111 protein-coding genes, 3 tRNA genes and 3 pseudogenes (2 of these 117 cut by a window edge) are annotated in these 115343 nt (G+C 37.4%); 71 read left to right on the top strand and 46 right to left on the bottom strand.

The window, feature by feature from the left end; translation table 11 throughout:
- On the bottom strand, positions 1-2149 hold the 5' portion of the coding sequence (locus ACFIJR_RS05100) for an NADP-dependent malic enzyme (RefSeq protein ID WP_375627352.1). The gene continues 170 nt to the left of window position 1, outside the view; the window shows 2149 of its 2319 coding nt (coding positions 1-2149); it begins with the start codon at positions 2147-2149; the stop codon falls past the left edge of the window.
- A 1134-nt stretch (positions 2150-3283) separates the two neighbouring features.
- On the bottom strand, positions 3284-7843 hold the full coding sequence (locus tag ACFIJR_RS05095) for a hypothetical protein (protein ID WP_375627353.1): 4560 nt from the start codon (positions 7841-7843) through the stop codon (positions 3284-3286).
- Positions 7844-8499: 656 nt separating this feature from the next.
- Here ACFIJR_RS05095 and hfq point away from each other — a divergent pair.
- The 4 genes from hfq (at position 8500) to ACFIJR_RS05075 (ending at position 13330) form a co-directional block, all read left to right on the top strand.
- Entirely contained in the window at positions 8500-8739 is a 240-nt protein-coding gene (gene hfq, locus ACFIJR_RS05090; protein ID WP_005773461.1) for an RNA chaperone Hfq, read from the top strand.
- A gap of 54 nt (positions 8740-8793) precedes the next feature.
- Entirely contained in the window at positions 8794-10131 is a 1338-nt protein-coding gene (gene hflX / locus ACFIJR_RS05085) for a GTPase HflX (RefSeq protein ID WP_375627354.1), read from the top strand.
- A gap of 149 nt (positions 10132-10280) precedes the next feature.
- Positions 10281-12107, top strand: coding sequence for a hypothetical protein (locus ACFIJR_RS05080; RefSeq protein ID WP_375627355.1), 1827 nt, complete (start codon positions 10281-10283; stop codon positions 12105-12107).
- 146 nt (positions 12108-12253) lie between these two features.
- Entirely contained in the window at positions 12254-13330 is a 1077-nt protein-coding gene (locus ACFIJR_RS05075; RefSeq protein ID WP_375653756.1) for a COX15/CtaA family protein, read from the top strand.
- 10 nt (positions 13331-13340) lie between these two features.
- Here the strand turns inward: ACFIJR_RS05075 and argC are convergent, their stop codons facing one another.
- Positions 13341-14285: an N-acetyl-gamma-glutamyl-phosphate reductase gene (gene argC, locus ACFIJR_RS05070; protein WP_375626461.1), complete on the bottom strand. Its 945-nt coding sequence runs from the start codon at positions 14283-14285 to the stop codon at positions 13341-13343.
- A 321-nt stretch (positions 14286-14606) separates the two neighbouring features.
- Here argC and glyA point away from each other — a divergent pair, with 321 nt between their 5' ends.
- The 6 genes from glyA to nusB all read left to right on the top strand — a co-directional run bounded on the left by glyA (position 14607) and on the right by nusB (position 19143).
- A complete protein-coding gene (gene glyA, locus ACFIJR_RS05065) occupies positions 14607-15920 on the top strand; it encodes a serine hydroxymethyltransferase (RefSeq protein WP_375626463.1) in 1314 nt (437 codons plus the stop codon).
- An 11-nt stretch (positions 15921-15931) separates the two neighbouring features.
- Complete coding sequence (gene nrdR, locus ACFIJR_RS05060) at positions 15932-16414, top strand: transcriptional regulator NrdR (RefSeq protein WP_015856456.1); 483 nt, start codon at positions 15932-15934, stop codon at positions 16412-16414.
- Positions 16407-17534: a bifunctional diaminohydroxyphosphoribosylaminopyrimidine deaminase/5-amino-6-(5-phosphoribosylamino)uracil reductase RibD gene (gene ribD / locus ACFIJR_RS05055; protein WP_375627358.1), complete on the top strand. Its 1128-nt coding sequence runs from the start codon at positions 16407-16409 to the stop codon at positions 17532-17534. The genes nrdR and ribD overlap by 8 nt, the downstream gene beginning before the upstream one ends.
- A complete protein-coding gene (locus ACFIJR_RS05050; RefSeq protein WP_375626467.1) occupies positions 17516-18133 on the top strand; it encodes a riboflavin synthase in 618 nt (205 codons plus the stop codon). Before ribD ends, ACFIJR_RS05050 begins: the two co-directional genes overlap by 19 nt.
- Before the next feature lie 81 nt (positions 18134-18214).
- The gene (locus ACFIJR_RS05045; RefSeq protein WP_375627359.1) at positions 18215-18670 is read left to right on the top strand and encodes a 6,7-dimethyl-8-ribityllumazine synthase; all 456 of its coding nucleotides are present in this window, start codon (positions 18215-18217) and stop codon (positions 18668-18670) included.
- A gap of 2 nt (positions 18671-18672) precedes the next feature.
- Positions 18673-19143 (top strand): transcription antitermination factor NusB, encoded by a 471-nt coding sequence (gene nusB, locus ACFIJR_RS05040; RefSeq protein ID WP_375626471.1) that lies wholly within the window; start codon positions 18673-18675, stop codon positions 19141-19143.
- A gap of 76 nt (positions 19144-19219) precedes the next feature.
- Here nusB and ACFIJR_RS05035 read toward each other — a convergent pair whose 3' ends face one another.
- On the bottom strand, positions 19220-19699 hold the full coding sequence (locus tag ACFIJR_RS05035) for an outer membrane protein assembly factor BamE (protein ID WP_375626497.1): 480 nt from the start codon (positions 19697-19699) through the stop codon (positions 19220-19222).
- A 221-nt stretch (positions 19700-19920) separates the two neighbouring features.
- Between ACFIJR_RS05035 and ACFIJR_RS05030 the strand changes: the two genes are divergently transcribed.
- The 5 genes from ACFIJR_RS05030 (at position 19921) to ACFIJR_RS05010 (ending at position 23809) form a co-directional block, all read left to right on the top strand.
- Positions 19921-20478 (top strand): DUF177 domain-containing protein, encoded by a 558-nt coding sequence (locus tag ACFIJR_RS05030; protein WP_375626473.1) that lies wholly within the window; start codon positions 19921-19923, stop codon positions 20476-20478.
- Positions 20479-20623: 145 nt separating this feature from the next.
- Positions 20624-21694: a phosphate acyltransferase PlsX gene (gene plsX, locus ACFIJR_RS05025; RefSeq protein ID WP_375626475.1), complete on the top strand. Its 1071-nt coding sequence runs from the start codon at positions 20624-20626 to the stop codon at positions 21692-21694.
- A gap of 49 nt (positions 21695-21743) precedes the next feature.
- A complete protein-coding gene (locus tag ACFIJR_RS05020; protein ID WP_375626477.1) occupies positions 21744-22718 on the top strand; it encodes a beta-ketoacyl-ACP synthase III in 975 nt (324 codons plus the stop codon).
- A gap of 77 nt (positions 22719-22795) precedes the next feature.
- Positions 22796-23110: an integration host factor subunit alpha gene (locus tag ACFIJR_RS05015; protein ID WP_015856447.1), complete on the top strand. Its 315-nt coding sequence runs from the start codon at positions 22796-22798 to the stop codon at positions 23108-23110.
- Positions 23111-23305: 195 nt separating this feature from the next.
- On the top strand, positions 23306-23809 hold the full coding sequence (locus ACFIJR_RS05010; protein ID WP_375627360.1) for a MerR family transcriptional regulator: 504 nt from the start codon (positions 23306-23308) through the stop codon (positions 23807-23809).
- Positions 23810-24932: 1123 nt separating this feature from the next.
- Here the strand turns inward: ACFIJR_RS05010 and thrS are convergent.
- The 3 genes from thrS to ACFIJR_RS04995 form a co-directional block, all read right to left on the bottom strand.
- Positions 24933-26909 carry a threonine--tRNA ligase gene (thrS, locus tag ACFIJR_RS05005; RefSeq protein ID WP_375651986.1) on the bottom strand — a complete coding sequence of 659 codons (1977 nt, stop codon included), beginning with the start codon at positions 26907-26909 and terminating at the stop codon, positions 24933-24935.
- 111 nt (positions 26910-27020) lie between these two features.
- Positions 27021-27371, bottom strand: a complete 351-nt coding sequence (gene yidD / locus ACFIJR_RS05000) for a membrane protein insertion efficiency factor YidD (protein ID WP_375627362.1) — start codon at positions 27369-27371, stop codon at positions 27021-27023.
- The gene (locus ACFIJR_RS04995; RefSeq protein WP_375626485.1) at positions 27372-27800 is read right to left on the bottom strand and encodes an iron-sulfur cluster assembly scaffold protein; all 429 of its coding nucleotides are present in this window, start codon (positions 27798-27800) and stop codon (positions 27372-27374) included.
- Between the two features lie 125 nt (positions 27801-27925).
- Here ACFIJR_RS04995 and folE point away from each other — a divergent pair, with 125 nt between their 5' ends.
- The 4 genes from folE (at position 27926) to ACFIJR_RS04975 (ending at position 30776) form a co-directional block, all read left to right on the top strand.
- Positions 27926-28546, top strand: a complete 621-nt coding sequence (gene folE, locus ACFIJR_RS04990) for a GTP cyclohydrolase I FolE (RefSeq protein ID WP_375620182.1) — start codon at positions 27926-27928, stop codon at positions 28544-28546.
- 139 nt (positions 28547-28685) lie between these two features.
- Positions 28686-28770, top strand: a tRNA-Leu gene (locus tag ACFIJR_RS04985).
- A 191-nt stretch (positions 28771-28961) separates the two neighbouring features.
- Positions 28962-30134, top strand: a complete 1173-nt coding sequence (locus ACFIJR_RS04980) for an alpha/beta hydrolase (RefSeq protein ID WP_375626487.1) — start codon at positions 28962-28964, stop codon at positions 30132-30134.
- Positions 30135-30269: 135 nt separating this feature from the next.
- Complete coding sequence (locus ACFIJR_RS04975; RefSeq protein WP_375653754.1) at positions 30270-30776, top strand: hypothetical protein; 507 nt, start codon at positions 30270-30272, stop codon at positions 30774-30776.
- A 461-nt stretch (positions 30777-31237) separates the two neighbouring features.
- Here ACFIJR_RS04975 and ACFIJR_RS04970 read toward each other — a convergent pair.
- From ACFIJR_RS04970 to ACFIJR_RS04955, 4 genes are all read right to left on the bottom strand, one after another.
- Positions 31238-31313 (bottom strand) — tRNA-Thr (locus ACFIJR_RS04970).
- Positions 31314-31518: 205 nt separating this feature from the next.
- On the bottom strand, positions 31519-32877 hold the full coding sequence (gene accC, locus ACFIJR_RS04965) for an acetyl-CoA carboxylase biotin carboxylase subunit (RefSeq protein WP_375625732.1): 1359 nt from the start codon (positions 32875-32877) through the stop codon (positions 31519-31521).
- Between the two features lie 14 nt (positions 32878-32891).
- A complete protein-coding gene (gene accB / locus ACFIJR_RS04960; protein WP_273787930.1) occupies positions 32892-33389 on the bottom strand; it encodes an acetyl-CoA carboxylase biotin carboxyl carrier protein in 498 nt (165 codons plus the stop codon).
- Between the two features lie 242 nt (positions 33390-33631).
- Positions 33632-34504 (bottom strand): DsbA family protein, encoded by an 873-nt coding sequence (locus tag ACFIJR_RS04955; protein WP_375625734.1) that lies wholly within the window; start codon positions 34502-34504, stop codon positions 33632-33634.
- Between the two features lie 344 nt (positions 34505-34848).
- Between ACFIJR_RS04955 and glpD the strand changes: the two genes are divergently transcribed.
- The 3 genes from glpD to cobT all read left to right on the top strand — a co-directional run bounded on the left by glpD (position 34849) and on the right by cobT (position 39433).
- Complete coding sequence (glpD, locus tag ACFIJR_RS04950; RefSeq protein ID WP_375653753.1) at positions 34849-36369, top strand: glycerol-3-phosphate dehydrogenase; 1521 nt, start codon at positions 34849-34851, stop codon at positions 36367-36369.
- A 704-nt stretch (positions 36370-37073) separates the two neighbouring features.
- Positions 37074-38054, top strand: a complete 981-nt coding sequence (dusA, locus tag ACFIJR_RS04945) for a tRNA dihydrouridine(20/20a) synthase DusA (RefSeq protein WP_375648788.1) — start codon at positions 37074-37076, stop codon at positions 38052-38054.
- A 392-nt stretch (positions 38055-38446) separates the two neighbouring features.
- Complete coding sequence (cobT, locus tag ACFIJR_RS04940; protein WP_375648784.1) at positions 38447-39433, top strand: nicotinate-nucleotide--dimethylbenzimidazole phosphoribosyltransferase; 987 nt, start codon at positions 38447-38449, stop codon at positions 39431-39433.
- A gap of 49 nt (positions 39434-39482) precedes the next feature.
- Here cobT and ACFIJR_RS04935 read toward each other — a convergent pair whose 3' ends face one another.
- From ACFIJR_RS04935 to topA, 7 genes are all read right to left on the bottom strand, one after another.
- Positions 39483-39974, bottom strand: a complete 492-nt coding sequence (locus ACFIJR_RS04935; protein WP_015856433.1) for an Lrp/AsnC family transcriptional regulator — start codon at positions 39972-39974, stop codon at positions 39483-39485.
- A gap of 21 nt (positions 39975-39995) precedes the next feature.
- On the bottom strand, positions 39996-40625 hold the full coding sequence (locus tag ACFIJR_RS04930; RefSeq protein WP_375653751.1) for a uracil-DNA glycosylase family protein: 630 nt from the start codon (positions 40623-40625) through the stop codon (positions 39996-39998).
- A gap of 28 nt (positions 40626-40653) precedes the next feature.
- Positions 40654-41211 (bottom strand): thermonuclease family protein, encoded by a 558-nt coding sequence (locus tag ACFIJR_RS04925; protein WP_375648271.1) that lies wholly within the window; start codon positions 41209-41211, stop codon positions 40654-40656.
- A 330-nt stretch (positions 41212-41541) separates the two neighbouring features.
- On the bottom strand, positions 41542-41709 hold the full coding sequence (rpmG, locus tag ACFIJR_RS04920) for a 50S ribosomal protein L33 (protein ID WP_004864083.1): 168 nt from the start codon (positions 41707-41709) through the stop codon (positions 41542-41544).
- Positions 41710-41813: 104 nt separating this feature from the next.
- A complete protein-coding gene (locus ACFIJR_RS04915; RefSeq protein WP_375627331.1) occupies positions 41814-42986 on the bottom strand; it encodes an MFS transporter in 1173 nt (390 codons plus the stop codon).
- A gap of 288 nt (positions 42987-43274) precedes the next feature.
- Positions 43275-45548 carry a ribonuclease R gene (gene rnr / locus ACFIJR_RS04910; protein ID WP_375625747.1) on the bottom strand — a complete coding sequence of 758 codons (2274 nt, stop codon included), beginning with the start codon at positions 45546-45548 and terminating at the stop codon, positions 43275-43277.
- Positions 45549-45551: 3 nt separating this feature from the next.
- Positions 45552-48125 carry a type I DNA topoisomerase gene (gene topA, locus ACFIJR_RS04905; protein ID WP_375627332.1) on the bottom strand — a complete coding sequence of 858 codons (2574 nt, stop codon included), beginning with the start codon at positions 48123-48125 and terminating at the stop codon, positions 45552-45554.
- A gap of 266 nt (positions 48126-48391) precedes the next feature.
- On the opposite strand from topA, the gene ACFIJR_RS04900 reads away from it, so the two are divergent.
- Positions 48392-48598 (top strand): hypothetical protein, encoded by a 207-nt coding sequence (locus tag ACFIJR_RS04900; protein ID WP_005773510.1) that lies wholly within the window; start codon positions 48392-48394, stop codon positions 48596-48598.
- Here the strand turns inward: ACFIJR_RS04900 and dprA are convergent.
- From dprA to ACFIJR_RS04880, 4 genes are read right to left on the bottom strand one after another with little or no spacing between them, the layout of a single operon-like run.
- Entirely contained in the window at positions 48528-49742 is a 1215-nt protein-coding gene (gene dprA, locus ACFIJR_RS04895) for a DNA-processing protein DprA (protein WP_375627333.1), read from the bottom strand. The two genes, ACFIJR_RS04900 and dprA, sit on opposite strands and share 71 nt — an antisense overlap.
- Positions 49717-50349, bottom strand: a complete 633-nt coding sequence (gene plsY / locus ACFIJR_RS04890; protein WP_375627334.1) for a glycerol-3-phosphate 1-O-acyltransferase PlsY — start codon at positions 50347-50349, stop codon at positions 49717-49719. The genes dprA and plsY overlap by 26 nt, the downstream gene beginning before the upstream one ends.
- 11 nt (positions 50350-50360) lie before the next feature.
- Entirely contained in the window at positions 50361-51662 is a 1302-nt protein-coding gene (locus ACFIJR_RS04885; protein ID WP_375627335.1) for a dihydroorotase, read from the bottom strand.
- Entirely contained in the window at positions 51659-52624 is a 966-nt protein-coding gene (locus tag ACFIJR_RS04880) for an aspartate carbamoyltransferase catalytic subunit (RefSeq protein WP_375653750.1), read from the bottom strand. The genes ACFIJR_RS04885 and ACFIJR_RS04880 overlap by 4 nt, the downstream gene beginning before the upstream one ends.
- A gap of 125 nt (positions 52625-52749) precedes the next feature.
- Between ACFIJR_RS04880 and ACFIJR_RS04875 the strand changes: the two genes are divergently transcribed.
- Positions 52750-54369, top strand: a complete 1620-nt coding sequence (locus tag ACFIJR_RS04875; RefSeq protein ID WP_273787944.1) for an acyl-CoA dehydrogenase family protein — start codon at positions 52750-52752, stop codon at positions 54367-54369.
- Here the strand turns inward: ACFIJR_RS04875 and ruvX are convergent.
- Complete coding sequence (ruvX, locus tag ACFIJR_RS04870; RefSeq protein ID WP_375627337.1) at positions 54354-54833, bottom strand: Holliday junction resolvase RuvX; 480 nt, start codon at positions 54831-54833, stop codon at positions 54354-54356. The genes ACFIJR_RS04875 and ruvX overlap by 16 nt on opposite strands.
- Positions 54834-54970: 137 nt before the next feature.
- On the opposite strand from ruvX, the gene gatC reads away from it, so the two are divergent.
- A complete protein-coding gene (gene gatC, locus ACFIJR_RS04865) occupies positions 54971-55258 on the top strand; it encodes an Asp-tRNA(Asn)/Glu-tRNA(Gln) amidotransferase subunit GatC (protein ID WP_015856421.1) in 288 nt (95 codons plus the stop codon).
- A 31-nt stretch (positions 55259-55289) separates the two neighbouring features.
- Positions 55290-56774, top strand: coding sequence for an Asp-tRNA(Asn)/Glu-tRNA(Gln) amidotransferase subunit GatA (gatA, locus tag ACFIJR_RS04860; RefSeq protein ID WP_375627338.1), 1485 nt, complete (start codon positions 55290-55292; stop codon positions 56772-56774).
- 95 nt (positions 56775-56869) lie between these two features.
- Here the strand turns inward: gatA and ACFIJR_RS04855 are convergent, their stop codons facing one another.
- The 5 genes from ACFIJR_RS04855 to ACFIJR_RS04835 form a co-directional block, all read right to left on the bottom strand.
- Positions 56870-57580: an ABC transporter ATP-binding protein gene (locus ACFIJR_RS04855; protein ID WP_375625763.1), complete on the bottom strand. Its 711-nt coding sequence runs from the start codon at positions 57578-57580 to the stop codon at positions 56870-56872.
- A complete protein-coding gene (locus ACFIJR_RS04850) occupies positions 57567-58349 on the bottom strand; it encodes an ABC transporter ATP-binding protein (protein WP_375627339.1) in 783 nt (260 codons plus the stop codon). The genes ACFIJR_RS04855 and ACFIJR_RS04850 overlap by 14 nt, the downstream gene beginning before the upstream one ends.
- Positions 58346-59404 (bottom strand): branched-chain amino acid ABC transporter permease, encoded by a 1059-nt coding sequence (locus ACFIJR_RS04845; protein WP_273787947.1) that lies wholly within the window; start codon positions 59402-59404, stop codon positions 58346-58348. Before ACFIJR_RS04845 ends, ACFIJR_RS04850 begins: the two co-directional genes overlap by 4 nt.
- Positions 59404-60480, bottom strand: coding sequence for a branched-chain amino acid ABC transporter permease (locus ACFIJR_RS04840; RefSeq protein WP_375625769.1), 1077 nt, complete (start codon positions 60478-60480; stop codon positions 59404-59406). The genes ACFIJR_RS04845 and ACFIJR_RS04840 overlap by 1 nt, the downstream gene beginning before the upstream one ends.
- Positions 60481-60594: 114 nt before the next feature.
- Positions 60595-61728: an ABC transporter substrate-binding protein gene (locus tag ACFIJR_RS04835; RefSeq protein WP_375627340.1), complete on the bottom strand. Its 1134-nt coding sequence runs from the start codon at positions 61726-61728 to the stop codon at positions 60595-60597.
- A gap of 324 nt (positions 61729-62052) precedes the next feature.
- Here ACFIJR_RS04835 and ACFIJR_RS04830 point away from each other — a divergent pair, with 324 nt between their 5' ends.
- From ACFIJR_RS04830 to ACFIJR_RS04815, 4 genes are all read left to right on the top strand, one after another.
- Positions 62053-62628 (top strand): cold-shock protein, encoded by a 576-nt coding sequence (locus ACFIJR_RS04830; RefSeq protein WP_015856414.1) that lies wholly within the window; start codon positions 62053-62055, stop codon positions 62626-62628.
- Between the two features lie 251 nt (positions 62629-62879).
- A complete protein-coding gene (locus ACFIJR_RS04825) occupies positions 62880-63392 on the top strand; it encodes a DUF192 domain-containing protein (RefSeq protein WP_375651979.1) in 513 nt (170 codons plus the stop codon).
- Positions 63389-64162 (top strand): alpha/beta fold hydrolase, encoded by a 774-nt coding sequence (locus ACFIJR_RS04820; RefSeq protein ID WP_375627342.1) that lies wholly within the window; start codon positions 63389-63391, stop codon positions 64160-64162. The genes ACFIJR_RS04825 and ACFIJR_RS04820 overlap by 4 nt, the downstream gene beginning before the upstream one ends.
- Before the next feature lie 612 nt (positions 64163-64774).
- On the top strand, positions 64775-64987 hold the full coding sequence (locus ACFIJR_RS04815) for a DUF3126 family protein (RefSeq protein ID WP_375628388.1): 213 nt from the start codon (positions 64775-64777) through the stop codon (positions 64985-64987).
- Between the two features lie 42 nt (positions 64988-65029).
- On the opposite strand, the gene radC is transcribed toward ACFIJR_RS04815, so the two are convergent.
- From radC to sfsA, 3 genes are read right to left on the bottom strand one after another with little or no spacing between them, the layout of a single operon-like run.
- Positions 65030-65824 (bottom strand): DNA repair protein RadC, encoded by a 795-nt coding sequence (gene radC / locus ACFIJR_RS04810; protein WP_375653748.1) that lies wholly within the window; start codon positions 65822-65824, stop codon positions 65030-65032.
- Positions 65825-65841: 17 nt separating this feature from the next.
- Positions 65842-66672 carry a type I methionyl aminopeptidase gene (map, locus tag ACFIJR_RS04805; protein ID WP_375653747.1) on the bottom strand — a complete coding sequence of 277 codons (831 nt, stop codon included), beginning with the start codon at positions 66670-66672 and terminating at the stop codon, positions 65842-65844.
- The gene (gene sfsA, locus ACFIJR_RS04800) at positions 66665-67381 is read right to left on the bottom strand and encodes a DNA/RNA nuclease SfsA (protein WP_375625781.1); all 717 of its coding nucleotides are present in this window, start codon (positions 67379-67381) and stop codon (positions 66665-66667) included. The genes map and sfsA overlap by 8 nt, the downstream gene beginning before the upstream one ends.
- A gap of 284 nt (positions 67382-67665) precedes the next feature.
- Here sfsA and ACFIJR_RS04795 point away from each other — a divergent pair, with 284 nt between their 5' ends.
- The 4 genes from ACFIJR_RS04795 (at position 67666) to ttcA (ending at position 71254) form a co-directional block, all read left to right on the top strand.
- Entirely contained in the window at positions 67666-68496 is an 831-nt protein-coding gene (locus ACFIJR_RS04795; protein WP_375625783.1) for an RNA methyltransferase, read from the top strand.
- Complete coding sequence (gene murI / locus ACFIJR_RS04790) at positions 68496-69323, top strand: glutamate racemase (protein ID WP_375651976.1); 828 nt, start codon at positions 68496-68498, stop codon at positions 69321-69323. Before ACFIJR_RS04795 ends, murI begins: the two co-directional genes overlap by 1 nt.
- A gap of 170 nt (positions 69324-69493) precedes the next feature.
- Positions 69494-70111 (top strand): 30S ribosomal protein S4, encoded by a 618-nt coding sequence (rpsD, locus tag ACFIJR_RS04785; RefSeq protein WP_273722651.1) that lies wholly within the window; start codon positions 69494-69496, stop codon positions 70109-70111.
- Positions 70112-70378: 267 nt separating this feature from the next.
- Entirely contained in the window at positions 70379-71254 is an 876-nt protein-coding gene (gene ttcA / locus ACFIJR_RS04780; RefSeq protein ID WP_375653745.1) for a tRNA 2-thiocytidine(32) synthetase TtcA, read from the top strand.
- Positions 71255-71784: 530 nt separating this feature from the next.
- Here ttcA and rimO read toward each other — a convergent pair.
- Positions 71785-73098, bottom strand: coding sequence for a 30S ribosomal protein S12 methylthiotransferase RimO (rimO, locus tag ACFIJR_RS04775; protein ID WP_375625789.1), 1314 nt, complete (start codon positions 73096-73098; stop codon positions 71785-71787).
- Positions 73099-73555: 457 nt separating this feature from the next.
- On the bottom strand, positions 73556-74269 hold the full coding sequence (gene lexA / locus ACFIJR_RS04770) for a transcriptional repressor LexA (RefSeq protein WP_375625791.1): 714 nt from the start codon (positions 74267-74269) through the stop codon (positions 73556-73558).
- A gap of 948 nt (positions 74270-75217) precedes the next feature.
- Here lexA and ACFIJR_RS04765 point away from each other — a divergent pair.
- The 4 genes from ACFIJR_RS04765 (at position 75218) to ACFIJR_RS04750 (ending at position 78059) form a co-directional block, all read left to right on the top strand.
- A tRNA-Lys gene (locus ACFIJR_RS04765) sits at positions 75218-75293 on the top strand.
- 554 nt (positions 75294-75847) lie between these two features.
- Complete coding sequence (locus tag ACFIJR_RS04760; protein WP_375627346.1) at positions 75848-76747, top strand: septal ring lytic transglycosylase RlpA family protein; 900 nt, start codon at positions 75848-75850, stop codon at positions 76745-76747.
- A gap of 712 nt (positions 76748-77459) precedes the next feature.
- Entirely contained in the window at positions 77460-77741 is a 282-nt protein-coding gene (locus ACFIJR_RS04755; protein ID WP_375653764.1) for a type II toxin-antitoxin system RelE/ParE family toxin, read from the top strand.
- An 18-nt stretch (positions 77742-77759) separates the two neighbouring features.
- Positions 77760-78059 carry a HigA family addiction module antitoxin gene (locus tag ACFIJR_RS04750; protein ID WP_330168901.1) on the top strand — a complete coding sequence of 100 codons (300 nt, stop codon included), beginning with the start codon at positions 77760-77762 and terminating at the stop codon, positions 78057-78059.
- A gap of 56 nt (positions 78060-78115) precedes the next feature.
- Here ACFIJR_RS04750 and ACFIJR_RS04745 read toward each other — a convergent pair.
- The 5 genes and pseudogenes from ACFIJR_RS04745 to ACFIJR_RS04725 all read right to left on the bottom strand — a co-directional run.
- Positions 78116-79153, bottom strand: a pseudogene (locus ACFIJR_RS04745) (tyrosine-type recombinase/integrase).
- A 2-nt stretch (positions 79154-79155) separates the two neighbouring features.
- On the bottom strand, positions 79156-79404 hold the full coding sequence (locus tag ACFIJR_RS04740) for a hypothetical protein (protein WP_015857131.1): 249 nt from the start codon (positions 79402-79404) through the stop codon (positions 79156-79158).
- A gap of 149 nt (positions 79405-79553) precedes the next feature.
- Positions 79554-79919 carry a hypothetical protein gene (locus tag ACFIJR_RS04735; RefSeq protein ID WP_375653744.1) on the bottom strand — a complete coding sequence of 122 codons (366 nt, stop codon included), beginning with the start codon at positions 79917-79919 and terminating at the stop codon, positions 79554-79556.
- The gene (locus tag ACFIJR_RS04730; RefSeq protein ID WP_375627265.1) at positions 79916-80263 is read right to left on the bottom strand and encodes a hypothetical protein; all 348 of its coding nucleotides are present in this window, start codon (positions 80261-80263) and stop codon (positions 79916-79918) included. The genes ACFIJR_RS04735 and ACFIJR_RS04730 overlap by 4 nt, the downstream gene beginning before the upstream one ends.
- Positions 80264-80373: 110 nt before the next feature.
- Positions 80374-80730: pseudogene (locus tag ACFIJR_RS04725) on the bottom strand (YqaJ viral recombinase family protein); the annotation flags it as partial.
- On the opposite strand from ACFIJR_RS04725, the gene ACFIJR_RS04720 reads away from it, so the two are divergent.
- From ACFIJR_RS04720 to ACFIJR_RS04710, 3 genes are all read left to right on the top strand, one after another.
- A complete protein-coding gene (locus tag ACFIJR_RS04720) occupies positions 80722-81588 on the top strand; it encodes a hypothetical protein (RefSeq protein ID WP_375653743.1) in 867 nt (288 codons plus the stop codon). The pseudogene ACFIJR_RS04725 and the gene ACFIJR_RS04720 overlap by 9 nt on opposite strands.
- Positions 81572-81958 (top strand): hypothetical protein, encoded by a 387-nt coding sequence (locus tag ACFIJR_RS04715; RefSeq protein WP_273754097.1) that lies wholly within the window; start codon positions 81572-81574, stop codon positions 81956-81958. The genes ACFIJR_RS04720 and ACFIJR_RS04715 overlap by 17 nt, the downstream gene beginning before the upstream one ends.
- A gap of 83 nt (positions 81959-82041) precedes the next feature.
- Positions 82042-82557 (top strand): hypothetical protein, encoded by a 516-nt coding sequence (locus ACFIJR_RS04710; protein ID WP_375652106.1) that lies wholly within the window; start codon positions 82042-82044, stop codon positions 82555-82557.
- Positions 82558-82684: 127 nt separating this feature from the next.
- On the opposite strand, the gene ACFIJR_RS04705 is transcribed toward ACFIJR_RS04710, so the two are convergent.
- The gene (locus ACFIJR_RS04705) at positions 82685-82990 is read right to left on the bottom strand and encodes a BrnA antitoxin family protein (protein ID WP_375627588.1); all 306 of its coding nucleotides are present in this window, start codon (positions 82988-82990) and stop codon (positions 82685-82687) included.
- Positions 82968-83267 carry a BrnT family toxin gene (locus ACFIJR_RS04700; RefSeq protein WP_208439550.1) on the bottom strand — a complete coding sequence of 100 codons (300 nt, stop codon included), beginning with the start codon at positions 83265-83267 and terminating at the stop codon, positions 82968-82970. The genes ACFIJR_RS04705 and ACFIJR_RS04700 overlap by 23 nt, the downstream gene beginning before the upstream one ends.
- Positions 83268-83461: 194 nt before the next feature.
- On the opposite strand from ACFIJR_RS04700, the gene ssb reads away from it, so the two are divergent.
- Genes ssb through ACFIJR_RS04685 form a run of 3 tightly spaced genes read left to right on the top strand, consistent with a single transcriptional unit; the run spans position 83462 to position 84700 of the window.
- The gene (ssb, locus tag ACFIJR_RS04695; protein WP_375653741.1) at positions 83462-83902 is read left to right on the top strand and encodes a single-stranded DNA-binding protein; all 441 of its coding nucleotides are present in this window, start codon (positions 83462-83464) and stop codon (positions 83900-83902) included.
- Positions 83902-84222 (top strand): hypothetical protein, encoded by a 321-nt coding sequence (locus tag ACFIJR_RS04690; RefSeq protein WP_208437591.1) that lies wholly within the window; start codon positions 83902-83904, stop codon positions 84220-84222. Before ssb ends, ACFIJR_RS04690 begins: the two co-directional genes overlap by 1 nt.
- Complete coding sequence (locus ACFIJR_RS04685; protein ID WP_375653739.1) at positions 84209-84700, top strand: hypothetical protein; 492 nt, start codon at positions 84209-84211, stop codon at positions 84698-84700. The genes ACFIJR_RS04690 and ACFIJR_RS04685 overlap by 14 nt, the downstream gene beginning before the upstream one ends.
- On the opposite strand, the gene ACFIJR_RS04680 is transcribed toward ACFIJR_RS04685, so the two are convergent.
- On the bottom strand, positions 84697-85182 hold the full coding sequence (locus ACFIJR_RS04680) for a hypothetical protein (RefSeq protein ID WP_375653738.1): 486 nt from the start codon (positions 85180-85182) through the stop codon (positions 84697-84699). The two genes, ACFIJR_RS04685 and ACFIJR_RS04680, sit on opposite strands and share 4 nt — an antisense overlap.
- 308 nt (positions 85183-85490) lie before the next feature.
- Between ACFIJR_RS04680 and ACFIJR_RS04675 the strand changes: the two genes are divergently transcribed.
- The 19 genes and pseudogenes from ACFIJR_RS04675 to ACFIJR_RS04585 all read left to right on the top strand — a co-directional run bounded on the left by ACFIJR_RS04675 (position 85491) and on the right by ACFIJR_RS04585 (position 104773).
- Positions 85491-85805 carry a hypothetical protein gene (locus tag ACFIJR_RS04675; RefSeq protein WP_375624265.1) on the top strand — a complete coding sequence of 105 codons (315 nt, stop codon included), beginning with the start codon at positions 85491-85493 and terminating at the stop codon, positions 85803-85805.
- Entirely contained in the window at positions 85786-87111 is a 1326-nt protein-coding gene (locus tag ACFIJR_RS04670; protein WP_375653736.1) for a PBSX family phage terminase large subunit, read from the top strand. The genes ACFIJR_RS04675 and ACFIJR_RS04670 overlap by 20 nt, the downstream gene beginning before the upstream one ends.
- Positions 87096-89150, top strand: coding sequence for a portal protein (locus ACFIJR_RS04665; RefSeq protein WP_375653735.1), 2055 nt, complete (start codon positions 87096-87098; stop codon positions 89148-89150). The genes ACFIJR_RS04670 and ACFIJR_RS04665 overlap by 16 nt, the downstream gene beginning before the upstream one ends.
- A gap of 11 nt (positions 89151-89161) precedes the next feature.
- Positions 89162-90073: pseudogene (locus ACFIJR_RS04660) on the top strand (hypothetical protein).
- A 97-nt stretch (positions 90074-90170) separates the two neighbouring features.
- Positions 90171-91313, top strand: coding sequence for a N4-gp56 family major capsid protein (locus ACFIJR_RS04655; RefSeq protein ID WP_375653734.1), 1143 nt, complete (start codon positions 90171-90173; stop codon positions 91311-91313).
- 19 nt (positions 91314-91332) lie between these two features.
- Positions 91333-91791, top strand: coding sequence for a hypothetical protein (locus tag ACFIJR_RS04650; protein WP_375653732.1), 459 nt, complete (start codon positions 91333-91335; stop codon positions 91789-91791).
- A 72-nt stretch (positions 91792-91863) separates the two neighbouring features.
- Positions 91864-92562 carry a hypothetical protein gene (locus ACFIJR_RS04645; RefSeq protein WP_375648531.1) on the top strand — a complete coding sequence of 233 codons (699 nt, stop codon included), beginning with the start codon at positions 91864-91866 and terminating at the stop codon, positions 92560-92562.
- Entirely contained in the window at positions 92562-94019 is a 1458-nt protein-coding gene (locus ACFIJR_RS04640) for a hypothetical protein (protein WP_375648530.1), read from the top strand. Before ACFIJR_RS04645 ends, ACFIJR_RS04640 begins: the two co-directional genes overlap by 1 nt.
- A gap of 41 nt (positions 94020-94060) precedes the next feature.
- Entirely contained in the window at positions 94061-94444 is a 384-nt protein-coding gene (locus ACFIJR_RS04635) for a hypothetical protein (RefSeq protein WP_208434517.1), read from the top strand.
- Between the two features lies 1 nt (position 94445).
- Positions 94446-95501, top strand: coding sequence for a tail fiber domain-containing protein (locus tag ACFIJR_RS04630; protein ID WP_375653731.1), 1056 nt, complete (start codon positions 94446-94448; stop codon positions 95499-95501).
- Positions 95501-97369 (top strand): hypothetical protein, encoded by a 1869-nt coding sequence (locus ACFIJR_RS04625; protein WP_375653730.1) that lies wholly within the window; start codon positions 95501-95503, stop codon positions 97367-97369. The genes ACFIJR_RS04630 and ACFIJR_RS04625 overlap by 1 nt, the downstream gene beginning before the upstream one ends.
- Entirely contained in the window at positions 97362-99566 is a 2205-nt protein-coding gene (locus ACFIJR_RS04620) for a hypothetical protein (protein ID WP_375653728.1), read from the top strand. The genes ACFIJR_RS04625 and ACFIJR_RS04620 overlap by 8 nt, the downstream gene beginning before the upstream one ends.
- Positions 99566-100558 (top strand): transglycosylase SLT domain-containing protein, encoded by a 993-nt coding sequence (locus ACFIJR_RS04615; RefSeq protein ID WP_375653727.1) that lies wholly within the window; start codon positions 99566-99568, stop codon positions 100556-100558. The genes ACFIJR_RS04620 and ACFIJR_RS04615 overlap by 1 nt, the downstream gene beginning before the upstream one ends.
- Positions 100551-101531 (top strand): tail fiber protein, encoded by a 981-nt coding sequence (locus ACFIJR_RS04610; protein WP_375653726.1) that lies wholly within the window; start codon positions 100551-100553, stop codon positions 101529-101531. The genes ACFIJR_RS04615 and ACFIJR_RS04610 overlap by 8 nt, the downstream gene beginning before the upstream one ends.
- Before the next feature lie 9 nt (positions 101532-101540).
- Complete coding sequence (locus ACFIJR_RS04605) at positions 101541-101804, top strand: hypothetical protein (RefSeq protein WP_375653724.1); 264 nt, start codon at positions 101541-101543, stop codon at positions 101802-101804.
- Positions 101805-101810: 6 nt separating this feature from the next.
- Positions 101811-103520 (top strand): hypothetical protein, encoded by a 1710-nt coding sequence (locus ACFIJR_RS04600; protein ID WP_375653723.1) that lies wholly within the window; start codon positions 101811-101813, stop codon positions 103518-103520.
- A gap of 13 nt (positions 103521-103533) precedes the next feature.
- Positions 103534-104199 carry a lysozyme gene (locus ACFIJR_RS04595; RefSeq protein ID WP_375651956.1) on the top strand — a complete coding sequence of 222 codons (666 nt, stop codon included), beginning with the start codon at positions 103534-103536 and terminating at the stop codon, positions 104197-104199.
- Positions 104196-104423: a hypothetical protein gene (locus tag ACFIJR_RS04590; RefSeq protein ID WP_273788001.1), complete on the top strand. Its 228-nt coding sequence runs from the start codon at positions 104196-104198 to the stop codon at positions 104421-104423. Before ACFIJR_RS04595 ends, ACFIJR_RS04590 begins: the two co-directional genes overlap by 4 nt.
- A gap of 131 nt (positions 104424-104554) precedes the next feature.
- Positions 104555-104773 (top strand): hypothetical protein, encoded by a 219-nt coding sequence (locus tag ACFIJR_RS04585; RefSeq protein WP_375625829.1) that lies wholly within the window; start codon positions 104555-104557, stop codon positions 104771-104773.
- Positions 104774-104833: 60 nt separating this feature from the next.
- Here the strand turns inward: ACFIJR_RS04585 and ACFIJR_RS04580 are convergent, their stop codons facing one another.
- Together ACFIJR_RS04580 and ACFIJR_RS04575 are read right to left on the bottom strand one after the other, a co-directional pair.
- On the bottom strand, positions 104834-105115 hold the full coding sequence (locus ACFIJR_RS04580; protein ID WP_015856348.1) for a type II toxin-antitoxin system YafQ family toxin: 282 nt from the start codon (positions 105113-105115) through the stop codon (positions 104834-104836).
- Between the two features lie 7 nt (positions 105116-105122).
- Positions 105123-105404: a type II toxin-antitoxin system RelB/DinJ family antitoxin gene (locus ACFIJR_RS04575; RefSeq protein WP_375625831.1), complete on the bottom strand. Its 282-nt coding sequence runs from the start codon at positions 105402-105404 to the stop codon at positions 105123-105125.
- Positions 105405-105594: 190 nt separating this feature from the next.
- On the opposite strand from ACFIJR_RS04575, the gene ACFIJR_RS04570 reads away from it, so the two are divergent.
- The 8 genes from ACFIJR_RS04570 (at position 105595) to ACFIJR_RS04535 (ending at position 113229) form a co-directional block, all read left to right on the top strand.
- Positions 105595-106026 (top strand): helix-turn-helix domain-containing protein, encoded by a 432-nt coding sequence (locus tag ACFIJR_RS04570; protein ID WP_375648518.1) that lies wholly within the window; start codon positions 105595-105597, stop codon positions 106024-106026.
- Positions 106027-106664: 638 nt separating this feature from the next.
- Entirely contained in the window at positions 106665-107828 is a 1164-nt protein-coding gene (locus ACFIJR_RS04565; protein WP_375627279.1) for a D-alanyl-D-alanine carboxypeptidase family protein, read from the top strand.
- A gap of 28 nt (positions 107829-107856) precedes the next feature.
- Positions 107857-108501 (top strand): dTMP kinase, encoded by a 645-nt coding sequence (tmk, locus tag ACFIJR_RS04560; RefSeq protein ID WP_375625837.1) that lies wholly within the window; start codon positions 107857-107859, stop codon positions 108499-108501.
- On the top strand, positions 108498-109541 hold the full coding sequence (locus ACFIJR_RS04555) for a DNA polymerase III subunit delta' (protein WP_375625839.1): 1044 nt from the start codon (positions 108498-108500) through the stop codon (positions 109539-109541). Before tmk ends, ACFIJR_RS04555 begins: the two co-directional genes overlap by 4 nt.
- Before the next feature lie 76 nt (positions 109542-109617).
- Positions 109618-111177 (top strand): methionine--tRNA ligase, encoded by a 1560-nt coding sequence (gene metG, locus ACFIJR_RS04550; RefSeq protein WP_375653721.1) that lies wholly within the window; start codon positions 109618-109620, stop codon positions 111175-111177.
- The gene (locus tag ACFIJR_RS04545; protein ID WP_375627281.1) at positions 111167-111940 is read left to right on the top strand and encodes a TatD family hydrolase; all 774 of its coding nucleotides are present in this window, start codon (positions 111167-111169) and stop codon (positions 111938-111940) included. The genes metG and ACFIJR_RS04545 overlap by 11 nt, the downstream gene beginning before the upstream one ends.
- 10 nt (positions 111941-111950) lie before the next feature.
- On the top strand, positions 111951-112760 hold the full coding sequence (locus ACFIJR_RS04540) for an MBL fold metallo-hydrolase (protein ID WP_375627282.1): 810 nt from the start codon (positions 111951-111953) through the stop codon (positions 112758-112760).
- Positions 112761-112869: 109 nt separating this feature from the next.
- Positions 112870-113229, top strand: a complete 360-nt coding sequence (locus ACFIJR_RS04535; RefSeq protein ID WP_375627283.1) for a hypothetical protein — start codon at positions 112870-112872, stop codon at positions 113227-113229.
- Positions 113230-113522: 293 nt separating this feature from the next.
- Here the strand turns inward: ACFIJR_RS04535 and ACFIJR_RS04530 are convergent, their stop codons facing one another.
- The 3 genes in view from ACFIJR_RS04530 to pcsA are tightly spaced (at most 21 nt apart) and all read right to left on the bottom strand, a layout consistent with a single transcriptional unit that may run on beyond the window.
- On the bottom strand, positions 113523-113936 hold the full coding sequence (locus tag ACFIJR_RS04530) for a DUF6163 family protein (protein WP_375625848.1): 414 nt from the start codon (positions 113934-113936) through the stop codon (positions 113523-113525).
- On the bottom strand, positions 113933-114979 hold the full coding sequence (locus ACFIJR_RS04525) for an enoyl-CoA hydratase/isomerase family protein (protein ID WP_375653720.1): 1047 nt from the start codon (positions 114977-114979) through the stop codon (positions 113933-113935). The genes ACFIJR_RS04530 and ACFIJR_RS04525 overlap by 4 nt, the downstream gene beginning before the upstream one ends.
- 21 nt (positions 114980-115000) lie before the next feature.
- Positions 115001-115343: the end of a phosphatidylcholine synthase gene (pcsA, locus tag ACFIJR_RS04520; RefSeq protein ID WP_375653718.1), read on the bottom strand. It continues 476 nt past the right edge of the window; the window shows 343 of its 819 coding nt (coding positions 477-819); the start codon falls outside the window, past its right edge — the gene reads right to left on this strand; its stop codon occupies positions 115001-115003.

The raw sequence follows: 115343 nt of genomic DNA, 5'->3' as shown, positions 1-115343 counted from the left end.
TGATATTGGCTGCATCAAGTGTTGGAAAGACAAGCAAATTAGCTTCACTTTTAAGACGAGAATCAGGAAAAACACGATCACGAAAAACTTTGGAAAGAGCAGTATCACCATGCATTTCACCATCTGCTTCTAATTCAGGGTGTAATTTGGCAAGAATTTCTGTTGCACGTCGCATTTTACGCGCACTTTCTGTGTTTTTAGAACCAAAGTTTGAGTGTGATAATAAGGCTGCTTTTGGTGTTATTCCAAATGCTTCAACTTCTTGAGCTGCCAATACAGTCATTTCAGCGATTTCTTCTGCAGAAGGATTTTCATTGACGTAAGTATCTGTGAGGAAAAGAGTACGTTGTTGAGAGATAAGCAAACTCATAGCAGAAAAACGGTGAACATTAGGATCAAGACCAATAATTTGTTCAATTAATTCAAGTTGACGTTCAAAACGTCCTTCTAAGCCGCAAATCATTGCATCTGCTTCTTCACGCATGACAGCAAGGGCAGCAATAGCCGTTGTTGATGTTCTCACTACAGTTTTTGCCATTTCAGGCGTAACACCACGTCTTCCTGTATAATGAAAAAATAAATTAACATAATCACGAAAACGTGGATCATCTTCAGGGTTTGTTAATTCAAAATCTATACCAGGACGAATTCTTAAACCAAAGCGTTTTAATCTCGCTTCTACGACATGTGGACGGCCGATAAGGAGAGGCGTTGCTGTTTGTTCTTCAATGACAACTTGTGCTGCACGAAGGACGCGTTCATCTTCACCATTCGCATAGATGACGCGTTTACGTTTTGCTGTTTTTGCTGCAGCAAAAACAGGTTTCATTGTTAAACCAGAAAGAAAGACAAATCGATTGAGGATATCATAGTAGGCTTCCATATCTTCAATGGGACGAATGGCGACACCAGTTGCCATTGCTGCTTTAGCAACAGCGGGAGCAATACGCAGTATTAAACGCGGATCAAAAGGAGAGGGGATCAGATAGTCTGGTCCAAAATTGGGTGGTTCTTTTGAGTATGCACGTGCTACAACATCTGAAGTTTCTTCACGTGCAAGGGCAGCAATCGCATGAACAGCGGCCATTTTCATTTCTTCATTAATTGCACTAGCACCTACGTCTAATGCACCACGGAAGATATAGGGAAAACAAAGGACATTATTAACTTGATTGGGATAATCAGAGCGTCCTGTACAGATCATTGCGTCTGGTCGTATAGAGCGTGCTTCTTCAGGCATAATTTCTGGTACTGGATTAGCCAGTGCTAAAATGAGTGGATTTTGAGCCATTCTTTTAAGATATTCAGGCTTTAAAACACCACCCGCAGATAGGCCTAGAAAAATATCTGCATCATCAATAATATCAGATAAAGTTCGTGCGTCTGTTTTTTGTGCGTAATTGATTTTCCAACGATCCATAAGGGTCTTGCGATCTTCATAAACAACTCCCTCTAAGTCACTAAGCCAAATATTTTCAACTTTCGCCCCAAGACGAACCAAAAGATTAAGACAAGCTAGGGCAGCAGCACCTGCACCTGAGGTAACTATTTTTGCATTTTCAATTTTTTTTCCTGAAAGATTTAAGGCATTTAATACAGCCGCAGAAACAATAATGGCAGTTCCATGTTGGTCATCATGAAAAACTGGAATATTCATTTTAGCACGAAGCTTTTCTTCGATGTCAAAACATTCAGGAGCCTTAATGTCTTCAAGATTAATACCACCAAATGTAGGTTCTAAGGTCGATATTGTTTGCACCATTTGTTCTATATCGGATGCATCAATTTCAATATCAAAAACATCAATATTCGCAAATTTTTTAAATAAAACTGCTTTGCCTTCCATAACTGGCTTTGACGCCAGTGGACCAATGTTTCCTAAACCAAGAACAGCAGTTCCATTGGATATAACAGCGACTAAATTAGCACGGGAGGTATATTGAGCAGCAAGATTGGGATCTTCATGAATCGCAAGACATGGTGCTGCAACGCCTGGAGAGTAAGCAAGAGCTAAATCACGTTGATTATCAAGAGGTTTTGTTGCTTGTATTTCCAATTTTCCAGGTTTTGGGTATTGGTGATAAAAAAGTGCGGCACTGTCAAGTTCAGCTTTTGGTGAACTGAAATCACTATTTCGTTCTCTAGGCATTTTTATGATATCCAAGTTAGCGTATGTGTATATGAAATGTTCCATCTACGATAAGGTTTTGTCCACTAATAGATCCTCATTTCTCTGAATATCAAAATGCATGAGCATGAGCAAACTCTTCTGGATCGTAAAACCAGTTTGATGATTCTTTTTGTTTGTGTGCATGAATAATTTCATTGATAGCAGCACTTTTCTTTCTCTCTCCTTAATAAAACTCATAAAAATTGATTAGTTTACAAAAAAATAAAATATTTTCTAACGATTACATTATCAAGCCATTATTTTTTTGCAATGTTTACAAAATAAGGAAAGAACAGAAGAACATTTCCTATCAATTTCATCCATTTTTTATAAAATATATATTTTATTTAAAGTTTCATACGGAGGTACAAGAAATTTTAAATAACAATTTGTAATTTATAAATTGTTTATTCAGCTATTTTAAAGGAGACTGGAATGTTGAAAATGGAAGTGGTGTTGTTCATTGTTTAATTGGATTCTTAATAGTGAAAGCTGTATTTTTTATATACTAACAATTATGTGTTTTAATAAACAAAGATGTGGCTGAAATGGCTGTAATTGCGGATTTTATAACATGAAAATCATATATTTTCCATAACGCTTTTCTTTATAATTTATAATGCATCATTTCGTATGTTGGATGGGAAATTTGAATACAATAAGATTCTTTTATTTAAAATTCACCTAATATAATAAAAAATATTTACTTACATAATTCAAACGAGAGTAATGTGTGGATAAAAAACATTAAAAAAATAAATAGAAATGTTTCTATGAGCTATTTTAATGTAAAAGCACGGAATTTTTTCACAATTAGCAAAAATAATTATTACCTATTTTGTACCTTTATGAAACTATGAAAAATAAAGGAGTTAAGAAAAAGATAAGGAAATAGAAAATATGCTTTATCATTCTTAGAATGATATGTTGTTTTATAAGTCATTACGCTTCTTTAGGGTTATTGCTTAGGATATCACAGAAGACCGCACGCCAATTATCCCAGCCTTTGAAGTACAAAGCTGCAGTTAAAAGCAAAGTACTCTACAATGAGCCATTAAAACAACTGGAGAGGAAAAAAGTGGAAAAAATATCTTTTTCCACTTTTTTTATTTTTTATTGGATTCGACCACTTGCATGAGCAAGCATAGTATAAACTTTTCCGGTATCTGATATCAGGTATTTGCGAACTGAGCTGGAAGAACCAGAACTGCGCGATATATCACGTAAGAGTTTTTCAAAATCTGTAACATATTGATTCACTGAACGTTTAAACTCAAAATCGCTCATATATTTTCTCTTAATCATTTCAAATATTTTTTGTCCATTTAAGGTATAAAGGCGTTCTGTTACGATGTTTTTTTGTCCACGTTGATAATGATCCCATAGCTCAACAATGGCATTGTGATTAATAGCTTGCACTATACCAGAAGCTAATGAATTAAGAGAGCAGTTTGCAGGAGATGGTTTTGTTTGCACTGATGTTAAAACATCATCACTAGGGGGAGCATCATAAAACGTTTCTTCACGTGAAGCTCTTTCTAAGAGATTTGACACCCATTTATTTGGTCTTTTTTTGCTTTGATCTTGTTGCAGAATAGGCTTAGGTGGTACGATCTTTTTAACGGACTCAGTGGAATTGTCACTTCTTTGATTAAACATTGATGATGCAGGAAATTCTGATATCAGCTGTTTTTTTGCGCCCTTTTGATCATTTTGTATAACACTGACTAGATCTTGTAACGCTGTAATCTGTTCATTCAAAGCTGTGCGAATTGTTTGCGTTGTTTCTTTTGTCTTTTCCGGAAGTTTTTTAACATTTTCATTGATATCATTATTAATCTTTGAAAGCTCTAAACGAACTTCATCAGCGGAGCGACGTATGTCTTCTGCTGCTTCTGAAAAACGCGCCGATGCTTCACTAACAAGCCTATTAAGTGATTGTTGGAATGAATTTGTGGAGTTACGTGCATTCTTATCAGAGCGTTCAAGTGCTGAGTTGAAGATTTTTTCATAATGCCCAATCATTTGATTAATTTCATGAGACTTTGAAACAAGAGCATCACTTAATACAGAAAGCGTATTATGTTTTTCTTCAAGTGTTGCACTCAGTGAATTTTCAGACTGTTCAAGAACATGAATAGTTTGGGAAAGTGTTTTTGCATGTTCACCAAAACTGCTCGTTATATGATTAATTTGTTCAAAGGTATTCTTTGAAAGTCCTTGCAGAATTTCAACATTATTATTGAGCACTTGATTTGAGGCTGACAGACGCTCTGCTACTTGGTCCGTGTTGCGGAAAAAATTACTCGCACTCTCATTAAACTGACCATCAATATTTTGAACAGCTGATAATAAAACATTACTATTTTCGTGAAAATTGTAAATTGATTGATTCAACTGTGTTAAGACGGATGAGACATTATTAACAAGTTCTTCCTTCATAACCGTTATTGTTTGAAGTGTTTCAGAGTTAGCTTTTGTTAAGCTATTCACTAAAAATTCATTGTGTGCATAAATTCTTTGTTCAGCTTCTTGTGTGGAGAGAGAGAGTTGTTCACCGATATGCTGTGTTAAAGAATCAATTGATTCTGTCGTATTTTGCGCTGCTTGATTTAAGTGATTTGTCAGCTCTGTTATTTTTCCAACATGTTTTGAAATTTGTGTTGCTGTTTGATTTTCTGCAACTTCCAAACGGCTCGTTACATCAGAAAGTTGATAACCTAAATTATTTTTAAAATTTTGCATAGAGTGATGAAGAACATCACAGCGTTCATTAAGAACTTGCTCTATTGCTGTTGTTGATGTGTGAATGGTTTCGTTCAATAATGCTTGTGCATTATGACTGGCTGTTGCGAAAGCTTCGACAGTATGCGCTGTTTGTTCAGACAGAACGGACAGAACTTTTTCACTGGTATCATAAACAGTTTTTTTGACATTTGATACAATGCGATTGCCTGATTCTGAGAGAATATTTTCTGCTTGTGCAGTAACATTTGTAACAGATGAAAGAATTTGTTCACTCGTAGAAGAAAGAATATCAGAAGCTTTTATAATCTTATTATGCAGGTTATCTGTAACTATATTAACAGAGTCTTCTAAGGTTACACGCATATTGTCAACACTGCTTTCCAGTGCTTGTTGAATTATCTGACTTTGCTCATTATTAAGCATGAGAGACGTTTTTAACGTGTCAGAACGTTCCTCAATAACAGATGTTTGCATATCAATGGCTTCACAGATTTGGCTAAATTTTTCAGATAAGGTTTCCTCTAGCGTTGTTGTTCGTTCAAAAATTTTGTGTGCACGATCTTCTAGATCTGTATCGAATGATTCCATACGTGTTTCAAGGGTTTCAAAGAAAACACCACTCGATTGAGAGAGAGTGTTCTTTAAAATTTCGGCATGGTTTTCAAGGTTTTTGATATGATCTTGAACCGTTTCAGTAATGTTCTTATTATTGGCGACAATTGCACTTTCAACTAAATCTATTTGTTGTTTCAATGCAACATCGACACGTATATCACTTTTTGCAATGAGATTATGGATTGTTTCCATGCGTTGCTCAAGTGTGCGTGCTTGATCGGCAAGAACTTCATTGAGAGAAAAACTATTAATCGCTAAAGAGTCACGCAGAGCATCGGCACGGATATCAATGTTTCTCGCTTGTGCTTCTAAAGCATCTTGGGTTGTACTGCAGCTTTGTACAATGACATCTTGTAGTTTTTCAGTGCATTGAATGATGTTTGTAATATGATTTTCAGCTTGTTTATCAACGACTTGAATATTGTCAGCCAAAACTTTTTCAATATGAGAAGTGTTTTGGGACAAGACATCAATTTGATTTCTTAATGTATCCGCAATTTTATTCTTCTCGTTATCGAGCATGTCTGCCATAAGAGCTCGTTGATCAGAAAGTTGTACTTTAAAATCTTGTGAACGTTCTTGGATGATATCAACAATGGCATTGTCGACATACTGAATTTCTTCTCTCAGGCTTTCTTTACTTTTATCAATTGCAGAAAGAATAGCTTCACGTCCATTTGTAAATGCATGGGTAATGTCTGCTGTTTTTTCTTGGAGGTTTTCATTTATTTTCAAGACATGAGATTCCAAGAAGTTACCAAGTTTTTCAGCATTATCCTCTAAAGCCTGACTGCGTTCTATAAAGGAATCAATGATGGAATCACTATGTTCTTTAAGAGAAAGATCAACAGTGGCTAAACGTTGTTCAAAGGCTCCAATTGCTTGCGAGGTTATGTTATCAAATTTAGAAGAGAGTTTATGTGCTTGGTCGTCGAGCTTTAAGATCTTCTCATCAAAATTCTGTAGAGATTGATTATTACGATCAATAAGAGCTTGATCCAAGGCTTTAAACTTTTCATCGACAGCGTGCAAAGTTTGATCTGTTACTGCTTGTATATGTGTGGCAATTTTAGCAACATGTACTTCCGCTTTTTCAGCTGTTTCATTAAAGGTTTTTTCTATTTGCTTTTCATTATGATCAAATCGTTTTGAAAAACCATCGAAGTTTTTTCCTAATTCATGAAAAAATTCTGTGTTTTTCTGCTGAATTTGTGTTGTTGTTTCGTTAAATTTTTCAACAAGCTGATTTGTTACGCCATCACCGGCATAGGAAAGTTTTTCAACAAGGTCTTCACCTTGTTTTTGTAAAGTTTGAGAGAGAGTTTGTGCAAGCTTCTCAACATTGGTTACAATTTTAGAGGTAACTAAACCAAATTCATCACTCAGTTGTTCTTGGGTTCCTTTAATTGTTGATTGTACGCGATCTGCGTGATTCAAAATGGCGATGCGTTCATTGCTCAATTCTTTGATTAATGTGTGAATACGTGATTCATTCTCAGCATAGGCTTGTTCTAGGTTGTGAACTTCACCTTGTATGATTGCTTCAAGTTCAACAGCACGTCCGAGGGTACGTTCAATACCTTCGTTCATTGCCGCTACTTCTTCACGAATGGTTTGCCCTATAGCAATAGCTTGTTTTTCAGATAAATGTTGTGGTTCACTAAGGCGCTGCGCAGCATTTGTCATAAGAAGAGCAATATTATGCAAGTCGTTTGAACGTTTTGTTAATTGAGCAACGCCCCAAGATATAAGGATAGGAATTGCTGTTCCGGCTGCTACAGCGAGTCCTGTTGGGGATGTAACAAAAGTGCTGATATTGGATAAGGAGCTGAGTCCGGTAGGTGCGAGCTTATGCGCAATAAAAGCTCCTCCCGTTGCCCATAAAGCACTAAGCGCTGTTGTATACCAGTAGACTCGAGAGGAAGAACGCTGCTTTAATAGTCCAAAATTTACAGGGGTTGTTATATCATCATTTGCAGGAAGAAGTTTTGTAGATAACAATGTATTATGAACAGTCCCACCTGAAATATCAGGTGAAGGTTTTGGAGCAAAAAGCTGTTCAACAACGGATTTATCAACAACAGCTTCATCATGAATATTAGAAACAAAAGTTGACGTACCGTTTTCAGCAAAGAATTCTTCTTCTGCCATTGCAATTTTTTGAATCAGATCATCGACATTAACAATATTTTCAGAATTATTTGATGATATTGTTTCAAATTCTGTGTCATTGAAATCAAAGTTCATAGCTTTTGTGAGGGCTTCTTCAACTTCAACTTCAAATGTTTGCAATTTGGTTCTGCGTGCCATACTCGCCTCGTACTCTTACAGACGGAAAAGGGATACGTCCTCTTCCACATAATCTCTACATACTAGCTGTTAATTATTTAGAAAGGAATATGCTTAGGGAAAAATTTTAAAAACTTATCAAGATAAAGTTAACGCGGTTTCTTATACCCTGTTTAAAAATGTTATAAAATATAGTAAAAACAATTTATTATTTGAATCTAACAAAAACAAAAATACTGTTTACAACTTGTGTTTATAAAAAACTTTATAAGCCGCTAGTCTTTGAAACAAGGATAATTTAATAGCCGTTATATACACAGTTAAGGTGCGAACACCTCTCTATTAATACCGATGATCGTTAATAAATATTGTTGTCCGTTTACTTTTATTGATTCTAAACGAAGCAGATTCATCATCACATATAGTCTGTAATAGCTTAGGATATATAAAAGTATGCCTTTGGACTGTAAGATTATAAAAGAATAAACGTGGAAAAATTTTTAATTTAATATAGCTTTTTGTAAGTTGCGCTTTATTATTGCCTTAAAGAGCCGTTTTTTCTCTAATTTCAGTTGTTTGTTGCTAAATTTTGAAGCTTCTACGTTGACAATTAGATATTTTTCAGTCGATATGCATGCACGAATATTTTATGCAATCGAGATGAAGGTGTAAGAATAATGGCAGAGCGATCACAACACCTGCAAGATGTGTTTTTAAATACGGTGCGTAAGCAAAAAATTTCCCTTACAATTTTTCTTGTCAATGGCGTTAAACTCACGGGTATTGTAACTTCATTTGATAATTTTTGTGTTCTTTTGCGCCGAGATGGACATGCGCAATTGGTTTATAAGCATGCTATTTCTACGATTATGCCTGGACAGCCTGTGCAGATGTTTGAGGGTGAAAGTCCTGAGTAAACATATCATTTTAAGATAAACCTCTTATCCCATTTTAAAAGTACTTAGATTGCTATGATAAATAAAAATGAGAGATTAGGAGGGGTGTTTTCGCAGAATACAGGGCAGGTGCGCGCACTTGTTTTGATACCGATTTTTCAAGAAAATAGAAGTGAAAGCTCTTTGAGAGAGTGTTCTATATCTTCTCGTGTTAAAGAGTCATTAGGCTTAGCGCGTGCTATAAGGTTAGAAGTTGTTAATTATGAAACGGTTAATATTGCAACGCCTCGCTCTGCGACTCTCTTTGGAAAAGGTAAAGTAGATGCGTTAACCTGTTATATAGATGAATATTCTATTGAGCTTACGATTGTAGATCACTTTTTAACGCCAGTACAGCAGCGTAATTTAGAAAAATTATGGAATTGCAAAGTTATCGATAGAACGGCTTTGATTCTTGAAATTTTTGGGGATCGTGCACGAACAAAAGAAGGAGTTTTGCAAGTAGAGTTAGCGCATTTGTCTTATCAAAAAGGGCGACTTGTGCGTAGTTGGACGCACTTGGAAAGGCAACGGGGGGGACGTGGCTTTCTAGGTGGACCTGGTGAAACGCAAATTGAAGCAGACAGGCGTCTTTTACAAGAGAAAATTATTCGTATTCGACGCGAATTGGAAACGGTTATTAAAACACGTGCACTACATAGAGCAAAAAGGAAAAAAACATCTTATCCTGTTGTGGCACTGGTAGGATATACGAATACAGGAAAATCAACTCTCTTTAACCGTTTAAGTGGTGCAGATGTATTAGCAAAGAATATGTTATTTGCAACGCTTGATCCGACTTTGCGCAAAGTTGTTCTTCCCCATGGAAAAACTATTCTTTTGTCTGATACTGTAGGGTTTATTTCTAACTTGCCAACAAATTTGATTGCAGCTTTTAGAGCAACCCTTGAAGAAGTGGTTGAAGCGGATCTCATTCTTCATGTAAGAGATATGTCAGATCTTGATCATCGTGCACATGCTCAAGATGTTTTAGAAGTGCTTTCAAGTCTTGATATCGATATTGATGATATGGAGCATATCATAGAGGTTTGGAATAAGATTGATATGTTGGATGAGCAGGCATTGAATGTTTTACAAACAAGCGCAAAAACACGATTAAATCCTGCTCTCATGGTATCAGCGCTTAAGGGGGATGGACTCGATCAATTATTAAGAGCCATTGAAAAGCGAATTTTTGGAGAGGTGCAAAGCATTGAATATCTTTTAAAACCTCATGAAATGTCGCTTATCGATTGGTTTTATGAAAACTCTTCGGAAATAATGCAAGAAGGACATGATGATGGGTCTGTTACCATTAGAGCCGTTATTACTTCTGAAGCAAAAAAACAATTAGAGAACATCAAAAAAATATGAATTAAGTTCTTTAAAGCTATTGCTGAACATTTGTGCTTAAATTTTATGTTTTTATTATCTGAAAATAATATGACAGCAAGTTAAGAGGATAGTTACTACTTTCTCTTAATAAAACAATATGAAGAAGTATTTTGCTGGTTAAAATAAAGATGAGTCTTAAGTGTAATAAAAGACTATTCCTACGTACTGTATGGCGAAGCATTTTGATTGTTTTGCTATTACAAATGCTATGTATATCTTTGATTTGGTTGTATTATTTTTTTCAGCCCCGTGGTTACCAAGCAACTTTAATATTTTCATTATCTGATTCTGTAGGAAAACCGTTACCAATCAAAAAGCAAGACAATGTTATCGCTTTTTTGTTTTCACAGCCTATGTTCTTCAATGATTCGCAATTTTCTTTAAGTGCTTTTAATAAGAAAAAAAATCATGAAAATATCCGTTTATCGCGTCGTGGTGATTTTATCGATTTGACTTTTGAAGCTGAGACACTTGAAGCAGCTCAACGTGGGTTGGAAACTTGGTTTTCCGCATTTTCACAAGCAATCATAAAACAGAAACAATTCTTGTTAAATGATAAATTAGAAGACAAACAATATGATAATACTGCAATCGTTAATATCATGCAGGGATTTCGTACATCTGTTGAGTCTTTTATTCAGCAGGGTGTAAAACAAACAGAGCTTCATGATCTTTCTATGCAATTAACGGAAGCAACTTTAAAGCGTATTCATTTAACAAGTTTGAACTCAACGATTAACGCGATGCGTGAAAAGGGACAGTCTTTATTGTCTTTATCGTTTATTGCAGGTAATTCAGCAATTGTTGCTCTGGAATCTAAACGTGATCTTTTGGAAACGCAAAGAGCACATATGGCGGTGCAATTGGGGTGGACACATCCTCAAATTAAAGCAATGACTGCGGAATTAGAAACAGTTTCTCATCAATTAAAAAATAAAATTTTACAAATCGTTTATCAAGTTCATTCAGATGAGGTTATTGCAACGGAATTAGAAAAACAGCTCAAAAAAAGAATGAACTTTTTTGTAAAAGATCAATCCCAATCTTTGAATGAAATATTTAACGAGTTTGAAAATAAAATAAAAGCAGCAGTCGATGCACAAAATAAAGCGATGAGTAAGTCTGCTCAACGAAGAGAAAAAATTATTGGTTCATATCGGAGATTGAGTGATAATCCTCTTCTTTTACAAAACACAAATATCCACGTGGTTATGCCAACAACGTTAGCACCAATTTCTTTTATGGCTCTTTATGGAAAAAATATTTTTGTGAGTGCATTGGCTAGCTTCCTTACTCTTTTACTAGGAATATTGTTATTTTATCCGTGCTTTAAAAGCAAAAAAGATCAACCTTCAGAAGAGGATTTGAGATCAAAAGAAAATGCTCTTAAGAAGAACGAGAGTATTTTAGTCTCTCAAGAAATGAAAAATCTTGAAGCTTTTATTACGATAGAGGGATTATCTGATGTTTTGAAATGGCGTGCTTCAACCATTATTTCAATCATTGGACCAGAGGCTGCACGGACAGCGGCAAAGCTTTCACTTCATCTCACAAAAGAGAACAAAACAATTCTGTTGGTCGATATTTCTGGTCAACAAATAGAGAAGGTCATTGGTCCACATCGCGGACTGAGTGATATTTTAACGGGCAATGCCCAGCTGCATGATGTTATTTACCGTGATTATGATACGGGGGTTGATATTCTTCCTCAGGGGTTAACAAGTGCTATTTCTGCACAAGATTTTTCAAATGACATTTCTCATATATTACAAGAATTTAAAAAAGAATATGATTTTATCATTCTAGAGATGGCAAGCGAACCAAAATATGGATTTGAGCAATTTGCAGAGCTAACAGACTATTATATTTGTAAGACTGTTCTTAATGAACAAGAATGGATGATGCGGATGGTAAGCAGCTTTCCAAAGGCTGTTTATCGCGTTGTTGCATCATAAACTTTATAAAAAAGAAATATGTATCGCATGTTATAGTGGTACGCTTGTTTTTTGCTAAAGTTATAGTACATACTAGAATACACAATGATTTGATGTTTAAATTTTAAAATGCATTGTAGTTGGAGAGAAGCGTGGGGCAATCAGAGATGGCAGTAAAGAGATTAAACAATAGCATTTTAACGCCCGTGCAAAAGAAAAATAGAAAACAAATACAGGTGTGGCTTTACTCTATTTTATTGCTTTGTTTAGCAATTGTCTTAGTAGGTGGCGCTACTCGTTTGACGGGATCAGGATTATCTATAACGGAATGGAAGCCAATACACGGCGTTATTCCACCGATTGGTGTGGATCAATGGCAAGAGGAATTTTTAAAATATCAACAGATAGCACAATATAAGCTGCTTAATCCTGATATGAGCTTAAGTGCTTTTAAGGTCATATTTTGGTGGGAATGGGCGCATCGTGTTCTTGGGCGTCTTGTTGGTCTTGTCGCTTTATTGGGGCTCATTTGGTTTTGGGCGACTAAGCGTGTTGAAAAAAATATCTTACTCCCGCTTATTGTCGTGCCTATTCTTATCGCCTTTCAAGGCTTTATTGGTTGGTGGATGGTTGCTTCAGGGATTGGGCAAAGTAATTTAACAAGTGTGAGCCAATATCGTTTGGCATTTCATCTTATAACGGCATGTTTTGTTATTGTTTTTGTTACTTATTTATCTCGAGGACTTGCAGAATATTCAGAAAAGCCAGCAAATAAAAAGGTGCAATATTTTGCGGCTTGGCTTGTTGTTCTCGTTTTGATAGAGATTTATTTCGGAGCTTTGGTTGCAGGGCTTCATGCTGGAAAAGTCTATAATACATGGCCTCTTATGGATGGGCAGATTATTCCTGATGGTTTGTTGCAGCTTCGTCCTGTTTGGCTCAATTTATTCGAAAATTCATTAATGGTTCAATTTATTCATCGATTTTTTGCTTATTTTGTATTTATTGTTTCAGTTGTTCATGCTTTCTATGTACAAAAAAACATTCCACATTCAACCCATTCTCGTCGTGCATTTCTTATCTGTGTTATGATTATTATCCAAGCACTCTTGGGTATCTTAACACTGTTACATGAGGTTCCGATAAGTTTAGGGCTCATTCACCAAAGTATGGCACTAGCAGTGTTATGTTTTGCGGTTGCGCACTGGCGAGCAACGAAAGGGGCATATCGCGTTGTTGAATAAAAGTTTGTATTTATAGGGAGTTTAAGTTGCTTGAAAGCATTAAATCGAGGTTCTGGATAGCCGCAGCTGATGCGCCTTTTCCTAAATTATCGAATATGGCGCTGAGATTAAAAATACCTTCACGATCATTTCCAAATACGAACAGTTTCATATTATCTTTATTGGCTAAACACTCTGGATTAAGTCTTTGAAGTGAAGCAGTTTCTTCTTGTGATGCAACTAAAATGGTATTTTGTCCATCGTAATGGTTTGCGAGAATTTCGCGCAAATCAGAACAGTTTGCTGATTTTGTGAATAAATGGCGATGCAGAGGAAGATTCACAATCATTCCTTGGGGAAAACGACCAACACTTGGTATGAAAATTGGGGTTTGGTTGATTTGTCCATAGATTTTAATTTCTGGCACATGTTTGTGTTCAAGATTAAGACCATAGATAAAATAATTGTTCTGAATATTTTGTTGAGATTGATTTTCCATTTCTAAAATCAACTGTTTTCCACCACCAGTATAGCCGGAGATTGCATTAATCGAGATGGGATAATAGGCGTCTAGCAGTCCTGCTTCACGGAGTGGGCGAATCAAACTAATGGCACCGGTAGGATAGCACCCGGGATTGGTTACATAATGTGCTGCTTGGATGCGCTTTCTTTGTCCTGTTGTCATTTCAGGAAAACCGTAAACCCAGTCTGGTGCAACACGGTGGGCTGTCGAGCTATCAATAATCCTAATGTTTTTATTTTTTTTAAGCCAATGAACTGTTTCGCGTGCAGCATCATCTGGAAGACACAAAATAGCAATATCGGCTTGATTAAGATAGTCTTGTCGCAGATGGACATTATGGCGATCTTTATGAGCAAGAGAGAGTAGTTTTAAATCTGTACGCCCCTCTAAGCGTTTTTGTATTTGTAGTCCGGTTGTGCCATGTTCACCATCAATAAAAACTTTAGTTAGCATTCTTATTTGCCTTGTATTAACTTTGCCTATTATATTCAGTTTTTCACATTATAAATTATTTTTAATCATTAAATTATTGAATTTCTTTAGATTATAGATACCTTTTGTAAAAGGTGTAAACAAATAAGAGTGTAAAAAAAGAAATGTAATCTCATTTTTTACCATTCTTGAGAGGGAAGTTTTTTGTTTTTTTTATAACAAAGAATAAGATAAATATTTGCGTCATTATTTTTGAGTGTAAGCGGTTTAAAATGTTTGGTTTGCATGGTTTGCTGTGTTATCGTTCAGTGATTTTATTTTTTTATGTTAGGAATGTGTTTTATGACTCAGCAAGAAAATGACGCACAAAAGCGCTTTTTTAATGATAATTTACAAACTGTTGATGGTGCAATCTTTGATGCAATTAGAGGGGAGTTTGAGCGTCAACAACATGAAATTGAGCTGATTGCTTCAGAGAATATTGTTTCAAGAGCGGTTCTTGAAGCGCAGGGGTCTGTTTTAACTAATAAGTATGCAGAAGGTTATCCAAGAAAGCGCTACTATGGCGGGTGTCAATTTGTTGATGTCGTTGAAGATTTAGCCATTGAAAGGGCAAAACAGCTTTTTGGTGCTGCTTTTGCGAATGTACAGCCTAATTCTGGTAGCCAAATGAATCAAGCTGTCTTTTTAGCTTTACTTCAGCCTGGTGACACATTTATGGGATTAGACTTAAATGCTGGTGGTCACCTTACGCATGGTTCATCTGTTAATATGTCAGGAAAATGGTTTGATGTTGTTTCCTATGGTGTGCGTCAAGAAGATCAGATTATTGATATGGATGAGGTTGAGCAACTTGCAAAAGAACGTAAGCCCAAACTTATTATAGCGGGTGGCTCATCTTATCCACGGCTATGGGATTGGAAACGATTCCGTGAAATTGCAGATAAGATTGGTGCTCATCTACTCGTTGATATGTCTCATATTGCCGGTCTTGTTGCTGGTGGCGTGCATCCTTCGCCCGTTCCACATGCGCATATTGTAACAACAACAACACATAAGTCGCTTCGAGGTCCTCGTGGTGGTTTAATATTGACAAATGATGAGTCTTTATCCAGGAAAATTAATTCTGCAATTTTTCCTGGTCTTCAAGGTGGTCCTTTAATGCATGTAATTGCTGCAAAGGCTGTTGCATTTGAGGAGGCTTTGCGTCCCTCTTTTAAGAGTTACAGTGCCAATGTGGTCGCTAATGCGAAAACTTTAGCAAAAATATTACAGAGTAATGGTTTTAATATTGTTTCTGGTGGTACAGATAATCATTTATTGTTGGTTGATCTACGTTCCAAAAATCTAACAGGTAAACGTGCTGAATTGGCTTTGGGGCGCGCTCATATTACCTGCAATAAAAATGGTATTCCTTTTGATCCTGAAACGCCATCTATAACATCGGGAATTCGCTTGGGATCACCTGCTGCCACAACACGTGGTTTTTCAGAAAAAGAGTTTATTCAAGTTGGTCATCTGGTTTCAGAAGTTCTTGATGGTCTTCGGAGCGCAAAAAGTGATGAAGATAATTATGCCGTTGAAATGGCTGTTGAGAAAAAGGTAAAAGATATAACGAGTCAATTTCCTCTTTACTCTTATCTTAGTAATCGTTAAGGACACAGAAGATGCGCTGTCCTTACTGCCAATATGAGGATACACAGGTTAAAGATTCACGTCCAGCAGAAGAGGGGGCAGTGATTCGCCGCCGCCGTGTGTGTTCCGTCTGTGGTGGTCGTTTTACAACTTTTGAACGTGTTCAGTTGCGTGAGCTATTGGTTGCTAAAAAAAGTGGACGATGTGAACCATTCGATCGTGATAAGTTAATGCGATCAGTTGATGTGGCTGTACGTAAGCGCAATATTGATCCTGATCATATTGAACGAGCAATTTCTGGCATTGTGCGCCAGCTTGAAAGTTTGGGAGAACCGGAGATTGCTTCAGAAAAAATTGGACATCTTGTTATGGAAGCATTGAAAAGAATTGATGATATTGCTTATATTCGTTTTGCTTCTGTGTATCGAGATTTTCGTAATGCAAGCGATTTTCACGATGTTATAGATGAATTGTCAAAGGGTATTGCGGATACAGAATCTCGTTTTGATGAATAAAAAATTGCAAGATGAACGGTTTATGGCTGCAGCTATTCGTCTAGCAGAGCGTCATGTCGGTCTTACAGGTGAGAATCCTTCCGTTGGTACGTTAATTGTGCGAAACGATAATAGTGCGGGGGCATTTATTGTTGGCTATGGCATAACAGCTATTCATGGGAGTCCTCACGCGGAAGTGCAAGCTTTACATATGGCTGGTTCTTTGGCTCAAGGAGCGACTGCTTATGTTACTTTAGAACCTTGTGCGCATTATGGAAAAACTTCGCCATGTGTGAATGCACTCATTGATTCAGGTATTTCTCGAGTTGTTGTTGCGTTGACTGATTGTGACAAGCGTGTTGATGGTCATGGTATTGCTCTTTTGCGAGCGGCGGGTATTGAAGTGGTTGAGGGCATTTTAGCTGAAGAGGCTTTTGAATCTTTATGGACGCATTGGTGTATAAGGAAGATACAACGCTGTGCGGTCACTTTTAAAATGGCAATTTCTGCTGATAATGGTGTTGGGAAAAGAGAAAAGGGCAGCGTAAAAATTAGTGGAACACTTTCTCATGCCCATACGCATATTTTACGCGCTCAAAATAATGCTATCCTCGTTGGTATTGGTACTATATTAGCAGATGATCCACAACTTAATTGCCGCTTGCCAGGGATGGAGATGCGCTCACCAATTCGTATTATTTTGGATGCAGATTTATCTATCCCCCTTGATGCAAAAGTTGTCCAAACAGCTATGAAAATTCCTACATGGGTTATTTGTGATGTGGATCTTTCAAAGAAAAGCAAAAAAAATGCATTGGAGCAATATGGTGTGTCTGTTTATTCGGTAGAGATGAACAATGGTTGTGTGGAACCCTTTGCTCTTTTACAGATGCTTTATAAACATGGGATTAATAGTGTTTTATTGGAAGGGGGCGTAAAGACAGGGGAAAAGTTTTTGAATGCTGGTTGTGTTGATCATTTGATATGTTTTCATACCCCCATGGTTTTAGGAAAAAATCGTATTGAAGCCCCTCATTTTGGAAATTATCTCTCGCAGTTTTATGAGATTGAGACAAGAATGTTTGGAAATGACCGTTTTTATAAATGGAGACGTAAGACATTATGTTCACAGGAATTATAACGGATATTGGTTGTATTGAAGATGTTCAACCTTTAAAGCAGGGGATGCGTTTAAAGATTTCTACACGCTATGCTATAGAAAGCTTAGCAATTGGCGCATCAATTGCTTGTTCAGGAATTTGTCTGACAATTGTAGAGCGAGGATTAAAACAAGAAGATTCTAATTGGTTTGTTGTCGAGGCGTGGGAAGAAACATTACGTTTAACGAATCTTGCACAATGGACAAAAGGAACTTTTGTTAATTTGGAACGTTCGCTTCGATTAGGTGATGAAATGGGAGGACATTTGGTTTCTGGTCATATTGATGGTTTGGTTGAAATCATTGATCAAAAAAATGAAGGGGATGCAATTCGTTTTTATTTAAAAGTTGCAAGACAATTTATACCTTTCATTGTCAATAAGGGATCTATTGCACTTAATGGGACATCTTTGACTGTTAATGGTGTTGAGGATTGTGTTTTTGATGTTCTTATTATTCGCCATACACTCGAAATGACAACGTGGGGACAGGCTAGAATTGGAGATCGGGTCAATTTGGAAATTGATCAACTTGCTCGTTATGCTGCGAAACTTTTTGCTTTAAAAAGAGAAGATGAATAAACCAAAACTCTATTGATCGTTTTCAGAATTTTATGCTTTATAACCTTGATTTTTTTGATTCGTTTTTTGTGGAATTCCATTATGATGAAAGAGATACGTAAAAAGCCTCACGTATTGATTGTTGAAGCACGTTTTTATGAGGGGATTTCTGATGCGCTTTTGAGAGGTGCAGTGAATACTTTGCAAAAAGCTGAAGCAAGTTATGATGTTGTAACGGTTCCTGGAGCATTAGAAATACCAAGTGCAATAGCTTTTGCTGAACAAAATAAGATATCTTATGATGGTTATGTTGCTCTTGGTTGTGTTATTCGGGGCGAAACATATCACTTTGAAATTGTTGCTAATGATTCTTGTCGTGCATTGATGGATTTAACTATTCATCAGCACTTGGCTATTGGAAATGGTATTTTGACTGTTGAAAATGAAGAACAAGCATGGGTGCGTGCGAATCTAGATGACAAAAATAAAGGTGGTTTTGCGGCTGAAGCTGCTTTATGTATGATCGCTCTAAAAAAGAGATTTGGAGATAATCGTTAAATATGGCTGATATAAAAAGCAGACATTTTCCGCGTTCAGCCAATAAACGTGGAGCAGCAAGACTCGCTGCAGTTCAAGCCCTCTATCAAATGGATATCGTGGGTTCGGGGGTGATGGAAATAGCAGCTGAGTATGAAGCTTATCGTTTGGGAAAAGATATCGATGGAGACCAGTATCTTGAAGCTGATTTTCAATGGTTTTTGGCTATTATAACGGGTGTTGTAAAAGATCAAAAGCAGCTTGATCCTCTGCTTCATCAACAGCTTTCTGCAGAGTGGTCTCTTTCACGTCTTGATTCTATATTGCGAGCAATTTTACGAGCAGGTTTATGGGAGTTGATCAACCGTAAAGATGTTCCTGTTGCGGTTGTCATGAATGAATATGTTGACATAGCTAAGGCGTTTTTTGAAGGTGATGAGCCAAAACTTGTTAATGCAGTTCTCGACAGTATGGCAAAAAAAGTCCGCCCATAAGAGCTAGAAATCCCCCATTATTAGGTCAGATATTATCAGACCTAATAATATTGAGACGGTATGTAGACTATATGATTTAGTTATGGGGTGGCAAATTCGCAGGGCCTTTTATAATTTGAATTAAAAAAGGATGTTCTTTTGTTACAGTTGGTGTTGTTTGTGCAATAAAATCAAACACTTGACCGTCTTGTAATCCGTAATTAGCAACTTTTGCAACCTGATTATTTTTATTGAAGTAAATGGCTAAAACTTTGCGATCAATAATCTTTGTTTTCATAAACTGCATCCCACGATAGCGTGTCTGTGAGATGTAATAAAAAACTTCATTATCATATTTTGTTTTTAATGAAGGGGTCCCTAAAGTTAAAAGAACTTGCTCTTGACTTGAGCCAACAGAAATAGAACTTAGAGCATTTCTATCAAGAACATAGCCCTCTCTATAAATTTGGCTCGAACCTGAAGAATCGAGAAGACCACATCCAGCAAGCATTCCTATGCTTGTTATTGATAGACCAATCAATAATTTACGTTTGATTAAGGCTATTATGTGAGGCATTTGAAACAATGATATCTCCTTTTTATACTGAGATGTAGGACAAGAAGGCAACCTCAAGTTTTTTCTAATTTTAGCTTAATCTACCGTAGCTTACACTGAGCTTCCCTGTTATAAAGTGAATTATGCCATATAGAATTTCTTTAGAAAAGAAAAAAATGCATGAATACTTGATATAAATAAAAACACAGTGCTTTATGCGTTTTTATCTTTGGGAGTTGTCAATGAATGTTAAAAATATTCCTCAAATGACATTTGCTTTGGCTTATCCAATATCCGTACGTTCTCTACCTGCTAAAGGTATAAGGGTTCATTTTTGTGCAAACAAAAAAGAATGTACAAATTTAGCTCAGAACCATGATTTAATTGAAGTAAAATCTTGTGAGGGAAATTTCCATATTTTCCCGTGGAAAAAACGCGGAGTACGTATAAAAGGTCTGTTGCAAGCGCGCATACTACAGTTATGTGTTGTTACATTAGAACCATTAGAAAATATCCTTTGTGAAAATATTGAGGTTGTTTTTGTTCCTGAAGATTCAAATTTGATGAAGCCCAAAATATCAGAGGATACAGGAGAATTGTTTTTAGATGTGGAGGGGCTTGATACTCCTGAAGTGTTTTATGATGATAAAATTGATATTGGTGCAATCATGGAAGAGTTTTTTGAGTTGTCTATTAATCATTATCCACGTAAAGAGAGAATAAAGATGGATATGGTTGAAAATTTAGAAGAAGCAGAGCAAAAATTCTCGCCATTTTCTGTTTTGAAAAATTGGAAGTGATTGTAAAAACATAAAATATCTATTGTATGCTAAACGATATTTTCTGCGGAGCGATTTTTGCAAGATTTGCTTTGTGAGTGTTCAGGAGCCAAAAATCATAATATGTGTTTAAAGATGTAAATGAAAAGATGTGGGATATGCAAGCGTGATTAGAATTTCTGTGGATGTCATGGGCGGTGATTACGGTCCAGAAGCAGCTATTGCAGGAGCAGCAATTGTACAAAAATATTTATCAAATATTTATTTTCTGTTTTATGGAATAGAGGAGGACGTTCGTCCAGTTTTAAAAAAATACCCTTGTTTGGATTCTGTATCGCGCTTTTGCCCTACAGAAAGTTATACACGCATGGATGAAAAGCCAAGCCAAGCACTTCGTAATGGACGTGGTAAATCATCAATGTGGTACGCCATTGAAGCGGTAAAAAATGGTGAAGCTGATGCTTGCATTTCTGCTGGTAATACGGGTGCACTCATGGCCATGTCTTATTTTTGTTTGAAAATGCTCGCAGAGGCTGAACGTCCTGGTATTGCGGGTATCTGGCCAACACTTCGCAGTGAGAGTATCGTTTTGGATATTGGGGCAACAATTGGTGCCTCTGCTGGTCAGTTGGTTGATTTGGCGGTTATGGGAGCGGGTATGTTTCGCGCTTTATATCACACTGAAAGACCAAGTGTTGGGCTTTTAAATGTGGGGGTGGAAGAGGTTAAAGGACTTTATCAAATAAAAAAAGCAGGAATGATATTGCGTGAAGTGCAATTAGAAGGATTGGAATATAAAGGATTTGTTGAGGGCAATGACATTGGAAAAGGAACAGTCGATGTTGTTGTAACAGAGGGGTTTTCTGGTAATATTGCTTTAAAAACCGCAGAAGGAACCGCGCGACAGATAGGAGAGATTTTAAACTCCGCACTGCGCAGTTCTTTTTTAACATCTCTTGGCTATTTTTTATCGCGGGGTGCTTTTCGTACGCTGAAACACAAAATGGATCCCGATAGGGTGAATGGAGGAGTGCTTTTGGGGTTGAATGGTGTTGTGATCAAAAGCCATGGGAGTGCTAATGCTAACGGTTTTGCTTCTGCTATCCGCGTTGGTTATGAGATGGTTAATAATGGACTTTTGAAAAAAATAACAGCTGATTTGCGACGGTTTCATGAGAATAAAGAAACACTTTTTGATCAAGAAGGTGAAGAGACAGTGAATGGAGAGTCCTTATGATAAGCTCTTATAATAGAAATGAAAAATTTGAAGAAAAGGTAAGAGCTTAATGATTCGGTCAATTATACGTGGTGTAGGAAGTGCTTTGCCGAAGAAAAGTTTATCAAATGATGAGATTGCAAAGTTTGTTGAAACGTCAGATTCATGGATTGTTCAGCGTACAGGAATACGCCAACGTTATATTGCCAGTGAAAATGAAACAACTGTTTCTTTAGGAGTTGAGGCTGCGCAAGCAGCACTTACAAATGCTGGTTTAACAATAAAAGACATTGATTGTATTATTTTAGCAACGTCCACCCCGAATCGTACTTTTCCTGCTTCTGCTGTTGAAATTCAGCGTGCTTTGGGAATGAGCCATGGATTTGCTTTTGATATTCAAGCTGTTTGCTCTGGTTTTATTTTTGCTTTAACAACAGGAGATTCTTATTTACGGTGTGGAGCGGCTAAAAGAATTTTAGTTATTGGATCCGATACATTTTCTCGAATTTTAGATTGGGAAGATCGTACGACATGTGTTTTGTTTGGTGATGGTGCGGGTGCTGCTATTTTGGAAGCACAGGAAATTGAGGGGGGTATTGCTTTTGAGCGTGGTATATTGTCTGCGAAATTGCGCTCTAATGGTGCTTATATAGATAAGCTATATGTTGATGGTGGACCTTCAACAACACAAACGACAGGCTATTTGCGTATGGAAGGACGAGAAGTTTTTAAATATGCTGTTGGTATGATAACGGATGTGGTTGATGATTGTTTTGCAGCTGCAGGTATGGATTCTTCACAACTAGATTGGTTTGTACCTCATCAGGCTAATAAGCGCATTATTGAAGCATCTGCTAAAAAACTGGGAATTTCACTAGATAAAGTTGTGATTACCGTTGATCAACATGGTAATACGTCTGCGGCATCAGTTCCGTTGGCTTTAACAACAGCTGTTTGCGATGGAAAAATAAAAGAAGGAGATCTTATCATGTTAGAGGCCATGGGAGGTGGATTTACATGGGGAGCAATTCTTATTCGTTGGTAAATTATGGCTACTTGACCATATTTCAAGAAAACGTATAAGTCATTTTGTAATTTTTAATATTTTAATAGGTGGTTATAATGACAAGTAAGACAGTAACGCGTGCAGATTTAGCGAGCGTAGTTTGTAAAAGAGTGGGCTTGTCACATACTGAATCAGCAGCTTTAGTCGAATTGGTTTTGGATGAGATTTGCAACTCACTTGTAAGAGGTGAAGCGGTTAAATTATCCTCTTTTGCAACTTTTCAGGTTCGCAGTAAAAATGAACGTGTTGGACGTAATCCAAAAACAGGTGTTGAAGCACCTATTCCGCCGCGACGTGTTGTAACGTTTAAGGCTGCCAATGTCCTTAAACAGAGAATTTTAGATTCGCATCGTGCAAGACAGAAAAAATGATATCTCATAAATGAATGCCATGGTATGTTTGGTATTTGTTAAAAAAACGATAAAATAAAGGTCTTTGTTTTTTAGAAAAAGACAGTTGTGTAAGTCGTCAATGATGGTCTTATTTTTGACTAATCTTGTTGAGAAATTGAGACGGAATGAGTCATTGTAAAGTAATTTATTTTGTTTTAAATAAGGTGTTGCAAAATGGATAAAAGCTCTGATGCTTTTCGCACAATTAGCGAAGTAGCCGAGTTATTGGAGCTTCCGCAGCATGTGTTAAGATTCTGGGAAACACGTTTTAGGCAGATTAAACCAATGAAACGTGGGGGAGGAAGGCGCTATTATCGTCCGGTCGATGTTGATTTGCTCAATGGTATTAAGCAGTTATTATATGATCAGGGTTATACGATAAAAGGTGTGCAACGCCTTTTGAAAGAAAATGGTGTTGCTTTTGTGACTGCATTGGGTAATGGTGATCTTGATGCTATGAATGTGGTCATAGAGAAGAAACATGCAGGACAAACTTCTGAAAATGCTAGCAATAAGCCTAAAAAATCTTCTTTTGGGCTTTTGAATTTCATGAGGAATGAAGGAGAAACATCTGTTGGTTCTGTGAATCTTTACAAAGATAAAACTGATAAAGCATTGTTGCAAGAAATCCTATTTGAACTCATTGAATGTAAGCGTGTTCTTGATAGAGCTCGATAGCAATAATGTTTTTTGTTTTATATGTGTTGCTTTTTTAGCAAAATATGTGTTTTGAAATTGTTTTACAAATCAATATCTTGCGTCTAGCATAGCAATGTGTTTCGTAGATATTTAGATGTTTTATGGGTGTGCCCAGAGTTTTATACGTTTAACGAGTAGTAATGTATCGTATGTGTATATTTAACGAGTTTTTTATAAGAGTTTTTAATTTGGTAAAATATGAAGAGGGGAAAGAATAGGCGCTGAGTTTTGCCATTTTTCTCTGATTTGACTTTATGAAAGCTAATGCAATATCTCATCAGTGTAGATTGCAGGATGTAGAATGCCATTGATTCACCAATTCATCTGCTTGTTTTAAAGAGATGTTTCTTAAGGCTTCTTAAGCTTATTTCACCATGATTTCTCGTGAATGATATAATGGTAAACCCGTTGAGTACTGTTATTTTTACATTTATGAAGGAGCAAGTCGGCATCAGCATTATAGTTTAGCCTACCCTCAATGATTGCAACAATCCTTAGCACTTTAGGCGGTTCATTGTGGGCATTTTAAAAGTCCTTTCTCAATAATTTTTAACCACACACTCATTCCGCTTGTCTCGTGCCAAAAAATAATTTTGATAGATTCAACATAAACATATCTAAAATGAGACAATCCTATGATATTCGAAACCTTATTTAATATGAATAAAGATATATTATCATTATAAATCAATATCTTGTCTTTTTATAAGAGCTTATCTTACGAATAAGACATATCATTGTTCAGCTAATTTTACATATTTTTTATTAATAAATATAATCTTGTTTTCAGCCTTCTTGCTTGATGTTGCTATAATTATCGTAATGATCTATCCATGATAATAGCACCATCTTTTCATTATAAAGGTAAAAGATTAATGTTATTATTAATATTCAATTGTCTATGATTTTTGCATTAAAAAAGCTCATAGCTTACATTGATTTTTTTCATCAATCTACCTTGTAGAGAGTGATCACGTGATTCTTTCTGGTTATAGGTAATTGTGCATGAAACCAAAACACACTACAATATCAAACCCTCTCATTTTGTACAAAATTTGAAGATTTATAGTAAAAAATTAACGTATTACCACCTTCTGCGATGTTATGCATCTATTACACGTTGCAAATCCGGAGGTGTTGCCTCATTTGAGAGTTGTTTAATCACATCTTCTACAGATAAAAGGGTTTTATTCGTACTTCCTAAACGGCGCATATTTACGCTGTTTGTTTCAGCTTCACGTTTACCACATACCAAAATTACGGGGACTTTTTGTAAAGAATGTTCTCGTATTTTATAGTTAATTTTTTCATTGCGGAGATCTGTTGTTGCGGAAAGTCCAATAGCTCTAAGTTTTGCTGTTATTTTTTGGGCATATTCATTTGCTTCGGACGTAATTGTTGCAACAACAACTTGTTCAGGAGCAAGCCAAAGTGGCATATGTCCAGCAAAATTTTCGATTAATATACCAAGAAAACGCTCCATTGATCCAAAGATAGCACGGTGGATCATAACAGGTTGACGTTTTTCTGAATCTTTATCAATATAGAATGCACCAAAACGTTCGGGGAGATTAAAGTCTATTTGTGTTGTTCCACATTGCCATTCACGACCGATAGCATCCTTTAATGTATATTCAAATTTTGGACCATAAAATGCTCCTTCACCTGGAAGGATGCTTGTTCTGATTTGTCCTGCAAATTTTGTTTCAATCGTTTTAAGGACAGATTCCATGATACTTTCTGCATGATCCCATAATGCATCAGACCCAACTCGTTTTTCTGGACGTGTTGAAAGCTTAAGACTAATTTCTTTAAAACCAAAATCAGCATAAGTTGATAAAATAAGATCATTAATACTGAGACATTCATCGGCTAATTGTTCATCAGTACAAAAAATATGCGCATCATCTTGCGTAAAACCACGCACACGCATAAGACCATGTAAAGAGCCCGAAGGCTCATAACGATGAACAAGTCCAAATTCAGCAAGTCTGATAGGCAAATCACGATAAGATTTTAAACCATGTTTAAAAATTTGCACATGACCAGGGCAATTCATTGGTTTAAGGGCATAAATATTCCCATGATCTGAATCTTCTGCTGCTGGAGTTACTTTGAACATATTCTCCTTATACCAGCCCCAATGGCCAGATATTTCCCAGAGTGACCTATCGAGAACTTGTGGTGCATTAACTTCAGCGTATTGATGATCATCAAGGCGTCTACGCATATAGTTGATCAAATTTTGGAACATTTTCCAACCTTTTTTGTGCCAAAAAATCATTCCTGGCCCTTCTTCTTGAAAATGAAATAAGTCCATTTCACGTCCCAAGCGGCGATGATCACGTTTTTCAGCTTCTTCTAGCATATGGAGGTAGGCTTTTAAGTCATTTTCATTTGCAAATGCTGTTCCATAAATTCTTGTGAGCATTGGATTATTGGCATCGCCACGCCAATAAGCTCCTGCGACTTTCATTAATTTGAAAGCATTCCCAATTTGCCCTGTAGATTGCATGTGCGGTCCGCGGCAAAGATCAAACCATTTTCCTTGATAATAAATTTTTAAATCTTGATTTTCAGGAATGCTATCAATAAGTTCAACTTTATAAAATTCCTTTTTCTCAGAAAAAATTTTTCTCGCTTTTTCACGAGACCAAATTTCTTTTCTGAAAGGTTTATTGCGTTGGATAATTTCACGCATTTTCTTTTCAATGACGGTGAGATCATCTAATGTAAAAGGTTGTTGGCGTGCAAAATCATAATAGAATCCATTCTCAATGACAGGACCTATTGTTACTTGCGTTTCAGGAAAGAGTTCTTGCACTGCTTCAGCAAGGACATGGGCGCAGTCATGCCTTATGAGTTCAAGAGCGCGTGAATCTTCTCGGGTAATAATCTCTACTTGACCAGATTGTTCCAATGGATCCGATAAGTCTCGCGTGATACCATCAAGCCTATAGGCGACAGCTTTTTTTGCGAGTGATTTAGAAATGGATTCTGCTAATTCCAAACCAGTCATTTCGGAGGGGTAATTACGTTTTGAACCATCAGGAAAAGAAAGAGAAACAGAGCAAGACATAAAAACACCCTTTTAATCCAATTCCGCTAACGATTGCGGATGGTTTCGTGAAAATTGAGTAAAAAGCTTATAGACTGATTTTTTATCAATACATACGAAAAAAGAAAAGGATTATTTGTTGTGTTTGTCAGAAATTTTCCAGTAACGCCAAGGTTTATAAAAACAGCAAGAATTTCCAAGAGAAATAGGTACTGGGTCAAAGCCATCTGTTCCAAAGGGCCCACAACGTATGATACGAAAGAGTCCCATCCATGCACCAGCCCAAAGCCCATGGCGTGCAATCGCTTCATATGTATATTCTGAACAAGTCGGGGCATGGCGACATTGATTGCCTATAAGATTTGAAAGTGTTATTTGATAGAAACGTATTAAGAAAATACCCAATAATCGTCCAGGTGTTTTTTGCCAATTGCCTGTGTAATTTCGAGTCAATTTTTTTTGTCGAGATTGTGATTTGAACATTTATTTTTCTTCAATTTTTTGAATGCAGTCTATCGTTGCATCAAAGGGTAGTAGTGTTGCTGCATGGCGCATTTTATAATCTTTAATGGGCTGTAAGCAAGAAAAATCCTTAAATGGAGCTTGAGGAGAAGGACCATTTTGCGTTAGCATTTGATAAATAACTTCACGCAATATTTTAAGATCTTGTGTTGTTTGTCCGATGATATGAGATGCTAAAAGTGAAGCCGATGCTTGCCCTAGCACACATGCGTGTATTTCATGGGCAAAATCCGTAATAATACCATTTTCCACTTTTAAATCTACAGTGATTGTCGAACCACAAAGGTGTGCATGTTTTTTTGATGTTGCATCAGGATTATTAAGACGCCCAATTTTTCCTATATGTGCAGCATATTTAAGTATTTTATCATTATAGATATTATCAATCATGCGCTATTGCCTGAAATTTTGAGAGTCGTGATTGTTTAAACTTTTAATTCGCTTATATAGAGATTATACAAAATGAAATAGGTATGGAGCAAATGCTTTGTATAGAGTAAGCTTGGAGTTTTTGAATGCGTAATGTTGTTAAAGAAGACGCGAAGGATTCTTTTTTATCTGAAGAAAAGCGTCCGAGTATTGAAGAGGTGGAAGAAGCGATTCGTACATTACTCTTATGGATAGGGGAAAATCCAAATAGAGAAGGGCTTTTAGATACTCCAAGACGTATAGCCAAGGCATATCGCGAGCTTTTTAGTGGTTATAGTCAATCGGTTAAAGAAACCTTAGGTACAGTTTTTGAAGAGGTTTCAGGATATAATGAAGCCGTAATCGTAAAAAATATACCTTTTTATTCACACTGTGAGCATCATATGATCCCAATTATTGGGAAAGCACATATAGCATATCTTCCTAATGAAAAAATTGTTGGCCTTTCAAAAATTGTGCGTGTTGTAGATATTTTTTCTCGTCGTTTACAAACACAAGAAGCCATGACAGCGCAAGTGGCTCACGCGTTAAAAACGTATCTGAAGCCTCATGGTGTAGCAGTATTGATTGAGGCGGAGCACATGTGTATGGCTATGAGAGGAATCCAAAAACAGGGCTCTACAACAATTACAAAAAACTTTCATGGTTATTATGAAAAAGATCAAGCTGCACAAGCACACTTTATGATGATGATTCAAAGATCGTAGTAAAGTCGATATTTTTAGTAATCTCTATTAAGTTATAAATCGTTCGGATAAAAATAAATTATGAGAAAGAGAAAATTGGCTTGTACCTTTCTTTATGATTTGTTAAAGGCTAAAAACCAGAATGTTTTTCTTCCCACGTGCGGTCGTGGCGGAATTGGTAGACGCGCAGCGTTGAGGTCGCTGTGGGGCAACCCGTGGAAGTTCGAGTCTTCTCGACCGCACCAGTTAGCGGTGAGTCCCTGTAATGAGATGAAGTTATGTAGAGAGAGGGGATTTATGCGCATTATAGAAAAATCTTTTTTGTATGTTATTTGTTGATGTGTTGCTAATAATGTTTCATTTTTTATTACTTTATCTGTGCATTTGAAATGTTATATTTTTATAGGGTGGGGGTAAAGTTGCAGTGAGAAGTATAATGATTTTGAGATATTTAACACTTCTTATTTGTATTTCTTTATTGTCAGCATGTAGTGATTCACGCGCTGTGCTTTGGCATGGAGTGCATGCAACTCCTTCTATGACTGCAGTAGAAAGAGAAGTTGAAGAGAACCCAGTTTCTCCAAAAGCCATCATTCCAGTGTATGTTGCAACAAGTCGTATGATGCAAAATAATTACGCTCAACCTTATGGTGCAGAGCGATCAAATAAAGTACATTACAATCGCGTTGACGTAGGAATTCCTCAGCAACATACAAAGGGAGTTGTTGAAATAAATGCCTATAAACCTACGCATGATAAGTATTTTGCAGCAGTAGCATTGCAAAAATACGATAATAAAGAACAGTTTAAACAGCAATTAAATGCTGCTTTAGAAAAAAAGCCAAAAGGAAAAAGAGAAATTTTTCTTTTTATCCATGGGTATAATAATAATTTTGCAGATGGTACATTTCGTACAGCACAGTTTACACATGATTATTCTTTAAATGTTGTCGCTGTGCATTATTCTTGGCCTTCTGCCGGATCTGTTCCTCTTTATATTTATGATCGTGACAGTGCTAATTTTGCCCGTGACGGATTGATAGAGCTTTTAACACTTATTAGTGAAACCAATGCTGATCAGATTTCGGTTATTGCGCATTCTATGGGCAATTTTGTTATAATGGAAGCATTTAGAACTTTAGCCTTACAGAAAAAATATAAGCCTATTCGTCGTATTACAAGTTTATTAATGGCGGCACCAGACATTGATGTTGATGTATTTGAGCGCCAACTTAATGATATAAAAAAACTCCCGCAGCCAACAGCTATTTTAGTATCTAGAGCGGATAAAGCTCTCGCGGTTTCAGGACGTCTTACGGGTGGACATCATCGTGTGGGCGATGGCTCAGATATTGAAATGTTGCGTAAAAATGGAATAGCTGTTCTTGATTTCTCTCATGTGGATGGGGGAGCACACAATGTCTTTGCATCTTCACCAACGTTGATGGCTCTTTCTCGAGAAGGTTCTTTGGCTTCCACAATTATGCAAGGTACAGAATTGTCACCTAGTCAAGCTCTTCTTGCTGATGGTAGTAGTGTGTTGGAGAAAACAACACATCTTATCCTTTATACACCTGTACGTTTTCTCTCTCCACGGATTCCACGTTGATAGTGAAAAGAGAGAAGGGGACATCGAATAATGCATTGGAGGTAATATTTTTTAGCACTTTCTTTAGAATGGCTTTGTAAAATGGAAAATAAATAGCGGGATGAATGTAAAAAACAGTCATTAGGTGAGTTTGTGATGATTGCACGGAAACGCTATGTTAATACGCCTACAGTTGTTGATTATTTATCTCATTCCGCAATTAAGTTGTTAGATATTCATGCTATGCTTGTGAAGGTGAGAAAAGGTGATATGGGGGAAAAACCAAATTTATTGCGTCAAATTGATTCTACAAAAAAACAGTTAGATGAGATAAGCCATGCTCTTATTTTAGAATATCGTAAACGCCAAGAAAATGAGCGTTTTTTAAAACAAATTCTGCTATCCATTTCCGATCAACTTTTTGCACTTAACAATGGTTTTAAGGAAACAGGACGTCTTTTTTTTCAAGAAGTTAGAATACTTCAATCTCAGATGCAATGTTTATATGAGGGAAAGGAGAGGCTGCATTTCTTGAATAGCCAAGAATCTTTTTGTTCTCCTTCAAAGATTGATGAAGTTATTAAACAGTTACAAAAAGCACGAGAAAAGCTTATTCTTGAAAGCCCACATCTCTTTGAAAAAAGCACAAAAGCTAAACAATAAAGTTCTTTTAGTTGAACAGACAGATAATTTGAGTTTTACAGCAAAAAACGCTGTTAAATAGAAGGCTATAATCGTTTAAAAGAAAAAAATTGCTTTAATAAATGAAACGCATGTATTTTATAATCATACTCCTTATCCGATTAAAGCTTTAAAAGACTTTAAGGCTGATGCATTAGGTGGTTTTATTGAAGAAAATGTTTGTGGTAAGAACTTTACAAAAAACTTTCTGATTCTTAATAATGGCTCACCGGATAATTTTGCCAATGTTACGGAGTTGTTAGTATATTCATTAGAAACTTAAACTCTAACATATTTTCTTAATAGGAATTAGTTGAATTTAAAGCATTAAAAAAGAAGTTTGATAAAATAATACGTTTTATAAATTCACGTTTAGCTCTACCTTCTCCTGAATTTAAAAAGGATCGGAAAATGAATAAGCTACACGTAATTAAAAAATCATATGGTGCCCCCAGAGAGACTCGAACTCCCGACCCCCTGATTACAAATCAGGTGCTCTACCAACTGAGCTATAAGGGCGTAACCACGTAGGAGTTAGCACAAACTCACAAAAAGGAAAACAGAAAATTATCAAATTTTGTACATATTAAAAGAAAACTATATAACAAATAAAAAAATAACCAACTTATTTCCTATTTTACCACTCTTTACAGCAAGGTTGGAATTATCCTTATGTTGATATCTTATAGAATCTTTTATAGGAATTCACCATTTTGCTATTGAATTATGAATCTGAAGACTTTGATTGATGAGAAAGGTATTTTTCTAGCCAGTGAATATTATAATTACCATCAGCAACATCTTGATTATTAATAAGATCGCGAAAAAGAGGTAGTGTAGTTTTTATCCCATCGACCACAAATTCATCTAAAGCACGCCGTAAACGCATCATACATTCTAAACGGGTACGTCCATGAACAATCAGCTTTCCAATCATACTATCATAATAAGGAGGAATACGATAACCTGAATAAGCACCTGAATCAACACGAATCCCTAAACCTCCAGGTGTATGAAAATGTGTAATGGTTCCAGGTGATGGCGTAAAGTTAATAGGATCTTCTGCATTAATACGGCATTCAATGGCATGACCAGAAAAACAGACATCATCTTGTGTCACTGAAAGCTTGCAGCCTGATGCAATATGGATTTGTTCATGGACTAAATCTATACCTGTAATTGCTTCAGTTACAGGATGTTCGACTTGTAAACGCGTATTCATTTCGATAAAATAAAATTCGCCATTTTCATAAAGAAATTCAATAGTACCAGCTCCACGATATCCAAGTTGGGCACAGGCATTTGCAACAATACTACCAATTTTTTTTCGTTCAGTTTCACTAAGTGCAGGTGATGTAGCTTCTTCCCATACTTTTTGATGCCGTCGTTGCAGTGAACAATCGCGTTCTCCTAAATGAATAGCATTTCCCGCACCATCACCTATGACTTGAATTTCGATATGACGGGGTTTTTCTAAATATTTCTCTATGTAAACAGCGTCATCACCAAAAGCAGCTTTCGCTTCTGAACGCGTTGTTTTGAGAGCTATAGAAAATTCTTGTTCAGAATGAACGACTTTCATACCACGTCCGCCACCACCGGCAGAAGCTTTGATAATAACGGGATAACCAATTTCACGAGCGGTGCGTAAAGCATCAGATTCTTCAGTGACTGCTCCATCTGAACCGGGAACTACAGGAATACCAAGTTTTTTGGCGGTTTTCTTTGCTTCGATTTTATCGCCCATGATTCGGATATGAGTAGCTGTTGGACCGATGAATGTAATATCATGGGCTTCTAGAACATCTGCAAATTTTGCATTTTCAGAAAGAAAGCCATAACCTGGATGAACAGCATCAGCTCCTGTAATTTCACAAGCAGCAATAATTTGCTGAATACTCAAATAAGAATCGCGAGCGGGAGGAGGGCCAATACAAACACTTTCGTCAGCAAGACGAACATGCATTGCATCTGCATCAGCGGTAGAGTGAACAGCCACGGTTTTTATGCCAAGTTCTTTACATGCACGTAAAACGCGAAGAGCAATTTCTCCCCGATTAGCAATGAGGATTTTTCGAATCATGGTTGCCCCTCGCTTTATTCAACAATAATAAGTGGTTCACCAAATTCAACAGGTTGGCCATCTTTGACAAGAACAGTGGTTACCGTGCCTGAGCGTGGTGATGAAATTTGATTCATTGTTTTCATGGCTTCAATAATAAGTAATGTCTCTCCTTCAGAAACATTTTGTCCTACTTCTACAAAAGGTTGTGCACCTGGTGAAGGTGCAAGATAAGCTGTTCCAACCATCGGAGAGGTTATTGTGTTTTTTGATTTATCTTCTTGGATAGATTGTATAGGAGATTCAGTTGTTGGGACTGGAGAAGATGTTACAGAAAAAGTAGGAGTAGAAACAGGAGCATAGATTGCTTGCTCAGAAGAAGTTAAGGTATTTTGGCGTGAGACACAAATACGAAGCTCCCCTTGTTCAACTTCAATGTTCGTTAAATTGGTATCATTCAAAATTTCAGCAAGATCACGAATAATTTTCGTATCAATTGCGGTTTTTGCCGAATCCATTTTTTTTGTTGCCATTTTATTTCTAACTCCTTGATCAATGAAGATCGTCATTATCTCATTTTATGACCGAATATCTCTAGATTAGGGATGACATCTTTTGAGGCTTTAAAGATTTTTATTTCCTTTAAATCATTATACTTTGCAATTTAAAACTCGTATCTGCTTTACGCAAAATTGCACTTATAAGCCTGTTATCAAAAAAGAGAAAGCATAAAATTACCTCACTTATAGTATTCTTCCTAAAACTAATTAGGTATTCACCGTGTATTGTCTATCGCTTGTTTTAGAGTATCTTGTCTGGCTGCGCCAATGAATATTTTATTACCAATGATGTAAGAAGGTGTTCCCGTAATATGAAGTTTAGAGGCAATTTGGATATTTTCTTTAAAAGCGTTTTGTAGAGTGGGATCTTTTATTGCATTATGTAGTTTTTTTTCATCTGCTCCTAATGAAACAGCTATTTTAATAGCTTTAGCTTCATTTGCGCGACCCTGATACATTAAAAGCGTTTTGTGAAACTGAGGATATTTCTCTGGAAATTGTTTTCGAAATGCGTAGGCAACAGTATGGGCTGCCATAGAATCAGAGCTTAAAATTGGTAAATCCTTAATAATAACCTTTAAATCTGGATATTCTTTTATCAAGTCTTCTATATGTGAATAGGAACTTTTACAATACCCACAGTTGTAATCAAAAAAATTGACAAGCACTTTTTTACCATTTGGGTTTCCCAAAATGGCGTCATGAGGAGAATGAAAAATTTCTTTTTCTAATAAATGGATGACAGAAGTTTGTATTTTGTTTTCGTATTCATTCTGTTTTTCCAGCTTATCTTGAAGAATAAGCTGCATTTCAATCAGAATTTCTGGATGAGTAAGAAGGTACTCTCTGACAATTTGTTGAATATGATGAGAATCAGTATGTGGTATCATTTTTTCTTTAAGCTTAGATAAAAAGCTAGAATCTTCCAAAAGTTGTGTTTTAAGCTTTTCTAAGCTTAAATGATTTGCTGTTTTTGAGTGTGATGTTGCGTTTGATAAAGAAGGTAAAAAGATTAAAATACTCGACATAACTGGGACTAAAATTTTTGAAAGAGGTGTTATTTTCGAATTTTGAGAGTGATGAGTCATCTGTGTACCTTCACATTTCCTAGTGTGTCATTGAGTGAACTATATGAAAAGCGTTATCTATGTGCAATAAAGCATTTAGCTATAGTGTGTATTTAAGAGTGAGAAAAAACATCAATTTTTCTCTAAAAAGACTTCATATGATGAACCTTGGCTTGGCAAGGATATTTTTTGTAAAAGATAAAAAAATTCTCTTTAATTTGTCAAATGTTGTTTTGATGTATAAGGGTATCAAAAGCTTTTTGTGCGTGTTTATTTTAGGAAAAAGTACGTTGATAATACAATGAAGAACCCTTGTATTATTTTTTCCTATTGCTTTATTGAGTACTGAGAAACAAACTTAAATAATGAAAAGTGAAATTATGAAAACCACAACACATTATGAACTGTTTATCATTGGGGGAGGGATAAACGGGTGTGGATTGGCAAGGGATGCAGCAGGACGCGGATTTAAAGTGGGATTGGCTGAAATGAACGATCTTGCATCTGGGACCTCAAGTGCGTCAACAAAGCTTATTCATGGCGGGCTTCGTTATCTTGAACATTATGAGTTCAAGCTTGTTCGTGAAGCATTGAAAGAACGCGAGATCATTTTACGTATGGCTCCACATATTGTGCGTCCTTTGCGTTTTCTTCTTCCTTATCATAAAGAATTGCGCCCTGCTTGGATGTTGCGTTTTGGACTTTTTATTTATGATTATTTAGGGAATTGGAATCAGAAATTATGGCGCAGTAAAACAATTAATTTTTCAAAAAAATTTCGCTCTACACTGAAGAAAGAATATCAGAGAGGTTTTGAATATTCTGATGCAAGAGTAGATGATGCGCGTTTAGTTATTGGCAATGCTCGTGATGCAGAAAAATGGGGCGCTGATATAAAAGTACGAACAGAAGTTCTCTCTTTAAAAAAAGAAGACAATAAATGGCGTATCATTCTTCAAGACAAGTTAAGTAGCAAAAAATATAGTGTCACAGCTTCTTATGTCGCGAATATGACAGGACCTTGGATTGATCATGTTTTGGCAAGCATATTAGACTATAATGAACATCCACCAGTACGACTTGTTAGAGGTTCTCATATTTTGGTTCCCAAGCTTTATACTCATGATCGTGCTTATATTTTTCAAAATGGTGATGGGCGTATTATATTTGCTATTCCGTATCAAGAAGAATTTACCTTGCTTGGAACAACAGATTGTAATTATCAAGGAGATCCGGCTGACGTTCATATTACTGATACAGAAATTGATTACATTTGTGCAGCAGCTAGTGAATATTTCATACAACCAGTATTGCCTGAAACAATTGTCTGGTCTTACTCTGGAGTTCGTCCACTCTATGATGATGGAGCTTCAAAAGCACAAGAAATTACGCGCGATTATGTTTTAAAAGAAATGGGAACAGGAACAACACCAAAGATTCTTAATCTTTATGGTGGAAAGATTACAACTTATCGTAAGTTGGCTGAAGATGCGATGAAATTTGTTGAAAAAGCGCTTGGTAAAAAGGGAGCATCATGGACGGCTAAGACAGTACTTCCAGGGGGCGATTTTCCCTATAATCAATTAGATATAATCGAAAATAAGATTGCTCTTTTGATGCCAGATTTAGATGCTTTTACACATCGCAGACTTGCACGCTCCTATGGTACGGAAGCATTAGTGATATTTGCACATGGTAAGGAAAATAGAGGAAAAAATTTTGGACATGGGCTTTATGAAGTAGAAGTAAAATGGTTGATGGAAAAAGAATGGGCTAAAGCATGTGAAGATGTGTTATGGCGTCGTTCGAAACTTGGTCTCCTATTTAATGAACAAGAGGTTGATACTCTTTCTTCCTATATGCAAAGCCAACAAGAGACTGAATAACCTTTATGATCATTTCATTTTACAGATTTTATCTGCAATATTGTAAAATATTTTCTTCAAGAAATACTGGTGTCAGTCATACATCTTAAAAAGACAATGATTGTCTATACCCTAATTTTAGTTTTTTTTTGCAAGAATCATAAAATGGCAAATTAGATAGAATATTTAGGATAAAATTTATCTATCTTATAAAGTGAAATCCAAGAATGTTATCAAGAATTACTCATTGAGAAAAAATGATTTATAATTATATGCGTGTAAAATAAGGATTTTTGTTCTTTCTTGAGGAGAAGATAAAAGCATCTTCTGTAGCGTTTATTTGCACAATAATTTAAAAAAATCTAAAGAAAATTAAATCTATTATGAAAAATTGTACAATGTTTTAGTTTATCGTTTATTATCTTAAACGCTGTGCTAAATCATGTAAGGATAGAGGCTTGATGAGCGTAAGAAGAACTTGTAAATGAGTTTTTTATATTATAGTGAAAATTTTTTTCATGTTTATATACCTGAACGATAATCTATGAGAAATGCCATATTGTGTTTTATCATGATTGATTGTAGTAAACTTTTATAACAATTGAAGATAATGGGCTGTTATTATACTCATGATAGTGTAAGAGAATAAAATTTTCCGTAAACTAAAAGTAAGTATTTTTCTATGTATAAAGAGAGAGCTATAGGGATATGAGAGTAATACCCTCATGATATTTTACAACCTTCCATCGCCTGTAAAATTTGCAGTAGCACCAATGTTGGATTGGACAGACCGACATTGCAGGTTTTTTTATCGTCTTTTAACGAAAAAAGCACTCCTTTATACGGAAATGATGGTAGCAGATTCTGTCATTCATGGTGTTCGCGAACAATTGTTGGCTTTTAGCGATAAAGAATGTCCAGTTGCATTACAATTAGGGGGGGCGGATCCGAAAAAGTTAGCAGAAGCTGCAAGAATTGCTGAAGATTTTGGCTACAACGAAATAAATCTCAATGTCGGTTGTCCATCAAATCGTGTTCAAGCAGGTGTCTTTGGGGCTTGTTTGATGCGACATCCAGACATTGTGGCAAATGCCGTGGAAGCGATGAAACGAGAAGTTACTATACCAGTAACTGTCAAATGTCGGATTGGAGTGGACGAACAAGATGAAGAGTTGGCGTTAGATCTTTTGGCTAATCAGGTTTGGAATGCTGGATGTGATGCGCTCTGGATACATGCACGCAAGGCATGGCTGCAAGGATTGAGTCCGAAAGAAAATCGCAATATTCCGCCCCTTAATTATGAAAGGGTTTATAGATTAAAACGTAAATATCCTCATAAATTCATTGGGATAAATGGTGGAATTAAATCGATTGATGAGATCAAAGAACACTTAACTTTCTGTGATGCTGCCATGCTTGGTCGCCAAGTTTATCATGATCCAGCTTTGTTAAAACATATTGATTTTGAACTCTATGATGAGGCGCAAAATAATCTGAGTGAGAGTGATCTTATTGAGGTTATGTGTGATTATGCTGCTCGACATATTGCATCGGGGGGGCGGCTTTCTCATGTGACTCGTCACATGATTGGTTTATTTCATGGGCGGGGTGGGGCACGTCGATGGAGGCAAATATTATCAAATGATGCGACAAAACCAAATGCAGGTATATGTATTTTAAAAGAAGCTTTTTGTGCTCTCATTTAATAACAGCCTGACAATTAACATATGTTAAAGTTGAGATCCTTTGTGTTTTGATTTCTTTATGATCATTTTGATCCTTTTGATTTTATAAGTTTTTGAAAGTTTGCAACTTTTGTTATAGAAGGAATGTTAGAATTTATATATTAAACAACATGTTAATTGCTCCTATTTAATAGAGAAATAGATTAAGAGCATACTGTAAAAATAGTAATAACATATTGATAATATTTTAAATCTTTCATGTTTGCTATTTGATTAGAAAATAGAATATAGAAATCATTGCTTTCATAATATTTAATGTTTTTAAAGCACTGTTTAAAAAAACAATAAATTATTCATATCCTGTATATATGACGTGATTTTCATAAACATTGTAGATTTTAAAAGGTATCCTTATGACCGCTAGTCCATTTGATGATTTTCGTGCTTTGCTTACAAATTTACCTGTGGCTGATGAGTTTTCTATAATTTTGGCAAGAAAACGGCAAAAAAACTTAACAAAAGAGCAAGGAACATTGGGAAAACTGGGAGATATTGCTGTTTGGTATGCGGGATGGAGGGGGACAGAAAAACCTATCGTAACGCGACCTTTGGTTGCTATTTTTTCTGGAAACCATGGTATAGTAGAAGAAAATGTTACACCATTTCCACAATCTATGACACAAAAGATGGTGCAGAATTTTGCATCTGGTGGGGCTGCTATCAATCAAATTTGTATTGCTTATGATCTTGGATTAAAAATATTTGATTTAGCATTGGAATATCCAACAATGAATATTACGAAGGATGCCGCAATGGATGAGCGGAGTGCGGCTGCTACAATGGCATTTGGAATGGAATCCATTGCGGGTGGAACAGATCTTTTATGTATTGGAGAAATGGGAATTGGAAACACCACAATAGCTTCAGCTTTATGCTTAGCATTGTTTGGAGGAGAAGTGGAAGAATGGACAGGAAATGGTATGGAATCAGAAGGTGATTTTTATCAGCGTAAAATTGCAGCGGTTAAGACAGCCATTTCTTTGCATAAGGATTATTTTAATGATCCTTTTGAGATAATGCGTCGCTTAGGAGGACGTGAAATTGCTGCTATGGTTGGTGCTATTTTAGCAGCAAGAATAGAAAAAATACCCGTTATTTTAGACGGTTTTGTGGCAACAGCAGCAGCAGCGGTCCTTTATAAAATGCATCCAAAAGCTCTTGATCATACCCTTGTTGGACATGTTTCTTCTGAGACAGCTCATCGTGAACTTTTAAAAAAAATTGGCAAAGAACCACTTCTGGATTTTGGGATGAGTCTTGGTGAAGGGACAGGAGCAGCTATGGCAGCTGGTATTGTCAAAGCTGCTGTTTTAACACATGCACAAATGGTGGTTTTTTAACACGAAAGTTTGAATGCCTAAAAGATAATGAGACGATATAAAAAAACTCTTAAGAGTTTTGTTCATGCGTCTTGTCATGTAATTTAATATAATTAAGTGGAAGTTCCGTTGTATATTTAATCTGTTCCATTGCGAAAGAAGATGAGACATCACGGATGTCAATTTTAGAAATTAATTTTTTATAAAAAAGATCATAAGCTTCAATGTTGGGCACAACAACACGCAATAAATAGTCAATATCTCCACTCATTCTATAAAATTCAATGACTTCACGGAATTCTTGTACAATTTTTGAAAAACGCTTAAACCATTCATGACTATGTGTGTTTGTGCGAATAGACACAAAAACAGTGACATGCGCATTCACTTTTTCTGGAGAAAGAACGGCAACACGACGCTGAATGACGCCATCTTCTTCAAGCTTTTGAATTCTACGCCAACAAGGAGTGGTCGAAAGTCCCACTTTTTTAGCAATATCAGCAACAGAAAGTGTCGCATTTTCTTGCAAAAGATGTAAAATTTTTCGGTCAAGACGATCCATATTTTTTCTCAGTATTTTAATTTATAAAAATTTACGTACTAAACGACGCAGATATACAATAAGCTCATCGTTAAACCATGGATTTTTCTGTAACCAAGAAGTATTTCGCCATGATGGATGAGGCAAAGGCATAACATTATAGCCTTGAGGTTGGGGGATGGAAAGAATATTTCTCCAATCACTAACGGTTGCTGAAACAGTTTTATGTTTTAATTCTGTAATATGCCACTTTTGCGCATAACTGCCAATAGCAAGAACAAGCTTTATTTGAGGCATCGCTTGAAATATCTTTTCATGCCATATTTCTCGACATTCACGCCTTGGTGGTAAATCAGCTTTATTGTTGTCATAACCTGGAAAACAAAATCCCATAGGAACAATAGCAAAAAGGGATTTGTTATAAAATTCTTCTTTCGTTACCCCCAGCCAATCACGTAGCCTTTTGCCAGAGCGATCATTAAAAGGGATAGAAGTTTCATGGACACGCAATCCTGGTGCTTGTCCTGCAATTGCAATCGAAGCCGTATCGGATAAATAAACGACGGGATTTGGTTCGTGAGGAAGAGGAGGAAAATAATGTGGTTGTTGAATACAAACACGACAGGAATAGATTTTTTTTTCAAGTTTAATAATTTTATCACATCGTTTCATTGGTCAATGAAATTAAAAAATATTTTTCTTATTCTGTGCGAGGATTTGCTTTGCGCCATTCTCGCGGTCGTTGAAAACTTGATGCCCATATTCCTTTCTTTTTCCTTCTAGCTTCTTGTTCTTCTTTGGGATATTCATAATAACTTACAGCCCAACCATTATGTACAAGCGTCGCGTTGATATTGCTAACTTGTTTTGTTTTACATGTTGCAAGGATACGACGGTATTGGTCTGTTTTATGCCAGAGACATGTAACAGTTTGATTTTCTATTAGTTTTTCTAAATATTTTTTTGCCTCAAGCCCACAAGGGTAGCGTTTCTCCTTTTTTCCACAAAATTGGTGGAGTTCAGGAGCATCAATTCCAGCAAGTCGAATCCTAATTGAAGAAATCATGATAGAATCACCATCAATGATTAGTGCATTTCCTTTAACAGAGTTTTGAGAAAAAAATTTTTCTTTTTGAGGCAACTGCTGGTTCTGCTTAAAATAAATTGACATAACGATAAGAAAGCTAGCAGCGACAAAAATACTGAAACCGGTAATTTTTTTAAAACTTCTTAGATTAAAATGAGAATTTTTTTTCATGAAACCAAGAAACTGCTAACATTATTATAACGCACTCTATTTTAGTATTGCTTATAATTCGTCCAAAATTCCATTTATATGACGAAACAATGTCTCGTTTTAATGAAAAAATCTCGTTAGATAGCACAATAATCAATACTCATGTAGAATATATGTAAGCAACTTAAATAATAAATCAACTTATCCAAATTCGTACAAAACATACAAATTTTAAAGTAAACTTTTTAAACTTAAGGGAACAAAAAACACCCCTCAAAAAATAACGTTGAAGAGCAATATCCCCACATTCCTTTTGGAGTATAAAATCTATCAATTCAATGATAAGTCTATTTATTTAATTTTTGTTTCTTTAAATTCAACGTGCTTTTTTACAACTGGATCATATTTACGCTTGCTCATTTTATCTGTCATTGTACGGCTGTTTTTCTTTGTTACATAGAAAAAACCGGTATCTGCAGTTGATAAAAGCTTGATCTTAATGGTTGCTGCTTTAGCCATAATGTAAGAACCCTATTTATACTGAAAAAATATTATCTTGCTATCAAAACCTATTTTTGATGTCATCAGATTTTCCAGCAACACTACGGATGTTCTCAAAAAAGTCAAGAGCTGATTAATTTTCTTATAAGTTGGACAAACACCAAAGTGACATATAAACTAAAAAAAACAGCTATAGCTATTGAAAAACCGAAAGGATTAAAGATATCCATGGATTTTCCGATAACGGTCGGCCCGATAAGCATACCAATTCCATAGCAAAAAATAAAAGCAGAATTAGCAGCAGCAAGTTCTTGTCCCTTGAGACGTGCCCCTAGATGTGCAAGACCGATTGTATAAAGGCTCGCTGATACACCACCAAGAAGGAACAGATCAAGCATTAGAATCCATGGATATTGAATGATCCATGGTACCATGAAAGTTCCCACAAAACCTAAGATAGCGCAACTTATCAGCGGATAGCGTCGATCTTTGGCATAATCGCTTATAATGCTAATAGGAATTAAGAGGAAAACATTTCCGAGCGCAAGGGCTGCCATAAAGTGTGCTGCTTCATTCTCATTATAACCAATGGATAAACTAAAGGGTGTAATAAGAGTTAATGCGCCCATTTGAATAGCACCGTAAACAAGTACTGCCATCATAGCGCTTGGAACGTGAAAAAGATAACGAAAAAATGGTGTATATTGGCTTTTTTGAAATTCTGGACTTAATTTCCAAGCGGCAAGAATTGGGATAGCAGCTAATATAATAAGACTATAACCAACAGCAAAAGGAATAAATCCTTGTGTTCCCACTTTTGCTAATAGCGTTGGACCTATCGCAAACCCTAATCCTAGGACAATAGCATAAATGGAAAGAACCAAACCACGTCTTTTAGGGGGAGCATAACTGTTGATCCAAAACTCTGACAGGATAAACATAACCGTCATAGTAAAATGTAATATAAACCTTAAAATGAACCAAACCCATATGGATTCGAAAAAATAGAATCCTAAAAAACTTAACGATCCTATGGCCATCATAAATAATATCGTTTTAGAAATGCCTAAGCATAGGGCGATTCGAGAAGTAAAAATAGCTGCAACAATTGTGGCAAATCCACCAACAGTTCCACTATAGCCGATCATACTATTGGAAATACCTTTCTCTGCCATAAGAAGAGAGACAAGTTGTGTTCCTATTCCCAATGCTGTTCCAACGGTGCCAATAGTTACAATAGCTGCAATAATTGCACGCAAAGAATTGTTTTGAGAGTTAAAAGCTTTTTTTTTCATGAGAATGGCTTAAGGTACTTTTGTTTATTTAAACAATAAAAAGATGAGCTGAAATGAAAGGGAGCCAAAACTATTCTTTGCAGTTTTTCTCATTTCTTGAGTATAAAAAACTGCAAGATTTCTATATGGTTATTATAGAGATAGCAATAAAATTTATCCTCTTGTATATTAAAGAAAGAAGATTGTACACATAAAATAATAAAAATATTATATAATATAAGTCATTTCTTAATTTGAAGTTATTGATTCTTTTATTATTCATATTCTATTTAATGGAGGATAAGAAGCTTAATTTTTTCTCCCATAAAAAGTATGCTTTTGTTTTTTAAATTTGTTTTTATGGTAAGATGTCGGTGAAAATTTTATTGGACGAGGTTTTGTTAAGAGTTCAAAGCATAAAGCGCCAGCAAAAGGTTGTACCGTTATAAGTTTTACTTCTACAACATCACTGAGCTGATAGCCTTTATGGCTACGCTGTCCTACAAGAACATGATGGGCTTCATCAAAATGATAATAATCATTTTTAAGTGTAGAAATATGGACAAAACCATCTGTGTTGAGTTTATCAAGTGAGATAAAAAGACCTGCTTTTGTAACTCCGGAAATGCGACCTGTAAAAATACGGCCGATTTTATTCGTTAAATAGTGAGCAACAAGCCGATCAATAGTTTCCCTTTCAGCCATCATTGCACGGCGTTCATATAAAGAAATTTGCGTAGCAATTTCTGCGAGATTTTGTTCTTGTGTATCTGTTAACTGATCATTTCCTAATTTCAGCGTTTTAATGAGTGCTCGATGAATAATAAGATCAGCATAACGGCGGATAGGGGATGTAAAATGTGTATAATTATGTAGGTTTAAACCAAAGTGGCCGATATTTTTGGGATTATACTCAGCTTGAGATTGTGAGCGCAGAATAACTTGGTTGATCAATTCTTTTTGTGGTGTATTCGTCATTTTTGCCAGAATGCTATTAAGGCGCGCTGAGGTAAGTTCGCTTCCGCGGGAGAGTGGTATCCCCAAACTTTGAAGAAAGCTCCGAAGTATTTCTTGCTTAGCAAGAGAAGGTTTTTCATGAATACGATAAATGAGGGGCTGGTGATGTTGTTTTAATGTTTCAGAAGCTGCAATATTGGCTTGTATCATAAACTCTTCAATTAAACGATGCGCTTCTAATTGTGTTTCACTCACAACATCTTTTATGCATCCATTTTGATCAAGAATAATCTTTTTTTCTGCAATTTCTAATTCTAGTGGTTGGCGACGATTTCGCGCAGCTTTAAGGCATGTATAGGCTTCCCATAAGGGTTGCAAAATGCTCTCAAAAAGAGCGGCTGTTTTTTCATTTATATTACCTTCAATTGCCAATTGTACTTCTTGATAAGAAAGCTTGGCTCTTACACGAATCATAGTACGATGAAAACTATGTTTTCGTTTATTACCATTTGCATCAAAAATCATACGAACGGCTAAAGCTGGTCTTTCTTTTCCTTCACGCAGAGAACATAAATCATGAGAAAGGCGCTCAGGTAACATTGGCACAACGGTATCGGGAAAATAAACAGAATTTCCGCGTTTCAAAGCTTCTTTATCTAATGCGCTTCCTGTTTTGATATAGTAAGAAACATCTGCAATGGCCACAATAATAATCCAACCATCATTATTTGCTGGGTCCTTATCCTTGGTTGCATAAACTGCATCATCATGGTCTTTTGCATCTGGTGGATCAATTGTAATAAATGGTAACTGTCGCCAATCTTCACGATTATCCATATTGGCAGCTTTGATATGTTTGACTTGCTCAAGAACACTTTCAGGAAAAATATAAGGAATTCCTTTCGAAAGAAGTGCTATCATTGAGAGTGTTTTTTCACTCTTAATATGCCCTAAAACATTTTTTATTTTTGCGCTCTTTAATCCGTAACCAGTATTTTTTTTAATTTCGACTTCAACGAGATCACCGACTACAATCTTCATTTCTGGAGACATTTCAACAATGAGTTCATTGGTTTTGCGGTCTATAGGATCAAGGCGCCATTGATTATTTTCAAATTTTCTTACAACAGCAAATGCGCTTTTGGGAGATATATCAATTTTACGAATAATTCGTCCCGTATAAGGGGGGCTTGAGCTTTCAGAATTTTTATTTCGAAAAACTTTTACAAGAATATGATCTCCAACACCAATGCTACTTCCTTTTATGTGATGAAAAGAGTGTATTTCAATATTGGGCTTTGGAGAATCTTCCCATTCAAGAGGTTGTGCAATAAAACTCCCATCTTTATCACGTCCGCTAATTTTTACTAAAGTAACAGGGGGTAATTTTCCTTTGTTTATTGCTCTTTTGTGTTGTTTAGATATAAGATTTTGATCCTTCAACTCACGTAATATATCTCTAAGCCAAATACGAGAATCGCCTTTTAAGTTAAAAGCTTTGGCGATTTCTCGTTTACTTGAGTGGTTAGGATTCTCATTTATAAAGGAAAGGATTTCTTCCTTATTGGGAAAATTTTTCCCCTTGAATGTAGAGAGATAATTTATGTTTTTTTTACCTTTAGCCAAAATTTATGTCTCTTTTATTTTTGCTTTTGTTTTAGAAGAAGCTCTTTTTGAAGTTGTTTTTTTACTCGATGCTTTAGCCGATATAAGTTCTAATGCCTCTGCCAGTGTTACACTAATGGGATCTTTATCTTTTGGCAATGTTGCATTAATTTTACCCCAATTGACATAAGGACCATAACGCCCGTTGCGCACGGTAATAGTTCCTCCTTCGGGATGCTCTCCTAATGTTGCCAATGCTGCAGATGTTGTTCTGCTTTGCTTGGTTTTGTTTTCTTGTTGTTCTGCCAATACTGTAACAGCGCGATTGATACCAATATCAAAAACTTCATCTGCATGAAGAAGGCGTGCAGATTTTCCGTTATGGCTAAGATAGGGACCATATCGTCCAATCGTAGCTGTGATTGTTTTTCCAGTTTCAGGATGAATGCCAATTTCACGGGGAAGGGATAGTAAAGCCAAGGCTTTATCAAGGGTTACATTTTCTGCCTGCCATTCTTTTGGTAGTCCTGCACGCTTAACTTCTTTGCTTTCACCAAGTTGAATATAGGGACCAAACCGGCCATTGCGAAGAGAGATATCTTTTCCTGTTTCAGGGTCAATACCAAGTATAACAGGTTCATCATTGCGTACAGTTTCATTCTCTTCTCCAGTATCTGTACCAAGTTGGCGTGTATACTTACATTCGGGATAATTGGAACAGCCAACAAAAGCACCATAACGACCGAGTTTTAATGATAATTGACCATTTTTACAAAGAGGACAGGAACGCACATCACTTCCATCTTCGCGTTCAGGAAAGGCGAGAGGTGCTAATGTTACATTTAAAACATCAAGAACATTGGTTATACGGAGTTCTTGGATATTGCTAATAGATGCATTAAATCCATCCCAAAAATCTCGCAATACGTCTTTCCAAGAAAGTTTCCCATCAGAGATAAGATCCAGCTTTTCTTCAAGATCTGCTGTGAAACCATATTCTACATAGCGATTAAAAAAATTTTCAAGAAAGGCTGTAACAATTCGTCCCTTAGCATCGGGAATAAGCTTTCGTTTATCAATTACAATATATCCACGGTCACACAATGTCGCCAATGTGGAGGCATAAGTTGAAGGACGACCAATTCCTAACTCCTCAAGCTTTTTAATTAATGAAGCTTCAGAATAACGAGAAGGGGGCTCTGTCGTATGCTGTACAGATTCAACTTTTTCTTTTGTAAGTGCTTCACCAGTGTTTATTTGTGGTAAACGTGTTGTTTCATTTTCTTCATTATTTTCTTCGTCTCGTTGATCGGTGTAGACGGAAATAAAGCCATCAAAGCGAATAACAGATCCTGTTGCTCTTAGATTTGCACGGTTTTCTCCTTGTTGTGCTTCAATTTCAACAGTTGTGCGTTCAATTTCAGCAGAACGCATTTGGCTGGCAATAGCACGCTTCCATATCAGCTCATAGAGCTTTGCTTGATCGCTATCGAGAAAATTACGGACTTGACTAGGATTGCGTTGAAAATCTGTTGGACGGATCGCTTCGTGTGCTTCCTGTGCATTTTTTGCCTTTGTTGAATAAAAACGTGGTTTTTCAGGAATATAGTCTTTACCGAAAGTTTCATGAATAACTTTTCGTGCTGAATCAATAGCCTCTGGTGCTATTTGCACACCATCGGTACGCATATAAGTGATAAGCCCAGCCGTTTCACCATTAATTTCAATGCCTTCATAAAGCTTTTGGGCAATTTGCATAGTGCGAGAAGCTGAAAATCCTAATTTTGAAGAAGCTGCTTGTTGTAGTGTGGAGGTTGTAAATGGAGGAAGAGGATTTCTCTTTGTAGGTTTTGCTTCAACACTGAGTGTATGATATTGGGCTTTCTCCAACATAAAGCGAATTTGGTCTGCTTGTTCTTGAGACTGAATATCAAGCTTGCCTATTTTTCGTTGATTAAACATTGTCAATCTTGCTTGGAAACTATCATTTCGGATGGTTTTTAATTGTGTTGTAACGGACCAATAATCTTCTTTGATAAAATGTTCTATTTCTGCTTCACGATCACAAATAATACGCAAAGCAACTGATTGAACGCGTCCTGCTGAACGTGCACCAGGGAGTTTCCGCCATAAAACAGGTGAAAGTGTAAAACCAACGAGATAATCAAGTGCGCGACGTGCAAGATAAGCATCTACAAGTGATGTATCAATATCACGTGGATTGTTCATAGCATCAAGCACAGACTTTTTGGTGATGGCATTGAAGACAACTCTTTTAATAGGTTTATCTTTTAAAACTTTTTTTTGACGAAGAACATCCAGAATATGCCATGAAATAGCTTCCCCTTCACGATCAGGGTCTGTTGCTAATATAAGGCTATCGGCTTCTTTAACGGCTTTTGCTATTTCATTTAAACGTTTAGCGGCAGCAGAATCTATATCCCATTTCATAGAAAAATCTTGATCCGGTAAAACAGAACCATCTTTTGCAGGCAAATCACGAACATGTCCAAATGATGCAACAACTTTGTATTGAGACCCAAGATATTTATTTATTGTTTTTGCTTTTGCTGGAGATTCAACGATAACGATATTCATAATTTTACCCAAATATTGAAATAAAAAACTTTTTTATAAACGCCTTTTACGCGAATAGCTAATGACAATTGCTTAAGAGCACATAAAAAAATATTAGCCATATAAAAAACATGAATATTGTACAACTTATGATTGTTATTATTAGAATACACCCTATATAGAATTACACGATTTACTTTCCACTGTTATTACAGGAACATACGGCGAAATACTAAGATAACGTCTATTGAGAGGTAGGAGGGGGAAATGCTCAAGGATAGAGGATTATGTTTATAAATCATTTAAAAGTTATCCAATATATTACAGACATGTCTAAGCAAATGAATCAGATGGCGCGTCAGGCGCATAGTCCGCTTTTAGCATTGCTTTTGGATATGGTTGCCAAAGAAGGGCAAAGCATTATTAATAGTGCTGAGGCTCTTGGGGAAGATCAAGATTCGACAATGACACACAACCACCAGAGTGTCGAATAAGCTTTCCAGCAAGGTCGAGTTCTACCAACAAGAGGTAGAGAGTTGGAAGTGGAACACCTGTGTGGGTACTGAGTGTGTCTAAATCGATTGGCGTTGTTGAAAGAGCAGAGAGAACTGCTGCACGTGCTGCATCATCACCTGCTAAAGAGGGGCTGCTGTTTTTTTCATCTGCTAAATTGAAATTCTCCTTTTCAAGTTGTAAAGAGGATGGTTCCTCAAAAAAATTGAGTTGCGAATTTGGAAGCGGTGAAATTAATGGCGTAAGTGTTTCTATGATGTCAGAAGGATGTGTGGTGAGTAGAGCACCGTCCTTGATAAGATTGTTTGTACCAACAGATCTTGGATCAAGTGGTGAACCGGGAATGGCAAAAATTAACCGTCCCATTTCAGCTGCTTGACGTGCGGTAATTAAGGACCCTGAGCGCAGGGCTGCCTCTACAACCAAGAGACCAAGTGATAGAGCTGCAATAATACGGTTTCTTCTTGGAAAATCGATAGCACGCGGCTTCCAAGAAATGGGCATTTCGCTGATGATGGCTCCACCGTTGGCGATAATATCTTCATGCAACTTTTTATTTTCAGGAGGATAGATATGATCAATTCCCCCAGCCATGACTGCAACAGTTCCTGTTTTTAAACTTGCTTGATGCGCAACGCTATCAATTCCACGAGCGAGCCCAGAAATTGTTATAAAGTCTGCTTCTCCGAGAAAACGCGCAAATTGAGCCGTAAGCTTTTTTCCCGCAGCTGAAGCATTTCGAGAACCTATAATTCCAATAGAAGTTTTTTGAAAAATTGAAACATTACCTTTAATAGCAATAAGCGGCGGAGGGGCTTCTGTAACCTTAAGAAAAGCTGGATAATCTGGTTCTCCCATACCGATAAACCGAACACCTAATCTTTTAGCTTTTTGTATTTCTTTTTCTGCATCTTCTAAGCTTGCTATTTTAATAGATACAGAACCACCACCTTTTCTGCTAAGCTCTGGCAACGCTGCCAGAGCAGATTCTGCTGTTTTATAATGATCAATGAGATTGCGAAAACTAACAGCTCCAATATTTTCACTGCGCAACAACCGTAACCAATTTAGACGTTGACGATCAGTGAGCAGGATTCCTTTATTTATCCCCGTTTTGAGTCCCAATCTTACTTTCTTCCCCAATTAATAATCTACCGATATTTGCGTAATGCTTTATATACACAAATATGCTCATCACAATCAGCATAAAATAGAAATAAGGATCGGAAAAGTAAAAAACAAATATCGCAGTTATAACAACAGAAATGAGTGCGGATAATGAAGAATAGCGTGTGAGGAGAAAAATCGTTATCCATACAATAATAAAAATAATTGCTGCAGGCCAATAGATTCCTAAGCAGACCCCTAGATAGGTAGCAACACCTTTGCCACCTTTAAATTTAAGCCATATGGGGAAAAGATGTCCTAAGAAAACAAAAAAACCTGCTAGAGAAACAAGGATACTATTGTCTAGCGGATCACTAAAAAACTTTATAACGAAAACAACGATAGTTCCTTTCAACATATCACAAAGAAGTGTTAGAGCAGCAAGTTTTTTATTTCCTGTTCGTAAAACATTTGTAGCTCCAATATTGCCGGAACCAATTGTTCTCACATCGCCAAGTTTGGCTAATCTCGTTAAAAGAAGACCAAATGGAATCGAGCCAATGAGATAAGATATGAGGAAAATAAACCATGGAGTGGACTGAAAAAATATTTCTGCTTCATTCATTAAGAATCTCATTAAGTTTGTTGATCAAGTTTAAAAACGGTTTTCCCTTTCACAAAGGTCTGGAGCACGCGTCCTTGAAAACGTGCATTCTCAAAAGGGGTATTTTTTGAACGTGAATAGAGATTCTCTTTCGAAACAACCCATGGTTCTTCAAGATCAACCACAATAAGGTCTGCATGAGCACCTTTCTTCAGTGTTCCTGCATTGAGTCCAAAGAGCTTTGCAGGCGCCGTTGACAAAAGTTCAGTTATCCGTAAAAGAGATAGGCTCTCATCATGGTAAAGGCGTAAGGCTGCACTCAATAAAGTCTCCATACCAATAGCGCCAACCGCCGCGTCATTAAATGGTAAATGTTTTGTATCGTTACTCTGAGGATCATGAGAAGAGACAATAACATCTATAGTCCCATCCTTTATTGCTTCAATCATTGCTATACGGTCTTCTTCTGTACGCAATGGGGGCATTAAGCGAAAAGAGGTGCGATATTCACCAATGTCATTTTCATTGAAAGATAAATGATTAATAGATATACCCGCTGAAATTTTCTCACTGCGTTTTTTACCTAAACGAAGTGCATCAGCAGAGAGTGCTGTTGATATTTGAGCGGCATGATAGCGTGTTTGCGTTAATACTGCTAATCGCAGATCCCTTTCAAGTGGGATAACTTCTGCTTCGCGGGGGATGCCAGAAAGACCAAGCCAACTGGCGAGCAGTCCTTCATTCATCACACCTTGTCCTGTAAGATCTTTATCTTGCGTTTCATGCATCAATGGAACATCAAAATCACGCGCATAAGTCATTGCACGTCGCATAACAGATGAACTTTGAAGCGTTTTTTTTCCTTCACAAAAGGCAACAGCTCCTGCAGCTTTTAGTAAGCCGAATTCCGCTATTTGCTGTCCGTTGAAACCTTGTGTGATCGCAGCAACGGGATAAATATTGACCGATGACTTTTCTTGTACTGTATGCCTAATAAATTCAACAAGTGCCACATTATCAATGATTGGACGCGTATCTGGCATCATGAGGAAAGAAGTAATACCACCTGCGGCGGCGGATTGACTTGTTGATGCGATTGTTTCACAGTGTTCATTTCCTAATTCTCCAACAAAAACGCGCGCATCAACAAGGCCAGGGAGAATTGCTTTGTTTTGTGCGTTAACAATTTCTGCTTCTTCTGGGAAACCCTGATTCAGAGCTTCTTTTCCAGCAGCTATAATCCGTCCATTTTCAACAATAACTGTACCAATTTCATCGATTGCGCGCGAAGGATCAATAATACGAGCATTTTGAAAAACAATTGGTTTTATCATTTTTTTTCTCCACTGATCTTTGCGCGTGAATCTAATAAAGCCTCCATGACCGCCATACGCACTGCAATTCCCATTTCTACTTGTGTATGAATCATACTTTGTGGTCCATCTGCTATGTCAGATGCAATCTCTACACCACGGTTTATTGGTCCAGGATGCAGAATAATGGAATCATTTTTGGCATAGGCTAAATTTTCTTTATGTAAGCCAAAATAATGGAAATATTCATGCGTAGAGGGAATAAAAGAACCTGTCATCCGTTCATGCTGTAAGCGCAACATCATGATAACGTCAGCATTTTTAAGACCTTCTTTCATCGTGTTAAAAACCTCAACACTCATATGAGCGATTTCTGCGGGCAAGAGTGTTGAGGGAGCAACAACACGAACACGAGCACCCAAAGCATTGAGACTCAGGATATTGGAACGGGCAACACGTGAGTGTAAGATATCTCCACAAATCACAACAGTTAATCCTTCAATACGACCTTTTGCTCTTTTAATGGTTAGAGCGTCTAATAAAGCCTGTGTTGGATGTTCATGAGCACCATCACCTGCATTAATGACACAACAATCAACTTTTTGCGCTAATAAAGCTGCCGCTCCTGCACTGTTATGGCGAAAAACCAGTATATCCGGCTTCATCGCATTGAGAGTTGTAGCTGTATCAAGTAATGTTTCTCCTTTTTTTACAGATGAGTTGCCGATCGCAAGACTCATCACGTGTGCACCTAGCCTTTTACCCGCTAATTCAAAAGAAGATTGTGTTCGCGTAGAGGCTTCAAAAAAGAGATTAATTTGAGTCCGTCCATGCAAAGTAGATTTTATTTTATCAATTTTGTTAGAAAGGATAACATTTGCTTCTGCACGATCAAGCAATGTATTAAGATCTTGTACACTTAGATCTTTAATAGCTAAAAGATGTTGATGAGGGAAAAGTGGAAAAAAATTATCTTGAATCATAGCATTCTTCTTTATCTCTCTCTAAACAGGTTAAACAAGCATTTGTTTGAATATGATAAATGTTTCTTAACTCTAAAAAGACAAATAGTCTATGATATGAATGGTTTGAATGTAGGAATATACCTATGAGTGCTGTATCTGCGCAAAATAATCGTCGAAAAAATACATTTCTTAGCGATACGCTTATGTTTCGTATTGCCTCTACTTTGCCTAAGTTTTTGTTAGCAAGCTTTGAAGAAATAGGAGATTTTGCAGCGAGTCGAGAAGCATGGAAACTCTCTTGCTTGGCGAATCATTATAAGCCTTTATTGTGTTATAACGATGAATGGGGGCAACCAACGGAAAAATTAGAGATCCATTCTTCCTATCAAGCTCTTCAGCAATATTCTAGACAAGCAGGTTTGGTTACCTCGCTTTGGGAAAATACGAGCTCAGAAAATGGAGTACGCTATCAAGCGCGTGCGATTCGTTTAGCTTTATCTGCCGGTTTAGAAACAGGGCATTTGAATGAAGTTATCATAACGAGTGCAGCTATTGCTGTTTTAATTAGTGATATAGAGCTCTTCAAAAAATGGCAAAATGTACTTTTATCACGCCAATATGATTCCTCATCAAAGCCTATTCATCATAAAAAGGCTGCTTCTCTAACTTGTGCATTTGATGATATTGAAAAATACGCTTTTAATTTTCCAAGTGTTAAGAAGATTTCTTTCGATGAAAGTATGGAACGTGATCTATATCGTTTAAATGTTGTAAAAACCAATGTTATTAATCCTACCGCTGATGGATATCTTGTTAGTGCAGATTTAAATGGCCATTTAAGTTGTTTTTTTATTCCACGCATACAAGAAAATGGCGCATTAAATGGATTTATATCGATTCGTCATTTAATTCAGCGTTCTGGAGAACTTTTAACACCAGAGGGCGTTGTTGATTTCCAAGGCAGTTATGGTTGGCTTTTGGGAAATGCTGGAGAAGGGCTTAAAGTTATTAAAGATATCGAGACGATGATGCGTTTCGATCAATCGGTCATATCGGCAGGTGTTTTGCGAGCGGCTCTTCAATTTGGCATAGATTTTTTCCGGAAAAAAATGCCCAATCAACCTTTACCACCACTGACAGAACGTATTTTTGCAGATATTGCATTAGATATAGCTGCTTCACAGGCATTGGTTTTGCGTTTAGCGAGAGCATTTGACAATGCAGCAAATGACCGTTCTGAAGCAGCTTTTGCCCGCATTATGACACCTATTATTGCTTATCACGTAAGTCAATTGGTTGTGCCTATTATTGGCGAAATTATTGCACAACTTGGTATTGAAAGTTTTATAGAGAATAACCCATTATCACAAATGTTGCATAATGGGCCTGCACGAATTGTGAGAAATAGTTCTGCTAATCAATTGGTAAAGGATGCCATTCTTATTGCTGAAAAAGCACCAGGACTGTTTCAGAAATTGTTAGAAAAAATTGCTCTTGATATTGGACCAGCGGGACCACGAGCAATTGAAATTATTAAGTCAGCAGGTGATATGGCATCAGCAAATGAAGGTGCAGGAAGGTTTTTTGTCGAACAGGTAGCCTATGCAGCTGCAGCTGCAGCATTACGTTCTACAGACATAGAACATGTTGCAAATGCTTATATGGAAAGCCGTCTTGGGGGACAGTGGAGATCTTCCTACGGGATGCTCATTGCACGATATAATGCAGGGCATTTGCTCAATGTCCTCTATCCTTCCATATGATGAAAGTTTTGAATTCTATTAAGAGCACCTTGCAATATAAAAGCAGCGGCTGCCGAATCAATTCGGTTTGCTCTTTTAGCGCGCGATACATTCATTTCTAGAAGAGAACGTTCTGCTGCAATTGTTGACAAACGTTCGTCCCAAAAAACAAATGGAATTTTTGTATAAGCTTTCATATTGCTCACGAAAGCTCTGGTTGCTTGAACACGAGAACCGCTGCTTCCATTCATGTTAAGGGGTAAGCCAATGATAATAACGCCTACATTTTCACGGTCAAAAGTTTTAATAAGTGTGTAAGCATCTTCTGTAAATTTTTTTCGTTGTAGTACAGGACGCGGATTTGAGACAGTCAGCCCCATATCAGAAATCGCAATTCCGATAGTTTTTGTCCCTAAATCTAAGCCTGCTATTGTTTGTCCAGGCAAAAGATGTGTCATAACTTCGTTTATATTAATAACGGTCATAAGGGTATAATGCGTTTTTTAATGTTTCATATCTAATAGTTATTTCTTCATTCATGTTATCTAATATTCTTGCGCTTGCAAGCTCAGCCTTGTATAGCCAGAATAAAGATTAATAAAAACAGAAAGGCGTAAGTAGTATGTCTGTTGATCAAGAGACCGTCAAGCGGGTCGCACATTTAGCGCGGATTGCTATCCACGATGATGAGATAGAACCTGTGACAAAAAAATTCAATGCTATTTTAGGTTTTGTAGAGCAATTGAATGAAGTTGATGTCAGTGGAGTTGAGCCATTAACATCTGTGATGCCGATGACTCTACGAATGCGTGAAGATAGTGTTACAGATGGCGATAAAGCAGCAGATATTGTAGCCAATGCCCCTGTTACAGAAGAAAATTTTTTTCTTGTCTCAAAAATTGTTGAGTAACTTTTTATATTTTTGAAATTTGAGAACCAATATGACTGATTTAACAACCCTCACAATTGCGCAAGCTCGTGATTCTCTAACAAAGAAAAATCTCAAAGCAACAGAATTAACGGAAGCTTATTTACAAGCAATAGAATCAGCTAATCCAATTTTGAATGCTTATGTAACAATAACAGCAGAACAGGCAATGAAAATGGCTGCTGAATCAGATAGTCGCTTAGCGAGAGGGCAGGGAGGGCTTTTAGAAGGAATTCCTTTGGGGATTAAAGATCTTTTTGCAACCTATGGTGTTCATACTCAAGCCTGTTCACATATCCTTGATGGTTTTAAACCGCATTATGAATCAACTGTCACGGCTAATTTATGGCAAGACGGTGCTGTAATGTTAGGAAAACTTAATATGGATGAGTTTGCTATGGGCTCATCCAACGAAACATCATATTATGGTCCCGTTATTAATCCCTGGAGAAAAAAAGGCTCGAATGAAAAACTCGTACCCGGTGGTTCTTCAGGAGGATCTGCTGCTGCTGTTGCTGCACAAATTTGCGCTGGTGCAACTGCAACCGATACAGGTGGCTCAATACGTCAACCAGCAGCTTTTACTGGAACTGTAGGAATAAAGCCAACTTATGGACGTTGTTCACGGTGGGGTGTTGTTGCATTTGCTTCATCTCTTGATCAAGCTGGACCTGTTGCCAGAGATGTTCGTGATTGTGCTATCTTACTAAGATCAATGGCCTCTTTTGATGAAAAAGATTCTACTTCCGTGAAATTACCAGTTCCTGATTATGAAAGTTATCTTGGTCAATCAATTAAAGGAATGAAAATTGGTATTCCAAAAGAATATCATATGGATGGAATGTCTCCAGAAATTATTGAGCTTTGGCAAAAAGGCATAAGTTGGTTAAAGGAAGCAGGAACTGAGATTAAGAACATTTCTTTGCCCCATACAAAATATGCTCTACCTTCTTATTATATTATAGCTCCTGCAGAAGCCTCTTCTAATTTAGCACGTTATGATGGTGTGCGTTTTGGTCTACGCGTGCCTGGAAAAGACATCATTGAGATGTATGAAAACACGCGCTCTGTTGGTTTTGGTGATGAAGTCAAGCGACGTATTTTGGTTGGGACTTATGTTCTTTCATCTGGTTATTATGATGCCTGTTATCTAAGAGCTCAAAAAGTAAGAACACTCGTAAAACGAGATTTTGATCAATGTTTTGCTTCAGGCATTGATGCTATTCTGACACCAGCAACACTAACACCTGCCTTTGGTATAGCTGATGAAAAAATAAAAAATGATGCTGTAGCAATGTATCTTAATGATATTTTTACGGTACCAGTTAATATGGCTGGTTTACCAGGAATCTCTGTTCCTGCAGGTCTGTCATCAAATGGTTTGCCTCTAGGATTGCAATTGATTGGTAAACCTTTTGCTGAAGAAGTCATTTTTCAGATAGCACACATTATTGAAAAAGAAGCAGGGATATTCAGTGCAGAAAAATGGTGGATGTAATAATCGAACTTCACAAAGGAGCATTTCTCATTGAGGATGAGAAATGCTTTTTTAAAAGGTGGAGGGATGAGCTATATTTCCTCAATTCGTAGTCTTTATCCACCAAGATAGGCTTCTTTAACACGCGAATCAGAGAGCATAGTTTTACCTTCACCGTGAAATAAAATATGTCCTACCTCTAAAATATAAGCATAGTCAGCTATAGAAAGCGCAGCAAATGCATTTTGTTCAATAAGAAGAACAGTTTTTCCCATCTCATTAATTTTTCGAATAATTGAAAAAATTTCTCGAACGAGAAGCGGTGCCAACCCCAACGATGGTTCATCTAATATGACCATATCAGGATTGCTCATGAGTGCACGGCCCACAGCAACCATCTGTTGTTCACCACCTGACATTGTTCCTCCTAACTGTTTTGCTCTTTCACGTAGACGCGGGAAAAGATCAAATATCCATTCAATATCACGGGAAATTCCTTGCTTATCGTGACGAATATAAGCGCCTAGATGAAGATTCTCTAAAACAGTGAGATGGGGCATGATACGGCGTCCTTCAGGACTTAGAGCAATACCTAATCGCAAAATCTCTTCTGGTGATTTTTTAATAATAGATTTGCCATTATAGGTAATTTTTCCATAAACAGAGCGATTAAGTCCTGTAATAGAACGTACGATACTGCTTTTTCCTGCACCATTGGCTCCAATTAAAGTGACAATACTTCCCCGCTTTATGGACATAGAAAGATTTTGGACAGCTTTAATGGCGCCATAATGAACGTAAAGATTTTTTATTTTAAGAATATCCATAAACATCTCCGCCAAGATAAGCTTCAATAACTTTAGGGTTATTACGAATTTCATCTGGTGTACCATTGGCAATGCAACAGCCATATTCCATAACCAAAATATGTTGACAAAGCCCCATAACCACTTTCATATCGTGCTCAATAAGAAGAATTGTAAGATCAAAGTCTTTTTGCACTTTTGCTATGAATTTTCTAAGATCTTCACTTTCTTGTGGATTCATGCCAGCAACAGGTTCATCAAGAAGAAGCAATTTGGGCTTTGTGGCTAACGCGCGTGCAATTTCTAGACGTCGTTGCACACCATAAGGTAAAGCTGTTGCCGATTGATCAGCAAGGTGATCAAGTTGTAGCTGCTCAAGGAGTTCTAAGGAATTTTTATAAACTTCCTTCTTTTCTTTCATTGCCTTTGAAAAAAATAGAGCTGAAGAAAACCAAGGATATTTTTGTCGAACATGCGCTCCTACCATAACATTCTGCAAAACCGTTAACCCTGAGAAAAGACGAATATTTTGAAATGTTCTGGCAATATGGCGTCTACAGATAATATAAGGAGGCGCTCCAGAAATTTTTTGCTCATCAAAAAGAATGATGCCGCTTGTAGGAGCATAAAATCCAGAAATCATATTGAAAACTGTTGTTTTTCCAGCACCATTGGGACCAATTAATCCAGTAATACTTCCTCGTTTAATTGCCATATTAATATTATTTACAGCAACTAATCCGCCAAAACGCATTATAATATTATTGAGTGAAAGGATGGTGTCGTTCATAGCTTTCCCTCAGTATTAGAAAGCTTTTTGCGTGTCAAAAAGCTATAAATTCCATTCCATGAGAATTCTCGTTGTCCCATCAACCCTTTTCTCCAAAACAAGATAATTACCAGCAATAAAAGAGAAAAAACAACCATGCGAAGTCCTGGTGTTTCTGGAATATGTATGAAACCTAAGTCAAATGGACTTTCAATAATACGAAGCCATTCAAGCATAACTGTAATAATAATGCTGCCAATAATGCTTCCTGTAATTGAGCCGAGACCACCAGCAACTACAATCATCAAAATATTAAAAGTTAGAAGAAAATTAAACATTTTTGGATCAATGGTTGAAATAAGAGCAGCCATTAATGCTCCACCTATACCTGCAAAAAACGCTCCAACAGTAAAAGAAAAACTACGGTAGAAAAAAGCGTTAATTCCCATAGTTTTCGCAGCAATTTCATCATCACGAATGGCACGTAATACGTTACCAGTATTGCTTTGCAGTAAAAGGACAATAAAGAGAACTGTAAATGCTAACCAACCATAGTTCCACCATAATGTTGCATTTTGAGGTATTCCCTTGATACCTAAAGAGCCATTTGTAAGCGATGTTGCGTTCGTAATGACAATGCGAATAATTTCTGCAAAACCCAATGTTGCAATTCCAAGATAATCACCACCAAGACGTAATATTGGCAAAGCAATCAATAAACCTACAACTGCAGCACATATACCACTTATAACAACAGCGACAAAAAAAGGTAATTGCAGATGATACAATGGTTCAGCGATAGGCTCCAGAATCCACATCATTTCTTTTTGTTCAGGGGAAAGAAGTAAAATTGCGCAAACATAAGCACCAATAGCCATAAATCCAGCATGTCCAAGAGAAAACATACCTGTAAAACCGTAAATCAAATTAAGCGAAATTGCCAATATCGCATTAATAGCAATCAGATTTATGATACGAAGCGTATAGTCATTAAAATGGCTATCAGCATAAAATAAAAAACCTATGAGAACTAAAACACTTATACAAGATAAAACAGTTGTCACTGACTTTGCCATTAGATCTTCTCCTGACTTTTTTTACCCATTAATCCTGTGGGCAATATCAATAAAATCAGAATCAATAAAATGAAAGCGAAGGCATCTCGATATCCAGATAGCGCGGGGAAAAATGCGATAATCATAATTTCAATAAACCCTAATAACAATCCTCCCAACATTGCTCCTGGTATCGAACCAATACCTCCGATAACAGCAGCGATAAATGCTTTGAGACCAGGAAGAACGCCCATATAAGGCTGAATTTGAGGATAACGTAAAGACCACATAATACCTGCTATAGCGGCAAGAGCTGAGCCTATTCCAAATGTAAATGCAATAACTTTATTGACAGACACACCCATCAAACGCGTCGTTTCAATATCATGGGAGATTGCACGCATAGCAAGACCCGGTTTTGTTTTATGGATAATCCATAACAGTAAAACAATAAGAATCAATGACACAACGGGAACGATCAGAGACATGGGAGCAATTCTAATGATACCATCTGCTCCTGATCCTAAATGCCATAAAAATGGTGTTACAAGAAAATCTGGTTGTTTTACACCTTTTGGAACACCACTAAAGAGTACAGTAGAAAGATTTTCAATAAAAAAAGAAACACCAATTGCACCGATAAGTGCCGAGATACGCGGAGCATGGCGTAGAGGTTTATAGGCAAGTTGATCAACAACAATACCCACTGCACTTGTAATAAAAATAGAAAAACAAAGAGCTAAAACCCAAATCGGGGTAAAAGCTTGTGGAGAAATTTTAAAATAATAAACAAAACCTAACGCAAGGATTAAAAAAACAGCAATCCAATAAATTGAAGGGCGCTTTTTAAACCCTATAAAGACCGAATAATAAATAAGAGCCGCGAGAAACAAAAGAAGGAGTGCTGCCCAAGCAGGCATAAAGCTAATTGTGGAAAAGAAAACAAAATATGCTCCCAGCATGAAGATATCACCGTGAGCAAAATTAATGAGTCTCAGTATACCGTAGACCATGGTGTAACCAATAGCGATAAGCCCATAAAGAGATCCCAATGCCAGTGCATTAAAAAAATACTGGATGAACATTTCAGTGCTCATCTCTCATCCTTCCACATTTGTTAATTTACATAGGATAACAAGAAATTTCTAAGTTTTTGGTTGAGAAAAAGATCCTCAACCAATTCTTGCATTTTAATAAGTAAAACTTTTTAATTAAAAAGCAGGTTTAACCTCTTCTAAATAAACACGTTTTCCATCCTGTATTTTAATGATACCAATAGGAATCTTAGGGTTATGATTTTCATCCATTGACATATCACCGAAGGGGGTTTGAAAATCTTTTAATTTGCTAAGAGCGATAGTAATTTTTTCACGATCAGCGCTACCAGCATTTTCAATAGCCTTCATGAACATCATATAACTCGTATATCCCAAAACAGAATTGATATTCGGCTCTTGGTCAGGATACTCTTTTTTCCATTCTGCTGTGAATTCTTGCGCAGCTACTGACATATTTGGCATATCCTCACTATAGGGAAGTGTCGTATGTAAGAAACCTTCTGAAGCTTTTCCTGCAATCGCAATGGTTTCTGGATTATCCATAGCATCTCCACCCATAATTTGAAACTTTGCTCCTAATTCTCGCGCTTGTTTCATAATGATAGCACCCTCAGAAAAGTAAGATGGAATGAATAAGATATCAGGTTTTTGTGCGATAATTTGCGTAAGAACAGCTGAAAAATCCTGATCTCCAGAATTATAGTTTAAATTTGAGACAACTTCACCACCTAATTTTTTGAAAGCACGCATAAAGTAGCTTGCAAGACCAATGGCATAATCGTTTGAAATATCTTTGAGGATAGCTGCTTTTTTTGCGTGTAAAGTTTGACTTATATAAGTCGCGATTCCCACCCCTTGATAGGAATCAATAAAACAAGCGCGGAAATAATATTTTTTACCCTGTGTAACAAGAGGACTCGTTGAGGAAGTGGCAATGGTTGGAGTCTTTGCTTTTTCAGATATTTCACCACCTGCCAACGAAAGTGAGGAACCATAGCTACCAATGATTCCACTTACTTTTTCACTTGCTGTTAAACGCATAACAGCATTAGCCGCTTCTACTTTATCAGACTTATTATCAATAATAACAAGTTCCACTTTACGTCCTAAAATTTCTGGAATTTTTTTATGGGCTAATTCTATACCTCTAATTTCAAGCTGACCTCCAAATGCATTTTGACCACTTAATGGAAGATAAACACCAATTTTGATAGGTTCACTTGCATAAACATTTGCTGTAAATGCCATGAATGCTGTGATTGTCGTAAGGATTTTTTTCAATTGCATTGCGCATTTTCCTTAATTGAATTGTTGTTTTTTCACCTTATATTGAACTTCTTCATCATGCAAGTTACACATTTATGAAAATATCATTATGTAAAAAAACCTTTCATATAACCTCTTTTGTAGGGCACTCCTTGTAAGATATGTAAAGCTTACAATCAAATAGTTTTATAAATATTCATGTTGATATTCTCTGACATTAACATAGAAGACACGACAATATGGGGAAATCTTATCTTGGGGCTTGCGTGTTGATACAAGAGCAATGTTTACTTAAACCTAGAGAATCAATATCGTACAATTTATAAGCTACAGGATCACGTTATTATGACGAGTAAGGATGCATTAAAAGATTGTCCCCTATCTGAAGATAGTATAGGTGCTTGTGGGGAGATTATCGAAATCAGTGGTGTCATTAAGTGGTTTGATGGTAGTAAGGGATATGGATTTATTGTACCTGATTTACCTCATTTCCCCGATATATTATTGCATGTTACGGTAATGCGAAGAGATGGTTTTCAAACAGCTTTGGAGGGAGCTAAAGTTATTTGTGCTGTGGAAAAAACTGAAAGAGGGTTAAAGTGCGTTCAGGTGAAATCCATAGATTGTTCTTCAGCAATTCATCCATCAGAAGTTCCAGCCCGTACCCATGTTGTTGTTACTCCAGAAAGTGGACTAGAACGTGCAATTGTTAAATGGTTTAATCGTGACAAAGGATATGGTTTTCTTAGTCGTGGGCAAGGAACAGAAGATATTTTTATTCATATGGAAACGTTGCGCCGTTTTGGTTTAGCAGAGCTTCGTTCTGGCCAAGTTGTTCTTGTACGTTTTGGTAAAGGAGAAAAAGGTTTAATGACAGCAGAGATTTATCCGGATATAGGCATTCCTTTAGCGACACATTGAATTTCACGAATGAAAACAGTATGTTTTCTATGTTTTTAAAGGTGGTTATTCCGTAAATTGCTATAGGGTAGATTTTTAAAGAGAATATGACTCTAGTGAATCCATAAACCAAATGGAGAAAGTTGCGCATATTACGTTGAAAGAAAATAGAAAACAACAAGGAAGCAATCCTCTTATTTTTTTGACTTTTAAACTCTGGTACTTTTTATTTTAGAAACAAAATTTTAAATTTTTCTGTGGTGGAGACAAGAATGTTAAAGCCTTTTAAAAAGGGGTATATTGTTTTACTGGTAATGCTTTTTATGTTAGAAATGCGTGTTGTTGTAGCAAAAAAGCCCATAGAAATTCCTGTTCATCCGATTCCTTTAGAAATACATACAAAGCAAGGTACGGTTTTTTATAAGGTAGAGGTTGCTTTTACGCCGTCTCAAGCAGCAGCTGGTTTAATGTATCGGACTGATTTTCCACGCGATCGTGCAATGCTCTTTAAGCCGCTAAAAAGTTCTCAATCGGGAGATGAACAGAAAATTTTTATGTGGATGGCAAATACGCCTTTACCTTTAGATATGATTTTCTTAAACTCTGAGGGAATTATTGTATCGATTATTGAAAACACTTCTCCATTTTCGACAAATACCATTTCATCAGAAGTTCCTGCAGCTTTTGCACTTGAGATCAACGCTGGTGAAGTTTCTGAAAAAAAGATACAAAAAGGGCAACGTGTTATTCATCCTGTACTTTGTGGGAAGTGCAATAAAAAATGACCGCTGAAGATATTCGTTTTTTTGAATATAATGGTTTGCGATTTGCTTATCGAGAAGAAGGGCAGGGCGCACCTGTTTTGTTGATCCATGGTTTTGGATCTTCTGCACGAGTGAATTGGTATGCAACAGGTTGGTTTCGCATTCTCACTGAAGCAGGATATCGTGTTATTGCTCTTGATAATCGCGGTCACGGAGATTCAGTTAAAAGTTATGATCCTGTCTTTTATACACCTCAAGCTATGGCTGGTGACGCAATAAAGTTACTACAGCATTTAGAGATATCTAAAGCCCATGTTATGGGATATTCTATGGGGGCTCGTATTAGTGCTTTCATGGCTCTTTTGCATCCAACATATGTACACAGTGTTATTTTTGGTGGTTTAGGTATTGGTATGGTAACGGGAGCGGGAAATTGGGAGCCTGTTGCTGAGGCACTTTTAGCAGAAGATATTTCTACCATTACCAATACGCGCGGTTTAATGTTCCGTAAATTTGCAGATCAAACGAAAAGCGATAGGCGTGCTCTTGCTGCTTGTATCATTACATCAAAACAGGAGTTAACGGCGTCTGAAGTTTACAAAATTAAGCAACCTGCACTTGTTGCCGTTGGTTCATTAGATGAAATTGGCGGTGCTGCAGAGCCATTAGCAGCTTTATTGCCTTGTGGTGAAGCTTTATCAATTCCTGGTCGAGATCATATGCTTGCTGTAGGCGATAAAGTTTATAAAAAAGGTGTTATAGATTTTCTTTCTCGTTATCCTATAAGATAAGCATTCTTCATAGTTTTTAGCATTTACAAAAATACTCAGTATTTTTATCTCGTATAAATTGAAAAAAGCTTATTTAAAAATTTTTCTGTTGTGACATAAGTTTTATAAAAAACGGGAAGAAAAATAAACTCTTATTAGCTTATTTTGTATATTTTTTAGAGATGTAATTTTTCTAAGGTTAGATAATTATACTTTAAAAGTTATTAAAAAGAATTATTTTTGAATGATGTAATAATATTTTTTGCTAAAAAATGTAGTTTTAAATAAAAAAAATATTGTTATTTTTATTTTTTATAAAAGGAAAAAATTAGAAATTATTGATCAATTTTTCTTACGAATATGCATTCTAAACGCAGATGCTAAAATTGGAAATAAAGTAAAATTATTAAAAATATACAGTTTTTTGCCATTTTTTAATCTATACGGGTATATTTAATAATGATAGACCTTTTGTAAAATTTCTTTATGAATGTATAAAGAACGTTGTAGATATATGTAATATTAAGTAAATGCTTAGATTAAGATTTTTTACTGACTTTACAGAATCATGGGAGTGTCTTATTTGCGCGACACGCAATTATTTTAGTCGTTTCAAAAAAACAGGAGAGCATAGTGAATGCTGATGAAATAAAAAAACTTGATAATTATTTAAAAAATATATTCCAAAACTCAGCATTGCAAGTCAGAGCACGGCCTAAAAAGAGTGATTCTTGTGAGGTTTATGTGGGAGATGAGTTTTTAGGCATTATCTATCGAGATGAAGATGAAGATGAGCTCTCCTATAATTTCTCAATGGCTATATTAGATATTGATTTAGAAAAATGATTCGTTATTCATAGTTAAATGAATCTTTTTATCCCATAAGATTTATATAAGTTTTAACGCTTTAAAGCTCGTATGGTTATTTCGTGCAATAATAAGATGGTCATGGATAATAATGCCTAATGCATTTGCTGCATCTTTTAATCTATATGTCATTGTTATATCTGCATCAGAGGGGGTGGAATCGCCAGAGGGGTGATTGTGGACTAAGATAAGTCCTGATGCAGATAACTCTAAAGCTCGAGAAATAACTTCACGAGGATAAACAGGTGTATGATCAATGGTTCCAGTTTGTTGCACCTCATCAGCAAGTAAGCCGTTTTTCTTATCAAGAAACAAAATACGAAATTGTTCACGTGTTTCGTGAGCCATAACAGCTTTACAATAAGCTAACACTTTATCCCATGATGAAAAGATATCGCGTTTAAACAATTGCGCACGAGCAAGACGTCCAGCAACATCTGAAATAATTTTTAAATCAATTGCAGTGGCAGGACCACATCCTGGAATTTCTTGAAGTCGGTGAATATCTGCTCCCAACACATCAGCTAATGAACCAAAGCGCGCTATCAAATTTTTAGCTATGGGTTTTGTGTTTGCACGGGGTATTGTGCGAAAAAGCAATAATTCAAGATATTCATAATCTTCGATTGCATTTCCTTTTGACTTTAAATAGCGCTTCCGAAGACGCTCACGATGTCCTTGATAATGTTTATGAAGCTGTGCGTTTTTCTGGGGGTCTTCACTTTTTCTTTCTGATACTGGGGTGAGTGGAGAACTCGATGTTAATGCAAACTGATTACTTTGAGTATCTTCCTTTTGATTTATTTTTTTAGCCATAACATCTCTACATTGCGTTAGGTATGCGAATTTGGAATATAAAAAATATTTTTAGGAGATTGTGTAAATATTTCATACCCTTCATTTGTGACACCAATTGTATGTTCATATTGTGCTGTCAGAGAGCGGTCACGGGTAACAGCAGTCCAACCGTCAGATAAAATCTTAACTTGTGGTTTACCAAGGTTAATCATGGGTTCAATTGTAAACATCATACCTTGTTTTAATTCTATTCCTTCTCCAGGATTTCCATAATGGAGGATATTGGGAGCATCATGAAAAAGCTGGCCGATACCATGTCCGCAAAAATCTCTCACAATTGAACAGCGTTCAGATTCTGCATACTGTTGAATGGCTGCCCCAATATCACCTGTCGTTGCTCCAGGCTTAACGACAGCGATTCCTTTCATAAGACTTTCATAGGTTATTTTTAGCAGGCGTTCTGCAGCACGCCTGATTTTCCCAACAGGATACATTCGGCTTGAATCCCCATGCCACCCATCAAGGATAAAGGTTACATCAACATTTACAATATCGCCTTCTTGCAAGGGTCTTTTATTGGGAATGCCATGACAGACAACGTGATTGATAGATGTACAGCATGAATGGCTGTATCCATGATAATTTAGATCAGCAGGAAGTGCTCCTCTACTAGCACCAAAAATGAATACAAAATCATCTATTTCTTGCGTAGTAACGCCCGGCTTAATAATATCCTTAAGCGCATCAAGGCATTCTGCAGCAATACGACCAACTTCACGCATTTTAGCAAAAGCATAATCATCGAAAATGCGGATTTTTCCATTAAATTTTAAAGGGCTTTTATTATATTCGATATACTCAGTCATTGTTTCTTCTATTTTCTATTTTTACTCTCTGAATCGGAAAAATGCCTTCTACACTTACGTGACACTTTACAGCATAACATTCTACTCCTGATTTTAATGCTAAATCAAATTTACGTCCATAGAGTGGATCAAGATCATGACAGATTGTAAAAGCTGCGCAATCTTCTCGTTGAATAATATAAAGCATAGCAGCTCTTTTTCCTTGTTGTACAACTCCTATGAGTTCATCAAGGTGACGTGCTCCACGTTTTGTTTTACTATCAGGAAATTCTGCTAATCCTTTTTGACGAATAAAATGAACATTTTTGACTTCTAGGTAACAGTCAGGAAGAATGTCATCACGTAAAAGAAAGTCAATTCGTGATTGTGTTCCATAGCGTTGTTCTTTTAAAATTGTTTTATATCCACTTAATTCTGGTAGTAATCCGTTTTGAATTGCTTCTAATGCAAGTTTATTGGGTAAAGCAGTATTAATGCCAACCAAAGTATTATCGGCTTCAATAATTTCTAATTGATAGGCATATTTTCGTTTGATGTTATTATGATATGAAAGCCAGATATTGGAGTTGAAAGCTGTTAATCCAAGCATTGATCCTGTATTAGGTACAGACACGGTGAGGACATGCTGATCATCTTGTTGAACATCCGCAAGGAAACGTTTATAACGACGGATAAGCTTTGCAGGAAAAAGTTTGGGAATAAAGTGCATATCCCTTTTTTAGGATTTATGATTTCATAATTCAACTGAGATTATGATTTGTAGGAGCTATTCCTTATAAAAAAGATAAAATTGATGTAAAAAAGGCTACGATATCCTATATAAATTGTTATAAATTCCATCGTTCACTTTAATGGCTTTTAAAATTTATTATCTTTGAGTGAAAAGATAACATTGTCTATAATTTATTATTAAACAGCATTAGAGTACTGTGAAGAAGGTTTCGTAAAAAATAGTGGAGAGGGAGATAGTTTAAGTGAAACTAGGTAAGATTGATGGCTGGAACGAATAAGAATCGTGAAAATTTAACAAATGGTCCCATTATTATTTTAGTTGAACCGCAGCTTCCTGAAAACATTGGTATGGTCGCAAGGGCAATGGCAAATTTTGGGCTTTCTAAGCTTCGGTTAGTCAAACCTCGAGAAATGTTTCCAAATGAAAAAGCTATAGCTGCTGCAAGTAAAGCTGATCATGTCATTAACAACACTGTGATTTTTAATACATTGCGTGATTCAATTGCAGATTTACACTATGTTTTTGCCACAACAGCACGTGAAAGATGCGGATTTAAAACTGTAAAAAGTGCTGTCGAAGCAGCAAACGTATTACGTCAGCGTGAAAGTATCGGACATAAGACAGGTATTGTCTTTGGAAGAGAGAGATGGGGATTAGAAAATGATGAAATCAGCCTTGTTGATGAAATTATTACTTTTCCAGTTAATCCTGCTTTTGCGTCACTTAATATTGCGCAAGCGGTTCTTTTGATGTCTTACGAATGGATGAAAACAGGTCTAGAGAATGTCAGTGATACGGCATTTCGTGCCGCAGAGATGGAACCTGCAAATAAAACAATATTTCATGGTTTTTTATCTCAGTTAGAAGAGGCTTTGAATATCCGTGGGTATTTTAGACCCCTTGAGCGCAAAGAAGTAATGCTTGCAAATTTGCGCTCTGTTTTTACGCGCGCTAACTTTAGTGAACCTGAGGTTCGTTTATTACGAGGCATTATATCTTCTTTGGATCATTTTTCGCCACAATATCCACGGGGGAGTAGAGCACCTGAAGAGCGTGATCGTAAAAAAAATAAAAATAAGTGTGAAAATTAATGGATGAACGACCTGTTCTTTTTTTTGATAGCGGTATTGGTGGTTTAACAGTGTTCAGGGAAGCACGTATTCTTATCCCTGAAATGCAGTTTATCTATGTTGCTGATGATGCAGGATTTCCTTATGGAAATTGGAAAGAAAATATTTTGAAAGAGCGTATTTTAAAGATTTTTACAAATCTCTTAACACGCTACAATCCAGCCTTATGTGTGATTGCTTGCAACACCGTTTCTACACTGATGATGGCAGATTTACGACAGAATTTTCCTCATGTCCCTTTTGTAGGAACGGTTCCTGCAATTAAATCAGCTGCTGAACAAACAAAATCTGGTTTTATTTCCGTATTAGCTACTCCTGGAACAGTTAAACGTGCCTATACAAATGAATTAATTAACTCTTTTGCTGGACAGTGTCATGTTCAGCTTGTGGGAAGTAAAAAACTGGCTGGATTTGCTGAAGATTATTTACGGGGAAAATCTATCGATTCAGAAGAGTTAAGAAAAGAAATCCTGCCATGTTTTGTGGAAAAAAATGGACAATATACTGATGTTATTGTTTTAGCCTGCACACATTATCCTTTTTTGATTAACTTCTTTCGTGAACATGCTTTATGGTCCGTTGAGTGGATTGATCCGGCGAAAGCGATTGCCAAACATATCAGATCATTATTACCACTGTCGGAAAAAGTACACGATCAATATATAAAGAAATATCAAGATTTTGCGTTGTTAACATCGAAAAATATCACTTCTTTAACGGAGAATTTGTTTAAAGGATTTGGCTTAAAACTCATGAAAGGAGTTGACTTTGGGTTACGAGACCAATAATGATGATCTAGCTGTTTTTTCAAGAAAATAGCATTAATTGACGTGTCCCGTGGATAACTTTGCATATTAATATGTTAAGGTATTCTGTCAGTCTTTAGTATTTAAAGGCAGAGGAGGGCGCGTTTCCTTGGGGTCTTGAGATCTCGTGTTTTATTTTATAAGGAAATGCGATGAGTAAACGCGAAACAACAAAGTATAAAATTGACCGTCGTATGGGAGAAAATATTTGGGGGCGTCCGAAATCTCCTGTCAATCGTCGTGATTATGGTCCAGGTCAGCATGGACAGCGTCGTAAAGGAAAACTTTCTGACTATGGGGTGCAGTTGCGCGCTAAACAGAAATTGAAAGGGTTTTATGGAGATATTTCAGAAAAACAATTTCATAAAACCTATGAAGAGGCTGCTCGTCGACGGGGTGATACTGGTGAAAATCTTATCGGTCTGTTAGAATCACGTTTGGATGCTGTTGTTTATCGTGCAAAATTCGTGCCTACGATTTTCGCTTCTCGCCAATTTATCAATCACGGTCATGTTAATGTAAATGGTCGGCGCACAAATATTCAATCTTATCGTTGTAAACCTGGTGATGTTATTGAGGTTCGGGAAAAATCAAAACAACTTGTTTTAGTTTTAGAATCAGTGCAATTGGCAGAACGTGATGTCCCTGATTATATTGAAGCAGATCATAAACAGATGAAAGCAACCTTTACGCGTATTCCTGCTTTTGCAGATGTTCCTTATGCTGTGCAAATGGAACCTAATTTGGTTGTTGAATTTTATTCTCGATAATTTTTCTGCAAGAGAAGTTGTTTTTCTCTTCTATTATTATAACTTCAAAATATTGTGTTGTTTTTACAATCTTTGAAGTTAATAAGTACTTTTTGTGAATGGTTCTATATTAAGTTTATTGCTATGTTTTATAGCCATAAACTTATATAGTTCCATTTCTTTTTTGTGTATCTAATTTATGAATTCAAAAAACATAAATGTAAGCTTGCTTTAATATTTGTTTTTATCTTTGCAAAACAAGCTGTTACTTATGCAGGATATAGTATTATGAATGATATTTCCGTTGAATATCAGGCAATAGAAGAAAACGAAGGGAGAGATGATCCTTTAATAAGCGAAGCAGATAGTTGTCATCCAATGTTTCGTGTTGCTCCTTCAAGCGTAGAATTTAATAAATTGCGCAAACGACTTTTGCGTCATATGCGACAAGCTTTGGATGATTTTTCTATGCTCTCTACAGGAAAAAAATGGCTTGTTGCTTTATCGGGTGGAAAAGACTCTTATGGTTTATTAGCGCTTCTTTTAGACTTAAAATGGCGAGGGATTTTATCCGTTGAAATTCTTGCCTGTAATCTTGATCAAGGGCAACCAGGATTCCCTAAGCATATTCTTCCAGACTTTTTAAGTTCTTATAAAATTCCATATCGTATTGAATATCAGGATACTTATTCCATTGTTACAGATAAATTGGCAGAGTCGCAGACATATTGTTCACTTTGTTCTCGATTACGACGTGGTAATCTCTATCGTATTGCACGTGAAGAGGGATGTTCTGCATTAGTTTTAGGTCATCATCGTGATGATGTTTTAGAAACATTTTTTATGAATTTGTTTCACGGTGGCCGATTAGCTGCCATGCCTGGAAAAATTAAAAATGATGAAGGAGATCTTTTTGTGTTACGTCCTCTTGTTTATGCAGCTGAGGAGGATATGGAAAAATTTTCTCAAGCAATGCAATTTCCGATTATTCCTTGTAATCTTTGCGGTAGTCAAGATGGTTTACAACGTAATGCAATGAAAGAAATGCTGAAAAATATCGAAAGGAAAATGCCAGGACGTAAAGATACGATGATTCGCGCTTTAACAAATGTACGCCCAAGTCATTTGCTTGATAAGAAATTCTTTGATTTTAAGACCTGTTAATAAAGATTAGATATTTAAAAAATAAGTTCAAAGAGTTTAAGATAAGATACTTATTTATAATGATAATTTATTTTTTTCATTTAAATACCGTAAGATTGTTTTGTTTCAAATTCTCTTATATTGCATCCATAAAAAACATCCGCCTGCATATCACAAAGGAAATTTTTGTGTGCATAAAACACTATTGAAAAAAGTTTCCTTTCACTTATTAATAACTGTCGCAATATGAAAAATGGGAAAATAGTACGATTGTCGATTTGCTCTTTTGTTAAGTAAAAATGGTGAACCTTGTGGATTTTATTCTTTTGCGCCGCCGTCATCGTCGTTTAAGGCTCATTTAAGGCATTAAATTAAGAGAATATATAACTGCTTGGTATTAGTGTATAGAAACATTCAGGGTAACGATTGCTCGTGAATTCTTATGAAGTGAGTTACATAAGTGATCAAGTTCGATTGTGAGTAGCTGATCTTTTTATAAACCAATGCCGATAGAAATCTTCATCATTGAGGACAGGGAAGAAGTTAAATTTTCAAACTGCTACACCATAAAGATCATAGGCATCCGACTGTTCAATTTTAACGCTGACAAATTCACCAACACGCAACGGGCGTCGTGATGATATATGGACAACACCATCTATTTCTGGAGCATCATATTGACTACGACCTTTGGCAACTTTTCCTTGACTTTCATCGATAAGCACTTGGAGTCTTTTTCCAATTTTTTTCTTTAAAAGATGTGTGGAAATTTGTTGTTGTTTTGCCATAAAACGATGCCAGCGATTTTCTTTCACCTCTTCAGGAATATTTTCTAATCCCAAATCATTTGCGGCGGCTCCTTTTACTTCTTCATATTTAAAGCACCCAGCGCGTTCAATTTTTGCTTCTTCTAACCATTCTAACAGGATATTAAAATCTTCATTCGTTTCACCAGGAAAACCAACAATAAATGTTGATCGCAAAGCAAGATCTGGACATATTTTTCGCCATTTTTCAATTCTACGGTTTGTTTTTTCTATGAGTGCAGGACGCTTCATATGACGCAAAACAGCTGGTGATGCATGCTGAAAAGGAATATCCAGATAAGGAAGAATTTTTTTTGCAGCCATAAGTTCGATAACTTCATCAACATGGGGATAAGGATAAACGTAATGCATACGTATCCAAATACCCATATCGCCTAGTTCGCGACAAAGATCAAAGAATTTTGTTTTGATTGTACGATCTTTCCAAGAATTTTCGAGATATTTAAGATCAATACCATAAGCACTTGTATCTTGTGAAATAACTAAAAGTTCTTTTACACCCGCTTGCACGAGTTTTTCAGCTTCACGAAGAACATCGCTGATGGGACGTGAAGTGAGATCACCACGCAGAGTAGGGATGATACAAAAACTACACTGGTTAGAGCATCCTTCAGAAATCTTTAAGTAGGCGTAATGGCGAGGTGTTAAACGAATACCTTGGGGAGGAACTAAATCAAGAAAAGGATCATGAACAGGAGGAATTGCTGTATGAACAGCTTCTATAACACTTTCATAAGCTTGCGGTTTTGTAATAGCCAATACATTAGGATACGTTTGGCGAATAACATCAGGATCAGCACCAAGACACCCTGTTACAATAACTTTTCCATTTTTTTTGAGAGCTTCATCAATATTGGCTAATGATTCTCTCCTTGCCGAGTCAAGAAAGCCACAGGTATTCACAATAACGACATCAGCTCCTTGATGTTGACGTGAAATTTCATACCCTTCAGAGCGAAGGCGTGTAATAATTCGCTCAGAATCTACGAGTGCTTTTGGGCATCCGAGGGAGACAAAACTAATACGAGGTGCTACCATGATGATCCTACAATTACTATGAATGATTGAGTTAGGCTTTTTATAACTTAAAAATAATGTTCTTTATTTTTATACCTATGCAATACAATCTGTTACAAAGTTATTTGATTTTTTTCTACAAAATTTTATGTATTTTTATGCATGCATACAATTTTATCTTATTATATCGTAAAATTCTTTTATTGAGGACGATGATATAAGGCTGCTTCCTTCAAAGCATTCAAGTTCTTTTATAAAGTACGTGGTGAATATTTTAAAGCTTACTTGTCACGCCTTGCGTAAGTGAAGGACATGGAGGGAAGGGAAAATGAAACCCGCTCGATAAGGATCTGAATTGTTTATAGACCGAATTGGGGCATCCTTTGGCCGTGGAGAGGAAATCAACTGCGTGTGGCGCAATAAAAAATACTCAACAGCTTCTTATTGCGATATCTATCGCGTACTATAAGGTTTATTTTTAATATTTGCGAATAAGTCCGGTAAGTTTACCTTGTATTTCTACACGCTCGGATTCGTATGTACGTGCTTCATAATGAGGATTTGCGGCTTCTAATGCAATAGAAGCGCCTTTGCGTCGATAACGTTTTAATGTGGCTTCTTTTTTATCAATAAACGCAACAATAATTTCACCTGTTATTGCTGTATTTTGACGTTTCACAATGATCGTATCTTTATCAAGGATACCAGCCTCCATCATAGAATTATCTTTAACTTCTAATGCGTAGTGCTCACCTGTATTAACCATATTGCGTGGGAGAGAAAGAGTGTTTATTTGTTGTAGTATAGCAGAGGCGGGCACGCTCGCAGAAATACGTCCCATGATAGGAATGGTGATATTTTTTTTTTCTTCTTCATCAAAGTTGTCAAGGTTACTCAAGCTTTTTGATATTTCCCTTTTATTTCTTTCTATCATATTGGGAGAAATTTTACGTGCTAAAGAAAGATTAAATGTTATTTTCTCAGGGAGTCGAATCACTTCCACTGCACGAGCGCGATTGGGTAAACGACGTATAAACCCTCGTTGTTCTAAGGCTATAATGAGCTTATGAATACCAGACTTTGAAGAAAGTTCTAATGCATTTTTCATTTCTTCAAAAGAAGGAGGAACACCTGTTTCTTTTATATGGTTATGAATAAACAAGAGTAGCTCATATTGTTTACATGTTAGCATTCAATATTCCAATCAAAATAATAAAAAAGGAGTAAAGTAAAAATACATGTATATATAACACTTTTACAAATTTTTCTCGCAAAATCAAAATTATTTTATTTATTTTTGATCTTATAATTTAAGTTAATGAAGCAATACATTTATTTATAGACATATTTAAATTATTATTTATATAAAACTTACTTTAATCATTTTATAAAATTATTATTTATATATTATATATCTACATTAATATTAAACAATGTATAAAAGTACTCTATAGCTGTGACTGAATTATCCAACACTAAATTTTTGCTTCATGTCTGCTTTATTCTATAGAATAAATTGGCTTTCGTTATATATTCATTATGCATGAATAAAAATCACACCCTCAAAATGCAATTGTTTCTCATTATCCCATTTTCAGGTCTAACGTGCCAACCGCTATATACTATTTTACTGAACCCTAATGTTGCGATAATTTTTAGTTATTGAAAGGAGGCATAAAAGGTATTTTCATTTATTTTTTATAGTTTTATTCTCTCACTTGTATCGGTCAAAAAATGCTTTTTATTGTTTCAAGATAAACAGATTTGAAATGAGAGAATCTCACAGTATTTGAGATCTCTCACTCAAGTGAGAAAATGATATTACAGTAAAAAGTATTTTTCTTCTCTATCCATTATGCTCAACAAGCCATGTGAGGGAAGGGGTAATTTCTTATAATTTTAGCGCTTCGAATCTATGCAATATTTCGCAGTGAAATTGTTCCTTGATTGAAACTTCAAAAAGAAGATTAAAGAGTACCTATACAATGATGAAAAAAGGGAGGGAAAACGGAAAATTATTGATAACTGAAGAAAATAATAATATTTTTCTTCAAAAGGTGTTGACCAAATGAAAAGTCAACCGTATGTTCCCTTCACTTTCTGCAAATTAGATAGTCTCCAAACTAGATAGCTTGTGTGAGAGCGCGTAGCTCAGCTGGTAGAGCAACTGACTTTTAATCAGTAGGTCCAGGGTTCGAATCCCTGCGCGCTCACCAACTTTAAATAATATCAATAGACTATACAAAAATTTAAGAATCTTTCTTGTTTTGATTCTTTTTGGGGTTTCTTATTGATTCTATAGCCAGTCATTTTCTATCAGATATTTTGGAATAGAGCGATGCTATGCTGTCTCCTGTCCAACAACAAAGAGCTTTAAGCTTACGATACGGTTGTACCTATGTTGGCAGCACATGTGGTTGCTCCTTTTCTCAATCTATAGATTGATTTTTTTATACCTACTGCATTACATGATTCGCAAAACAAGTTGCTAAAATCACCACTTATTCACAGTTTATATTATGAAATGACTTTTCTATAAGATGTTGATTTATTTATTTTTTATTCTTTTTAACATCTACTATAGTACATTTATTTCTTACGAAAATCATAAAAAGGTTAACAATGTGTTAATTTCTTGATAAAAGGGACAAATTCAAGAGTGGTATATGCGCGAGGGAAATCATTTAAAAACGTAAATTCTTCCGTCGCGTACAAAAAGCGTGACGTGGTTTTTACAGTAGTACTTAACAGAAATAAGTGGACTGAATAGATGCCTTCAAATAGAAAAAAGAAATTTACTTTTATTATTAAACCAACACTTCAATTGTTTTCTATGATCGTCATTTCTCAGTCACTGGTATCTTGTTGCGCAAGCCAAACTATGAATTTTTCAATAAAAGATTCCTATCATAATAAACCAATTGACGTGAACACTTCTGTCCTACCTCAACAAGTATCCAATAAGAAGAAACAATCGGAAGAAAAAAAGCGTGGACGAGCTGTTGTTGGTAAACCTTATCAAATAAAAGGAAAGTGGTATTATCCTCAAAATGATCCGACTTATAAACGTGTTGGCGAAGCATCATGGTATGGTTCAGATTTTCATGGACGTTTAACTGCCAACGGTGAAATTTATGACATGAATCTTTTGACTGCTGCTCATCCTACAATGCCTTTACCTAGCTATGCTCGTGTTACTAATTTGAAAAATGGATCTTCAATCATTGTTAGAGTGAATGATCGCGGACCTTTTATGAAAGACAGAATCATTGATTTATCAAGGCAAGCTGCGGCAATACTGGGGTATGTAGATAGGGGGGTCGCAGATGTTAAAGTAGAATATATTGCTGAAGCACCCGTTGGCTATTATGATGGTGCATATTTAATGGCCTCTTATACTCCTGGAAATGCTGCCTCATATTCATTGGCGTCAGAAAATGCTTTGAAAAAAAGAGAAACTGTTTTGTTAAAAGAGAAGCGCAATACAGGAAACAAAGAAGAATTAGCTAAAGCAGCTGCTGTTGAACAGGAACAACGTAATAAAACTGTTGCAGTTAAATTGCCAGAAATTGGTCCTATCATGGTTGATAAGCCGATGCCATTCGATCAAGTTGCTTCTATAAATAAGCTAAACAAAAAAACAAAGGTCAATTGGCTACAGCTGTTTTAAGAAAAAATGCGTTGATTTTTTATCTATATAATTCTCTAGTAAAAAAGATAAGAACTTACGGATTTATTAGTGGAAGGTTTTCATCTTAAAGCGCGTTGTCCTTTTAAAAAAGCGTGGTTGGGTGCTATTATAAATTCAGTACGTCCTTTCCACTCCATTGCTGATCTATTCGTCGTTTTATGATATTGCTTGCTTAATAAAGCGCCTACTTTTCTTGCTGTAATAGCTTTTGCTAGACGAGGGTAGATTATTGTATCGGGTCTGTTTGTGTAATTTCCAAAGCAACTATACAATCAATTTGAGAGGAATAAAAAGCTTAAAAAGTAAAAAAATATTTTCTTTTGATTCGTTTTTGCAGCTTTCCAAAGCATCCACGGTAATATCTTATGAAGAGATTATGCATTACCTCATGCTTTTGTTTATCGTATTCTTTAATGGAGTAAGTCCCCTCACGAAAAACAGAGCGTCTCAAACAAAATACACTTACATTGCCAATTCACGTACTCCCAGCCAATATTTAATCAAATCAATAGGTTATATAAAAGTTCGGGAGTTTTGATTCCGTTGATTCTTTTAACTTATTTTCTACCTATCCCTAACTTTTTTATAGCTTATACCCAATCATTTTATCTAGATAACTGGATTTGCTAGCAGGGCGCTTGACTCTTATTTTTATTGATCGTATAGTGACGATATACGATAAGGGGCGGTAATCGCAATTGTGAGTTTCAAACATAAGAGCTTAAAATTATTTTATACAACGGGTTCCACAAAAGCTATTCGACCAAATCACGTAAAAAAATTACGCGTTATCTTGACAGCTTTAACAAGTGCTACGATGCCTGAAATGTTGAAAGCGCCTGCCTTTAAAATGCATCCTCTTAAAGGTGAACTTATGGGATATTATTCCATATGGGTGAATGGAAATTGGCGTGTTACTTTTCGCTTTATAGGAACAGATGTGGAGCTTGTTGATTATCAAGATTACCATTGATGAAAGGAACGAAAACAAATGATGCATAACCCCGCACATCCGGGCGAAGTTCTAAAAGTAGCTTTCTTAGAAGAAATGGGGATAACAATACAAAAGTTAGCTGATCATCTCCATATGACAAGAGCTTCTCTATCAAGAGTGATTAACGGACATGCCTCTATGAGTACCGAACTTGCAGTGAAATTAGAACTAGCTGGTTTTAGTAAAGCAAAATTTTGGCTGGATATGCAAACGAATTATAATTTATGGCAAACAATGCAACAGACACAACCACCTATTTCTCCTCTGGTTTCTGATGCACCTCAAACGCCGCATTAATTTCATTCATAATTTTGATGGGGCTTTGGTTTGTTTTCTTACTGTCAACTATGCTTCTAACTTTTTTGAAGTTTTTTGATTGCTTCTATTGCAAGTCGTTTTCTATCGGCTGTTTTGGTATAGAGGGATGCCATGTTATCTTCTGTTCAGCCAAAAAGCGCTTTCATTTGCGAAACTGTCGCACCAGCATTGGCTGCACGTGTTACTGCTAATTTTCGCAATCCGTGCGCTGATTTTTTAATACCTGCTGCATTACATGCTTCACGAAAGAGGTTGCCAAAACTTTCTTTGACAAGCTTATTTCCACCTTTACCACAAATAAATGTTTCATCTCCAATAGGTCCAATTTTAAGTGTTTCCTCTAGTTCTGGTAAAATAGGAAGAAAAACATCTGTTTTAAATTGGCTCTTTTCTGTTTTGAGATAAATGATATTATCTTTGACATCTTTCCAGCCGATACCAACGGCATCACCACGACGCAAGCCTGTATAAAGAAGAACATCAATCCAGACGCGTTCATGTGTACCATGTGACCAACGGTGATAATATTTGTCAATATCTTCTTCTAACCATGGTATGAACCCTTCTGCGTTAAAGGATTTTGGCGGCTTTATATTAAAAGCAGGATTTCTATTCAAAAGATCATTATCAACCGCCCAATTAAAAAGACCATTTAAAGCCGTTAAAAAATGTCTTGCCGCTGCGGGAGTCTCTCGTCTTCTTTCTACTGCGTCAAGAATGTGTTGTTTGTTTATGCTTTTATATGCACGATCACCGATATGTTTAGAAACATTATTCAGAATTCGATATTTAACTTTTTTAGTAGATTCTGATTGATTATGCCATTGCATGCTTTGTAAATACTGATGTAACAACCAATCGAAAGACCCTTCTGTGAGTCTGGTACGCCTCTTTGTTTTGGAGGAGCCATTTTGCGCTTGTTTAATAGCCAGCGTATAATTGTCAACAAACTCTTGCGTTCCATAGGTTCCTTCAATCCGAAACCGTGGTCCATGACCAATACGTACATACCATATAACTTTACCATGGCGTGTACGTTCACGAACAAGATGCGGTGGACGGCGTTTTGGCATGGCTAAAACTTTATACCGTCGACAGAGGGGCAGCTTTTGCTGGTCTCGTAGTCTTCTTGCTCGTTTTCAAGCGGTGGAAAATCGTCAATGCTATAAGTATTATCTGTCGTTGTTGGTGTTATGGTTTTATTGATATGAATTAATAATTCCCCTGTAGGTTTGATTTCTATGAGTTCACATCCTTGTTTTTTAGCTTCTCTTAAAGCACGAGCAATAGCTGGTTGCGTGATAGTAGGTGGGCGGTGTGGCATGTTTATTCCCCTTCATTTTAGATGTAATTCACTCGTGGCGTGAATCACGCTGGTGTTAAAATTTTGTTTGTGTTGCTAGAAAGGAACGTCGTCCCCTGTTAAGTTTTCTGTCTTTTCTTTGTAAACAATTTTGTAATCGGCATAAATTTTTACGTCGCCATAAATTCTTGGATCACCATCAATAATTGCATATTTGTAAATTTGTGCGTCCCCAAAAATATCCCCCCATATACTTTTGCGTTATCATAAACTTGTGCATTGCCATAAACGCGTGCAAAATAAGCAACTTTCGCGTTATCAAACACTTTAGCGCTGTCGTAAACTTCGGCACCACAATAAACCATAGCTTCATCACTAACCCAACAGTTGGCTTCATGACTTAGGTTGTCCTCATCCTCTATAAAGCCCCCAAGGTTACCTTTCTTGACGCCACCAAAATCTCTTAATGCTCTAATTCGGTGAAGCGTAAATCCATCAACCTCTGTTGTTTCATCAGTCAATTCATATTTTCTCATCTGGTTTGTTTTCTAGTTGAGATTCTTCTATCGTCATCAATCCAGTCGTTCCAACATACACATGCTTCACCGTAAATTTTTGCATGACCGTAAATATGCGCATCACCATAAACTTGTGCATTTTCGTAAACCTTAGCATCACCAAAAACCTTGGCATAACCATAGACTGTTGCATAACCACCAATCCAGCAATTACCATGATGCGATAGATTGTCTTCTTTCTCGATATAGCCGCCAAGATCACCTTGCTTGACGTCCTCCAAATCTCTCAATGCACGAATGCGGCGGAGCGTTTTGCGCCCAACTTCGATTGTTTCATCTGTCAGTTCATATTTCTTTTCCATGATTTATTTCCTTAATTTGCGCACAATCCACCCGTAGCGTAAATCATGCATTACTTAAAAGTTGTTAGGAAAGGGCGGGGGTGCTGGGAGGAGAGAGCACCCCCATAGGTTTAATCAGCTTTTGTCAAAATCTTGTGCATCTCTTGTTCTATTTCCCCTAAAAAGATTTCGACCGCTTTATTGATCTCTTCAATGTGTTTCTCATCACGGTTGATGCGTTTGATTTTCATTCTCAAACCAGTAGATTTGCCTACAAAGTTTGGATTATAGCTTACGAAATCACACCACTTTTGTCCTGTACAAGCCATTTGGAATTGCATCTGTGCGTGATATTCTGGCTTGATTTCGTCACCTATAAAAAAACGAAGATGAGTCATTGATTGTGGACATTTGACTTCGATTAAACCGTCCTCTCCAATGAACCCATCAGGACTTGCACCAGCCATTTCCATTTTTGGGTGTGGAATACGCGCGTTGAAGAAGAGCTAAACGATTTTGCTGATAAAAAAGAGCACATATCGCAAGTTCGTAGTGAGGCTGGTAAAAAAGGTGCACAAGCAAAAAATAATACAAAACAACATGTTAATAATTTTGCTGAAGCAAACGCTAAGCAAAATCAAGCTATAAAGAACCAGAATAAGAATATATATAAAAAAACTAAAACTATCGTTTTAGCAAAAAAAGAAATTGGTTCTGAAAGTTTAGAAACAAACGAACAGGTTGACGAGCCAACAGAGGTTGCTGCTGTTGAGACCACATCAGAGCAAATCACAACGGGTGTAGAAAACCAACCTCCCATTCACGAGCAAGAGAACGTTCCCAAAAAAGCAAAACGAGCGCAAGCTAATCGCGGTTGTCGATTGCCTGCGGATTTTGAACCCGATTACGATTTTGCAATCGAAGAGGGCTTGCCTCCAGAGCGCGTCAAAGTCGAAATTGCAAAGTTTCGAGATTTTTGGAAAGCCTGTGCAGGAAAGAATGCTATCAAACGTGATTGGCAAGCAGCATGGAGAAACTGGGTGCGAAAGGCTATCGAGGATTTAGAAAAAACAAAAAACACGAACAACAATGGTGGAAACAATGGAAACTTTTCAAAAGATCAAAGAACTCGTGGTAGTACCGGAGAGACAATCCGTAATCTTATCGGTGCAACACAGCTTAGTGACGCCTCTACAAGATACCGTGCAACAGATAGAGCAATGTGTAACTCTGGAGTTCCCATGGACCTTGAGAAATGGCATTCAATTGACAGCAACCCTAGAGAAACAAGCTTTAGAAGCTTATCAGACTGTTCAAAACTTACTTACCGTGAAAGCGTCTGTTGAAGACATAGCAGAGGCTCTTGATGTGCTTGAAGGTGGTTTGACAATGCAAAAAGTTTCAAATGTAGAAGCGCGTGCAAAGGCTTATATCGCAGCTCTTAACGGCATTTCACTCTGGTCTTTATTGCAAGCTGTTAAAAATCTTATACGTGGTGAAGCAAAAGGCATGTCCACAACATTTGTGCCCTCATGCGCTGATCTAGCGCAGTATTGTCGTGATTTAGAAAGCAGGCTTTATGGTGTTGCTGAGAGAGTTTTTACAGCAGTTGAAAATACGCGTAACCTAGCCTTAGGAGGCAAGCGCATTTCATTCATGAGAATAGGCAAGCCTAGTGAAGAGTGTCATGACAGTAGCAATTCTAAAGCGGCTTAAAACAGCAAACTAGTGAAAAGTGCTGATCATTTTACGATTAGGCATGTATTTAAATCGATAAAAAGGTACCGTAGGAAATAAATATGTTTACAGATAAGCAGCTAAGAGCCTTGTTTGGCATTATAACTTTTATATTTTTATGTTTTTTAGGAATTAAAAAAAATCCCTACTTTATTCAAAGTATTTTGACATTCGCATCTGTTTCTTTGGTAATAGTCACAGCGGTTTTTGCAATTTTATGCAGTTCTCATATTCCTTTTGAGTTGCAGAACAATCCAAAATACAAACGCAGCAACACAACAGGTTGGAAGACATTAACACGTGATTTACAACAGTATATGCACAGACTTTTAAATATAATAATTTTAGCGCTTGTCGTTTTAATTTTCCCAAGTGGTTATAAAGAAACTGTTTCTTTGCCTATTTTTTCTAATTACGTAGAGCATAAGCTTTCTTTTTCATTGGATACTATACTTTGGTACTCAGATATTGCTCTTTGGTATTCCTTTTTAGTTTGTGTATTGTTTCTTATGTTACATACACGCAGTTTAATAAATATATCTATTTACACACTACAGTGCTCAGTTAAAAAGCCATAGTAAATTTTCCGATTTTATAAAACTGTTCAGATTAAATGACGTTGTCTCTTCTCAACGTTCGATAAAATCAACAAGGAGATAAAAAACTATCGAAAGCAGTTTGATACTCTTTGTAGCAGGAAAGAGGTCAACGCATTGAACGAAGCATAGCGTCACGTAAAATGGCGTTAATCCGCGTTTGATATCCTTTCCCTTGACTTTTAAGCCACGCTAGAACGTCTGAATCCACACGTACTGTTGTGACAGTTTTGGTTGGTTTATAGAATGGATTGCGAACGGCGTTTTTCCAGAACGTATCATCTAGTGTTGGAATATCACTATGATCAATTGCACTATCCGGCATTGCAGCCAGTTTATCAACCTCAACTCTCTGTTTATCTGTCAAAGGTGATAAGTTACCTACATCAATTTCATAACGAACTTTCTTCTTCATAACGTTTCCTTTCTTTCGAGTTAGCTCGCCGCGCTGAAATAATACGGATTACTTCTATACCATCTTTATCATCATGGACAGTATGCGCTACGAGCAGCAGTAAAAAACCATCCACAAGACCCAAAGTTTGCCAACGATATTCTCCGTTTTCAATACGGTCTTGTTTAACCATGGCGAATGGGTCTGCAAAAACACGAGCAGCAATTTCAAAACTGACACGGTGCTTTCTAAGATTACTTTTTGCTTTAGTTTCATCCCATTCAAATCTTATTCTCATATCTTATGTTAATACATTTATGTATGTATATCAAGAGTTTTAAATGAACACTGAACTATTTATGTTTTTTTGCATATTAAACATAATTTTATATGTTAAAAAACAATAATATCATTTTGAAATAATTGAAAAAATATGCAAATCATGCTAGGATTTTCTATGTATTAAAATACAAGTTTAAGGTAAGAAAAAACATGCTAAATAAAGTGATGTTAATCGGGCGTTTAGGTGCTGATCCCGAAAGCAAAACAATGAATTCTGGAACAGAAATAGTCAATTTTAGTATGGCAACTTCTGAGAGCTATACAGATAAAAATACTCATCAAAAAGTAGAGAAAACTGAATGGCATTCAGTTGTGATTTTTAATCCACATTTGGCAAAAATTGCACTTCAATATCTAAACAAAGGTTCAAAAGTTTACGTAGAAGGAAAATTACAGACACGCAAATGGCAAGATAAAAATGGGCATGACCGTTACACAACAGAGATTGTTTTACCGCAATTCAAAGGCGAGTTAAAGCTCTTAGACGGAAAAAATAATGATAATCAAGAGCCATTATCTTCTTATGACAGAAGTTTCCAGCAACCTCTTGATACGCCTCATACTGTTATAAATGATGAGGTTCCTTTTTGATGTTAATGAGTCAATCCAATTCTTTGCAAATAATTATACAGAATAATATGCTTATGCAACAAGCGTTGTTAGAGAATAAAGGTAATGATGTACCTGCTACTGGTTTTGAAATAGCAATAATCATTGTATTTATGTTGACATTGGTTGTATTCGTTTGGGGGCTGGCTAATGATAAAATAAAGATAAGTGTACTAACTATAATTATAGGTCTCTCTTTATCCACGTGGTTATTTATTTTGGATAAAGAAACATGTTTAGCATCAGATAAAATTGGGCAAGATATTAGACAGACATTTGGGGGTATAAGTGAAAAAAAATAAAAAGAAAGATGCTTACATTTCACAAGTGAAAGTACGTCAAGATCCTGTTAATCAATTGGCAATTGAAATGCGTGCTAAACGCTTTGGTTTGACTATTGAAGAGGCTAAAAATCCGCTTGCTGGTACTTATGTTGGGCGGCTTTGTTTGCAAGGTGTGCTTACTCAAGACCAGTATGATGCTGCGCAAAAATATCTTGAAGTGAAAAATGACTATTTGTGTGCAAAAGGTTTACCAAGCGCTGTTTATGATGAAATACCATCATCTTCTGATGACAAAGCAAGAGAAAAATGGGTTGAATTTGCAACAGAACAGTTTTCTAATATGCAAGAGGCGATAAAAGAAACACAACATCTCTATAGACAGTATAATCTTTATGCAGCAATACAATATATTGTTGTCGAAGACCAAACATTACCACATCTTGTGAATTCATTGCGGGTCGCTCTTAACGCGCTTCATAAATATTTTGATTGTTAGACAATTTTCCAAATAAATTTGATCAACGCTATAAACGCTATAAGACAAATTAATATCAATGCTATAATCGCTACGATTCCTACAATTTCATCTAAATTTTCTATTATAGTAATAAAAATACCAATAAAAATTAACACTCCTAAAAATGCTATTCCTATTACAGGATAAAACACAAAAGCTGCCGACCCAGCCGCCCAAGCCGCTGTTTGGAATTGGAGGGATAAGAGCTCATAAAATGCGCTGTCAATATTTTCATCTTTTAAACTTAGCTTTTCTTCTCTTGCACATGCACTTAGTATCAAAAAATACGATACAAATGCTACAAATATTGGTACAATTAATTTATCTTGTTGTTGATTGTCTAATCCGAAGGGATTAAAAGCAAGTATCATAAGACTAATTATAGCAGAGAATGGTAAAAATAAAATTAGTGTAAATATCTTTTTAATTCTGCATAAAACTGCTTTTTTGAAAAATAACATTAATTCCCCCCGCTTTTTTCTAATCAATAACTTTGTGCTTCCATATAATTGATTCGTTGAGATGATACAATTGTGAGTGGTTGGTTGTTAAAGACACTAGATTTAGGTGAAAAAAATAAAAAATACACAATATAGTGATTTTTTTGTTGACAGGATATGAAAAATAGTGTTTTATGGCGTTGCTGTACTAGTCGAATTGCGTCTAGAATTACGGTAAAGGTATAACCTTTCTTATAAGTTTATATGATTGTTCAGAGCCCTGCTTTTGCGGGGTTTTTTTATTGTCTTGTTTACAAAAAGAAACACACATGAAAACCACTGAAAAACTTGCAAAAAGAACGCCCCCAAAGGCAGGTCAAGGGCGGGTAAAAGGCGTGCCAAATAAAACGACACGTATTTTGAAAGAAGCAGTGCTTAAGGCTGCTGAGCGCGCTGGTAAGAAATATGGTGATGATGGTTTGATCTCTTATCTCGAAAAACAGGCAATCAAATGCCCTGCTGCTTATTTGGCATTGTTGGGGAAGATTTTACCTCTTCAAGTGACAGGGGAAGATGGGGGAGCCATTAAGATGATAACGCGTGTAGAAATCGCACCTTTAGTTCATGACAACACGACAGATTAATATTGTTCCAAAGCTTATACCGATTTTTACAGATAAGGCTTTGGTGCGTGCGGCTTGGGGAGGGAGAGGGTCTGGAAAGACAAGATCATTTGCCTTGATGGCTGCTTTAAAAGGCTATCAATTTGGTAGGAGAGGGATATCAGGCACTATACTTTGTGCACGTCAGTTTCAAAACTCGCTAGCAGAAAGTTCATTGGAGGAAATTAAACGCGCCATTGAAGCGCATGACTTTTTAAAGGACTATTACAAGGTTGGGGAGTCGTCGATTAAATCGATAGATGGTCGTATAGCCTTTCAGTTTTCTGGTCTGGACCGGAATATTGCAAGTATCAAGTCTATGGGGCGTATTTTGCTTTGTTGGGTTGATGAGGCAGAGCCCGTTACAGAGACGGCTTGGCAGACGCTTATACCGACTTTGCGAGAAGAAGGAGAAGGATGGTGGGCAGAGTTATGGGTGACATGGAACCCGTTGCGAGAGAATGCCCCCGTTGAGAAGCGGTTTCGCTTTTCAGACAATGAGGCAATCAAACGTGTTGAGATCAACTGGTCAGACAATCCGAAGTTTCCCAAGATCTTGAATGAAGCACGACTTGATGATCTGAGAAACCGTCCAGAGACCTATAAGCATATCTGGGAAGGGGATTATCTTACAGCGGTTCAAGGTGCTTATTATCAAAAGGAAATGTTGGCAGCTGAGCAAGAGGGGCGGATAGGGCGCGTTGCGCGCGACCCCTTGATGCAAATACGTGCTTTTTGGGACATTGGGGGCACGGGTGCTAAGGCAGATGCAACAGCGATATGGATAGCGCAATTTGTTGGACGAGAGATCAGAGTGCTTAATTATTACGAAGCACAGGGACAGCCGTTATCAGAGCATATAGGCTGGTTGCGTCAAAATGGTTATGAGAAGGCATTGATGGTTTTGCCCCATGATGGTGCGACCAGAGACCGTGTGCACAATGTGAGTTTTGAGAGTGCTTTAAATGATGCGGGTTTTGAAACGCAAGTGATCCCTAATCAGGGGGCAGGGGCGGTTAAGATGCGTATAGAGGCGGTGCGGCGTATTTTGCCTTCTGTTTGGTTCAATGAAGAGATGACGGTAGCAGGGCGCAAAGCACTGAATTGGTATCACGAGAAATGGGATGAGAAGCGCGGCATTGGTTTGGGTGCAGAGCATGATTGGTCGAGCCATGGGGCGGATGCCTTTGGTTTAATGTGCATTGTCTATGAAGCACCAAATGTCAAACCCAAGCAAGAGCGTTATTGCACTATGGAAAGAGAAGCGGCATCATGGATGGCATTCTAGATCAAGACTTTCAAAAAACGACAATCCTCGATGAATATGAAATCTATAAGCGTTTAAAGTCTTGGTACGCAGAAGATATTGAACATGTTAATGAATGGCGTGAACAGGCGCGTGAAGATTTTGATTTTTATAATGGTCGTCAATGGGCGGAAGAAGATCTTGCGGTTTTGAAAACACAACGCCGTCCTGTCATGACTTTTAACCGCATTGCACCCCTTGTGAATGCTATTGTTGGGGCGGAGCGTAATAATAAGCGCGAAGTACAGTTTCAACCACGGCAAATGGGAGCAGCAATACCCAATGAATTGCTTACTGGAGCAGCAGAATGGTTTCGTGATGAGGCAGAGGCGGAATATGCCGATTCCGATGCTTTTCAGGATATGGTTATTTGCGGTATGGGCTGGACAGATACGCGGCTTGATTATGATACAGATCCCGAAGGGATACCTGCTGTTCAACGTTTAGATCCCTTAAAAATGGTTTGGGATGCCAATGCTGTAAGACCAAATCTCATTGACGCACAGCGTATGTGGTATGTTGATCGCAAATCCGTTGAGGATGCTAAAAGTCTTTTTCCTGATGTTGCTGTTGAAGATCTTAACGCCGATTGGGCTATCGATAGTACAACCGCTTCTGAGGATTCTCATGTATCGCTTGATGCGTATCAAGATGACTCCAATGCGACTTCTCTCTCAGATCCGTATTCTGGGAAACGCTATGTTACGCTGGTTGAATGCCGTTGGTTTGAATATGAGACCACTTACAAGGCGCCTGATCTTCAAACTGGTCAGATGCGCAACTATAGCAAACAAGAGTTTAAACAGCTTCAAAGAGTGATGCCGCAGCTACAAGGTGTGCGTTTTAATAAAAAAGTGGTTAGACGCGCCTTTCTGGGACGGCGCCTTTTAGCAAAGCCCGATAAACCGTTAGCACCTGATGGACAGCTAGGCTGGGAATGCATCACGGGCACGCTGGATAAGCTTAAAAACCAGTTTTACGGGATTGTTCGTCCCGCAAAAGATCCGCAAAAATGGTCGAATAAATATTTTAGCCAAGTAATGTATATCCTCAATAGCCAGTCTAAGGGTGGCTTGATGGCAGAGCGAGGTGCTTTTGATGATGAGCGCCAAGCGTTAGAAAGTTGGGCGCGAACGGATACCATTACGTGGTTAGAGAAGGGAGCACTTACGACTGGAAAAATTCAACCAAAGCCAAGTGCACAGTTCCCCGCTGGATTTTTCCAGCTGTTTAATGAATCGCGTGAGGCGATAACGCATGTAACAGGGTTATCGGCTGAGTTTATCGGAACACGGGAGGTCAACCAAGCCAATGTGTTGGAAAATACACGCCGGCAATCAACGCTTAATTTGCTTGCGGGGCTGTTTGATAATCTCAAGCTTTATCGGTGTAGGCAGGGAAAGATTATCCTTTATCTCATTCAGAATTATCTCTCTGATGGGCGTCTGGTACGTATTTCTGGACAAGAGAATGCCCAATATGTGCCGTTGACGCGTGAAGCTGTTACGACGCTTGAGTATGACATTATTGTTGATGATTCACCGACAAGCCCCAATGAAAAAGAGAAAACTTTTGCGGCAATTACGCAGATGTTGCCGTTGCTTGGTGGTTTCTTAACACCGGAGATGATTCCAGATCTTCTTAAGCTTTCCCCACTACCGGCAACATTGATAGCAAATTTAACGGCAAAAGCACAGCAGGCACAACAAGAACAACAGCAACAACAGATGATGCAACAAAGCCAAGGGGCGCAATTAACCCCAGAGCAGCAAGCAAAGATTGCTGTTTTACAGCAGGAAGCGCAAGCAAAGAGCACACTCTATCAACTTGATGCACAGCAGAAACAAGCGGCATTGCAGCAGAAAAATATTGAACTTTTCTTGAAGCAAGAACAAGCGCGGATGCAGCTTGAGTTGCAACAGGCAAAAAATGAGATAGCGCAGCGTGATTTAGAACGCAAAGCCCTACAGGCACAGTTGGAACACTATCGAGTTTTGACAAAAAATATAATAGCACATTGAAGGAACAGAATATGGAAGAAGAGTTTACGCCTGAAGAACAAGCAATCTATGATGAACATTTTGCCAGCGATAATGCTGTTGAGTTGGTCGAGCCTGAACAAGTTGAGGAAGTTTTTGATGCAGAGGAAAGTTCTGAACAGCCAGCTGTAGAACCACTTCAAGAGCAGCCAAATTCTGATGTAATAGAATCTGATAAACTAGAGCAAGAGCGGCAAGCACGCCAAAAGGCAGAACAAAGCGCCATTGAAGCGCGTGAATTGGCTATTGAACTTGCGCAAAAATATGCCGCAATGCAGGAAGAAATCACGCGCCGCCGTGAGGAAAATGTTCCCTCCCTAGAAGACGACCCAAAAGCACATTTTGCATGGCTTAGTCATAAGGTACAAGAACAACAGAAATTGCTTGATGAGTTTTCTCATATGAGAGAGAGCCAAGAGCGCATGAGTCAAGAGGAATATGAACGCCAAAAGTTGGGGGATTATTTTGAGGAAGCCAAAGCGCAGGTACAAGATAAATATCCAGATTTAGACAGTATCACGGACTATCTCTATGAAAGAGCAGACAGTGTCTTACAAGCGCAAGCAAGCCTTTATCCGCAATGGAAAGACCCAGAGGCACGGCAACAGCAAATTGGTGCTGAATTGCGCCAAATATGCTAGCAGTGTCAGAAAGCCGGTATAAATCCAATTGAGGTGCTGGTGCAAAAAGCAAAAGCTTTTGGCTATAGTGGCGCGCCCGTTAAGGACGAAGTGGGAGCTCTTCAAGAGCGCTCTCAAGCAGCGCGGACGCTTACAGCGCGCGGCGGGCAAGTTCCAACAGGCGGTATGGATGTGAGAACGCTCTTTTCCATGCCAGAAGCCGAATTTGCTGTATGGGTTGAGAAAAATCCCGAAAAATTTGAACAAATTATGAGCAGAGCGTGAGATGTGCGTGGTGACGCGACAGAGAGAACCAAGTGATTGTTATCGTTTGGGGGAGCCGCAAGGCGAGTTTTAAAAACCAAGAAAGGCATTGATTGAAATGGCAGTAACAGAAGTAAATCTTAATGACCCATTAGCCGTTGGCGTTTGGGCTAAGATGCTAAACACAGAAACTTCAAAAGCGTTGCCCATTGCACCGCTGATGGGAAAAGGCAAAAACAGCATTATTCAAGTATTGGATATGCTAGGAAAATCCGCTGGTGACTCTGTGACGAGCGGATTAAGAGTCCAACTTATGGGGGATGGCGTTAGCGAGGGACAAACGCTGGAAGGCAATGAAGAAGCACTCCAATTTATGAATGAAACGGTGCGCATTAACGAGCTTTCTCATGCTGTACGCGTAAAATATGAAGGCACCATTGATCAACAACGTGTTTTATTTAATTTACGAACAGAAGCAAAAGATGGGCTTGTTGATTGGTATGCAGATCGCTTAAGTTTGATGTTCTTCATTCAGGCAGCAGGCTATACAGCACCATGGATGCATTTTGAAGGACGCACCATAACCCTTAAACCCGTACATTATGGTTTTAATGCTCCATTAGAGCCAAGCAAATTGCGTATTATTCGTGCCAATAAGAAAAAGACTGATGAAGAACTTACAAAAGACGATGTTTTTACATTAGATCTTATAGATCGGGATGTTGAACGCGCTAAATTGGCAAATCCACGCTTGCGTCCGGTTCGTGTTGATGGAAAATCGGCATATGTGATGTATCTCCACCCAACACAGGTGACCCAATTGCGTACCAATACAAAGAGTGGTCAATGGTTAGACATTACCAAGGCAGCTTATGATGGCTCTGGAGCTAAGAACCCAATTTTTAATGGTTCTTTGGGGATGTATAATGGAGTTATCTTACGTGAAGCAGAGCATGTCCCCAATGGTGTTAATTCAAAGACACAAGAGCCTGTTCCCTCTGTTCGTCGTGCTGTGTTGCTTGGTGCGCAAAGTATCATCATGGCTTATGGGCGCGTTGGCAATGGAGCAACAGGAGGCGATGGGAAAGGGGGAACACGCTATAAACTCGTTGAAGAACTGTTTGATTATCAACGTGAATTTGGTTTGGCTGCAAAGACCATTATCGGCATGAAAAAATCACGCTACACCTTGCCGCATTCTGATCAAGGGGGACAAGACTTTGGCACGATTGTTATCCCTTCTTTTGCTGAAGCAAGCTAATTATTAAAGGATGACAATTATGGCAGAAAAATCGCTAATTACACAGGAACCTGATGAACCTGTTGAACCCGTTGAGACTGTTGAGACTGTTGGCATGATAGATGAGGGATTGCCACCTGTTTTGCAAGGACGCAACAACTCTACGCAGCAGGTTAGTTTTTTACGGGCGCGTGTTAAATGTACAGACCAAGGGCTGATAACGAAAATTGGTGTTCTACCCCGTGGGGCTTTGATAAAAAGAATTCAAGTTTATACCATGGCGGATTTTGAAGATGTAAAAGTTATATTTGGAAAAGAACCTAATGGCAATGATTATGGAGAAACAAAGCTTTTGCAATCTTACACTGGCAATGTGCCCCTACCTATGGAGGAACGAAATGTTCCGCTAGAGGCTGAAAATACGATTTACATGACACGAGACAAGCAAAGCACCAAGGGTGATGCTGAGGTGATTGTTGAGTTTTACACCAATCGTTAAAGGCAAGGGGGCGTTTATTGCTTGCGCCCCCCTCCCACACAATATGCCCCAAGACATTTGGAAGAGGGTGATATGACAATAATAGTACAGACAGGTGGTCCGATTGGAGACAAACAGACCATTGCTCCTTGGGATAAAAATTTTATCCAGATGTTAAACGATATTCAGGATGAAATAGATGATCAAACAGATGAGTATGTTGATCAAGTGCAAAGGGCGATATTTTCGGCTATTCGCTTTTGTGAACGATTGCCTTTTTATTTCAATGAAAGCCGCGAAGTTGTTTTTACCACTCTAAAGGGCAAAAGCCGTTATGGCGCAGAGGAAAATCCAGTTATTCCGGCTGCTGTTCGCATTGTTGATGCTTACGTTTATGGAGATAATCACAGCAAAGCAAAGCTTTTGCAGGTAGATCCGCTTGTTATTGAGAATCTTGAGGATGATTGTAGCCATGGCATGCCTACACGATACAGTTATTTTGAACAAAAGCTTATTTTGTATCCAACACCAGAGCGCGTTTATTCTATCAGGCTTATTCTTGATCCTGTGAGAATAAAAGATATTGAGAGTGCACAAGAAGCGTCCATATGGTTTCGTGAAGCCTATGAACTGATCAAAACGCGTGCAAAATATGAAATTTATACGAATATTATTAAAGAACCACAGATGGCAGCGGCAGCTTTTGCCATGTTTCAAGAGCAACTCGATGCGCTTCAAATTGAAACATCACGGCGCAAGAATTTATTAAAAATTCAACACACGGATTTCTGATGACCTTTATCCCTATTGCTGAGTATAGACCAGATGTTGCATTTATTAATAGTGGTTATTCCAGTGAGATCGTGAACGTTTTACCTGCACCAAATTCGTATATTCCGTTTCCCATTGTGGCGCCGGTCTCAGATCCTTTTCCGGATGTGATTTTGGGGGTCTATGCTGTGCGCTCATTGGGTGGTGTGCGCATTATTGTGGGTGCACCAACAAAGCTTTATGAATATGACAACAGCACGCGCGGCTGGAAAGACATTAGCAAACCTCACACACACTATCACGCCAATGAGACCGCCCTTTGGTCTTTTGCCTCCTTTGGTGATCATATCATTGCTGTTAATAGCAATGACCCACCACAAATGCTTTCGTTGAAAACAGATGAAAGGTTTTGTGATTTGAGTGGTAATCCGCCGCGTGCTGGACTTGTGCGTGTGTGGGGTGATTTTGTTTGCTTGATGCAACTAACAGATAAGCCAAACCGTGTTCAGTGGTCCGGTTTGAATGATGCAACACATTGGACGGTTGGGGAGAAAAGTTGCGATTATCAAGATTTTCCTGATGGAGAATATGTTCAAGGGTCTACGGAATCAACAAATCCACTTATTTTTATGCGCTCCGCTATTTATCACGCAACTTTTGTACCAGGCTCTAAAATTATCTTCAGTTTTGCAAAAATAAAAGACAAAATAGGGGCTAAAAGCAGTATGGCAATTGCAAGCCGTGGAGACTGTACTTTCTTTGCATCTGATGATGGTTTTTATCAAATCAACAGTGCTGGTGAAATGCTCCCTATTGGCTTTGGAAAAGTCGATAAAACTATCTTCACACTTTACAATAACTTTGCCATTGATGAGATGAGGGCATGTATTGATCCGGTCTATTCTCGTGTTTATTTTTCTATCAATGATAACACTGAAGGGATGCATATTTATGTTTATGATTGGCTTTTGCAAATATGGAGTGTCATTAAGGGGCAAAACCTTCTCTTATTTCCCCTTTTTGCAGCCGGTTATACATTAGAAGGCTTAGACGAAGTACAAGAGAGCTTGAAAGATTTACCAGCTTCTCTTGATAGTAAAATGTGGCAAAATGGTGCGCCTGTTTTGGGAGCCTTTACGCCAGACAACACATTTGGTTTTTTTGCAGGTCCTCCGATGGAAGCAGTTATTGCTTCACAAATTGTGGGGGATACGGGCAGGCAAATCAACCTGATGAGTGAGGCTTTTGTTCAAGCGGATACAACAAAAGGTTTTTTAAGTGTTGGGGCGGCTTTTATCATTGATAACAAGAACCAATTAAATTGGGCTAAAGAGCGTTATGCCGGCTATAATATTGGGATGTATAATATCCGCTCACGGGCGCGTTATCACGCTTTGCGTCTGAGAATACCAGAAGGCACGCCATGGACGCATATAACAGGCTTTGATGTAACGCTCAAACCCGCAGGCATAAGATGAGTTTTAAGATCTATAATACAGAAAAATGGAGCGCTGAACAAATGGCGCCCTATTTTGAGAATGTCATAAAATCGATAGCTTACTTTAATCAAAAATTCCCTGATGATTATAATACAGAGACCATTTTAAACGATATTTTGAAGGGAGAAAAAGTTCTTTGGATTATCGTTGATGCGCATGAAAACTTTATGGCGCATGTCACAACACAGTTACAGGAACTCGTCACTGGAGCATTAAGGGCGGTTATTGTCACGCTTGGTGGAAAGGGAGGAGCGCCCTTAACAAAGCTTATCACTCAGATTGAAGCTTATTACAAGGAAAAAGGGGCAAAAGAGCTTGTCATCATAGGCAGGCGAGGGTGGGAAAAATCTCTTAAATCGCATGGATATCTCGTTAATCTTTTAGAATATAGAAAGCAGCTTTAATATGGGAAAAAGTTCTAAACCAATCCAGAATACCCAAAACACGACGCAAACAAATGAACCCCCTGCATGGGCAAAAGGTATTTTTGAACACGCAGCTCAAGATGCCATGACTTTTTATAACCAAGGCAGCGGAAAAGCCGTTTATGACGGGCAGCGAGTTGCGGGTTTAAGTGATCAAACAAAGAATGCGATTAATGGGCTTAGCAATAATACGCATAACTATGATAACAACACTTTAAATGGAATAGCCACAGGGCAAAATTCAACAAGCCAAAACTTAAAGAACATGGCTTCAGGGCAACAAATAGGCAATAACCCTTACTTTAATGAAGCACTTCAAAACACATTAAATAAGGCAACAAGCTCTATTAACAGTTCGCTAGCAGGAGCTGGGCGTTATGGTTCGGGTGCACATACTGGGGTTTTGGCTGATGAATTGGGGGGCATAGCAACACAAGCTCTATCACAGCAATATAACCAAGATGTCAACAACATGATGAATGCCAATGGTCTCATTGACCAAGCAAACCAAAATCAGTTGGCGGGTGCCAATAATTTCTTTCAAGGTCAAGGTCAGGCAAATCTCAATGCGTTGACGGGAGGGAGTGTACTTGATGCCAATCATCAACGGCAATTAGATGAAGAGCGGCAAAAATGGGAGCAGCAGAACAATCTTGATTGGGACCAGTTAAGTAAGTTGCTTACAGCTGGTGGGGCTGTTGCTGGAAATTATGGAACGCGCACAGGACAAATGACGACATTGACTCCACAGCCAAAACCTAATCCGTGGGAGATTGTTGGAAATGTTGGAACTATCCTTGGTACTTTTGCTGGGCTTAGTGATATCAGAGCAAAAGAAAACATCAGAGAAGCTGGGCAGAGAAATGGACACAAACTCTATGAATACAACTACAAGGGGCACCCAGAGCGCTATCGCGGGGTGATGGCACAGGATGTTTTGAAGTCAAAGCCAGAAGCTGTTTTCTTGCATAAGGCGACAGGCTTTTTGCATGTGGATTATGGCAAGCTTGGCTTTGAGATGGAAAGGGTGCAGTGATGGAACAAGAAAACACAAATTCTCTTTTAAAGTTGTTTGATCCAAAATTTTTGCGTCCCTTGATGTATCAGGTCATACCTCAATTGCCAAAGCATTTGTTCGAACAGCTTTCTACGCCTCCAAGCACGCCGTTGGAAGGGCGATACAAGCCAAGTTTTTTAGAACGTGCTGCTTTTAGCACAAACCCTTTTGATGCGAGCAATGGGGATAATACTCCACAAAAATTGAGTCCTACAGAGCTTATTCGTGGTTCTCAAGCAGGAGGAGGAGAAGTTGGGAAAAAAACGCCAGCAGAATTGATTATGTCTACGGATGATTTAAAGCGCCAAATGCCTCCATTGCCGGATGTTTCAAAGGATACTGTTAAGATACAAGAGGCGCCAGAGCAACAAAAGCATGACTTCTCAGAGCAGGGGGGTGTTGCATCAATGATTCCTCCATCTCCACTTGTTGCGAACATTGATCAGTCTAGTGGGGATGAAGCTGGGCGACAGCAGAAAAATGTGATGGATTATATTGCTCAACTTAATGAGAAATCTATAGCGGAAAACTCTTTGAAAAACAATTCTGGAAATGATGAGGAAAAGCTTTTTGAGTCACCCATAGGAGAAGAAAAACATTTGAATGCACACTTACCAGAAGAGGAGCATTTAAAAGCAAGTGGTGATCTTGAACAAAAAACAGATTATATCAAGTCACTTGATAACTTTGTTCAGACAGGAGCAAATCCAAGTAGCTTATGGGAGCGTTTTAGAAAATCAGAATTTTCCGAGCATTTAATGGATTTTTTTGCGGGGCTTGCATCAGGAAAAACACCGCAAGAAAGTTTTTCAAATGCGGCGCTTGTTATGCGGCAGGGCAATAATATACGTGCTCAAAATAGACCAATTTTTGAGTTTTTACGCTCTAAAGGATATAGTGATAAAGACGCACAAGCCCTTGTGCAATATCCAGATCTTGCCATGAAAGTTATAGGCAACACGTTAAGCTCTCAAGAAGCCTATAGAACATTGACATCAGAAGAAAAGGCAGAGCAGGGATTGCCTGAGGATATGACTTTCCAAGTCTCAACAAGCACAGGGAAAATTATACCTGTCCAAGGGGGACAACGTTCCACTGCTTCTGGATTAGGGGGAAATGCTGATAACATGCTGTCAAAGCCTGAAGCAGGTTATATGTATATTAAGGATAAAAAAGCACTTGGTGGCATACGTGCGATGCCAATTGCAGGCAGTGGTGCAGAACATAAATTAATTCAAGAACAGAAGGAGGAGGAGCGTAAAAACCAACAAATGCAAATGAAAATTTTGGAGTCGGCGGAGATGTCCAATCGTATACTCTCGGCATCTAAAGAATTGCTAAAGATTGTTGAGGAAAATCCGCATGTTGTTGGTTTCACGGGTTCTATAATGTCGTTCCTTCCTAATTCTAAGGCAAAAGATTTTATGCATATGCTTGATTCATTAAAGGCGAGTATCGGGCTTGATGCCTTGAGAAAAGCAAAAGCATTTTCACCAAGTGGTGCATCTGGCTTTGGGAATTTGTCTAATATGGAATTGCAAGCATTGCAAAACTCTGTAGCGGCACTGTATCAAGATCTTTCTGCAGAGCAAATGAAGAAGTCGTTAAAAACAGTTATTGACACTTTCAACAAATCCAATGCAGCAACGCGCGCAATTCTTTTTGGTGGTGCAGAAGCAACAAGCGAGCTCGTTCGAGCCGCCTATGGGGAAGATGCTTATAAAGGGAATAAGGGGAATCATGCACAGTCAAATGATCCACTAGAAAAACAGATAGAAGCATTGCCGGAAGGCATGCTGTTCGTTGATAGTGACGGGCGCATTAAGGAGAAACAAACCAATGGCTGAAGTAATTCCTCCTCTTATTAATCGTAAAAACACAAGAGTCATTGGGCATATAAGTGACTATACACCAGAACAGCTTCAAGAGCTTTTCGCGAAGAATAAGGAAAGGCTAAGTGGTTCTGTTACAGGAAATAGTGGTGCAACAGAAGAAGATGATCCACATCCAAGTGCTGCGGGTGCTTTTGGATGGGGTGCTCTTCATGGATTAACCATGGGGTATGATGATGAAATAGCTGGAATATTAGAAGCAGGACCTTGGGATTATTGGATGGGAGATAAAGAGGCAGTCAAAAAATATAATGAAGTAACAAAGCGATGGCGTGACTATCAAAGAGCGGCGAACCGAGATCAGTTTTATCTATCTCTTGCGGGGAATTTAACGGGTGCTGCGGCACCCGTAATTGCTTCTGCCCTCTTTCCACCCGCGGCAGGGGCTACTGCTGCTGCTCGTGCGGCAATTGGGGCTGATGTTGTGCTGGGAGGTAGAGCTGGTGTTGCAGGAGCACAAATAACCAGTAAAGCTTTAGCAGCAGGAGAAAGGGCGGTGCAATCTGCTTTAGCAGAGGGTGCGGAACGGGCAGCGGCAAAAGCTGCAGGTGAAGCAGCAATGAAAGCAGTAGCAAGTAAAGAGGCGGCAAAATTTAGCTTGGGGCGTGCGGCAAAAACTGGAGCTATTTATGGTGGAATAGCAGGCAGTGGTGAAGGGGAAGGGCTTGCAGATACTCTAATGTCTGCTGGGTTAGGTGCAGGGCTAGGCGTTGCAACACCATTTGTTGCCAGTGGTGTATCAAAAGTGACGCCTTTTGTGACAAAATCACTTAAAGCAGCATTGAGAGGACCTATAAGCCCAGCTGAAATGGCAGCAAAAGCAGCGCTAATGCCAGAAAAAGAAGCATTTCAGGTAAGCGATAGAGCGCTTAGGGATGTAAGCCAGACTTTAGGGGATGAAGGTGTTGATAAGCTTGAAAGGGCATTAAAACAGCGTGGTCCTGATTCAATGATTATTGATCTTCACGATGGGCTTGCTACAAGAGCTTTTAAGGCAGCAAAAAAAGACCATGATACTTATTCGCTCATAAGTAATCGTTTGAATGAAAGACAAGATGCTAGTGCACTGCGGGTAAAGGATGCGTTGACAGATGTGATGGGTCCAAAAGTAGATACGCTTGATTTAAAGCAAGAGATTATCAAACAAGCACAGAAAAAGGCTGAACCATTTTATGAGAGGGCGAAAGCTTCTCCTATTTCTAATGCTGTTCGTGAAGATTTATCGCGGTTGCAAGAAACTCCTGCCTTCCAAAAAGCCTATAAAAAAGCAATTGCGCAAATGCCAAATGAAGCGGATGCAACAGTTATAGGGAGCAATGGATATCCAAAACTGAATATGCGGATTTTACATAAGATGAAAGAGGTTTTTGATGATCAAATTAATTCTGCGCGCATCAAAGGAAAATGGGGATATGCTCGAGATTTGACTGATTTCAAACAACGCATTCTGGACGTTTTGGATACGTCCTCTCCAGATTATGCTAAAGCACGGAAAATTTATTATGACGAGCGTACTATCGGTGATGCCTTAGAGCAGGGAAAACAAGCGCTGAAGAAGAGCGTTAATCTCGATACAATCAACAGTCAACTTTCGGGTTTTGGGTTGATGGAAAAAGATGCGTTTCAAAAAGGGATGCGGTCACAAATAGAGGATGCAGCAGGCAATGCACAGAATTTTGAACACAGTCTTTTGAGTTTGTTTGACACGCAGAATGGTCAAGAAAAATTACGGCAGAGTTTTGGTGAGGACAAAGCCAAGCAACTTATGAAAGTGTTGCGACCAGAAGTGGAAAGAACAAAACTTTTTGCACGATTGCCAAACCATATGGGTGAAGTAGAAGAGAGGGGGGCACAACAGACTATGGGTATAGGAAAGATTGCTTTCATCAAGGCAGTTGTAAAAAATTTCGCAAGAGAATTTGGACGCAAATTCTCAAGCGTCCATAAAGATACTGAGAGAGATATTGCAGCGCTTATAACAGCGCGGGAAAAAGGGGAATTTGGGTTAGCAAGAGAAAAAGCTGTTGAACTAATTAAGACGTTTCATGAAGCAGAAAAGAAACGCTTAATAACACGAGAAAATTATACGAAATTCATTAATTTTGTTGGCATTATTTTGAATAGCAGCGTTGATAGAACGGTTATAAACTAATGATCAATTTTCATCCTAATGTGAAGCGTGCTATCTCACAGGCAGCACAAAAATATGGTTTGCCAGAAAGCTTTCTTGAACGTGTTGCTATGATAGAAAGTAATGGTAATCCAAATGCAAGAAATAAGAACAGCAGTGCAGGGGGGCTGTATCAATTTCTCGATTCAACAGCAAAACAGTATCAACTCAATAACAAGTTTGATCCCTTTCAAGCAACCGATGCTATGGCGCGGTTAACGAAGGATAATACGCGTTATTTAGCAACAGCATTAGGCAGAGAGCCATCAGAGGCAGAGCTTTACCTCGCACACCAACAAGGACCAGCAGGGGCAGTAAAGCTTATCAAAAATCCACATATTCCAGCAAGCCAGCTTTTAGGTCGACAGGCAGTCACACTCAACGGTGGCAACATGGAAGCTACAGCAGGGGATTTTATGAATCATATTTATGGGCTTTACAATAAAACGGGAGATGCTTTGAAGAGAACGATACAGCAAAACCAAAGCAATGGACAAGCAGCACCAAACGAGGAGGGTCCTTTGTGTGGGTTTGAGAGGCTTCAAAAGACACTTCAAGGTAATCAGGTGGGTCAAGGTGATCAAGGGGGCAAGCAATTAATGGCATATGACACGCCATTCCCAAACAGAATGATGGCACCTGAAAGCAGAGATAATTTAACAGGACAGATTATGGAAACCACACCATTACAAGCACAAGGTATTGATGCAGGTGCTCTTAAAAAGGGCTTTTCCGGTTTGCTTCATTTAATGAGAGAGAATGGAGAACGACAAAAACAGCAGGCACAGATGGTACAGCAACAAATGTTGCAGCAACCAGTCATGGCGGGTTTCTCACAATCGACTGGGCGCCCGACAGATTTAACACCTCTCATTGATCCCTCTAGGCGGCAATCTGTTGGTTCCTATGGGCGGCAAAAAGAAGAGCAATTGCGCGAAGAGCTATTAAGAAGAACGGGGGCTTATCATGTCTGATATTTATGACTGGTCACTCACAGCTGATCAAAATGCCAATTCCGATAGTATCATTAATTGGGCAGAAGGGCAGCCGCCTAGTTCTGTTAATGATAGTGCGCGGGTCATGATGCAGCGTATACGTGAATATCTTGCCGATAATGGTGGTTCTCTTGACTCAAAGTTTATTGTGAATGGAAAGGAACAAACAACATCAATTACGTTGACGACGGTTTCGCCAATAGCAAAATATAAAAACGATATCATTATCCGCTTTAAGGCGCGTGGTATAAATATTGGTACGACAACAATAAACATGAATAATATAGGAGCAAAGCTACTCTATAAAGCCACCAGCACGGGAATAGTATCATTGACAGGTGGTGAGTTACAAACAAATGGTATTTATGAAATAGTCTATAATGATGGCGTATCAACAAAAGGTCTTGATGGCTGGTATCTTTTAAACCCTACCCCCATTCCACCACCGAAGGTCGAAACCTTTCCTTGTGGTTTTATTGCGACCTTTGCTATGCAAGAAGTCCCAAACGGTTGGCTTTTATGTGATGGAGCTACTTATGAACGCAAAGATTATCCGCAATTATTCAAGGCGATAGGGGATAAATGGGGAAAAAACAGTGATACAACCTTTAAAGTTCCAGATTTTAGAGGAGTGTTTTTGCGCGGCTTTGATAATGGTCGCGGTTTAGACAGAAGTAGACAATTTGCTGATATACAGCAAGATTGCCTTAAATCGCACACACATGCTTGTAGCGTTGAATCGGCGGGGCAGCACGCACACAATTTTCAGTATAATGGAGTGGGGTGGAGCGCCAATGATATTGGCAGAAGGAATCCCTTTTATCACTATCAAACCCTTACAGGGACAACAGAACCTGCTGGAGTGCACACGCATAAGGTAACGATTTCTTCAACGGGTGAGGCAGAAACGCGCCCTATTAATGTACCGGTTGTTTATGCCATAAAATCATAAGGTTTTCAGATGATCAATAATCCGTCTGCTATTGATGATATTGCGGACGCGGAGCAAATCCGCGTCCTTTTTTATGCAAGCAATCGAATGGTTCATGCGCCATTGAATAAGGTGCTTGATCTTGTCAAAAACGATATACAGCATGATCTTTTAAGCGCTTTGGCAGAGTATCAAGAAGCGACAGATCAACGCATAGAGATCATGCAAAAACTTATTGATGAATTGCAGTCTCTCATCTCCCACAACCTCAAAAATAGAATTGCTAAGGAATGAAACGCGATGCCATTACCCTATCACACACATATATTTAAGCTTGAACCAGCAACAAAAGAAGAAGTCAAAGAAGGTGTTTTAGATAGTAAGGCTCTTGCACCTGTTTCAGTGGGGAGTGCAGCAGCTTATGAGGTAGAATATTTTGCAACCGCTGCTCAAGGAAAAAAGGCTGATGATGCTGTTGCAAAGAGAGATATTGGAGCTCTTGCTTACAAAGATAAGGTCACAATTTGTGATATTGAAGCAAGTGGTGAAGTGCATGAGAATGCGATTTTATCAGGCGCTGGCTGGGTAAAAATATCGTCTTTAGGGATTGGCGATATGAAGGCTGCTACATATGATCCCGACAATGTGGGGGCAAATGCATTTTCTATGGAAAATATGAACGAGGGTCCTACCAAAAAGATCTTAACCACAGAGGAAAGATCAAAACTACGATGGTTGAGTGCTACCCAACCAACAATAGAAAAGTGGCATAAGGGAAGTGAAGGTGTTTATTATCCCATATCTCCGGTAGATCTCAAAAATACCATTCGTTATTTTGTAGGCTCAAAGTCTGTTGGTATGTCAAAATCAGTTTATGATCCAGATAAAATAGAAAAAGATGCCTTTGATATGGAGAATATGAATGAGGGGAATACGCATCTTATTTTAACCCCTCAAGAACGTGCACAGGTTGCAAAAATTGATAAAATTAAAGATGTGGCACAACACGCACAAGAAAGTGCACAACAAGGGCTTTATGCAGCCAGTGAGGCGAAGGATATTGCCAATGCTGCATTCAATACAGCGAAAGATGCGCAAGATCACGCTGTAGATGCGAAAAATACCGCTGAGTCCGCACAAAAAACAGGAGACAGGGCACAAGCTGTGGCAAGTGTCGCACAAGAAACAGCGGATAGTGTACAGAAAAAAGTTGATCTCATTCAACCTCTTGCAAAAAAAGACTGGATTGATGGCATAAAGACAGTGGATGCACTTATCTCACCAGCCAAACTGATGGCTTCAATCAAAGCAAATAGTAGCAATAGCAGCGGCGCTGGTAGCGGCAACAATGGTGGCGGGGTTAGAAAACCTGTTGAAATTCTGATGACAGAAAGCGGAGATATTCCATTGCCTGATGGTATTAATGCTGACACCGATATCGAAGTATGGGCTTGGGGCGGTGGAGGTGGAGGCGTTAAAGATGGCGGCGGCGGCGGCGGTCAATGCGTGCATGTTAAAATGAAAGGTTCTGATTTAGATAAATTAAAAACAGCTTACATTGGTCGTGGTGGTAAAGGCAATGACAGTAACATTTTATGCAATGGTGGTAAAACAATTATCAAAGGGCTTGTTACTGCAGAAGGAGGATATTCCGTCTCCATGATTTTTGTTAACTTTGGAGGGAAAGGTGGCGATGGAGGAGGAGACAGGGAGGGCATCAGTGGTGAAAGCTTTATTTTTTCTGGTGGGAATGGTGGAGGAAGTGGAAGTGACGGCAAGAGAGCTGGTACCGGTGGAAGTTCTTTTCTTGGCGGCGGCGGCGGCGGTGGCGGTAAATGTAAGGGTTCTATCATGGGGCAGGGTGGTGAGAGTTACAAAGGTGGTAGAGGTGGTCGTGGCGGCAATGGAGCTGGCGGCGGCGGCGGTGGATATTTTGATGGGAAACACGGAAGCGACAAAATTGGCGGCGACGGCGGTGACGGAGCAGTACTGATAAAGGTATATTTATAAGGTGAATTGAACAATGGCACGGAAAATAAGTAAAGACTGTTTATACTGTTTAAAAAAGTGGGAAGGTTTGCGCTTGCAGTCTTATCAAGATGCTTCTGGCGTATGGACGATTGGTTATGGTCATACGAAAAAAGCTGGTCAACCAACAGTGGTTGAGGGCATGGTGATTACGGAAAAAAAAGCCGAAACCATGCTTTTAGCAGATTTGCGGCAATATGAGAGGGCGGTAGAAAAAGCAGTTTGTGTGAATTTAAGCGACGAGCAGTTCGGCGCCCTTGTTTCCTTTTGTTATAATGTAGGTATTGCAGCTTTCCAAAACTCTACATTGCTTAAAAGGCTTAATCGGGGGGATTATGAAGCTGTACCAACCGAATTGCAGAAATGGACCAAAGCAGGCGGTAAGCGTCTTGAAGGTCTCGCACACCGGCGTGCGGCAGAGGAAGGGCTATGGGCGAAAGGGGCTTATGTTTCTTCTAATTATCAAACAGTAGAAACGAAACAACCAACAGGGTTTCTCAAAGCAGAAGCATTGGCACCGATTATTGGTTCTTTCTCAGGTCTTGGTGGGTTTTTAGCGGGTAATGGACCAATCCAATGGGCTTTAGCCGCCATTATGGTTTTAGCCGCATGTACTGGCATTTTCTTTGTTGCTAAACGCTTTCAGGAGCACCGCCTATGATCTTATGGATGAAAAGAAACTTGATGGTAACAGGTGCGGCTTTAGCCGCTTTTTTTATTGCCTTAGCAAAAGCTTTTACTCTTGGGAAAAAAGTAGAGCAACAAAAGCAAACAGAAAAAGCTTTAAAAGCAGCCACAACACGGCTTGAGGTGGAAAGTGAAGTTAATCAAAAAAGTGATGCTGATGTGCGTGCTGCTCTCTCTCACTGGTTGCGCGACAAATAAATATGTTTTTTCTTGTGTTGGTTGGTTACCTATTTATTTAAGCCGACAAGATCTGAACACCATTAGCTCAAACTTAGCAAGAGAGATCTTAAAGCATAACAAGCAGGGTCAACGCTTGTGTGGGTGGAAACATGGCTAGAAAAAAAACACAAGACGATATAGAGCTTACAGAAGCAGAAAAAGAAATGCTTCAAGAAATGATCATCACCTATCAAAGCGTGAAAATGATGTCTCGCTTGATGAAGTGGATAGCATTTTTTCTTTTTTTGCTTATCCTTGATTTTGCACGTCTCATGGACGCGCTAGATAATGTCATTGCACATTTAAAGCATTGGTTTTCAAAGAACTGAACAACTGTCATAAAAGAAAAAAATGCGTAAAATTCTTTTTACTATGAATTGAAGATCCAATTATAAACGCAGTTCAGAATGGGAACCAAGTCGTAAAAGCTCTAGTGTTTTGGCATCTGGCTTTCGATAGATCAAAACTAAATCGGGCTTTATGTGACAATCACGACAATTGCGCCACTGACCTGTTAGTGCATGATCTCTCCAATGCGCCTTTAGCGGTTCATTCTCTGCTAACGCTTGGACCACAAGCAGCAAATCCTCCTCTAGTGCATTAGCATATTTACCTTTGCTTTCACGTTTAAGGTCACGGCGGAATGAACGCGTATAGACAATTTCCCGCATAGCAAGCTTAGGTTTGCTTTTCAGATTTACGCGCTTGGGTTCTATCTGCGCGTATCATGGTCCTTAAGCCGTCTAATGATGTACGTTCGACGCGTCCCATTTCGGCATCCTCGATAGCTTGTAATGTTTCCATATTTGGTTGGAATAGATCAAGTGGTAATGCTCTATCTCTAGCAATGCGGGTCATAAACATGCGTACTGCATCTGATATAGTTAAACCCGTAGACTTAATAACTGCACTTGCAATTTCTTGAACTTCATCAGGTATGCGGGCTTGAATTTTTCCCATTGCTAAATCTCCTACTTAATTGTACTACAATGTACTACATTTCAAACCTATGTCAAGAGATTTATCCGTCATGCCATACAACCTTGTGTATTAAGGAGGGTAGGAAGTCAATTTTTAAAAGGAGCTAACCAAAACCTAAGAATTTCTGCTAGAATCACGAGAGAGCTTCTTTTTTAATAGGATTTTTTAGATGCCAACACCATTTGGTAAAACCTTACGCAAACTCCGCATTGATCATTCAGAACGCCTTTTAGATATGGCTAAAAAATTAGATATATCTGTAGCATTTTTATCATCTGTAGAAATTGGCAAAAGATCTGTTCCTGTAGGATTAGAGGAAAAGATAATTGAACTCTATACTTTAGATCAAGAGGTAGCAGAAATTTTGAGAAGAGAATCGGATGCTTGTCGCAAAAGTTTCACTATAAAGCCTTCTGATACATTCAGATGTGAAGCTGTTGGTATGTTCTCTAGACTGATAAACATTATTTCACAAGAAGATTTAGAACTATTAAAAAAATTATTAGAGAAAGCTGGCAAAAAGAATGCGCTTTGTAAAGGAAAGTGTGAAAATCCTATTCCCGAACCTAATTATATGGTCCCTAACCTTAAAAAAATATAAATAAAATCAATATCTTATTGTAATTAAATTTAAGATTCGAATTCAGGTACTTATTCAAAAGGGACATATTTTAACACGCTACAAGCCTATTTTACGATAGCGCCTGTGAATGGTATGATTGGTAAGGCCTTTAGACATCACTATCTTTACACTTATGAAGATATAAACCGCCACCATCGTACATTTTGCAAGCCTCCAATTTTTTGTGCGATAATTTTTAATACTTGACATGTTTATAAGAAGTATTTTTACTCTCTTTTTAATAAATTTTATTCATATACGAACCTTACTTATGACGCGTAAGCAAGATATTTTATTAAATTCAATATAAGAGGAAATATAACGAAGGAATCTTACAGTATTTTTAATAATATAAAATTTAAAATGTTGTAATTTATTATAATAAACAATGTACTATAAATATAAAACAACAAATAAAAAATATTTTTTCTTTCATGCTTTAAAATATTAAAATCAACTTAGGTGTAAGATAAAAAGTGCATCATATTACTTTTGCTAACGCTGAATAAAAATAAAATCTTTTCTTTGGTTGTCAATAATTCCTCAATTTGCAGAAATAAAAAAGTTTTTTCCTATATAAGATTCTTTATGTTGATCTTTGGGATGGGAGGAGAGCTATGTATACAACATTAAGGATCTTATTGACTTTATGGGGAATATTGGCATTTGACACGTGGGGGAGAGCAGAAGTTTTTCAAATTTCTGCATCACAATTGTTGTTACTCGATGATGATACAGGGACAATACTTTATGAAAAACAAAGTGATATTCCTTTTTTTCCTGCTTCATTAGCAAAATTGATGACAGTAGAAGTTGTATTTCATCACTTAAAGAAGGGATTGTTAAAGAGTACGCAGAAATTCAAGGTAAGTGAAAATGCTTGGCGTAAAGGTGGAGCACCTTCCGGTACAACCACTATGTTTGCAAAGATAAAGACAGAAATCAGTGTTTCTGATCTTTTACGTGGTTTAATTATTATGAATGGAAATGATGCTGCTATTATTCTTGCTGAAGGAATATCTGGACATGAGTCCCATTTTGCAAAACTGATGAATCAGCGCGCGAAAGTGGTCGGATTATCTCAAAGTCATTTTGTTAACGCAACAGGGCTACCCGAAGAGGGACAATTTGTAACCGTGCGTGATATGATTATATTAGCACGTCATATTGTTCAGGAATATCCGGATTATTATGCACTTTATCGTGAGCCTCATTTTACGTGGAATAATATTTTTCAACGTAATAAAAACCCTCTTATTTCTAAGGAAATTGGTGTAGAAGGATTTGGTTTTGGCTACAGCGAAAAAGAAGGATTTTCAATGGTTGCCACCATTTCTAAAAATCATCGACGTCTTTTTTTAGCACTCAATGGTTTGCAAGATGGTAAAAAATATACAAAAGAAATAGAACACATTCTTCAATGGGGAATGACAGCATTTGATCTCAAAACGATTTTCACAAAAGAAGAAACGATTGGTCGTGCTTCTGTTTATGGTGGTAAGCAAAATTTTGTTCCACTCATTGTTAAAAAACCAATAAGTTTTATGCTTTCGAATGAAAAAAAAGTAAATGTTAAAGCAAAAATTAAATATCATGGTCCGTTGAAAGCTCCCATCGTTTTTGGGCAATCAGTTGGCGTTCTTCAAATTTTAGAAGATAAAAAGGTTCTTCTGGAAAAACCTGTTTTTGCCGGAATGAATGTTCAGGAAGGAAGTTTCTTTGCAAAAGTAAAAAATGCATTCTATGAAATAACAATTGGATGGTTACGGAAATATTTGTAGTTACGTGCTAATAAGGTTAAGGTCATACGTGTCAGGTTATTTTATTACATTTGAAGGAGGGGACGGGGTAGGAAAAACGGTGCAGATTTCTTTACTTGCTGAGTTTCTCTCTCACCAAGGTTATGATGTTGTTACAACACGAGAACCAGGAGGAACGCTAGGAGCAGAAGCAATCCGGTATATTTTGTTGTCGGGGCAAGCGCAACAGTATGGACCGTTGATTGAAGCTGTTTTGTTTACAGCTGCACGTGTCGACCATGTTACCGAGTTTATCGCGCCTTCTTTGCAAAAAGGTAAAATTGTTTTATGTGACCGCTTTATTGATTCTACACGCGTTTATCAAGGACTCAATAATACAGTCAGTTCTTCTCTTCTTGCTGTTTTAGAGTGTATTGCACTCAATGGTATCTTGCCTCATTTAACATTTTTATTAGATATGCCAGCAATGTGTGGTATGAAACGTGCAAATTTACGAAGAAAAGAAACAGAAGAAATTGATTATTTTGAAAAAGATCAGTTGGAAATTCAAGAACAAAGGCGTCAAGCTTTTCTTCAGTTGGCCAAACAGGAACCCCATAGATTTCGAGTCATTGATGCCACTGGCTCAGTGGAAGTCGTTGCACATCAAATAAAAAATATTTGTCATCAGGTATTGTTGGATCAGCTTTCATGAGTAATGTAAATATCTCACGCCAATATGATGATATTGATACAATTTTATCACCATCCCAGAATGATGTTGTTTTTGGTCATGAGGATGTTCGTCATTTTTTGACACAAATGCTTAAAGAAGAGCGTTTGCATCATGCATTATTATTTGAAGGAGAATATGGGATTGGAAAGGCTACATTAGCCTTTCATCTTGCTTGGAACATTTTAAGTTCTCAACAGGGGGCTTTCTTGAAACCCGATCCTTATTCTACTCCATGGCGCCAAATTACACAAGGAAGTCACCCTGGTCTTTTGTATATTTCACGTCGATTTGATGTAAAAACGCAAAAGTTTAAAACAGGAATACTCGTTGATGATATCCGTGATATTATGCATTTTTTAAGCCGAACATCGCAAGATAATGGATGGCGTATTGTTATTATTGATTCTGCAGATGATATGAATAGAAATGCAGCAAATGCAATTCTCAAAATACTTGAAGAACCACCTACAAAAACGTTATTTGTTATTATCGCGCATTCTTCCGGAAAATTGCTTCCAACAATCCATTCACGGTGTCAAAAAATTTCTTTCCGTCCGTTGAATAACGATGAAATGAAAAAAGTTATTACACATATTTTCGCCAATCAGGATTTACCTGATGAGAAAACAATTGAAACGATTATTAAAAAATCCGAAGGAAGTCCTCGAAAAGCCGCTTTACTTATTTGCCATGGCGGACTTGAAATTATTAAAACAATTGATGCTCTCCTAGAGAAACCTGTTTGTAACGCAACGATTGTACATACTCTTGCACAAACATTTTCATCTGTTTCTTCTACATTCCAATTTCAACAATTTTGTGATGAAATTCTTAATAAAATTCAAAAAAAAGCTATCATACTTGTTGAAAAGGGAGACTTATTTCTCTCAAAAAAATATGCGGAAAAATGGCAAGAGATTCATCAAGAAATAGAGGAAATACAACTGTTTAATCTCGATAAAAAGCAGTTTGTTATTAACTTACTTTTTAAAGTTCATAAGATCATTCATGAGGATTAGTTTTTCCGTGACAATACGATGAACAGACGTTATGTCATTATATCTTTTATTTATAGGGTTTTACAACGAGTATGACATGCGTGACACATATTACATAACAACTCCCATTTTTTATCCTAATGGTGCTCCACATATTGGGCATGCCTATAGTGCAATTGCAAGCGATGTCTTAGCCCGCTTTCAACGATTAAACGGAAAAAATGTATTTTTTCTTTCTGGTACAGATGAGCATGGTCTAAAGATGCAACAAACCGCAGCAGCATTAGGCATGACACCTCAGCAACTTGCAGATCGTAATAGTGCTGTATTTCAAAAAATGCTTGCAGTATTAAATTGTTCTAACGATGATTTTATCCGTACGACAGAAGAACGCCATTATCAAGCTTGTCAAGAAATTTGGAAAAAGATGGAAGCAAATGGCGATATTTATCTCGGTCGTTATACGGGGTGGTATTCGGTTCGCCAAGAAGCCTATTATGAAGAAAAAGATACGGAAATTGGACCAGACAACATCCGTCGTGAGAAGGAATTAGGCTCTCCAGTTGAATGGAATGAAGAAGAAAGTTATTTTTTTAGACTTTCTCATTATGAAAAGCCTCTTCTTGAATATTATGAAGAACATCCTGATTTTATTGCTCCATTTGAGCGGCGTAATGAAATTATAAGTTTTATCAAATCAGGTTTAAAAGATATCTCTATTTCACGCGCAAGTTTTAATTGGGGAATTACTGTTCCAGAGAATCCAAAGCACGTGATGTATGTCTGGGTTGATGCGCTTACAAATTATCTATCAGCAATTGGTTTTTTCAATGAAAATTCAAAAAATCGTGATTTTTGGCCTGCAAATACGCATATTATTGGTAAGGATATTATTCGTTTTCATGCAGTCTATTGGCCGGCATTTTTAATGTCTGCGGGAATTGAATTGCCTAAAAATATTTTTGCACATGGTTTTTTACTTAATCGTGGTGCAAAAATGTCAAAATCTATTGGAAATGTCGTTGATCCTTTTGAAATGGTTGATCATTATGGTCTTGATCAGGTTCGTTATTTTCTTCTCCGTGAAGTGCCATTTGGACAAGATGGTAGTTATAGCCATGAAAGCCTTGTAAACCGTATTAATGCTGATCTTGCTAATGATCTTGGTAATTTAGCGCAGCGCTCCTTGTCTATGATTGCCAAAAATTGTAATGCACAAGTCCCGAGACCAACTTCATTTTTAGCTCAAGATCAACAGCTTTTAGAACAATCTCTTCAAGTACTTGAAACTGTACATCAAGCTATGTCTTCCTATAGTATGCATTTAGCACTTTCAGCTATTTTTTCAATTGTAGCGGATGCCAATCGCTATTTTGCCAATGAACAACCTTGGAGTTTACGTAAAAATGACCAAGAGCGATTTTCTACAGTTCTTTATATCACTGTAGAAATCTTGCGGAGAATAGGAATTATGCTTTTGCCTTTCATACCCCAATCAGCAGCCAAACTTCTTGATAGCCTTGCGGTTGCTGAAGATGATCGGTTATTGTATCATATAAGTCGTTCAAAAATTCAAGAAGGGCTTGATCTTCCACCACCAGAACCGATTTTTCCTCGTTATATCTTGAAGAAAGAAGATACTTATCATGTTGATTGATACACATTGTCATCTTGATTTTGAAGATTTTTCACAAGATTTGGATAATGTTATCCAACGGGCTTTAGATGCTGATGTTAAACGTATGATAACAATTTCAACCCATGTTCATAAGTTAGATAAGCTTTTAGCCATTTCGCAAAGCTATGACCAAGTCTTTTGTTCCGTTGGAACACACCCCAATCATGCGCATGAAGAACAAAATATTACAGCGGAAGAGCTTATACAGCTCTCGAATCACCCTAAAATTGTTGCATTTGGGGAAGGGGGGCTTGATTACCATTATGATTATTCTACACCAGAAGAGCAAAAGAAAGTTTTTCAAGAACATATCATTGCTTCTCGAGAAACACAGATTCCTCTTGTTATACATTCACGCAATGCCGATATCGATATGGAGAAAATATTACGTGAACAGATAAAAGAAGGAGCTTTTCCTTTTATCCTTCATTGTTATTCGTCTGGAATGCAACTTGCTCGTGCTGGAATCGAACTTGGTGGTTATATTTCTTTTTCAGGTATTCTTACTTTTAAAAGTGCACTTGAAATCCGTGAAATAGCAAAAATTGTGCCCCATGAGCATTTATTAGTGGAAACAGATGCTCCATTCTTAGCACCTATTCCCCATCGAGGCAAAACAAATGAACCATCTTTTGTATGCTATACAGCAGCTGTTTTGGCTGAAACAATTGGCTTAAGCATTGAAGAAACAGCTCAAATAACAACGCGTAATGCTTTTCGTTTATTTAGTAAAATGAAATAAGGCAAAAGATATGTGTGATCAATACCGATTTACAATATTAGGTTGTGGTCCTTCTCCAGGAGTGCCACGACCCAATGGTGATTGGGGAACATGTGATCCGAATAACCCTAAAAATAAACGCTACAGAAGTTCTTTATTAGTTGAACGTATTAAACCTTCAGGAGACAAAACAACAATCGTTATTGATACAGGTCCAGATTTTCGCTCACAAATGATTGATGCGCGTGTAAGCCATCTTGATGCTGCTCTTTACACACATTCTCATGCAGACCATATCCACGGTATTGATGATTTACGCAGCTATGCACTTGCACAAAAATGTTTAATAGATATCTATGCTGACAGATTTACACTAGAGCATCTCAAAAGTGCTTTCGGATATTGTTTTCAAACACCAAAAGCTTCATCTTATTCTCCCATTTTAAAAGAGCATCTTATCAATGAAGATAGTCAATTTATTATTCAGGGGCAGGGCGGAGCAATAAGCGTCAATACACATTTACAAAACCACGGAAACATTTATTCCTTAGGTTTTCGGATTGGGAATGTTGCCTATTGTACGGATGTTAGTGAATTTCCTGAAAAAACTTTATCCAAATTAATGGATCTGGATGTTCTAATCATTGACGCTCTCCAATTTAAATCCCATCCGAGTCATTTTTCTGTTGATCAAGCATTACAATGGATAGAATATTTAAAGCCAAAACAAGCAATACTTACACATATGGATAGATCGCTGGATTACAACAAGGTTATAAATTATGTTCCATCCTATGTAAAACCTGCATATCAAGGTCTTACTTTTGAAACAGATGCGTAAGCTTATTATGCGCAATATTTTAAGTTAAATAAAACACTTTTAAATTTATCCTTTATTTTATTTCATTTTTGACATATTTAGTGTTTTTTATGTCAAAAATGAGGCTTTTATGTATAAGAATTTTAAGCGGGGTGTATGTATTGTGGTTTTAGCAGTTTCCTTGACAGCATGTGGGGGGCGTTTAGAAAAAAATATTTCAACGACAACATTACATGACGGATCAATGAGTTGTGCCGATATTCAACGGGAGTTTTTTGCTAATAAACGTCAGATTAATGATACAATTGCAGAGCGTTCTAAAGCAAGAAATAAAAATGTGGCTTTAGCAGCAACAAGTATTGTATTTTTGCCTGCTTTGTTTTTTATGGATCCTAAATCCAGTGAAAGTAATGAAATTTCAGCGTTAAATAATCGCAATGCTGTGTTGAGTGATCTTGCACGTATAAAACGTTGTAAAATAGTACAGTAATTTTTATTATTTATACGACGTAATTTCATTACAACTATTTTGGTCTTTAAGAAATTTTTCTTAAAGACCAAATATTTTAATATGCTGTTCAATACCATAATTTAGTTTTAAAAGTGAATTGTACGATTATAAATATGATTTATGTTTTAAAATAGGGTTTCTTTTGTTTTGCTGTATCATATTATCGCATAATATATATTATGGAACTTTATGGAAAGAGTATATCTGGAATTAGCGCTTTGAGGAACGTATGTTTGAAAATCGAGCCTGTTATTCTGGCTCGAAAATTTCAATCACGATGTTTTTTTATTTTTTACTCTTTTTAAAAAAAACATCACAATTTGCAGTATTATGAAAGCTAAAAACAATATTCCATGAAATAATGGCAGAAATGGCTGATAAATAAAATCAGAATAATATATTGTTATTGCTTCAATCAATGCTGCAATCCACCACACGATGATACCCCATAATGAATACATCCAAAGTCCAACTAAGGCAATAGGATAGAGAATAGCCAATATAGCTGATGCAAATTGCCACTGCCAAGGCATAAGATCAAAACGCCATAGAATACCTGGAAAAACACCAACAAGGCGTATCCAATAACAAATACCTAGGACTAAGCAAATGAGTGCCAAAAACCGCAAATAACAGTTATAGATTAAATTGATTTTTGAAATCCGTTTGTGTGAATTATTTTTCACAATAATAACTCTTTCTCAACAGGTTGGAAGTAAGAATCCACCATTTCATCTGTCACATTTGAAAGTTTATCTGGCTGCCATTGAGGTCTTTTGTCCTTATCGATTAACATAGCACGTATACCTTCATGAAAATCATGTGAATTAATCATATGATGTGCAATGCGGTTTTCAATTTTCATACAATCTTCCAACGTTTGAGATGAATTTTGTTTCATTTGTTTCCAGATAACTTTTAAACTTATCGGAGAACGTAACTGCAAAATATCATAACATTCTTTAGCAAACAAAATACCTTCATTACTTTTTTTATGTAGCAACTCAAGACATTTTTCTAAGGTATGGGCACTAAAACAAGTGTTAATAATACAACGTATTTCATGACTCGTTTCATAGTCTTTTGTAATTGCTCGCTCGTTTAAAGCTAAAGTAGGATCTCCTTGCTCAATAATAGCTTTTCTAATCATATCGAATTCAATTTCAGCAACGGCGTGTGTTGCTAATCCTAAATTTAAGCAATCTCCCCACTTTATGCGTGCACCCGTTAATGCAAGATATATGCCAAAATGATTGGGAAGAGATGGTAAGAAAAAACTTGCACCTACATCTGGAAAAAATCCAATCGCACCTTCTGGCATAGCAAAAACAGTATTTTCTGTAACAATTCGATGCGAACCATAGAGAGAAATCCCTACCCCTCCTCCCATCCAAATACCATTTAGGAAAGAAATGTAGGGCTTTGAAAAACGTTTGATATAAGCATTTAGACTATATTCATCACTAAAATACTGACAAGCAGTGGCACTTTTCCCCATATGATAGATTTCTACAACATCTCCACCAGCACAAAAAGCGCGCCCTTCCCCTTCAATTAAGACACAAGAGATATTATCATCTGTTTCCCATGTCCTGAGAGCTTTTTTTAAAGCTGAAACCATTCGTTGATTAAGAGCGTTTAATGCTGAAGGGCGTGTGAGCTTTATAATACCAGCACGCCCATCTTTCGTAAAAGAAATATCACCATCTGCTCCAAAATCAATTTTCATCTTATACCCTTCTTAAAACAACTATTTTATTGTCTTTTTTATATTTTTTGCCCCAAGTTGAGGAAATATTTGCATGATTGCGCCGATACAATATATGTAAATTCCTGTTACCGAAATTCCTATTTTAACCCAATAGGGAGCCTCTAGTTGATAAAAGAATGCAGAAACACCAAAAAAACACCATAAGAGAAAAATTGGAAAATTAATCCTACGTAAACGAAGAACTCTTACTGGATGAATAAAATAAATTGGCAAAAAAGATATAATCGCCGATAAAACAATAATGATAAAAGTAATCCACTCTTCGGGTCTGACGACAAAAAGCGTAAAAATCATCATATTCCAAACAACAGGAAATCCTTTA

Origin of the sequence: Bartonella sp. OD88NMGDW (assembly GCF_042193775.1) — a bacterium.
GTDB classification, from domain to species: domain Bacteria; phylum Pseudomonadota; class Alphaproteobacteria; order Rhizobiales; family Rhizobiaceae; genus Bartonella; species Bartonella grahamii.
This window is presented reverse-complemented; position numbering and strand designations above follow the sequence as displayed.

Bases quoted from the DNA above. Each gene is read 5' to 3' on its own strand.
- ACFIJR_RS05095 (WP_375627353.1), bottom strand. From the start codon at position 7,843: ATGGCACGCAGAACCAAATTGCAAACATTTGAAGTTGAAGTTGAAGAA.
- hfq (WP_005773461.1), top strand. From the start codon at position 8,500: ATGGCAGAGCGATCACAACACCTGCAAGATGTGTTTTTAAATACGGTG.
- hflX (WP_375627354.1), top strand. From the start codon at position 8,794: ATGATAAATAAAAATGAGAGATTAGGAGGGGTGTTTTCGCAGAATACA.
- ACFIJR_RS05080 (WP_375627355.1), top strand. From the start codon at position 10,281: ATGAGTCTTAAGTGTAATAAAAGACTATTCCTACGTACTGTATGGCGA.
- ACFIJR_RS05075 (WP_375653756.1), top strand. From the start codon at position 12,254: ATGGCAGTAAAGAGATTAAACAATAGCATTTTAACGCCCGTGCAAAAG.
- argC (WP_375626461.1), bottom strand. From the start codon at position 14,285: ATGCTAACTAAAGTTTTTATTGATGGTGAACATGGCACAACCGGACTA.
- glyA (WP_375626463.1), top strand. From the start codon at position 14,607: ATGACTCAGCAAGAAAATGACGCACAAAAGCGCTTTTTTAATGATAAT.
- nrdR (WP_015856456.1), top strand. From the start codon at position 15,932: ATGCGCTGTCCTTACTGCCAATATGAGGATACACAGGTTAAAGATTCA.
- ribD (WP_375627358.1), top strand. From the start codon at position 16,407: ATGAATAAAAAATTGCAAGATGAACGGTTTATGGCTGCAGCTATTCGT.
- ACFIJR_RS05050 (WP_375626467.1), top strand. From the start codon at position 17,516: ATGTTCACAGGAATTATAACGGATATTGGTTGTATTGAAGATGTTCAA.
- ACFIJR_RS05045 (WP_375627359.1), top strand. From the start codon at position 18,215: ATGATGAAAGAGATACGTAAAAAGCCTCACGTATTGATTGTTGAAGCA.
- nusB (WP_375626471.1), top strand. From the start codon at position 18,673: ATGGCTGATATAAAAAGCAGACATTTTCCGCGTTCAGCCAATAAACGT.
- ACFIJR_RS05035 (WP_375626497.1), bottom strand. From the start codon at position 19,699: ATGCCTCACATAATAGCCTTAATCAAACGTAAATTATTGATTGGTCTA.
- ACFIJR_RS05030 (WP_375626473.1), top strand. From the start codon at position 19,921: ATGAATGTTAAAAATATTCCTCAAATGACATTTGCTTTGGCTTATCCA.
- ACFIJR_RS05020 (WP_375626477.1), top strand. From the start codon at position 21,744: ATGATTCGGTCAATTATACGTGGTGTAGGAAGTGCTTTGCCGAAGAAA.
- ACFIJR_RS05015 (WP_015856447.1), top strand. From the start codon at position 22,796: ATGACAAGTAAGACAGTAACGCGTGCAGATTTAGCGAGCGTAGTTTGT.
- ACFIJR_RS05010 (WP_375627360.1), top strand. From the start codon at position 23,306: ATGGATAAAAGCTCTGATGCTTTTCGCACAATTAGCGAAGTAGCCGAG.
- thrS (WP_375651986.1), bottom strand. From the start codon at position 26,909: ATGTCTTGCTCTGTTTCTCTTTCTTTTCCTGATGGTTCAAAACGTAAT.
- yidD (WP_375627362.1), bottom strand. From the start codon at position 27,371: ATGTTCAAATCACAATCTCGACAAAAAAAATTGACTCGAAATTACACA.
- ACFIJR_RS04995 (WP_375626485.1), bottom strand. From the start codon at position 27,800: ATGATTGATAATATCTATAATGATAAAATACTTAAATATGCTGCACAT.
- folE (WP_375620182.1), top strand. From the start codon at position 27,926: ATGCGTAATGTTGTTAAAGAAGACGCGAAGGATTCTTTTTTATCTGAA.
- ACFIJR_RS04980 (WP_375626487.1), top strand. From the start codon at position 28,962: ATGATTTTGAGATATTTAACACTTCTTATTTGTATTTCTTTATTGTCA.
- ACFIJR_RS04975 (WP_375653754.1), top strand. From the start codon at position 30,270: ATGATTGCACGGAAACGCTATGTTAATACGCCTACAGTTGTTGATTAT.
- accC (WP_375625732.1), bottom strand. From the start codon at position 32,877: ATGATTCGAAAAATCCTCATTGCTAATCGGGGAGAAATTGCTCTTCGC.
- accB (WP_273787930.1), bottom strand. From the start codon at position 33,389: ATGGCAACAAAAAAAATGGATTCGGCAAAAACCGCAATTGATACGAAA.
- ACFIJR_RS04955 (WP_375625734.1), bottom strand. From the start codon at position 34,504: ATGACTCATCACTCTCAAAATTCGAAAATAACACCTCTTTCAAAAATT.
- glpD (WP_375653753.1), top strand. From the start codon at position 34,849: ATGAAAAGTGAAATTATGAAAACCACAACACATTATGAACTGTTTATC.
- dusA (WP_375648788.1), top strand. From the start codon at position 37,074: ATGATATTTTACAACCTTCCATCGCCTGTAAAATTTGCAGTAGCACCA.
- cobT (WP_375648784.1), top strand. From the start codon at position 38,447: ATGACCGCTAGTCCATTTGATGATTTTCGTGCTTTGCTTACAAATTTA.
- ACFIJR_RS04935 (WP_015856433.1), bottom strand. From the start codon at position 39,974: ATGGATCGTCTTGACCGAAAAATTTTACATCTTTTGCAAGAAAATGCG.
- ACFIJR_RS04930 (WP_375653751.1), bottom strand. From the start codon at position 40,625: ATGAAACGATGTGATAAAATTATTAAACTTGAAAAAAAAATCTATTCC.
- ACFIJR_RS04925 (WP_375648271.1), bottom strand. From the start codon at position 41,211: ATGAAAAAAAATTCTCATTTTAATCTAAGAAGTTTTAAAAAAATTACC.
- rpmG (WP_004864083.1), bottom strand. From the start codon at position 41,709: ATGGCTAAAGCAGCAACCATTAAGATCAAGCTTTTATCAACTGCAGAT.
- ACFIJR_RS04915 (WP_375627331.1), bottom strand. From the start codon at position 42,986: ATGAAAAAAAAAGCTTTTAACTCTCAAAACAATTCTTTGCGTGCAATT.
- topA (WP_375627332.1), bottom strand. From the start codon at position 48,125: ATGAATATCGTTATCGTTGAATCTCCAGCAAAAGCAAAAACAATAAAT.
- ACFIJR_RS04900 (WP_005773510.1), top strand. From the start codon at position 48,392: ATGTTTATAAATCATTTAAAAGTTATCCAATATATTACAGACATGTCT.
- plsY (WP_375627334.1), bottom strand. From the start codon at position 50,349: ATGAATGAAGCAGAAATATTTTTTCAGTCCACTCCATGGTTTATTTTC.
- ACFIJR_RS04885 (WP_375627335.1), bottom strand. From the start codon at position 51,662: ATGATAAAACCAATTGTTTTTCAAAATGCTCGTATTATTGATCCTTCG.
- ACFIJR_RS04880 (WP_375653750.1), bottom strand. From the start codon at position 52,624: ATGATTCAAGATAATTTTTTTCCACTTTTCCCTCATCAACATCTTTTA.
- ACFIJR_RS04875 (WP_273787944.1), top strand. From the start codon at position 52,750: ATGAGTGCTGTATCTGCGCAAAATAATCGTCGAAAAAATACATTTCTT.
- ruvX (WP_375627337.1), bottom strand. From the start codon at position 54,833: ATGACCGTTATTAATATAAACGAAGTTATGACACATCTTTTGCCTGGA.
- gatC (WP_015856421.1), top strand. From the start codon at position 54,971: ATGTCTGTTGATCAAGAGACCGTCAAGCGGGTCGCACATTTAGCGCGG.
- gatA (WP_375627338.1), top strand. From the start codon at position 55,290: ATGACTGATTTAACAACCCTCACAATTGCGCAAGCTCGTGATTCTCTA.
- ACFIJR_RS04855 (WP_375625763.1), bottom strand. From the start codon at position 57,580: ATGGATATTCTTAAAATAAAAAATCTTTACGTTCATTATGGCGCCATT.
- ACFIJR_RS04850 (WP_375627339.1), bottom strand. From the start codon at position 58,349: ATGAACGACACCATCCTTTCACTCAATAATATTATAATGCGTTTTGGC.
- ACFIJR_RS04845 (WP_273787947.1), bottom strand. From the start codon at position 59,404: ATGGCAAAGTCAGTGACAACTGTTTTATCTTGTATAAGTGTTTTAGTT.
- ACFIJR_RS04840 (WP_375625769.1), bottom strand. From the start codon at position 60,480: ATGAGCACTGAAATGTTCATCCAGTATTTTTTTAATGCACTGGCATTG.
- ACFIJR_RS04835 (WP_375627340.1), bottom strand. From the start codon at position 61,728: ATGCAATTGAAAAAAATCCTTACGACAATCACAGCATTCATGGCATTT.
- ACFIJR_RS04830 (WP_015856414.1), top strand. From the start codon at position 62,053: ATGACGAGTAAGGATGCATTAAAAGATTGTCCCCTATCTGAAGATAGT.
- ACFIJR_RS04825 (WP_375651979.1), top strand. From the start codon at position 62,880: ATGTTAAAGCCTTTTAAAAAGGGGTATATTGTTTTACTGGTAATGCTT.
- ACFIJR_RS04820 (WP_375627342.1), top strand. From the start codon at position 63,389: ATGACCGCTGAAGATATTCGTTTTTTTGAATATAATGGTTTGCGATTT.
- radC (WP_375653748.1), bottom strand. From the start codon at position 65,824: ATGGCTAAAAAAATAAATCAAAAGGAAGATACTCAAAGTAATCAGTTT.
- map (WP_375653747.1), bottom strand. From the start codon at position 66,672: ATGACTGAGTATATCGAATATAATAAAAGCCCTTTAAAATTTAATGGA.
- sfsA (WP_375625781.1), bottom strand. From the start codon at position 67,381: ATGCACTTTATTCCCAAACTTTTTCCTGCAAAGCTTATCCGTCGTTAT.
- ACFIJR_RS04795 (WP_375625783.1), top strand. From the start codon at position 67,666: ATGGCTGGAACGAATAAGAATCGTGAAAATTTAACAAATGGTCCCATT.
- murI (WP_375651976.1), top strand. From the start codon at position 68,496: ATGGATGAACGACCTGTTCTTTTTTTTGATAGCGGTATTGGTGGTTTA.
- rpsD (WP_273722651.1), top strand. From the start codon at position 69,494: ATGAGTAAACGCGAAACAACAAAGTATAAAATTGACCGTCGTATGGGA.
- ttcA (WP_375653745.1), top strand. From the start codon at position 70,379: ATGAATGATATTTCCGTTGAATATCAGGCAATAGAAGAAAACGAAGGG.
- rimO (WP_375625789.1), bottom strand. From the start codon at position 73,098: ATGGTAGCACCTCGTATTAGTTTTGTCTCCCTCGGATGCCCAAAAGCA.
- lexA (WP_375625791.1), bottom strand. From the start codon at position 74,269: ATGCTAACATGTAAACAATATGAGCTACTCTTGTTTATTCATAACCAT.
- ACFIJR_RS04760 (WP_375627346.1), top strand. From the start codon at position 75,848: ATGCCTTCAAATAGAAAAAAGAAATTTACTTTTATTATTAAACCAACA.
- ACFIJR_RS04750 (WP_330168901.1), top strand. From the start codon at position 77,760: ATGATGCATAACCCCGCACATCCGGGCGAAGTTCTAAAAGTAGCTTTC.
- ACFIJR_RS04740 (WP_015857131.1), bottom strand. From the start codon at position 79,404: ATGCCACACCGCCCACCTACTATCACGCAACCAGCTATTGCTCGTGCT.
- ACFIJR_RS04735 (WP_375653744.1), bottom strand. From the start codon at position 79,919: ATGAGAAAATATGAATTGACTGATGAAACAACAGAGGTTGATGGATTT.
- ACFIJR_RS04730 (WP_375627265.1), bottom strand. From the start codon at position 80,263: ATGGAAAAGAAATATGAACTGACAGATGAAACAATCGAAGTTGGGCGC.
- ACFIJR_RS04710 (WP_375652106.1), top strand. From the start codon at position 82,042: ATGTTTACAGATAAGCAGCTAAGAGCCTTGTTTGGCATTATAACTTTT.
- ACFIJR_RS04705 (WP_375627588.1), bottom strand. From the start codon at position 82,990: ATGAAGAAGAAAGTTCGTTATGAAATTGATGTAGGTAACTTATCACCT.
- ACFIJR_RS04700 (WP_208439550.1), bottom strand. From the start codon at position 83,267: ATGAGAATAAGATTTGAATGGGATGAAACTAAAGCAAAAAGTAATCTT.
- ssb (WP_375653741.1), top strand. From the start codon at position 83,462: ATGCTAAATAAAGTGATGTTAATCGGGCGTTTAGGTGCTGATCCCGAA.
- ACFIJR_RS04690 (WP_208437591.1), top strand. From the start codon at position 83,902: ATGTTAATGAGTCAATCCAATTCTTTGCAAATAATTATACAGAATAAT.
- ACFIJR_RS04680 (WP_375653738.1), bottom strand. From the start codon at position 85,182: ATGTTATTTTTCAAAAAAGCAGTTTTATGCAGAATTAAAAAGATATTT.
- ACFIJR_RS04675 (WP_375624265.1), top strand. From the start codon at position 85,491: ATGAAAACCACTGAAAAACTTGCAAAAAGAACGCCCCCAAAGGCAGGT.
- ACFIJR_RS04670 (WP_375653736.1), top strand. From the start codon at position 85,786: ATGACAACACGACAGATTAATATTGTTCCAAAGCTTATACCGATTTTT.
- ACFIJR_RS04665 (WP_375653735.1), top strand. From the start codon at position 87,096: ATGGATGGCATTCTAGATCAAGACTTTCAAAAAACGACAATCCTCGAT.
- ACFIJR_RS04655 (WP_375653734.1), top strand. From the start codon at position 90,171: ATGGCAGTAACAGAAGTAAATCTTAATGACCCATTAGCCGTTGGCGTT.
- ACFIJR_RS04650 (WP_375653732.1), top strand. From the start codon at position 91,333: ATGGCAGAAAAATCGCTAATTACACAGGAACCTGATGAACCTGTTGAA.
- ACFIJR_RS04645 (WP_375648531.1), top strand. From the start codon at position 91,864: ATGACAATAATAGTACAGACAGGTGGTCCGATTGGAGACAAACAGACC.
- ACFIJR_RS04640 (WP_375648530.1), top strand. From the start codon at position 92,562: ATGACCTTTATCCCTATTGCTGAGTATAGACCAGATGTTGCATTTATT.
- ACFIJR_RS04635 (WP_208434517.1), top strand. From the start codon at position 94,061: ATGGCGCCCTATTTTGAGAATGTCATAAAATCGATAGCTTACTTTAAT.
- ACFIJR_RS04630 (WP_375653731.1), top strand. From the start codon at position 94,446: ATGGGAAAAAGTTCTAAACCAATCCAGAATACCCAAAACACGACGCAA.
- ACFIJR_RS04625 (WP_375653730.1), top strand. From the start codon at position 95,501: ATGGAACAAGAAAACACAAATTCTCTTTTAAAGTTGTTTGATCCAAAA.
- ACFIJR_RS04620 (WP_375653728.1), top strand. From the start codon at position 97,362: ATGGCTGAAGTAATTCCTCCTCTTATTAATCGTAAAAACACAAGAGTC.
- ACFIJR_RS04615 (WP_375653727.1), top strand. From the start codon at position 99,566: ATGATCAATTTTCATCCTAATGTGAAGCGTGCTATCTCACAGGCAGCA.
- ACFIJR_RS04610 (WP_375653726.1), top strand. From the start codon at position 100,551: ATGTCTGATATTTATGACTGGTCACTCACAGCTGATCAAAATGCCAAT.
- ACFIJR_RS04605 (WP_375653724.1), top strand. From the start codon at position 101,541: ATGATCAATAATCCGTCTGCTATTGATGATATTGCGGACGCGGAGCAA.
- ACFIJR_RS04600 (WP_375653723.1), top strand. From the start codon at position 101,811: ATGCCATTACCCTATCACACACATATATTTAAGCTTGAACCAGCAACA.
- ACFIJR_RS04595 (WP_375651956.1), top strand. From the start codon at position 103,534: ATGGCACGGAAAATAAGTAAAGACTGTTTATACTGTTTAAAAAAGTGG.
- ACFIJR_RS04590 (WP_273788001.1), top strand. From the start codon at position 104,196: ATGATCTTATGGATGAAAAGAAACTTGATGGTAACAGGTGCGGCTTTA.
- ACFIJR_RS04585 (WP_375625829.1), top strand. From the start codon at position 104,555: ATGGCTAGAAAAAAAACACAAGACGATATAGAGCTTACAGAAGCAGAA.
- ACFIJR_RS04580 (WP_015856348.1), bottom strand. From the start codon at position 105,115: ATGCGGGAAATTGTCTATACGCGTTCATTCCGCCGTGACCTTAAACGT.
- ACFIJR_RS04575 (WP_375625831.1), bottom strand. From the start codon at position 105,404: ATGGGAAAAATTCAAGCCCGCATACCTGATGAAGTTCAAGAAATTGCA.
- ACFIJR_RS04570 (WP_375648518.1), top strand. From the start codon at position 105,595: ATGCCAACACCATTTGGTAAAACCTTACGCAAACTCCGCATTGATCAT.
- ACFIJR_RS04565 (WP_375627279.1), top strand. From the start codon at position 106,665: ATGTATACAACATTAAGGATCTTATTGACTTTATGGGGAATATTGGCA.
- ACFIJR_RS04555 (WP_375625839.1), top strand. From the start codon at position 108,498: ATGAGTAATGTAAATATCTCACGCCAATATGATGATATTGATACAATT.
- metG (WP_375653721.1), top strand. From the start codon at position 109,618: ATGCGTGACACATATTACATAACAACTCCCATTTTTTATCCTAATGGT.
- ACFIJR_RS04545 (WP_375627281.1), top strand. From the start codon at position 111,167: ATGTTGATTGATACACATTGTCATCTTGATTTTGAAGATTTTTCACAA.
- ACFIJR_RS04540 (WP_375627282.1), top strand. From the start codon at position 111,951: ATGTGTGATCAATACCGATTTACAATATTAGGTTGTGGTCCTTCTCCA.
- ACFIJR_RS04535 (WP_375627283.1), top strand. From the start codon at position 112,870: ATGTATAAGAATTTTAAGCGGGGTGTATGTATTGTGGTTTTAGCAGTT.
- ACFIJR_RS04525 (WP_375653720.1), bottom strand. From the start codon at position 114,979: ATGAAAATTGATTTTGGAGCAGATGGTGATATTTCTTTTACGAAAGAT.